Below are 100,767 nucleotides of genomic sequence, written 5' to 3' on the forward strand. Positions count from 1 at the left end.
TTTACCGCCACGACGCTGAGCCTGATAGGCAGCCAGCGGCTGGGTCTTGGCATAGCCACCGTGGGAAATGGTCACGACACGCTCTTCTTCCGGGATCATGTCACCCAGGGTCAGGTCGAGACGGGCATCCAGGATCTCGGTGCGGCGCACATCGCCGTATTCGGCGCGGATCACTTCCAGCTCTTCGCGGATCACTTCCATCAGGCGCGTGGCGCTGTTGAGGATGCGGATCAGCTCGCCGATCTGGTTGAGGATCTCTTGATACTCAGCCAGCAGTTTTTCGTGTTCCAGACCGGTCAGACGGTGCAGACGCAGTTCCAGAATGGCTTGCGCCTGTTCTGGCGACAGGAAGTACTTGCCGTCGCGCAGACCGTATTGCGGATCGAGGTTTTCCGGACGGCACGAATCGGCACCGGCACGTTCGACCATCGCGACCACGGCAGAGGATTCCCAAGGGGTGCTGACGAGCGCTTCCTTGGCTTCCGACGGGGTTGGCGAGGCCTTGATCAGGGCGATGACCGGGTCGATGTTCGAAAGTGCAACCGCCTGGCCTTCAAGGATATGACCACGCTCGCGCGCCTTGCGCAGCTCGAACACGGTACGGCGGGTAACCACTTCGCGACGGTGACGCACGAAGGCTTCCAGCAGGTCCTTGAGGTTCAGGATCCGTGGGCGGCCGTCGATCAGCGCGACGATGTTGATGCCGAACACTGCTTGCAGCTGGGTCTGGGCGTAGAGGTTATTGAGAATGACCTCGGGCACTTCACCGCGACGCAGTTCGATCACGACGCGCATACCGTCCTTGTCGGACTCGTCGCGCAGTTCGGTGATGCCTTCGAGCTTCTTCTCTTTTACCAGCTCGGCGATCTTCTCGATCAGACGAGCCTTGTTCAGTTGGTAAGGGAGCTCGGTGATGACGATCTGCTGACGGCCACCGACCTTGTCGATGTCTTCGATGATCGAGCGCGCACGCATGTAAATGCGGCCGCGACCGGTGCGGTAGGCTTCGATGATGCCGGCGCGACCGTTGATGATCGCGGCGGTCGGGAAGTCCGGACCGGGAATGTATTGCATCAACTCATCGACGGTCAGCTCAGGGTTGTCGATGAGGGCCAGGCAACCGTCGATGACTTCACCGAGGTTGTGCGGCGGAATGTTGGTCGCCATGCCCACGGCGATACCGCTGGAGCCGTTGACCAGCAGGTTGGGAATACGGGTCGGCATGACCGCCGGGATCATTTCGGTGCCGTCGTAGTTCGGCACCCAGTCCACGGTTTCCTTATGCAGGTCGGCCAGCAGCTCGTGCGCCAGCTTGGTCATGCGCACTTCGGTGTATCGCATGGCCGCGGCGTTGTCGCCGTCCACCGAACCGAAGTTGCCCTGGCCGTCTACCAGCAGGTAGCGCAGGGAGAATGGCTGCGCCATCCGAACGATGGTGTCGTACACCGCGGTATCACCGTGCGGGTGATACTTACCGATCACGTCACCGACGACACGGGCAGATTTCTTGTACGGCTTGTTGAAGTCGTTGCCCAGCTCGCTCATCGCGAACAGCACGCGCCGGTGCACGGGCTTCAAGCCATCGCGCGCATCCGGCAGTGCCCGCCCGACAATCACGCTCATCGCGTAATCGAGGTAGGACTGCTTCAGCTCGTCTTCGATATTGACCGGGAGGATTTCTTTGGCCAGTTCGCCCATGAGAAGCCTGATTCCTTTTTCTGGTGAAACTTCGTCACATCCATATGGGACGAACGAAGCTCGCCGATGCAGGCTGAGTGCCATGCACCGACTTACGACAAATCAACGAGTTATGCCATGGATCTGCGCAGTAAAGGCCACCCCTTGGGGCAACCTTGGAAACCGCCGGATGTTATCACAAGAGCCGCCACGCACCTATCCCCCTGATGCGCATGGAGCATAGTTAGTTGACCGGTGACAGGCTTGAAGGGGATCAGAGAAGCTTAGAGCCTTATTGATTGAAGTTTTTCAGGCTGAATCAGGCTAATCCATCGCCTTTTAGGACGTCATAGCGGGCAAGCCCGCTCCCACAGGGTTCTGTGGCGCTCACAAGACCTGTGGGAGAGAGCTTGCCCGCGATGATGATTTAACAGGCACCGAAAAAATCAGTGCAGACGCTTACGGCACATCAACTGGGTCATTTTCGCGGTATCCGGCCTTTCGACGATGCCCTTTTCGGTGACGATGGCGTCGATCAGATCCGCCGGCGTCACATCGAACACCGGGTTGAACGCCTCGACATCCGCCCCGACCCGTTTCCCACCGACGTCCAGCAACTCGCGACCATCACGTTCTTCAATCGGGATGTCGTCGCCACTGGCCAGGCTCATGTCGATGGTCGAACTCGGCGCCACCACCATGAAACGCACGCCGTGGTGCATGGCATTGACCGCCAGTTGATAGGTGCCGATCTTGTTCGCCACGTCGCCATTGGCAGTGATCCGGTCCGCGCCGACGATCACCCAGGTAATGCCCTTGGTCTTCATGATGTGCGCCGCAGCCGAGTCGGCATTGAGGGTGACGGGAATGCCTTCGTTGGCCAATTCCCACGCCGTCAATCGCGAGCCCTGCAACCATGGACGGGTTTCGCCGGCATAGACACGCTCAACCATGCCCTCGATGAAGGCCCCGCGAATCACTCCCAGCGCCGTACCGAAGCCGCCAGTGGCCAGCGCGCCGGTGTTGCAGTGGGTGAGGATGGCCTGGGCGTTGCCCTGATGCTTGCGGATAAGGTCGACACCCAGCTGCGCCATGGTGAGATTGGCTTCGCGATCACTTTCATGAATGGCGATAGCCTCGGCTTCCAGGACAGCCAGCGGATCGGCATGATTTTTCAGGCGATCGAGCCGCTCTTGCATACGGCCCAGCGCCCAGAAGAGGTTGACCGCGGTCGGACGGGCATCGGCAAGCAGGGCAAAGTCCTCGGCCAGCGCCGCCTGCCAGTCACCACCCTCGGCAAATCGCGCACGCGCCGCCAGCACGACGCCATAGGCAGCGCTGATCCCGATCGCCGGCGCACCGCGCACCACCATCGAGCGAATGGCCTCGGCCACGCCAGCTGCGGTGGTGTAGGCGATCCAGATCTCCTCGAACGGCAAAATACGCTGATCCAGCAGATAAAGGGCGCCATCACGCCAATCGATGGCCTTCACTTTCTCCGCAGCCAACAGTCGATCGCGCATCCCTCACCCCGCACTCATGAACAAAAGCCGCCGATTATAGCGATCCCCCCGCGAAGACGCTCGGGTATACTTCGCCATCCTTTACAAAAGCACTGGAACCGACCCTCGATGCCGAACACTGCCGTTGCGCTCGACCTGTTATTACTGCCGACCTGGCTGGTACCCGTCGAACCCGCTGGTGTTGTCCTGAAGGACCATGGCCTGGGCATTCGCGACGGGCGCATCGTATTTATCGGCCCACGTTCCGCTGCCCTGAAGCTTAACGCAAGCGAAGTGCGCGAACTCCCGGACATCTTGCTCAGCCCCGGGCTGATCAACGCTCACGGGCATGCGGCAATGACCCTGTTCCGCGGTCTGGCCGATGATTTGCCGCTCATGACCTGGCTGGAAAACCACATCTGGCCAGCCGAAGCCAAATGGGTCGACGACGATTTTGTCCGCGATGGCACGGACCTGGCCATCGCTGAGCAGATCAAAAGTGGCATCACCTGCTTCTCTGACATGTATTTCTTCCCGAAGGTTGCCAGCGAACGCGTGCATAACAGCGGCATTCGCGCACAGATTGCGATCCCGATCCTTGATTTCCCCATCCCCGGCGCCATTACAACGGACGAAGCCATTCGTCAGGGCGTCGAGTTGTTTAACGACCTCAAGCACCACGACCGGATAAAAGTCACCTTTGGGCCCCATGCACCCTACACCGTGGGCGATGAAACCCTGGAAAAAATCCGGGTAATCACCGAAGAACTCGACGCCTCGATTCACATGCACGTGCATGAAACCGCATTCGAAGTACAGCAGTCGGTCGAACAGCGCGGCGAGCGTCCACTGGCTCGCCTCGCGCGACTGGGCCTGCTCGGGCCTCGCTTCCAGGCCGTTCACATGACCCAGATCAGCGAGGAAGACCTGGCGCTGCTGGTAGAAAGCAACACCAACGTCATTCATTGCCCGGAGTCGAACCTGAAACTGGCCAGCGGTTTCTGCCCGGTGGAACGCTTGTGGCAGGCTGGAGTGAATGTCGCCGTCGGCACCGATGGCTCGGCCAGCAACAACGACCTGGACTTGCTCGGCGAAACCCGCACCGCCGCCCTGCTGGCCAAGGCTGTCGCCGGCTCGGCCACCGCGCTGGATGCCCATCGCGCCCTGCGCATGGCCACGCTCAACGGCGCCCGGGCCCTGGGAATCGAAGCCGAGACCGGTTCGCTGGAAGTCGGCAAGGCCGCTGACATCGTGGCGTTCGACCTTTCCGGCCTGGCCCAACAACCGGTCTACGACCCTGTTTCGCAACTTATCTACGCGACGGGCCGGGACTGCGTGAAACACCTTTGGGTCGCCGGCAAGCCACTGCTGGACGACCGACGCCTGACGCGCCTGGATGAACAACAGCTGATCGCCACCGCCAAGGCCTGGGGCCAGCGCATCAGTGGCCGCAACGAATCGTAAGCCCCCCGGACCACACTTCGGGGCAACAGGATTTTTCAAGTTTCAGAGGACTTAAACCATGAACAACGTCGACTACGCCGAAATCGCCAAATTCGAAGCCCTGGCCCATCGCTGGTGGGACCGCGAAAGCGAATTCAAGCCGCTGCACGATATCAACCCGCTGCGGGTCAACTGGATTGACGAACGCGTCAACCTGGCCGGCAAGAAAGTCCTGGACGTCGGTTGCGGCGGCGGCATCCTCAGTGAAGCGATGGCCCAGCGTGGCGCGACGGTGATGGGCATCGACATGGGCGAAGCGCCACTGGCGGTCGCGCAGTTGCATCAACTGGAGTCCGGCGTGAACGTCGAATACCGGCAAATCACCGCCGAAGCCCTGGCCGAAGAAATGCCGGAACAGTTCGACGTAGTCACCTGCCTGGAAATGCTCGAACACGTACCGGATCCATCCTCGGTGATCCGCGCCTGCTTCCGCATGGTCAAGCCTGGCGGCCAGGTTTTCTTCTCCACCATCAACCGCAACCCCAAGGCGTACCTGTTCGCCATCGTCGGTGCCGAATACATCATGAAGCTGCTGCCGCGCGGCACCCATGACTTCAAGAAATTCATCCGCCCTTCCGAACTTGGCGCCTGGAGCCGCATGGCCGGCCTGACTGTCAAAGACATCATCGGCCTGACCTACAACCCGCTGACCAAGCACTACAAACTGGCGTCCGACGTAGACGTCAACTACATGATCCAGACCCTGCGCGAGGAATAAGCCGATGCGAATCAGAGCAGTTCTTTTCGACATGGACGGCACCCTGCTCGACACCGCGCCAGACTTCATTGCGATCTGTCAGGCGATGCGAGCGGACCGCGGCATGGCGCCGATGAACGACAAACACATCCGCGACGAGATCTCGGGCGGCGCCAAGGCGATGGTGGCCGTGACCTTCGCCATGGACCCCGAGTCGCCAGGATTCGAGGAACTGCGTCTGGAGTTCCTCGAGCGCTACCTGGTGGGTTGCGCCGTTCATAGCAAATTGTTCGACGGCATGCACGAACTGCTGGCCGACATCGAAAAGGCCAACCTGATCTGGGGCGTCGTCACCAACAAGCCGTTGCGTTTTGCCGAGCCGATCATGCAGCAGCTCGGGCTGGCCGAGCGTTCCGCCCTGCTGATCTGCCCCGACCACGTGAAAAACAGTAAACCGGATCCAGAGCCATTGATCCTCGCTTGCAAGATGCTCGACCTCGACCCGGCCAGCGTGCTGTTCGTCGGCGATGATCTGCGCGATATCGAATCGGGCCGCGATGCAGGCACCCGGACGGCGGCGGTGACTTTCGGCTATATCCACCCGGACGATAACCCGCGGCACTGGGGCGCGGACGTGGTGGTCGATCATCCGCTGGAGTTGCGCAAGGTGCTCGATAGCGCCCTTTGTAGCTGCTGAGCTGCCCCGATTTTTTGTAGGCGCGAGCTTGCTCGCGAAAAACCTGAGGACGCCGTGGGGATATCAGGCTTGTCGCGTAATCGTTGACGACCATCGTCGGAACGCCGCCCGGAGCAAGCTCGCCCTCACAATGACCGCGCAACGGTCGCTCCTATTCTGATTTGTTGAGGTTTTTATGTTCGATTATTCCGCTCGCCCTGACTTGCTCAAGGATCGGGTTATCCTGGTCACCGGCGCCGGTCGTGGCATTGGCGCCGCCGCCGCGAAAACCTATGCCGCCCATGGCGCAACCGTGCTGCTGCTAGGCAAGACCGAGGCCAATCTGACTCAGGTCTACGACGAAATCGAAGCAGCCGGCCATCCGCAACCCGCAGTCATCCCGTTCAATCTGGAAACCGCCCTGCCTCATCAATACGATGAGCTGGCAGCGATGATCGAAAGTGAATTCGGCCACCTCGACGGCTTGTTGCACAACGCGTCGATCATCGGCCCGCGCACACCGATCGAACAGCTCTCCGGCGAAAACTTCATGCGAGTCATGCAAGTCAACGTCAACGCCATGTTCATGCTGACCAGCACATTGCTGCCACTGCTCAAGCTGTCCCAGGATGCTTCGGTGGTCTTCACTTCCAGCAGCGTCGGCCGCAAAGGCCGTGCCTATTGGGGGGCATACGGCGTCTCGAAGTTCGCCACCGAAGGCCTGATGCAAACCCTGGCCGATGAAGTCGACACCGTAGCCCCTGTGCGCTCCAACAGCATCAACCCGGGTGCTACTCGGACCAGCATGCGTGCCCAGGCGTATCCAGGGGAAAACCCGCTGAACAACCCGACGCCCGAAGAGATCATGCCGGTCTATCTGTACCTGATGGGGCCGGACAGCACAGGCATTAACGGCCAGGCGTTCAACGCTCAATAATACCGTGCGTCGCTTTTGTGCCGCGCCGACTTCCCGTCGCGGCACACAAGGCTCGGCGGGTTTTCAGTCAAACAAATGCCGCACAAGTCTTCCCCACCATTTCCGCTATCGCCAACCTATTGATTTCGAAATATTTTTAATAAATCGAACTCTCTGGCATGACTTTCGCTCTACCTTTGCTCAAACAGGCAATGTGAAAGCAGGCAAACGGCGGTTAAGTCGACAGGTTACTAAACCGCGATAAAGCAGATTAGACTTGTACGAAATGTCCTACGGGACTGACGGACCAGTATGACGTGCAGCCCAAAGCCGCTCTCACCCAGCTTGTAAGACAGCCTTACTGCTCAGGGGCGAACGCCATATGAAATCACCTTCCCAGACCAACGCAATTGACTTTGATAGCGCCAAATTGCAACGCCTGGGCTTTGGTCAGCAGCAAGCGTCCCTGGAAAGGCCACTCAGTCTTGCGCAACTGCGCCAGCAACTGAGCCTGCAGCTGCAAACCAGTCTTGAGCCACAACGCATTCTCGGGCTGTTCTTCCGCGAAATTCAGCGACTCGTTCCACTCGATGCCTTGAGCTACCAGCACAAGAGCAGCGACTTGCGCCTGGAGTTTGGTCAGCGTGGCCACCACTCCATCAGTTACAACCTCAGCCATGAAGGCGAGCACCTGGGTGAACTGGTGTTTCGCCGCAATCAGCGCTTCACCGAGCAAGAACAAGGCAACCTCGAATCACTGCTGGCCTCGCTCTTGTATCCGATGCGCAACAGCCTGCTTTACCGTGCCGCCACCCAGAGTGCACTGCGTGATCCGCTGACTGACACCGGCAACCGTATCGCCATGGACCAGACGCTGCAGCGGGAAATCGAGCTGTCTCGGCGCCACCTGCAGCCGTTATCCCTGCTGATGCTGGACATCGATCACTTCAAGCGAATCAATGACACCCACGGTCACAGCGCCGGTGACGAGGTGCTAAAAGCCGTTGCCGCGTCGATCAAAAGCCAGTTGCGCAACGTGGACATGGTGTTTCGTTACGGGGGCGAAGAGTTCCTGATTCTGCTGTCCAACACCTCCCGGGAGGCGGCGGCCATGATCGGTGAACGATTGCGGGTGGCGGCGCAGGCTGAGGACTATGAGGCCGATGGCCGGGTGATCGGGCTGACTGTCAGCCTCGGCTGCTCGACACTGCTGCCTGGTGAGTCAGTGGAGAGCCTGCTGCGAAGGGCTGACAATGCGCTGTACGTGGCCAAGCGCGAGGGGCGTAACCGGTTGGCAATGGCGGGTTGAGTCTTCAGCAAGGCTGCATAACCAATGTGGGAGCGAGCCTGCTCGCGAAAGTGGAATGCCAGTCAACATCAATGTTGATTGATAAACCGCTTTCGCGAGCAGGCTCGCCCCCACAGTTTTATTGCATGTTACTCGGACCAGCTTTCGGCCAGCGCCAGTCGCTCACGTGCTGCCGGCGTTTTTTCCGCAAGTTCCAGCTGCATGCAACGCTCCAGGAACAGGAACATGTAGTCGTAGCTCTTGCACACGGCCTGACGCAATTCCATCTGCAGGGATTTGCTCGGGTTCATGCCCGCCAGGGAGCAGATGATTTCCAGTGCTTCCCACGGATGAGCATCGTCATACTGGGCGTGCATCTTCAGCCACTTCATCGCTCGTTTGCGCTCTTCCTCGGGGAAAGAGGCTGCGTATACGCCACTGGAACACACCAGCGCGGACCACTCCCCGGTCGCACCTTCAATGGCGTAGTTGGTCGCGGCGATGGCCACAATCAGCGAGTCCGCAGAACTGGTGTGCCAGCACCAATGGCTCAAGGCGTGTAGTTCGGGGGCTACCTGTTGCGCCTGCAGATCTTCCAGAGTGACGCCGTGAGCACGGCTCCAGTTCACCCAGTAATCGGCGTGGTTCAATTCGACGCGAATGTTGCGCATCAGCCAGCGACGCGCCATGTCTTCGCCCGGGTGGCGGGCAAAGCGGGTCTTGGTCAGGTTTTGTGCCATGTATAACGCGAACTGTTCGACCACCGGCCAGCCACCGATCAGGTACTGACGCATGGTCTTTGCACTGAGCTTGTTGTCACGCATGCGCTGATACAGTTCGTGTTCGACAACCCGGCGCTTGCTCTCGCTGCAATCCTGGATCAGGCGCTGGGCCCAGGCCGGATAACTTGCAGCTTCCATGAGTGGTCCGGTTCGGTTGAATGTGTCGATCACTGTCGGGCTCCTTTTGATTGTGATTGTTAGGATCAGCAAGAGATTTCAACGGAACGTGCCAGGCGCCCTGAACAACAAGGGTTGAGGCCTGGCAGGACGACTTTGCAAACTATCGCAGGTAAACAGTTGCGGGCGTTCAATGACATACCCTTGAGCGTAATCCACCCCGATCTCCAGCAATGCCTGCTCGATCAGTGGCGTCTCGACAAACTCGGCAATCGTACGCTTACCCATGACATGACCGATGTGATTGATCACCTCGACCATAGCGCGGTTAATCGGGTCGTCCAGCATATCCTTTACGAAACTCCCGTCGATCTTCAGGAAGTCTACAGGCAAATGTTTCAGGTAGGCGAATGAAGACATTCCGGCGCAAAAATCGTCCAGCGAAAAAAGGCAACCTAAACCCTTGAGTTCATTGATGAATCTGATCGCGCTGCCAAGATTTGAAATAGCACTGGTTTCAGTAATTTCAAAACAAATCATTTCAGCCGGTATCGAATACGTAACGAACTGTTCACGCAGGAAGTCGAGAAACGCCTCGTCTCCGATGGTTGTGCCTGACAGATTGATCGCACACATGGCCAGTGGCCCGTGGCGCTTTTCCGCGCGACATTGGGCAATGATCTTGAACACGTTTTGTACGACCCAACGATCAAGCGAGCTCATCAGGCCATAGCGCTCGGCCGCCGGAATAAAGCTGTCGGGCAAAATCATGCGCCCCGCCTCGTCGTGCAAGCGCAACAGGATTTCGATATGCCCGCTGCCTGCATCGGTATGGCCAAGCGGCGCAATCTCCTGGGCATACAGGCAGAAGCGATCTTCTTCCAGCGCCATGTGCAGGCGCTGTACCCAGGCCATTTCGCCAAAGCGCAGGGACAACTCCGAATCATCGGGATGGTAGACCTGAACCCGGTTACGACCTTTTTCCTTGGCCATGTAGCAGGCCATGTCGGCAGCGCGCAGCGACGCTTCAAGGGTGGTCGGATTCTGCGCGACATGCACCAGGCCGATGCTCACGGTTGTCACGAATGGCCGGCCCTTCCAGACAAAGTGCAGATTCTGCACGGTCTGACGCAGGCTCTCGGCGACTTTCTCCGCCGCGTCCGGCCCACAGTTCTCCAGCAGGATGCCGAACTCGTCCCCCCCCAACCGGGCGAGGGTATCGCCCTCACGCAATCCAGATTGCAGCAGCGCGCAGATATGCCGCAGCAATTCGTCACCGGCGGCATGGCCACAGGTATCGTTGACCAGCTTGAATTGATCCAGATCGAGAAACATCAGGGCATGACGCCCCGCCTGCCGGGTCAGCGTGTGCAGGGCCTGCTCCAGGCGATACTCGAACTCGCGACGGTTGGCCAGCCCGGTCAATGCATCGTGGGTGGCCTGCCAGGACAGATTGGCGATGTATTGCCGTTCCTGCGTCATGTCGTGCAGCACCAGTACGGCGCCGCTGACCTTGCCGGCATTGCGGATCGGCGCGCCGACCAGCGTGACCGATACCGTGCTGCCATCGAGGCGTTGAATCAACTTGGAATGTTCACTGCCACCGCTGAGATGACCACTGAGAATGCGCTCGATCAACGTGAAACCGTCGGTCTGGGCATTCTCGTCCAGCAGATTGAACAAGGCCGCCAGCGGCAATCCGGTCGCCTGCTCGGCCTTCCAGTGAGTCAAGGCTTCGGCGGCCGGGTTCATGTAGGCAATGGCGCCTTCGACGTCGGTGGTAATCACCCCGTCGCCGATCGATTGCAGGGTGATCTGCGCCCGGTCCTTCTCCAGTTGCAGAGCGTCAGCGAAGGCGTGGCGTTGCTTGAGCAGTTTGTGGGTGCGCATCAAGGCCAACGCGATCAAGCCCAGCGCGGTGGCGAGGTTGGTCACCAGCAACAGGCGCAGAATGACTCGCGACCCCTCTCCCAATGCGTCACTGAAGGCTTTTGCTGCGGGTGTCACCTCATCGTTGATCGCAAAAATCTGCGCCTTCCAGCGCTTGATATCGTCATCGGACGCCGGGCTGGTGGAGATGTGCTGATGCATATCCTGCGCAACGTCATCCAGCTTGACCAGGTACGCATCACCCACCGTCCAGAGATCGATGGCCTTTTCGAGGTAACTGAAGTGGCGGAAATTGAGATACAGCCAGATCAGACTGGAAACGTCATCCGGGTGGTTGCCACCTTTGAGAATCGCCAGGCGCGCCGCTTCGATATTCGGCGGTTGATGATCCAGCGCTACCCGCAACTCGTGACCACCCTGGGGCACGGAAATCGCATTCTGGTATTTGCGGAAAATCGAGGCGTCACGACTGTCGGCGTACAGATTGAGGTAATAGATGGCGTCTTTTTGGCCTTTGGACCACAGGCTTTCACCGGCGACATAGCCGCGAACCGCCGACAGCACATAAAGGCTAACGCCACCCAACAAGGCTTGAAACACCACAACGGCGATAAATGGCCAGACAATGCCCAACAACCGTGGCGTTCCGAGTGTCCGCGTTTGATTCATGAGGTCCCTTGCATAAGCACTACTTGATCGTCTTCCGGACGTAATCGCTACAGCTAGACTAGGGGCTGATCTCATTCCCGGCAAGCCGGGATATTTAGGGAGGCCAAGATATATATACCGCCTCGAAGCGGCTTGAAGTGTTGAAGCTGGCGCTCTTTCCATTCGAGAGCGGAACCCGTCATGCAATTACCGACTTCAACTTCAGCACAGCATCACGCCGGGCAACTGGCGGAATACGATTCCTTACTGTCGCAACTGCGCAAAATACCCACCTCAGGCATCCATACAGACAACACTTATCTGACCCCAAAGCCCTTTTCGCCGCTGGCTCTAGAGTTCGACAAAGGAAGTGCGCATATCGCCGAAGTGGTTCAGAGCATCGGCGCAGAGGTTCGTCCAGATCGCCTGCTGTGCCTCACGCATATCTTGAAGTACTACGGGCTTACAGTGCCTGAGCATCAAGATGCCACAACTCTTGCCCCATTGATTCGCGAGCTGGAAGAAAGAAGCGCGAACCACCGGCTGGGTCTGGAACAGGGCCTTGATATCAGCCGCCTTTTGTCTGCCGACGATCGTTCGAAGATCGATAACGAAATCAGCCTGGTTCTGGGTGATGAAGAAACGCCCATCATTGACCGCCTGGCAAGAGAGGCTGATCCGGACGTTACCCCCGAACAGATGCGATTGACGCCCGAAGTCTGCCTGCTGCGCTTGCTCGACAGCCATAAGGCTCGTTATCTGACCCAACGCTTGATCGACGCATTGGGCTGGTACGGCGCTCGTCCCGGTGAAAATCCTGCTCCGGGTATCGGCCCCCGGCTTCTGGCCCAAGCACTGCTTGTCTGGTACAGCCCGTCCCCCACCGAATCACCCGACACCATTGCCGGCTATCGTCTGCAACAACGCGCCAACCAAGGCAAAAGCTATCAACGTCTTCGCAGTGAATTCGAGAATTATCTGCTCGATTCGGGGCAAGTCACCACGCCCCTGGAAAAAATCGTGCTCGGGCGTCTGCTGCTGCGACAGTTTCCGATTGAGTTTCAGGTGCGCAACATTCCGCAAGATCTTCCCTATGCGACCTCCGTCGTCTGGGTCAACTTTGTCCATGGCGCCACGCTCGCACACGCCCTCGAACCGGGACTGCTGCAGCGTCTGACGTTTCAGCAACTGGTGGATTTACCCCTGCGCAAAAGTGAAAAGGCGCCAAAAGCGTTGCTTGATCTGATTGCATTGACTCGACTCGCCGCTGCCCGCGAGTGGACCAGGGCCACGGGTGCCATTGCTCCGACCCACGAGACTGCGACAGAAGCCTTGTCCGACCCGATCAACGCTCTGGAAAAATACACGAAGCAATTGAATGCGGCGATTATCCAGATGACGGTAGAACCGCCACAGCGGTTGGAGCTCGCCAGTAAATGCCTGAAAGAGGCGTTTAGTGGCCGATTGGTTGGCCCGCTCGACATAAGACTGATGCGCGACGACGGCTACGCTGGAAAACGCGTAGAACGAAACGTGATCGAGACGCCGACGGTACCAGGAAGAACCTACCCCCTGGTTGAGGTGTACGCTTCGAGCGGCTTGTCGCCCAACACAAAGTGGTATGTCAGCAACGACGGCAAGATCGGGACTTTCTGGATAAGTCTGTCAAGCAAGGGCACTCTCGAGCATGGCCTTACGAAGCAGCACACTGACCCCAAACCATTTCTTTTAATTCCCCCCGACGTATCCCTGCCCGACGTTCCGGCCCTGTTCGACAAACGCTTCAGCAGCTATCTCGATAAAGCCAAAGATGCCTATGAAACCTTGATCAAAAACCAGCTCGTGACGTTGCCCTGGGTTGATCGCCAGGCTCTGGAACATGGAGAAGTCAGGGTCTACACCCTGAGGGAAGAAACCTCGAAAATCAAAGCGGATGACGAGACCAGTGAACTGATAATGCCCCTGCGAGCGCGCATGGGGTTCGTTCTGCGAGCCGATTATCGCGGCAAGGCGTCGTTTTACGAGTGCCTTCCCCGCGCTGGATTGATACGGATACGAACAGATGTTTCAGTCAAAATGGTCGGTGGCTACCGCAAAAACTTCCTTGTTCCCGATTTTTTCGATGACGACTACAACGTTATCCCCATTACGGGTGGCAACAAACTGCCGTTCGATTGGGAAGCCCACAAGAAAGGCATAAAACCGAAGCAGGGAGCGACCTGCTACGCCATTCTCGAACAACTGGGCGACCCCCTTAGCTGTTCATTGATCCCGCTGGCACATCACGACATCACCGCGAACCTGACGCTGTCCTCGTCCCGCTCCCGGGAAATTGCCTCTTTCATTTCGAAAAACCTGTTCTATCTCGACGAAAAGGAACTGCGGGCCCAAGCCTGGGGAGAAACGAAATTCGAGCGTGATCGTGATGAAAAACACTGGCTGTACGAGCTAAAACCCTTCATCCCGTTCTGGGGCAGCCTCGACGATTTGCAATCCGACAAATTCGGCAATCGAGTCCTCGGGGTGATAGGGCTGATTGTCGATGTCGTTTCCTTTGCCCTGCATTTGGGGAAGTTCGCCGCGGGCAGCATGAGGCTGGCCATCCAGGCCGGCCGAATGGGAATTCGGGCAACGCTTCCCTCTCTGGGCAAGCTTTCGACGAACCTTCTGACCGCCAATCTGAGAAATTTCAATCCTCTGGACGCCCTGCCTACCCTTCTGAAGTCGTCTGTTCGGGGCGTTCGAGCGGGCAGCCGCGCATTGAGTCATCTCGAAAACAAAGCAATGTTCAAACTCAAGAAGCTGGCCGGACGGGCTGATGAGTACGATTTCCCCCACGGCCTGACCCAGATGACCGATCCGGGGCATTGGCGCCCGCTGACAGATGCCGATCAACTTGCCATCGTCAAAGGCATTGAAGACGTCCCCGTGCGTAACGTTGTGCCATTGGGATTCCGGCACTACCTGATCGATCCGCTGTCCTCTCGCCCATTCGGGCCGTTGCTGACGACTCACGCCCACGATCTCTCGCTGGGTCGTTCCAGCTACCCCCCACTGAAGAACAGTGATGCGCATGTCTTCGTTGAATTACCCGAGAAAACCAGTGTCCGGGAAGTGCTGGAAATCGATGGCCGCACCACGGTACTCATCGACGACTTGCCATACCGACTCGATGGCAATGATTTACGCCGCGTCGACCTGATCGATGACAGCAACGCATTGACCCTGGTGCCCTGCCGGCCACGTCGCGCGCCAAACGGCAAGAGTGATTGCCTCAGCAGTTTTGTGACGAGCGAGCCGGCTCCCACGCCGGAAATCGGTTCGTTCGACGAAACCAAAGATTACGCGCCATGGTTTGGCGACCGGGTATCCGTGCCGGTTGAGCGACCGCCTCATGCAGGTCAGTTTCTGACCCATGAAGGTAATCTTTATTACATCACCGATGGCGTCCCGAGCCTCTACAAAGGTGACATCAGCCAACTCGGCTTTGCCAAGAAATGGCTGGTACCGAGCAAAGAAATACCGGCTAGTCTGATGTTCCGTAAAGGTATTTACGGCCGCATAGAGGTTAAAGGCGTCTATGAGGGCGCTGAGGACTCACATCAGATCGGGGCCATTCTGGTGCCGTCCCTCGATGAGTCCAGCACTTATGTGTTTACCCGGATCAACACCGATAAGTATTACGTCGCGACAGTACCCAAGGGACAAAGCTTGAGCGAGCCGCTGACCTTGAAACGCCTGCTCAAACCCGACATGGCCGAAGGCACGCTGGGAGAGGAATTGTTATTGGTCTACACCGGATCGCTGAGTGCCAATAACATCGCGCGCATCCACGGGGTCGAAGCCATTTCGCGAGCAATGAAAACCATGGAGGAGATCGCCATTCCCATCGGAACGAACCCGATCCCGGCAACCAGCATGAAACACTTGAAGGTAGACACCAGCCCTGGAGAGGCGTTGATGTTCGATCACTCGACCCGAATGATCGTCACGCAATTGCCGCAAGGCGCCACGTCCTGGAGCCGAAGCAAGGACGCCCCGGAAGCTCTGCGGCAAAGAACGGCGCATATTTTCGATACCCTGTTCGAGTCGCCGACCATCGATGCCAGCAACGCGAACAGCGCGCTGCGGATCAACCAGACCATGGAAAAGCTCCACCAACTGATCCCTCGGCGCCAACGCTCCTACAACCCGAGGAACATCGCCTACGCCGAGGTCACGACCACTGCCGGGCAACGGGAAGTTTATGTCAGCGTTTCGGGGGGCCAGCAAGCGACCAGTCATTTGCCGTTGTTCAAGCAGAACCTGGGCGCTGATCAAGTCAGGGTCGGCGATACCGTCTACTTCAACATCGACCTGAATCAACACTTTCCTGTTACATCCCTTGATGTGACCGATCAAGGCAAGCTGCTGGCCGTGCCGACGACCATCAAGGACATAGGAACCTACAAGCCAGTGCAAACGGCCAAGCCCACGTCTCTGGACAGCGAAAGCAAGTTGATCCGCGTGATTCGGGAAAAATACCCCGATCCTGCAACGATCAAATCCGTCGACGTCGCTACGACAATGCGCCCTTGCGAGTCATGCTCGATCGTGGTGAAGGAGTTCGGTTACGACGGCGGGGAAAATGCGCTCCAAGTGTTGTGGAATTGACCTACAACTGCTGCAAATGCCCATAAAGCTTGGCATACAGGCCACCCTCAGCGATCAACTGCTGGTGGTCGCCATCCTCGGCGATTTGCCCACCGTCGAACACCAGCACCCTGTCGGCCTGCTTCACCGCCGACAGTCGGTGGGCGATGATCAGCGTGGTGCGGTTACTCAGGAACCGCGCCATCGCTTGATGCAGGTTGTATTCGGTGGCGGCGTCCAGCGCCGAAGTAGCCTCATCGAGGATCACCACTTTCGGCTCAGCCAGCACCATCCGCGCAATGGCCAGGCGTTGCCGCTGACCACCGGACAGGCGCACGCCGGAGCGCCCGACGATGCTGTCCAGGCCATTGGGCAGTTCGCGTATCGTGGCGTGCAACTGCGCGATTTCCAGCGCATGCCAGCACGCTTCGTCACTGCGTTCGCGGCCCATGGTCAGGTTGGCGCGCACGGTGTCGTTGAACAGCGCCGGGTGTTGCAGGACTACGGCGACGTTTTCCCGGACCGTTTCCAGACCGATCTCTTGCTGAGTCGAACCGCCGAAACGAATGGTGCCGGCCAGTGGCGTGTACAAGCCCAGCAGCAGTTGCACCAGGGTGCTCTTGCCACCGCCACTGGCCCCGACGATCGCGACTTTCTCGCCGGGGGCGATGGACAGGTTCATCTGGTTCAACACCAGCTCGTCACCGTAGCCGAAACTCAAGCCCTGAACCTCGATGCCCACCGTCTCGCGGCCATTGAATGGATCGACCCCCTTGGGGTACGCCGGCTCATCGGCGCGGGACAGCAGTTCGTTGATTCGAGACAGGGCACCGCCCGCAGCGTAATAGGCGTATTGCAGGTTCAACAGCTGTTCAACCGGCCCGATCATGAACCACAGGTAGCTGAAGACCGCCAGCATCTGGCCGATGGACAGGTCCGAGAACAGCACCGTCAGCATTGCCGCGGCGCGGAAAATATCGATACCGAACTGGAACAACAAGCCGCTGGCGCGGTTTGAGGCATCGGTTTTCCATTGCGAACTCACCGCGTAATCACGGACTTCCCTGGCTCGCAGCCCGAGGCGACCGAGGAAAAAACCCTGACGGTTGCCGGCACGCACTTCCTGGATGGCATCAAGGGTTTCGGTCAACGCCTGGGTGAAGCGCGAGGTACTGTCGTTCTCGAGCTTCTTCAGGTGCTTGACCCGCTTGCCCAACTGCACCGTGGCGTAGATCACCAGTGGGTTGAACAACAGAATCAGCAGCGCCAGTTTCCAGTGCATCCACATCAGAATGCCCGCGGTCCCCACCAGCGTCAGCATGGCCACGAGGAAACGGCTGAGGGTTTCGCCGACGAACTTGTCCAGGGTGTCCAGGTCGGTGACCAGGTGCGTGGTCACCGTGCCGCTGCCCAGGCTTTCGTATTCCCCCAGCGAAATACGCTTGAGGCGCTCGATCAGACGGATGCGAATGCGGTAGACGATGTCCTTGGCCAGCGCCGCGAACAGCCGCGCCTGCACCACGTTGAACAGCAAGGCAGCGCAACGCAGCGTGAGGGTCACCAGCAGCATCAGGCCAATGTACCCGGCAGCCTTCTGCCAGGCTCCCGGCAGCGCGTGGTTCATGATTTTCAGCGCAGCGTCACCGTGGCCGAGCAACACTTCGTCCACCAGCAATGGCAAGAGCAAAGGGATGGGCACACTGCACAAGGTCGCCAGCACGGCCACGCCGTTGGCGATCCACAGGGATTTCTTGTGATGAAGCGCCAGACGACGGATTTCCGCCCAGCTCAACCGATCGACACGTTTTACGCTTGCGCTGTCGTCGGGCAGGTCATGCACAGGCAGCGCGCTCCAGCCAGCGGCCGAGCAACGGGGAAAGCACACTGAGCGGCTGATAACCATTGGTCAGCAGCGCCAATTGACCATTTCGCTCAGCCAGCAAGGTCGGGAAACCGGCAATGCCCAAGTCCTGGACCCAGGTGAAATCGGCAGCCGTGGCGGCGTGTGTATCGGCACGATCGAACGCTGCGGCGAACTCGATGCGCGGCAGGCCGGCCCGCTCCGCCAGCTCCACCAGAACGCTGGCGTGAGTGACATCGCGACCTTCAGCGTAAAACGCATGCTGAATCAGCCCCAGCAGTTTCCAGGCGCAATCCGGCGCCAAACCGCGCGCCGTCACCAGCGCCCGACAGGCGGGTTCGGTGTCATAGACGAATCCATCCGGCAAGGCACCTTCCAGCTTGAATGGCTGGCCGGTGGCCTCGGTGACCGCCTGCCAGTGTTCAAGGATGTAACGCCGGGTGGTCGGTTCAAGCGCCGCGCCACTGCCGGTGCGCAACCCGCCCACCACCAGATGCACGTCCACCCCCGCTGCCTGCGCCTGCTCGACCAGCGCGTTGGCCACCGGCGCAAAGCCCCAGCACCAGGAGCACATTGGGTCCATCACGTAGAGCAGGCGACATGCAGACATGATTCAAGCCTCGGAGTTGATTTGCTTGTAGTTGTAGCCGATCGGGTGAGGCATGTTGCGAGCCTTGGCCAGTTCGATCTGCTTTTGCCGATCGATGGCGCTGCGACGGGTTTTCTCGCTCAGTTTGTCCCAGCAATGCGGGCAACTGATACCGGCCACGTAATGTTCGGATGCACGGTCTTCGACGCTGACCGGCGTACGGCAGGCGTGGCATTGATCGTAGTCGCCTTCGCTCAGATCGTGACGAACGGTCACGCGGTTATCGAACACGAAGCAGTCGCCCTGCCATTTGGTTTCTTCCTGCGGCACCTCTTCCAGGTACTTCAGGATGCCGCCCTTGAGGTGATAAACCTCATCGAAGCCTTCACTGAGCATATAGCTCGAAGCCTTTTCGCAACGAATGCCACCGGTGCAAAACATCGCGACCTTCTTGTGCACGGCCGGGTCGAAGTTGGCTTTGATGTAATCGGGGAATTCGCGAAAACTGGTGGTTTTCGGGTCGATGGCCCCTTCAAAGGTGCCGATCGACACTTCATAGTCGTTGCGGGTGTCGATCAACAACACTTCCGGATCGCTGATCAGCGCGTTCCAGTCCTGCGGATCAACATAGGTGCCGACCTTTTTGTTCGGGTCCACACCTTCCACGCCCAGGGTAACGATTTCTTTCTTGAGTTTGACTTTGGTGCGATAGAACGGCTGCTCGTCGCAGTACGACTCTTTGTGATCGATGTCGTCCATGCGCGGGTCGTTCTTGAGCCAGGCCATGAGCCCGTCGATGCCTTCACGGCTGCCGGACACAGTGCCGTTGATGCCTTCTTCGGCGATCAGCAGCGTGCCTTTGATGCCGTTGTCGACCATCGCCTTGAGCAGGGGCTCGCGCAGGTCGACGTAATTTTCCAGGGTGACGAACTTATACAGTGCCGCCACGACTATCTGTTGTGTCATGGGTGATTCTCCAGGTGGCTACCCTCGTAAGGGGTGAACCGGATGCGAAAAAAAACGCGCCGGGTGAGCGGCGCGTTGCAGATTCTAACAAAAACCGTGTGCTTTAGGACGGCGAGATGACTTTGTGGCCAGGGAGTTTGCTCCCTCGCCACAACAGCCCATCACATTAATGGCTGCCGCCGGCACAGGTCGGCGAGGCCGGAGCCGCATCGATCTGCGCCCACTCCTCAGGCGTATAGGTATGCAGTGCCAACGCATGGAATTCGCCCATCAGTTCGCCCAGCGTGCCATAGACTTTCTGGTGACGCTTGACGCGGCTGAGCCCGGCAAACTGCTCGCTGACCACGACGGCCTTGTAATGGGTCTGCAGCCCGCGACTGTGCATGTGGCTTTCATCGAGCACCTGTAGATGCTGGGGCTGTAGCAGACCCAGCGTCGATTCGATGCGTTGTTGCATGGTCATACCAGACTCCGCTTAAGGCTTTTTCTTGGCTGGAGCGGTCGCGTCTTTCGGCGTCAGCTCGTCGGTCATGTCCGCCAGCAGCTTGTTGACCACAGGCACCGCGCTTTCCAGCTTGGCTTGAGTCATCTGGGCCGATTGCTGAGTCAGCTGCGGCATTTTTTCCAGGACTTTCTTGCCCAGTGGCGACTGGTAGAACGCCACCAGGTCCTTGAGTTCGGACTCGGTGAAGTTGCTGGTGTAGAGCTTGACCATGTCTGGCTTGAGCTTGTTCCAGCCAATGGCCTGGTCCAGGGCGGCGTTAGCCTTGGCCTGGTAGGTTTCGAGTACGGCTTTTTTCGAATCCGGGGCTTTGGTTTGCTGGAAGCGTTGAGCGAACATCTGCTGAACTTGCATGTACACCGGAGTGCCCAATTTGTCAGCGTGCGCCAGGGTCAGGAAAGCCTCGGCACTGGCGTTGTGGCTGGCGGTATCGGCAAAAACCTGGCCGCTGGCGCAAACCAGTGCAACCGCGGTACAGATGGCACGAAGACGAGTCATCGAGTTTCCTTTTCTAGCAGGCGAGGTAAAACCCCAAGGACGTCCATTCTGCGCCTAAAAAAGTGTGTCACTCAACCCCAAGCCTTGTCGCGCCTGATTTAGAGGGGTTGAATGGACACAATCCAGACTGATGGAACCACGGCCGTCGATCACGGCCTAAACTGCGCAATCGAACCGACAGGAGTGTGACCGATGAGCCGTATCGAAACCGACAGCCTTGGCCAGGTTGAAGTCCCGGATGACGCCTACTGGGGCGCTCAGACGCAACGCTCACTGGTTAACTTTGCCATTGGCACCGAACGCATGCCCTTGGCCGTGCTGCATGGCCTGGCGCTGATCAAGAAAGCCGCGGCCCGGGTCAACGACCGTAATGGCGACCTGCCCGCCGACATCGCCCGATTGATCGAACAAGCGGCCGATGAAGTGATCGACGGCAGCCATGACGATCAATTTCCCCTGGTGGTCTGGCAAACCGGTAGCGGTACCCAGAGCAACATGAACGTTAACGAAGTGATTGCCGGTCGCGCCAACGAACTGGCCGGCAACGCGCGCGGCGGCAAGTCGCCGGTGCACCCCAACGATCACGTCAATCGCTCCCAGAGTTCCAACGACTGTTTCCCCACCGCCATGCACATTGCTGCCGCCCAGGCCGTGCAACATCACTTGCTGCCGGCGATCAACGAATTGTCGGGTGGCCTGGCCGAGCTGGCGGCGCGCCACATGAAGCTGGTCAAGACTGGCCGCACGCACATGATGGACGCAACGCCGATTACCTTCGGCCAGGAAATCTCGGCATTCATCGCGCAACTGGATTACGCCGAACGGGCAATCCGCAGCGCACTGCCGGCCGTTTGTGAACTGGCCCAGGGCGGTACCGCGGTGGGCACCGGGCTGAATTCGCCCCACGGCTTCGGTGAGGCCATCGCTGCAGAGCTGGCCGCCCTTTCCGGCCTGCCATTCGTCACCGCGCCCAACAAATTCGCCGCGCTGGCTGGCCATGAACCGCTGACCACTCTGTCCGGTGCGTTGAAAACCCTCGCCGTGACGTTGATGAAAATCGCCAATGACTTGCGCCTGCTGGGTTCCGGGCCACGTGCCGGATTGGCCGAGGTGAAGCTGCCGGCCAACGAACCGGGGAGTTCGATCATGCCCGGCAAGGTCAACCCTACCCAATGCGAAGCCTTGTCGATGCTGGCCTGTCAGGTGCTGGGCAACGACGTCACCATCGGCTTCGCCGCGAGTCAGGGGCACTTGCAACTGAACGTGTTCAAACCGGTGATCATCCACAACTTGCTGCAATCGATCCGTCTGTTGGGCGACGGCTGCAGCAACTTCCAGCAGCATTGCATCGCCGGCCTGGAACCGGATGCCGAGAAAATGGCGGAGCACCTGGAACGGGGGTTGATGTTGGTGACCGCGCTGAACCCGCACATCGGCTACGACAAATCAGCGGAAATTGCCAAAAAAGCCTACGCCGAAGGGCTGACCCTGCGTGAAGCGGCCATTGGATTGGGGTATTTGACCGATGAGCAGTTTGACGCGTGGGTGCGGCCGGAGAATATGCTGGAGGCTGGCGCCAAGGGCTGAGTGTTTCTGCGTCTTATTAGTCGGTATTCGCGAGCAGGCTCGCTCCCACATTAAACTGCGCACGCGGTCAAATGTGGGAGCGAGCCTGCTCGCGATGAACGATAACGAGAATCAGCTTGCTGCCATCCGCACTTTCCGTGCCTTGAGCCCGGCAATCAACGATGGCCCCAACGCCACCAACGCCGACCCCAGCACCACCAGCACCGCCCCGCCATAGCCCAGGCCATTGATCGTCTCGGCGTGCACATATTCGGGCCACCACAGCGCCGCCAGGGCCACGGCACCAAAAGTCACCAAAGGCGTAATCGCCAGTGTCGCGCTCACTCGCGAAGCTTCCCAATGGGCCAACGCCTCGGCAAAAGCGCCGTAGGCAATCAGGGTGTTCATGCAGCAGGCCAGCAGCAGCCAGCCTTGCAGCGGGTTCAATTGCAGGGCTTCGAGCGGATGCACCCACGGCGTCAGCAATAGCCCGCAGAACAGGTAGATCACCATCATCACCTGTAACGAATTCCACACCGTCAGCAACTGCTTCTGCCCCAGTGCATAAAAGGTCCAGACCGTGGACGCCAACAGCACCAGCAGCACGCCGGCGGTGTAATCGGTCAACGAGGTCAGCAACTCACTCAAACGCTGATTGAAAAACAGGGCAAAACCGACCAGCAGCACCAGCAAACCAATCCCCTGCCCCACACTGAAGCGTTCCTTGAACACGAACACACTGGCGATCAGCAACATGATCGGCCCCATCTGCACCACCAGTTGCGCGGTGCCGGGGCTGAGCAGGTTCAGGCCCATCAAATACAACACGTAGTTGCCTACCAGGCCGAGCACCGCCATCAACACCAGCCAGCCACCGCGCGGCCCGAGCACTCGGCGACTCGGTAAACGCCGGGTCGCTGCCAGGTAGATGAACAGGCAGCCACCGGACACCATCAGGCGAAACCAGGTCACCGTGACCGGGTCCATCACCAGCAATACCTGTTTGAGCTTGATCGGCAGGATTCCCCACAGCAGCGCGGTCAGCAAGGCCAGGAACAGACCGTAAACCCAGCGACCCGATGAAATGTGCATGTGATCCCCAGCGCGAAGGTTCAAGAAACCTCATTCTAGGCGCACCACCGTGTGGCACACAGGGACAGTTTGGCGCTAGCCGCTAATGAAACTGTGCAGGTCGCATCGTGAATTTGTGGTTGTTGGTGAATCGATAGCGCGCGTTGACCTCATCGCGAGCAAGCTCCCACACTGGACCGTATCCGGTTGCGGAATCAGGTCCGATGCAGAGCGTGGCTTGCCCGCGATGTCCATTGAGTGTTTAACGCACCGCTTCGAACAACCCGGTAGCCCCCATCCCGCCACCCACGCACATGGTGACGATGCCGTAACGCAGATGACGTCGCTGCAACTCGCGAACAAGGTGCCCGACCTGACGCGACCCGGTCATGCCGAAGGGATGGCCGATGGAAATCGAACCGCCATTGACGTTGTATTTGTCGTTATCGATTTCCAGGCGATTACGTGCGTACAGGCACTGCGAAGCGAACGCTTCATTGAGTTCCCAGAGGTCAATGTCGGCCACCTGCAAGCCTTTGGCCTTGAACAGTTTGGGCACCGAAAACACCGGGCCAATGCCCATTTCGTCCGGCTCGCAACCCGCCACGGTAAAGCCCCGGAAGAACGCTTTCGGCTTGAGTCCCAGTTCAAGGGCTTTTTCCAGGCTCATCACCAGGGTCATGGACGCTCCGTCGGACAACTGCGACGAGTTGCCGGCCGTCACCGAGCCGTCCTCGGCAAACACCGGATTCAAACCGGCCAGACTTTGCAGCGTGGTATCGGGGCGGTTGCAGTCATCGCGATCCACCACACCCTCAACGATCTGTACCTGACCGGTGGCTTTGTCTTCAACGCGGTATTTCACGGCCATCGGCACGATTTCATCGTCAAACAGTCCGGCGGCCTGGGCCTGCGCCGTGCGTTGCTGGCTTTGCAGGGCATACAGGTCCTGCTCCTGGCGGCTGACGTTGTAACGGCGAGCGACGATTTCCGCCGTCTGGCCCATCGGGAAGTAGATACCCGGCACCTGCTCCTTGAGCAGCGGGTTGATCAGGTTGTCGGTGTTGACGCTTTTCATGGTCAGGCTGATCGACTCGACGCCACCGGCCACGATGATGTCACTGCAGCCCGAAGCGATCTGGTTGGCCGCGATGGCGATCGCCTGCAAACCCGACGAGCAAAACCGGTTGAGGGTCATGCCGGCGGTGCCGATACCCAGTTGCGACAACACGGCGACATTACGACCGATGTTGTAGCCCTGGGCACCTTCGTTGGAGCCGGCACCGACGATGCAGTCCTCGACGCTGGCAGGGTCGATGCCCGTGCGTTTCAACAAGGCGTTGACACAGTGAGCCGCCATGTCATCGGGACGGGTCATGTTGAATTTGCCGCGAAAGGATTTGGCCAGGCCAGTCCGCACGCTGTCGACGATCACCACTTCACGCATGGCATACCTCATTGTTGTTGTCGGTTGAGAGTGACCTGAGCATAAGCTCACCCAATTACCAACCGCGACAATCATTCACCCCGCGTATGCGCAACCATCGCCTCACTTCTTGCCTTTTTGTGCCTGGCGCTCATGCTTGTCGGACTTTTCGAACGCTTGCTCCAGTGCCAGATTGATGGTGCGCAAGACCTTGACCCGCGCCCAGCGCTTGTCATTGGCTTCCACCAGGGTCCAGGGCGAAATCTCGGTGCTGGTGCGGTCGACCATGTCGCCAACGGCGCCGCGATAATCATCCCATTTGTCGCGGTTGCGCCAGTCATCCTCGGTGATCTTGAAGCGTTTGAAGGGAATCTCTTCGCGCTCCTGGAAACGCTCCAGTTGCGTCTGCTTGTCGATGGCCAGCCAGAACTTGACCACGATCACGCCGGCATCGGCGATCTGCTCTTCGAAATCGTTGATTTCACCGTAGGCGCGCAACCAGTCGGCGGGGCTGCAGAGGCCTTCGATACGCTCCACCAGCACCCGGCCATACCAGGAGCGGTCGAACACGGTGAATTTGCCCCGGGCCGGAAGATGCCGCCAGAAACGCCAGAGATAGGGCTGTGCCCGCTCCTCTTCGGTCGGTGCGGCAATCGGCACGATGTTGTACTGACGCGGATCGAGCGCCGCGGCGACCCGGCGGATCGCCCCGCCCTTGCCCGCCGCGTCGTTGCCTTCGAACACGGCTACCAGTGCATGGCGACGCATGCGCTTGTCACGCATCAACCCGGAAAACCGTGCCTGCTCGGTGATCAATTGCTCCTCATAATCCTCTTTATCCAGGTGCAACGTCAGGTCCAGGCGATCAAGCAGGTTCACTTGATCGACGCTGACGGGCAATGGCGCGGCGCTGACTTTGTCGGGGTGAATCGTCGGCCGGTTCAGGGCGCCTTGCAGCCCTTCGAGCAAGATCTTGCCCACTGCCAGGCTGCGATAGCGCGGATCCAGCCCGGCGATCACATGCCACGGCGCGTAGTCGCGGCTGGTGCGACGCAGAATGCGTTCGCCGTACTTCACAAACTTGTCGTAGGTTTGCGATTGCTGCCAGTCCAGCGGGCTGATACGCCAGCTGTGCAAAGGATCGTCGGCCAAGGCCTTGAGGCGATCCTTCATTTGCTTCTTGGAAAGGTGGAACCAGAATTTGAAGATCAGGGCGCCTTCATCGCACAGCATCTTTTCCAGGCGCTCGGCACCATTGATGCCCTGGTCCAGTCGAGCGTTCTTGAAGACGCCATGCACCCGCCCCTGCAGCATCTGGCTGTACCAGTTGCCGAAGAAGACCCCCATGCGCCCCTTGGCCGGAAGCATCCGCCAGTAGCGCCAGGCCGGTGGTCGCGCCAGTTCCTCGTCGGTTTGCTGATCGAAGGTACGGACCTCGATCAGCCGCGGGTCCATCCATTCGTTGAGTAACTTGACCGTCTCGCCCTTGCCAGCGCCTTCGATACCATTGATTAGAATGATCACCGGAAAACGCTTTTGCTGCTGGAGCTCGAATTGCGCTTCGAGCAAGGCTTCGCGCAGGGCCGGCACTTCGGCGTCATAGGTTTCTTTGTCGATCACGTGATCGATTTCGGCAGATTCGAACATGAATGGCTCCCTTCCAGATGTGAGCAAGACTAGCGGATCGGGCTGCCTTTGTTCGCAGAAAGTTCCTTGTGGGAGCGAGCCTGCTCGCAATGGACGTCAACGATAACGCGGGTTTTCTGAATAACCGCAGTGCTCTTGAATTCATCGCGAGCAGGCTCGCTCCTGCAGGGGCAGGTCTTCTCATCGTGGCGATCGGCTAGAATGGCCGCCTTGCCGTTGCCGAGCCTGCCATGAAACCTGTAATGCCCCACGCCCAGCTCGACTGGGACGACCAAGGTCGCCCTTATTCGCGCGTATTCGACGATGTGTATTTCTCCGACAAGTCGGGGCTGGACGAAACCCGTTATGTGTTCATCGAACAGAACCGTTTGGCGGAACGCTTTGCCGCGTTGCCCCAGGGCGGTCGCCTGGTGATTGGCGAGACCGGCTTCGGCACCGGGCTGAATTTTTTGTGTGCCTGGCAGGTGTTCGAGCAACACGCGGCGGCTGATGCGCGATTGCATTTCGTCAGCGTCGAAAAGTACCCGCTGAGCCCGGCCGATCTGCAACGGGCCCTGGCACTGTGGCCAGAACTCAAGCCCTTTGCCGATCAACTGCTGGCGCAATACGTGGCGATCCATCAAGGGTTCCAGCGCCTGACACTGGCCAACGGTCGTGTGACCCTGACGTTGCTGATCGGCGACGCTCTGGAGCAGTTGCCACAACTGGACGCCCGGATAGACGCCTGGTTTCTCGACGGCTTTGCCCCGGCGAAAAACCCCGACATGTGGACCGCTGAACTGTTCGCCGAACTGGCGCGTCTGGCCGCCCCCGGCTCGACCATCAGCACCTTCACCAGCACCGGCTGGGTACGCCGCCTGCTCAATGCCGCCGGCTTCAAGATGAAACGCACACCCGGCATCGGCCACAAGTGGGAAATCCTGCGCGGCGAGTTCCTTGGCTGGCCGCAGGAGGTTACCGCCCCGGCGCCAGACAAGCCCTGGTTCGCCCGACCCGCAGCGTTGACCGGTGAACGCCGCGCCCTGGTGATCGGTGCCGGGCTGGCCGGTTGCGCCAGCGCAGCCAGCCTGGCGGCGCGGGGCTGGCAGGTGAGCGTGCTGGAGCGACATCAGGAGGTCGCACAGGAGGCTTCGGGCAACCCGCAAGGCGTGCTTTACCTCAAGTTATCGGCCCATGGCACGACGCTGTCGCAAATGATCGTCAGCGGTTTCGGCTACACCCGGCGCCAGCTCGAACACTTGCAGAGAAGCACCGACTGGGACGATTGCGGCGTGCTGCAACTGGCGTTCAACGCCAAGGAAGCCGAACGTCAGTTGCAACTGGCCGAGGCGTTTCCCGCGGACCTGCTGCACCTGCTGGATCAGCCCCAGGCGCAAGCGCTGGCCGGTATCGGACTGGCGCAGGGCGGCCTGTACTTCCCGGAAGGCGGCTGGGTCCATCCTCCGGCGCTGTGCCAATGGCAGATGGCGCATCCGCAGATTCAATTGCTCTCCCATCGCGATGTCCTGGCATTGCGCAGGGCTGATGGCCAGTGGCAGGCCTGGGACGGCGACCAGTTACTCGCCAGCGCACCCGTGGTGGTGCTGGCCGGTGCTGCCGAGATCCAGCGCTTTGCGGAAACCTCCGAACTGCCGCTCAAGCGCATTCGCGGGCAAATCACTCGCCTGCCGCAAACCCCGCAAAGCCGGGCGCTGAACACCGTAGTCTGTGCCGAAGGCTACGTCGCCCCGGCGCGCCTGGGCGAACACACCCTGGGCGCCAGTTTCGACTTCAAGAGCGATGACCTGACGCCGACCACGGCCGAGCACCTGGGCAACCTGGCCATGCTCGAAGAGATCTCCCACGACCTGGTCACGCGTCTGCAAGTCGACAAACTCGACCCCGAAAGCCTCCAGGGTCGCGCCGCCTTTCGCTGCACCAGCCCCGACTATCTGCCAATCGTTGGCCCCCTGGCCGACAGCCAGGCATTTACCCAGGCCTATGCCGCGCTGGGCAAGGATGCCCGACAGGTGCCGGACGTCGAATGCCCGTGGCTGGACGGTTTGTACGTCAATAGCGGCCACGGCTCGCGCGGCCTGATTACCGCACCGCTGTCCGGGGAACTGCTGGCGGCCTGGCTGGATAACGAACCCCTGCCATTGCCCAGAAGCGTGGCCGAAGCCTGTCATCCCAACCGGTTTGCCGTGCGCCGCCTGATTCGCCGAACCAGCGCCTGACCCCGCTCCATTGATCGTCGCATCCACCCTTTGTGAGAGCCGGCTTGCCGGCGATGAGGCCCTCAAATCATGTGGCGAATCACCTGACGCCTTCGCCGGCAGGCCGGCCCCCACAAAGGGTTGCCTGGGGAGACCTACCGCCTACTTATAACTTATCGGTCTAAAACTCCGGGGATTCAGCCGGGTCAGTTTTCGAGTACCCGCCGTTTTGGTGCGGTAATCGAATGACCCTCCCCAACGGAAAAACCGGTAAGGAATTTATGTGCGGATTAGCTGGCGAGTTACGTTTTGACAATCAACCTGCAGACCTCGCAGCGGTTGAGCGAATCACCCACCACCTGGCGCCTCGCGGCCCCGACGCCTGGGGTTTTCACAGTCAAGGGCCGATAGCCCTGGGCCATCGCCGCCTGAAAATCATGGACCTGTCGAACGGTTCGGCGCAGCCGATGATCGACCATCAACTGGGCCTGTCCCTGGCCTTCAACGGCGCGATCTACAACTTCCCCGAACTGCGTACCGAGCTGGAAAGCCTTGGCTACGCGTTCTACTCCGGTGGCGACACCGAAGTGCTGCTCAAGGGCTTTCACGCCTGGGGCGAAGCACTGCTGCCCAAACTCAACGGCATGTTTGCCTTCGCCATTTGGGAGCGGGACAACCAACGGCTGTTCATCGCCCGCGACCGGCTCGGCATCAAGCCGCTGTACCTGTCGCGCACCGGCCAGCGCCTGCGCTTTGCCTCGTCCCTGCCGGCATTGCTCAAGGGTGGTGACATCAACCCGATCCTCGATCCGGTCGCGCTCAATCACTACCTGAACTTCCACGCCGTGGTGCCGGCACCGCGCACCTTGCTGGCGGGCATCGAAAAACTACCCCCAGCCACCTGGATGCGCATCAATGCCGATGGCACCACCGAACAGAAAACCTGGTGGAGCCTGACCTATGGACCACACGCCGATGAGATGAAACTGACGCTCGAAGACTGGCGCGACCGGGTGCTCGACAGCACACGTGATGCCGTAGCGATCCGACAGCGTGCAGCGGTCGACGTTGGCGTGCTGCTGTCCGGCGGTGTCGATTCGAGCATGCTGGTGGGATTGTTGCGTGAAGTCGGCGTGGAAAACCTGTCGACATTCTCCATCGGTTTCCAGGATGCCGGCGGCGAGCGCGGCGACGAGTTCCAGTATTCGGACCTGATCGCCAGACACTACGGCGCTCACCACCATCAACTGCGTATCAACGAAAAAGAAATCATCGAGCAGTTGCCGGCCGCGTTCCGCGCCATGAGCGAACCGATGGTCAGTCATGACTGCATCGCCTTCTACCTGCTGTCACGGGAAGTGGCCAAGCACTGCAAAGTGGTGCAAAGCGGCCAGGGCGCCGACGAACTGTTCGCCGGCTATCACTGGTACCCGCAGGTGGACGGTGCGAGCGACCCCTATGCCGCCTATCGCGAAGCGTTTTTCGATCGCAGCTACGACGAATACGCCGCCACCGTTCAGCCCAAATGGCTGACAGCCAACGACGCCGCAGGCGACTTCGTGAAGGAACATTTCGCACAGCCTGGTGCGGACGCGGCGGTGGACAAAGCCCTGCGCCTGGACAGCACGGTGATGCTGGTGGACGACCCGGTCAAACGCGTCGACAACATGACCATGGCCTGGGGCCTGGAAGCGCGCACACCGTTTCTCGACTATCGCCTGGTGGAGTTGTCGGCCCGGGTGCCGGGTCAATACAAACTGCCGGATGGCGGCAAGCAAGTGCTCAAGGAAGCCGCGCGCCTGGTGATTCCGAGTGAAGTGATCGACCGCAAGAAAGGTTACTTCCCGGTACCGGGCCTCAAGCATTTGCAAGGCGACACCCTGAACTGGGTCCGCGAACTGTTGCTCGATCCGAGCCAGGATCGCGGTCTGTTCAAGCCCGCCATGGTCGACCGTCTGTTGACCGACCCGCAGGGCCAGTTGACCCCGCTAGGCGGTTCCAAGCTCTGGCAACTGGCGGCCCTGAACCTGTGGTTCAGCGAACAAGGAATCTGATCGATGAAACCTCATGCCTCGGCCATCAACCAGCGCTTGCTGCGCGGTCAGACGCCCTCCTACGAACGCTTGCAGGCTCGCCTGGCCGAAGACGGCAGCGAACTGGGGACTGCGCCCATCGCCGTGCATTGCGGTTGGGGCCGGTTGTTGATCGGCCACACCTTTGCCGATGCGGCCAGCCTCGCCCAAGCGTTACTCAACGAACAACCCGGTGAGCGCGACATCGCCCTGTATGTCGCCGCGCCGCAACAAGTGCTGGGACTGGAGCCGACCCAACTGTTTCTGGATCCCTCCGACACCTTGCGCCTGTGGTTCAGCGATTACCGTCAGGCCACCCGGGTGTTTCGCGGCTTTCGCATCCGTCGTGCCCAGAGTGAAGCGGACTGGAACGCGATCAATCAGCTGTATCAGGCGCGGGGCATGCTGCCCGTCGAAGCCTCTCGGCTGACGCCACAGGGCTCGGGCGGCCCGGTGTACTGGCTGGCCGAAGACGAGGACAGCGGCGCGGTGATTGGCAGCGTCATGGGCCTCAATCATCACAAGGCCTTCAATGATCCGGAAAACGGCAGCAGCCTCTGGTGTCTGGCGGTCGATCCGCATTGCTCGCGCCCGGGGGTCGGTGAAGTGCTGGTGCGGCATCTGATCGAACACTTCATGAGTCGCGGCCTGAGTTACCTCGACCTGTCGGTACTGCACGACAATCGCCAGGCAAAAAACCTCTACGCCAAGCTCGGTTTTCGCAACCTCTCGACGTTCGCCATCAAGCGCAAGAACGGAATCAACCAGCCGTTGTTCCTCGGCCCTGGCCCCGAGGCGCCCTTCAATCCCTATGCGCGGATCATCGTCGAGGAAGCCCATCGACGCGGCATTGATGTGCAGGTCGATGACGCCGGCGCCGGGATGTTCACCCTCAGCCACGGCGGGCGCCGGGTGCGTTGTCGCGAGTCCCTCAGCGATCTGACCAGCGCCATCAGCATGAGCCTGTGCCAGGACAAGAGCCTGACCCACAAAGTGCTCAAGAACGCGGGTTTGAACCTGCCGTCGCAGCAACTGGCCGGCAATGCCGATGACAACCTCGCGTTTCTCGACGAACACCACAGGGTGGTGGTCAAGCCGCTGGACGGTGAACAGGGGCAAGGCGTTGCGGTGGATTTGCAGACCATCGAAGACGTCCAGCAAGCCATCGAAGCCGCTCGCCGCTTCGACAGTCGCGTGCTGCTGGAAAGCTTCCACGAAGGCCTCGATCTGAGGATTCTGGTGATCGGCTTTGAAGTCGTCGCCGCCGCGATTCGCCGACCGGCCGAAGTGGTCGGCGATGGTCAGCATTCCATCGGCGCCCTGATCGAAGCCCGAAGCCGACGTCGGCAGGCCGCCACGGACGGAGAAAGCAAAATCCCGATGGATGCGGAAACCCAACGCACCTTGCATGCCGCCGGTTATGACTACAGCAGCATTCTGCCGGCGGGCGAGCATTTGTTCGTACGGCGGACGGCGAATCTTCATACCGGCGGGATACTCGAAGACGTCACCGCGATCCTGCACCCGACGCTGGCAGATGCCGCCGTGCGAGCCGCGCGGGCGCTGGATATTCCCGTGGTCGGCCTCGACCTGATGGTGCCTGGCGCCGATCAACCGGAGTACGTGTTCATTGAAGCCAATGAGCGTGCAGGGCTAGCCAACCATGAGCCACAGCCGACGGCGGAACGCTTTGTGGATTTGTTGTTTCCGCATAGTCAGCCGGTCGTTTCTTAGGTCTTGGAAAGGCTGTGAATGGACCACCGTCTTCGCTGGCAAGCAACAAAAGTCCCTCATCGAAACCATCGATGCGCTCAACCTCATCAGGAGTTTCCATGACCATCAAATACCCGGAACCCGATCTGACCTACCTGCAAAAAGTCCTGCTGGAAATGCTCGCCATTCCCAGCCCCACCGGGTTCACCGACACCATCGTGCGCTATGTCGCCGAACGCCTTGAAGAACTGGGCATTCCCTTCGAAATGACCCGGCGCGGCACTATCCGCGCGACGCTCAAGGGCAAGAAAAACAGCCCCGATCGCGCCGTTTCCGCGCACCTGGACACCATTGGCGCGGCCGTGCGCGCCGTCAAGGACAACGGACGTTTGACCCTGGCTCCCGTGGGTTGCTGGTCGAGCCGTTTTGCCGAAGGCAGCCGCGTCAGCCTGTTTACCGACAACGGGGTGATCCGTGGCAGCGTATTGCCGCTGATGGCGTCCGGGCATGCGTTCAATACCGCCGTGGACGAAATGCCGATCAGTTGGGATCACATCGAACTGCGCCTGGATGCCTACTGCGCCACCCGCGCCGATTGCGATTCGCTGGGCATCAGCGTCGGCGATTTCGTTGCCTTCGACCCGTTGCCTGAGTTCACCGAAAGCGGCCACATCAGCGCTCGTCACCTGGACGACAAGGCCGGTGTGGCGGCGCTGCTGGCAGCGTTGAAAGCGATCGTCGACAGCGGTGAGGAGTTGCTGATCGACTGTCATCCGCTGTTCACCATCACCGAGGAAACCGGCAGCGGCGCGGCGGCGGCCTTGCCCTGGGATGTCAGTGAATTCGTCGGCATCGACATCGCTCCGGTCGCACCCGGCCAGCACTCCAGCGAACACGCGGTGAGCGTGGCGATGCAGGATTCCGGCGGTCCCTATGACTATCACCTGTCGCGGCACCTGTTGCGCCTGGCCAGTGACAACGAGTTGCCGGTGCGCCGCGATCTGTTCCGTTACTACTTCAGCGATGCTCACTCGGCCGTGACCGCCGGCCATGACATCCGCACCGCCCTGCTCGCTTTCGGCTGCGACGCGACCCACGGTTATGAACGCACCCACATCGACAGCCTCGCGGCCCTCAGTCGCCTGCTCGGCGCCTATATCCTCAGCCCGCCGGTGTTCGCCAGCGATGCGCAACCGGCCAAGGGCTCCCTGGACCGCTTCAGTCACCAGATCGAACACGACACCCAGATGGAAAGCGATACCCGGGTGCCGTCGGTGGACAGCCTGGTGGGGCAGCGTAACGATAGATGATCCTGGACTTCATCGGCTAGGCCGACGCCATCGCGGGCAAGCCACGCTCCCACAGGTTCTGAGTTGCTCACCTTTTTGTGGCTTGCCCGCGAAGACGCCGGATCACACAACACTCAAGCCCGGGCTGGCAGCAATCCACCATTGGCCGTAGCATCGCGCCATTGATTTGACCGAGGTGCCTATGCTTATTCCCCACGACCAACTTGAAGTCGACACCCTGACCCGCCTGATCGAGGATTTCGTGACCCGTGACGGCACCGACAATGGTGACGACACCCCACTGGAAACCCGTGTACTGCGAGTGCGTCAGGCATTGACCAAGGGGCAGGCACTGATTGTCTTCGACCCGGAAAGCGAGCAATGCCAGTTGATGCTCAAGCACGATGTACCCAAGCACCTATTCGACTGATTTTTTCGTTTGGGCCAGTTTGCGCTGGATGCGCTCGTAGATTTCGGATCGGTGCACATTGACGCTGCGCGGAGCCTCGACGCCGAAGCGCACGTCATTGCCGTTGATGCCAACGACGCGTATGGAAATGTTGTCACCGATGGAGATCAATTCGCCCACAACACGGCTGAGTACAAGCATGGCCTTCGTCCTTCAGGGTTACCGGACCCTGAAGATGCCCGGCGCACTGCTGCTCTTCAAGGCAACAACGGCAATCCAGACCCAACCTACAAGCACAGACCCACAGCACTGACAGAAAGGTCTTACAAATCGCTTGGACAGTTCCTTCAAGACGCGGTAAAGCGCGGCCCAAACAGAATGACGCTGGCCCCGATCACGCACAACGCCACGCCGATCCAGTCCGAACCAAGCGGACGAATCCGCTCGACCACCGCCAGCCAGCCAATCGATGCAATGATGTAAATGCCACCGTACGCGGCATAGGCGCGACCGGCGTAGACCGCTTCGACACGGGTCAGCAGCACGGCGAACAAGGTCAGGCTGAGCAGCGCCGGCACGATCCACCAAGCGCTCTTGCCCTGGCGCAGCCACATCCAGAAGGCGAAGCAGCCGGCGATTTCAAACAGCGCGGCGAGGAAAAACCACAGGTAGTTGAGCATGCGAACGTCTCGCGAGGATGACCGATGGCGGCCACCCTAACGAGGCTGTCCCGTGCGGGCAAGCTCAGCCTGCGGATTGTTTGGCCTTGGCGCGCATCTTGTCGGCCATCAGGGTCATTTCGTTGTAGAGCAGTTGCGGGTTTTTCTGCTTGAGCGCCCAGGCCATGCGGCCCTGCTCGTGGGGCAGGATCATGAACTCGCCAGCGGCGACCTGCTGATAGATGTAATCGGCAATGTCGGCCGCGCTGATCGGCGAGCTTTCCAGCAACTTGCCGACCTGGGCTTTCATGGCCGGCGTCGGGCCACGGAACGAATCCAGCAGATTGGTCTGGAAGAACGACGGGCAAACCACGTGCACACCGACTTCCTGATGGGCCAGTTCGATCAACAGGCTTTCGGACAACGCCACCACGCCAGCCTTGGCCACGTTGTAGTTGCTCATGGCCGGACCTTGCATCAACGCGGCCATCGACGCGATGTTGATGATCTTGCCTTTGCTTTTTTCGAGCAGCGGCAGGAAAGCCTTGCAGCCCTTGACCACCCCCATCAGGTTGATTGCGATTTGCCAGTCCCAATCCTCGAGGGACAGTTCACTGAAGAAACCGCCCGATGCCACGCCGGCGTTGTTGACGATGACATCGACACCACCCAGTTTCACTTCGCAGGCCTGAGCGAAGGCGGTCAACTGGCTGTAATCGCGCACATCGCAGCGCTGGATGAAACCATCGCCGCCAGCTTCACGCACCCGTTTCAGGGTTTCCTGCAGGCCCGGTTCGCTGACATCCGACAAGGCCAGCTGCCAGCCTTCGCGCGCCCAGCGCAGCGCGATTTCGCGACCCAGGCCAGAGCCCGCACCAGTGATCATCATGCGATTTTGCATAGCAAACAGCCTTGTTGTTCCGGGGAAGATGCGTCGAGTGTAGCGAAGGATATTGCCCGACCCACGCTCCATCAGATTGCTGAATGGCCCGAGCAAACCGCAGGCGCGTGCGGCCCAACTAACGCAATTAACCCCGAAACAGTCCGCTGTTGGAAAAACATCGAAAAAACTTGGAATTTTATGAGGTGCGCGGCAGTCGGATTTTTTAAGCAGCCCGAATTAATTGCATTCCCGCTGACCATTAACGATCAGGTCATTCCTGCATACTTCCAACAAGGAAACAGTCATGGGCACAATTCTTATCGTAATTCTGATCTTGTTGCTGATCGGTGGATTGCCGGTCTTCCCGCACTCCAGAAGTTGGGGTTATGGACCATCGGGCATCATTGGCGTCGTGTTGGTCGTGCTGTTGGTCCTGCTCTTGCTCGGCAGAATATGAAGATCTGACCGGCAAAAAAATGTAGGAGCGAGCTTGCTCGCGATGGACTTGATGACGACGCGTTCATTCAGAAAATACGCGTCATCGTTAACGTCCATCGCAAGCAAGCTCGCTCCTACAAGTATTTGTTTCTATATTGCTGCTTTACTTAGTCCGGGTTGCCGTCGACCACACCGGCGGTGTTGTCGAGCAGGCTCTTGGTGGCGGTCTGAAGGAACGACTCAAGCTTGAGTTTCAGTGCCGCTTCATCGGACGACTCCGGCATCAACTCACCTTTAGGGTTCGCGCCCAGTTCATACCGGTAGAGTTTCGGCGACATTTCCTTCGGCAACACCAACACACGGTCGGCAGTGAGCAAGGCGACGGTCTGATCGCTGCCCGATGGCTTGATCACGCCAAAACCCTTGTCACCTTCCGGCAGGTTCAGCAGGTCACGTCCCCAGCATTGGTGCACCACATCACCGCCTAAACGACCCATGATGGTCGGTACGATATCGATCTGGGTACCCACGGTGTGGTCACGCTGGCCGAATTTTTCCTGGATGCCCGGTGCGATCATCAGCATCGGAACGTTGAAACGCCCCAGATCCATTTCAGTGATCTGCTGTTCGTTGCCGAAACCATGGTCACCGACGATCACAAACAGGGTTTCCTTGAAGTACGGCTCCTTGCGCGCCTTCTCAAAGAACTGACCCAGCGCCCAGTCGGAGTAGCGCATGGCGGTCAAATGCTCGTTGAGGGTGCCACGGTCAGTGACCTGGTCAACTGGCAATGGGGTCGGCAACGCGTAGGGCGTGTGGTTGGACAGGGTTTGCAGCAAGGCATAGAACGGCTTCTTGTCCTTGCCGTCGCGGGCTTTCAGTTCTTCCAGGCCACGATTGAACATGTCCTGGTCGGAAACACCCCAGGTCGGATCGGAGAACACCGGGTCAACGAAATCGTTACGCCCGATGAAGTTGGTCATCCCCTGGTTGCTGAAGAAGCCCGACTGGTTGTCCCAGGCGAAGTCGCCGTTGTAGACGTACACATCGTCATATTGACGGGCGCTGAGCAACTGCGGCAGCCCAGACAGCTTGTGGCTGCCTTCCGGGGTCTGCATCAGGTATTCGAAACCCGGCAGGTTCGGGAAGCAGGCCATGGTGGCGAACATACCCTGGTGGGTATGGGTGCCGTTGGAGAAGAAACGGTCGAACAACAGGCCTTCTTTGGACAGTTTATCGAAGTACGGCGTGATGTTGCCTGGACGCCCCAGCGCACCCACCGAGTGACCGGCGAAGCTTTCCATCAGGATCACGACGACGTTTTTGATCGGCAGGGTCTTGTCGGCGTTTGGTGTGTAATTACGACGAACGGCGGCGGTATCGGCGTCCACCAGTTTATCGCTTGGTGTCAGCAGCATGTCGCGCACGGTCTGCTGGGCCAATGGCTGGTCAATGGTGGCTTTCCAGATGTTGCTGCGCTCGTCGGACATCCGGCTCTGGGCCGCGGCAACCAGTTGCAGGGTACCGTTGAGGCCCAACTGGTTGGCGAAGTTCGACTCGGTGGTATAGACGTCACCCCAACGCAGTGGCGGGCCTTGACGCAAGGTACCGCGGGCAGCGACCACGCAGATCAGCAGGCAGACCACGAACACGGCGAAGCGCGCGTACCAAGGGGCCACCTGGCGAGTACCGATGCTGCCGCCGCTGAAGGGACCGCGAGGACGGGTCGCACGATCGGCGCCTTTGAACGCCAGGCTGAGGATCCAGGTACCTACGGCCCAGGCCAGCAGGTAGCGAACGACCGGAAAACCGTACCAGAGCATGCTCATCACGGTTTTCGGATCTTCTTTCACATACTGGAAAACCAGGCCGTTGAGACGCTGGTGGAACTCACGGTAGAAATCCATCTCCATGAGGCCCAGAAACAGCGCGATGCTCGAGGCAACCGTCAGCCAGAAGCGGAACAGCCCGCGCGCCGCCATGGCACGGGCGCTGAACAACGCAATCAGCAACGGAATGCAGAGATAAACCACCAGGCGCAAGTCGAAACGCAGGCCGTTGGCGAAGGCTTCGAGGAATGTCGAGGCCGGTGTGTCGAGGATCATCGAGCGGTTGTAGACCAGCAGCGCGACGCGCAACAAGGAGAACATCACCATCATGACCAAAGCGCACAAAAGCGTATACGCCAGATGCGATTTGACAGTCGGTTGCAGCAGGCGACTTGAAGCTCGCTGCTGATTCAGGGCGTCCGGAATTGCCATGTCGTATTAGGACCCATTGGAAGTTGAAGTTTCAAAAAAAATACAGCTGCGCCCTGCCCTCTGTTGGCTAGATCCTGGCCTGGGGTTTGCGCGATGCGCAAATGTTGCACGATCAACCGCATCATTGCCATTGATTACTGTTCGTTAATGCAGACGCGCGCGGATTGTCTTGGAGGCGTTGTGAAAATTTCGTGCAACGAATATCTGGAAACAAAATAAAGCCCTGCCCTGTAAAAACGGCAACGCCCCGAACCGGTCGGGGCGTTGCGCAGGCCTTGCTCAACAGGGCAACCGGATTACTTCTCGGCGCGGGCCTTGAGGTTTTTCAACGTATTAAATGGCGCATCGACCACGAATTTGTTGGCCACCATCGACGGAACACTGCCACCCGGCTCGGTGTGCACCTGATAGGTCACTTCGATCTGATCGCCCTTGGGGACGAACTTCCAGATTCCCTCGACCTTGGCGACCCGGACAAAGCCTTTTTCTTCAGGCAAGTATTTCGGCACCCCTTCGAGCTTGCGGGTCAGACTGCCATCAGCGCCTTCAATAACGGTGACGTGCATCACCGAATCACGCGGGGTGACTGGCCAGGGGGTATTGAACTGGGTGTAGGTCCAGAGCTGATTGCCTTCCTGTTTGAGCAACTTCTGGGTCTTGCATTCGTGAATCCATGCGCAGGCACCGGGGACGTCGTCCTGCAGGGCGCGCAGTTTGGCCATGGTGGTCTTCATCAGGGTGACGCCCTGGTAGGCCTTGTAATCGGAACCAGGCACTTCACTCAGGGAGACCTTGATGCCGTCTTCGTTCTTGGCAACCTTCCAGTCTTCGGCCTGGGCGGCCGAGGTGGCCAATACAGCCGTCAAACCACACAGCAGAGCAATACGATGCAGCGAACCCATAGTCTTATTCCTTATTGTTGAAGTTCCGTTCGGAGGTGCAAGCCCACACATCACGCAGCCGTCACTTGCTCCCACCAGCCAAGCAGCCTGATCGCTTCTTCACGGCTGTCGCCGCACACCTCAATATCAGCCTCGAATGCCGAACAGACTGCCGGACGCTCTGGCTGGCCGAAAATAGAGCACAGGTTTTCGGCAGACAATTGCAGGCAACGTTCCCCGGCGGCTTTGCCATTGGGCATACCGGGAATCGGTGAACTGATGGATGGGGCAATGCAACAGGCGCCACAGCCTTCACGGCATTTCATGACGACGAGCTCCTCGCAACGGGCGATGTGTTAAAGGACGTGGCACAGAGTAACCGCTAAAACAGTTGTTTTAAATTGGCGAACCACGGGTTTTTGTCTGCAATCGGGCGTGACCGGGCAGTCTCCGACAAAGCGTCTGGCTGGCGGGTCATGAAGGGGGAAGAATTAATGTTTGAACTCGAACTCCAACGCCGCGCCTTCCACTTCACGACGGTCTTCATTGCGCCGTTGCAGCTGCATTTCGTTGCTGATCAACCTTCCGTTGAGCTGGAAATCACTACTTTTGTCACCGAACATTTCCGGCAATACCGGCTCGCGCTTGGGCAATGGCACTGTGCCGACCGGCTTCAGCTCGTCAACCATGCCCTTGGGCAAACTCAAATCCAGGTCAACGGGAGGCAGCGGGGTTTTCGCCACCTCGCTGGCCGACATCGACTTGGCCGCGATCGGAGGACGCTTTTTGACCGGCACGGTTTTCTTTTTGACCGGCGCGGCTTTCGTGGCGGGAGCGGTTTTTTTCGAGGGAGTACTTGATGCCGGTTTTTCCTGAACAGAAGCGGCCATCACGGACAGCGGCTGAGTGCTCAATAACAGGCAAATCATCAGCCAGGTGGCGGGAAAAATCGGTTTCATGGACCCAACGGCGCGAACGGCGCTAACGACAGAGGGGCCATATGCTCGCTTGTTGCAGGCCACATGACAAGCGTGGGCAGGAAATACCTGCCCGCCTCCATCACAGACCGCTGGCCATTTCCTGGCAGAGCTGGGTGGCGAGCATGCCGAGAGTCATCAAGGCACGCTCGGCTTCGCGATTCCAAGGGATGCCGCAATTCAAGCGGATGCAATGATTGAATTGCTCGGTGTTACTGAAAATCAAACCCGGTGCGATGCTGATGCCCTGCTGCAGGGCTCGCACATGCAGCTCCTGGGTGTTGACCCGTCCCGGCAAACTCACCCACAGGATGAAACCGCCGGTTGGCCGCGTCATCTGGGTGCCTTCGGGGAAATACTGCTGCACCGCCAGCTGAAAGGCACTGAGGTTCTTGCGATATTCCTGACGGATGTACCGCAGATGCCGGTCGTAACCACCGTTCTCCAGATAAGCCGCAATGCCCATTTGCGTAACGCTGCACGCGGAATGGGTACTGAACGTCTGCAAACGCTGGATTTCCTGCTGGTACTTGCCGGCAATCATCCAGCCGATCCGCACACCCGGCGACAGGGTCTTGGAGAAGCTTGAGCAATAGATCACCCGGTCCAGGCGGTCATAGGCCTTGAGCGATTTGGTGCGCCCCTGTTCGAACATCAATTCGCCGTAAATATCGTCCTCGACAATCTGGATATCGAAGTCGGATGCCAGGCGCAGCAGTTGTTTCTGCCGCTCCTCTGGCATGGTGCCGCCCAATGGGTTACTCAAACGAGTGGTCAGCACCAAGGCTTTGATCGACCACTGGTTGGCGGCCAATTGCAGGGCTTCCAGGCTCATGCCGGTGGACGGATCGCTGGGAATCTCGATGACCTTGAGACCCAGCAGATCGGCCAGTTGAAGCAAGCCATAGTACGTCGGCGACTCGGCCGCGATCAGGTCACCGGGCCGTGTCAGCACCCGCAGGGACATTTGCAAGGCATCGACGCAACCGTGGGTGATTACCACTTCCGACGGATCGACCACTACGCCGGCATCACGCATGCGGATCGCCACTTGTCGGCGCAACGGCTCGAAACCGGGGCTGAACATGTAGCTGAACGCACGCGGACTGTGAAAACGGGTGACTTTGGCCAGTTGCTGGTGCAGCGCCCGCACCGGCAGATAATCGACACTGGGCACTGCGGCGCCCAACGGGAAGACGCCTTCGCGGCGGGACTCGACCAATACCTGCTGGATGATGCTGCTGCGAGTGACCAGGCCAGGACGCTCGACCCGGGCGATATCCGGTGTCGGCGCGGTCAGGGCCGGCGTCTGGTGCACGTAGTAACCCGACTGCGGCCGGGCACGGATCAGCCCCTGATCCTCAAGGTTGGCATACGCCTGCAGCACAGTCGCATGGCTGACATTGAGCTGCGAGCTCATCTTGCGCACCGAAGGCACACGCTCGCCGGGTTGATAGACACCACGACGGATATCTTCGGCCAGTTGCTGAGCAATACGTTGGTAGAGCAGGAGATTGGTCATGACGCAGCACTCGATTTCACGGGCATTTTATTCTTGTGTGAAACAATACCGGAACAGTTTAGAAGTGTACTGGGACAGTTGCCACAATAGTCGACAGTACAGTGCAGTGTCAGCAAGAACTGTACTGTTTTGAGAGGTATTTGGCAGGCGTAAAAAAACCCGGCGCTGACTGGCAGGCCGGGTTTTCCAGTGACGCCACCCTTAGCGGGCGGCGCCCAGCTGGCCTTTTTCGTCGGAGAACACAATTTCCACCCGACGGTTCTGGGCGCGACCACGCTCGGAAGCGTTCGCGTCCACAGGGTATTCGTCGCCGTAGCCTTCAACCTGAATGCGTTTGTCGTCGATCCCCAGATCCATCAAGACGTCCGCCACCGATTGCGCACGATCGAGGGACAGCTTGAGGTTTTCCTGTTTGCCACCGGTGCTGTCGGTGTAGCCCTCGATCCGCACCACGCGCTTGGGATTGAGCTGCAGGAACTGGACGATTTTCAGCACGACGCGGTTCGCCGAGTTTTTCAACTCCGCTTCACCAGTATCGAACAGCACATCACCCAGGGTCATGACCAAACCACGGTCCGTCTGGGTGGTGGCCATCGCAACGATCTGTTCTTCAAGCCACTTGCCCTGCTGCTGCACGCTGAGCAGTTTGGATTCACGCAAGGCCAGTTGCAGGCGCTGCCGCTCCAGTTCGAGCTTCGCTGCGCGCTCTTCGTTAAGCACCTTGTTGGTGTGCTCCCGAGCGATCTCGCTGTAGCGCTGGCTCAGATAAGCGTAATGCGCCACGTCCGACCCGCTACCCCAGTAGCTGGACAACCGATCGGCGCGAGCCAGGGATTCACCGGCGCGGATCACGTCCTTGGGCGCGATTCGCAGCACATTGGAATCTTCCTTGACCTTCTGGAAGTCGGCACTAGCCTGCTGCAATGCCGTTTCACTGTGCTGACCGGCGCAGCCGTAGAGGCTTGCGCAGCCGGCCAGGATCAAACTGCCGAGGGCCTTGGTCTTGAGGCTCATTGGGAGTCTCCCACTTGCTTGCGCAGACGGGCAATGCGGGTATTGAGCACGGTCAACTGCTCCTCGCTCTTGAGGGTCAGGACACGCGCTTCAGCCAGTCGCGCATCCAGCTCGGCCTGTTCGGACCGCATGCGAGCGTTCTTGAAGGATTGGTCGGCCATGTTGCCCTTGGCACGGTTGAACTTGTCTTCGGCCAATTTCATTTCAGGCACTTCATCGGCAGTGGCACCAACAGCCTTGGCTTGTTCAAGTGCCTGTGCAGTCAGGCGCATTTGTTCGTTCGGCGCCGGATCGGCTGCACAACCCGCCAGAGCCAGAACGGCCAGGGCAGCGAAAAGAGGTCGGATACTCACTAAAAATCCCTACTGTTTTGAGGTACTGACTGGTTGCTTCTGCCGTTGAGAAAGTTGAGCATTCCAGCGCTCGATATTGCGTTGCAGCACGGCCTCCGTCAGTCCGGACGCGGGCAATTCTGTCATCTTTTTGGCCAACTGTCCGCGCAACCACGGATCGTTGCAGGCCGAGTCATGGGAAACGGCCAGAAACAGCCCCGGCCTGTCTACCGGTTGCACGCGAGCCACCAGGTCATTGGACATGCCCAATGTCTGCGCCATCGCCATGCCCGAATAACGGCCGGCCAGGACATATTCCACCTCGCCCAAGAGCAATTTCTGCAAGGCCTGGGTCAGGTTGGACGTACGCGTGAGGGTCAACCGCTGCTCGGCGAAAGTACCGAATGCCGGGGTCAACCGGGACTTTTCAGACAAGGCGCCGGTATGCCCCTGCAAATCCTGCGCATTGCTGTAGACCAGTGACGAATCCTTGCGGGTCCAGACCAGATAGTCGTTCTCCAGCAACGGCGGGTGAATGTAATCCAGGGTTTCCAGTTCGCTGACCGTCAACGAGGCATCGGCCAGCAAGTCCATGCGCCCACTGCGCACTTCGTCCAGGGCCTGAGAGCGTGTTCCGGCGTACAACAGTTCAACCTTGATCCCCAACTGCCCCGCCACTTGCTGCAATAAATCGGCGCTGGCGCCAATCAGATGCCTGGGATCTTGCGGGTCTTGCCACAGATACGGTGGCGCATCCGGGCTGCCAGTCGCCACCAGGCGCTCGCACTTGCCTGCTGCGCTGGACAACGCAGGAAATAGCGTCAACCCAAGAAGCAATGACCAGCCATACACGCGGCGCAAATCCATGGCGAAATACTCCCGTTGAGACCGTTTATAACCTGTAGGAGCGAGCCGGCTCGCTCCTATAAAAAAAAGCAAAAAAAAGCCCGACCAAAAGGTCGGGCTCTTTATAAGTGAAGCCGCCGGATTAGACCAGCTTCTCCAGCTCAGGGATGGCTTCGAACAAGTCAGCCACCAGGCCGTAATCGGCCACCTGGAAGATCGGCGCTTCTTCGTCCTTGTTGATCGCAACGATCACTTTGGAGTCTTTCATGCCGGCCAGGTGCTGGATCGCGCCGGAGATACCGACGGCGATGTACAGCTGTGGCGCAACGATCTTGCCGGTCTGACCGACCTGCATGTCGTTCGGTACGAAACCAGCGTCGACCGCAGCGCGCGAAGCACCGACGGCAGCGCCCAGCTTGTCGGCCAGGGCGTACAGGTGTTTGAAGTTGTCACCGTTCTGCATGCCGCGACCGCCGGAAACGACGATTTTGGCAGCGGTCAGTTCCGGACGATCGGACTTGGCCAATTCTTCGCCAACGAAGCTGGAGATGCCAGCGTCGTGGGCAGCGCCAACGGATTCAACCGAAGCCGAACCACCTTCAGCGGCAACCGGGTCGAAACCGGTGGCACGCACGGTGATCACTTTCACGGAAGCGTTCGACTGAACGGTAGCGATGGCGTTACCGGCATAGATCGGACGCTTGAAGGTGTCAGCGCTTTCTACCGAGATGATCTCGGAGATCTGGTCAACGTCCAGTGCAGCGGCGACGCGCGGCAGGATGTTTTTGCCGTTGGAAGTGGCGGCAGCCAGGATGTGGCTGTAGCCCTTGCCCAGCTCGGCAACCAGAGGAGCAACGTTTTCCGGCAGCTGGTGAGCGTAGGCAGCGTTATCGGCTACCAGCACTTTAGCTACGCCTGCGACTTTCGCAGCGGCTTCAGCCACGGCGCCAGCGCCCTGGCCTGCAACCAGCACGTGGATGTCGCCGCCGATTTTGGCAGCGGCAGCAACGGTGTTCAGCGTGGCCGGGGCCAGCACTTTGTTGTCGTGTTCAGCAATAACCAAGATAGTCATTTAGATTACCTTCGCTTCGTTTTTCAGTTTCTCGACCAGTTCAGCCACCGACTTGACCTTGATACCCGCGCTGCGTGCAGCAGGCGCTTCGACTTTCACGGTCTTGTTGGTGGAGGCGGTGGAAACGCCCAAAGCGTCCGGAGTCAGCACTTCGAGAGGCTTCTTCTTGGCTTTCATGATGTTTGGCAGGGACGCGTAGCGCGGCTCGTTCAAACGCAGGTCGGTGGTGACGATGGCCGGCAGTTTCAGGGAAACGGTCTGCGCGCCGCCGTCGATTTCACGGGTGACAGCTACGCTGTCGCCGCTGATTTCGACTTTGGAAGCGAAGGTGCCCTGACCGTAACCGCTCAACGCTGCGAGCATCTGGCCAGTCTGGTTGTTGTCGCTGTCGATGGCTTGTTTGCCAAGGATCACCAGCTGAGGCTGTTCCTTGTCGACAACCGCTTTCAACAGTTTGGCAACGGCCAGGGAAGTCAGATCTTCGGCGGATTCGACGAGGATGGCGCGATCGGCACCCAGAGCCAGCGCGGTGCGCAGTTGCTCTTGAGCGGTGGACGGGCCGACGGAGACGACGACGATTTCAGTCGCAACGCCTTTCTCTTTCAGGCGTACGGCTTCTTCCACTGCGATTTCGCAGAACGGGTTCATCGACATCTTGACGTTGGCGAGGTCGACGCCGGAATTGTCCGCCTTGACGCGGACCTTGACGTTGTAATCCACAACGCGTTTGACAGCTACAAGAACCTTCATGGATTCCTCGTTACTCTCCGGTGAAAAGAAAGTCGCCTAGGCGAACCTGGCGGTTGATGCTCATCGGGCGCAAGGGCACCTCTAAAAACGCCGGCAAACGTGTCAAGTGACCATCGCTCATGATGTTGATGACCGTTCGTCAGTCGTGACTCACGAGTCATTCAATATCCCAGCGTGTAAACTCCGCGCCAAAGCTGCGCGGCACTTCACTTTCAACGGCCATCGCCCTGTCTTTAGAGGTGCTCTTGAAACCTGCAGTCAGCCTACGGCGAGCGCAAAACCGCCCGTATCTTGACCGGAACACCTATTCCGGTCAATACGCCAAAATGGCCGTTCATAAGCCGCGTGACTTTGATTTATCTGGCTTTGAGCCATTTCAAACAAACGTTTGTATTGGACGCTGAGAGTGGTGTAGATATAATGCGCCACCCAAAGAGAAAGGTGGTTAATCGATTGTCCTCTCCCGGCGTTGCGCAGGGATTCAAGGATGCGACACCAAACCTCCCAAATTAGAAAAAAAACTGTTGAGCCTTGAGTAGGAGATAACCTGTGGAACGCGAATACATGGAATTCGACGTGGTCATCGTCGGTGCCGGCCCCGCTGGTCTTTCCGCTGCCTGCCGATTGAAGCAGAAGGCCGCCGAAGCCGGTAAGGAAATCAGCGTCTGCGTGGTCGAAAAAGGCTCCGAAGTCGGTGCTCACATCTTGTCCGGTGCCGTGTTCGAACCACGGGCCCTGAACGAACTGTTCCCGGACTGGAAAGCACTCGGCGCCCCGCTGAACACGCCCGTCACCCGCGATGACATCTTCGTGCTCAAGAACGCCGAAAGCGCACAGAAAATTCCAGACTTCTTTGTGCCCAAGACCATGCACAACGAAGGCAACTACATCATCTCCCTGGGCAACCTGTGCCGCTGGCTGGCCCAGCAGGCCGAGAACCTGGGCGTGGAAATCTACCCGGGCTTCGCTGCCCAGGAAGCCCTGTTCGACGAAAACGGCGTGGTGCGCGGGATCATCACCGGCGACCTGGGCGTTGACCGCGAAGGCCATCCCAAAGAAGGCCTGTACACCCCGGGCATGGAACTGCGCGGCAAGTACACGCTGTTCGCCGAAGGTTGCCGCGGCCACATCGGCAAGCAACTGATCAAGCGCTTCAACCTCGACAGCGATGCCGACGCCCAGCACTACGGCATCGGCCTGAAAGAAATCTGGGAAGTCGACCCGGCCAAGCACCAGCCAGGCCTGGTGGTCCACACTGCCGGTTGGCCGATGGACATCATGGGCACCGAGAACACCGGTGGCTCGTTCCTCTATCACCTGGAAAACAACCAGGTGGTGGTCGGCCTGATCGTCGATCTGTCCTACAGCAACACTTACCTGTCGCCGTTCGACGAGTTCCAGCGCCTCAAGCATCACCCGGTGCTCAAGCAGTACCTGGAAGGTGGCAAGCGCATCAGCTACGGCGCCCGTGCCATCTGCAAGGGCGGCCTGAATTCTCTGCCGAAAATGGTCTTCAAGGGCGGCGCGCTGATCGGTTGCGACCTCGGCACCCTGAACTTCGCCAAGATCAAAGGCAGCCACACCGCGATGAAATCCGGCATGCTGGCCGCCGAATCCGTGGCTGACGCGCTGTTCGCTGACCTGGACGGCACTGCTGAGCTGACCACTTACGTCGACGCGTTCAAGAAGAGCTGGCTCTACGAAGAACTGTTCGCCAGCCGCAACTTCGGCCCGGCGATCCACAAGTTCGGCGCCATCGTCGGTGGCGGTTTCAACTGGCTCGACCAGAACATCTTCGGCGGCAAACTGCCGTTCACCCTGCACGACACCAAGCCGGATTACGCTTGCCTGAAGCTGGCGGCCGACTGCAAGAAGATCGACTACCCGAAACCGGACGGCAAGATCAGCTTCGACAAACTCAGCTCGGTGTTCATCTCCGGTACCAACCATGAAGAAGAACAGCCGTGCCACCTGAAGCTGACCGACCCGAGCATCCCGATCAACAAGAACCTGCCGCTGTACGATGAGCCAGCCCAGCGTTACTGCCCGGCCGGCGTGTACGAAGTGATTACCAAGGAAGATGGCGAGAAGCGCTTCCAGATCAACGCCCAGAACTGCGTGCACTGCAAGACCTGCGACATCAAGGACCCTTCGCAGAACATCACCTGGGTGACGCCGGAAGGCGCTGGCGGCCCGACTTACCCGAACATGTAAGCCGAACGCTGAACAACGAGGCTCCCGAATGGGGGCCTTTTTGTTGCCCACGATTTTACTGGCGGCACAAAAAACCAATGTGTGAGAGCCTGCTCGCGATGAGGGCAGCACATCCACCACTGATGCGACTGACAATCCGCCATCGCGAGCACGCTCGCGCCCACATTCAATCCGATCAACTTCAGATTTTGGCGCCCAGCTCCGCCGACAGGCGCGCCGTCACACCCTTGATCAACGGAATCAACTCGGCCATTTTTTCCAGCGGCATATACGGCACGGTGCTGGCGATGCTGATACCGGCGACAATGCGCTTGCTGGCATCACGAATCGGCGCCGCCACGCAACGGATCGACGGTTCGTTGTCCTCCAGGTCGAAAGCGTAACCACCGGCCACGTACTCGATCATGCGCTGATGAAACTGCTCCCAGGACTGCTCCGGGTGCTGCGGCCAGAACTGATTTTTCCCACCCGCCGGCAGACTGACTTCATACAGCCGCTGCCACTCTTGCGGGGTGTCGTCGAGCATCAGTGCCTTACCGATGCCGGTACGCGCCAACGGCATGCGATGGCCGACCCGCGAGCGCATTTCCGGGCCGTTGCGCCCCGGATTCTTGTGCAGGTACAACACTTCGTCGCCTTCACGGATCGCCAGGTGAATGGTGTCACCGGTCAACGCCGACAACTCATCCAGGTACGGCCCGGCCAGGGTGACCAACGGCAGTTCTTCGCGCGCCTGAAATCCCAATTCGATCAGCTTCGGCCCGAGCAGATAACCGACTTGCGGTACCACTCGCAGATAACGTTCATCGACCAGGCAACTGGCCAGTCGATGAGTGGTGCTGCGCGTGGTGCCGATCAACCGGGCGATTTCCTTGAGATCACGGGCGCCGCTGGCCACGGCCTGAACCACACCCAGGCCACGAAGCAGTGTCTGGGTGCCGGTCGGCGCGGCGTCCTTGGCGTTTTTTGGGGCGTCTTCCTGCATATCCAGCCTTTACCGTTGGGCGAGTGAACGGGCGGCATTATGGTCGCCCGAACGCCGCGACTACAACTTGATACGCTCGACTTTCCCCACCAGCAAGATGTAGGAAAGCGCCCCCATCAACGCCAGTACCGAGATGTAGGTGATTGCCGGAGCAAACGAATCACCGGTCGCGAGGAAGCCGATGACAATCGGGGTGGCGATGGCCGACAGGTTGCCGATGAAATTGAACACCCCGCCGGTCAGGCCGAGCAACCGGGCCGGTGCCAGCGTGGAAACCAGCGACCAGGTGATCGACGCCAGACCGTTGCCGAAGAACGCCAGGGCGAGGAAGGCAATCACCAGCGGTGTCGACTCGACGAAGTTGGCGCCGATGATCGAAGTGGAAATCAGCAGGCCACTGATGATCGGCAACTTGCGAGCGAAACCCACGGTGTAGCCGCGACGGATCAAGAAGTCCGAAAAGAATCCGGAACACAACACTCCAACGAACGCGGCGAGAAACGGCAGCGATGCCAGCAAGCCGGATTTGATGAAGTCCATCCCGCGGTATTTCACCAGATAGGTCGGGAACCACGTCAGGAAAAACCACAGCGTCGAGTTGAGGCAGAACTGGCCCAGGTAGATACCCCAGAGTTTGCGCTTGCTCAGGACGATCCCCAGGTCCGTCCAGCTGAATTTGGCTTTGACCCTGGCTTGCTCGGCCTGAATGTCCACCAGCCCGCCGCCTTCGCGGATCAGGTCGATTTCGGCCTCGTTTGCGCCTTTGAATTCACGCGGTTCGCGATACACCGTGTACCAGATCACCGCCCAGAGAATGCCTACCGCGCCTGTGGTGACAAACACCATATGCCAGCCGAATTCGTGCTGAAGCCAGGCCAATACCGGCGTCAGGAACGCCAGACCGACAAACTGCCCCGAGGTGTAGAAACCAATGGCCGTGGCGCGCTCGCGCTCCGGGAACCAAGTCGTCACCACGCGGCTGTTGATCGGATAGGCCGGCGCTTCGAGGGCGCCGACGGCCATGCGCAATACGAACAGCGCGATGAAGCTGGCGGCAAAGCCGAGCATCACCGTGGCCATCGACCACAGCAGCAGCGCGACAGTGTAAAGAATGCGCGGTGGCACCCGATCCACCAGCCAGCCACCGGGGATCTGCATGGCGGCGTAGGTCCAGCCAAAGGCCGAGAAAATCAGGCCGACGTGAATCGGATCGATGCCCAGGTCGCTGGTCAGCGCCGGGGCAGCGATCGACAGGTTGCTGCGGTCCAGGTAATTGATCACCACGGTGATGAACAGCAGGACCATGATGAAAAAACGCTTGCGGCTGGGCGTCACCAACGTCGCCTGCCCGGTTAGGGTTTGCGGTTGCATGAGGGGTGCCTCTTCTTGTGTTTATTGAGGACGATCTAAGCCTTGCACGAAACCCTGTGGGGGTGACTTGCCAGCGATGGCGAGGGCACATCCGGCATTGATGTGAGCGACAGGACGCTATCGCGGGCAAGCCCGCTCCCACGGGTTATGTGTCAGGAGGAACTCACCACTCGGCAAAACTGCCATCGGCATGACGCCAGATCGGGTTGCGCCAGCGGTGGCCGACGGCTGCGCGTTCGATCACGTACTCCTCGTTGATCTCGATACCCAGGCCCGGACCGTTGGGGATTTTCACGAAGCCTTTGTCGTAGTCGAACACCCGCGGATCCTTGACGTAATCCAGCAGATCGTTGCTCTCGTTGTAATGAATGCCCAGGCTCTGTTCCTGAATGAACGCGTTGTAGCAGGCCGCATCCAGCTGCAGGCAGGCGGCCAGCGCAATCGGACCCAGCGGACAATGCAGTGCCAGCGCCACGTCGTAGGCTTCGGCCATGTTGGCGATCTTGCGGGTTTCGGTGATACCGCCGGCGTGGGACGCATCGGGCTGGATGATGTCGACGTAGCCTTCGCTGAGCACGCGTTTGAAATCCCAACGGGAAAACAGGCGCTCACCCAGGGCAATCGGCGTGCTGGTCAGCGGCGCCAATTCCTTCAGTGCTTCGTAGTTTTCGCTGAGCACCGGCTCTTCAATGAACATCAATTTGTACGGGTCGAGTTCCTTCATCAGCACCTTGGCCATGGGCTTGTGCACCCGGCCATGAAAGTCGACACCGATGCCGACGTTCGGGCCCACCGCGTCACGCACGGCAGCGACGTTGGCCAGGGCCAGGTCGACTTTCTCGAAGGTGTCGAGGAACTGCAGCTCTTCGGTGCCGTTCATTTTCACGGCGGTGAAACCGCGCCCTACCGCTTCCTTTGCCGCCCGCGCGGTATCCGCCGGACGGTCGCCGCCGATCCACGAATAGACACGAATCTTGTCGCGCACCTGGCCGCCCAGCAGATCGCTGACCGAAACACCCAACGCCTTGCCCTTGATGTCCCACAACGCCTGGTCGATGCCGGCCAATGCACTCATGTGGATCGCGCCGCCCCGGTAGAAGCCGCCGCGATAGAGCACGGTCCAGATGTCTTCGATGTTGCGGGGGTCTTTGCCGATCAGGTAGTCGGACAATTCTTCGACGGCGGCCGCTACGGTGTGAGCGCGGCCTTCGACCACGGGCTCGCCCCAACCGGTCACGCCCTCGTCGGTTTCGACCTTGAGGAAGCACCAGCGCGGCGGAACGATGAAGGTGGTCAGTTTGGTGATTTTCATCTTCTTGTCTCTCTTATTCAGATGCAGCGCACGCAGCGCCAAACGTCTTAGCGAAGGGATTTCCAGGCAGCGACATAGGCCTTGGCATTGGCCGCCACTTGCGCAGGAGTCATGCCTGGTTTGAACAACCCGGAGCCGAGGCCAAAGCCTTTGACGCCGGCATCGATGAACACCTGCATGTTGTCCGGGGTGATGCCACCGACCGGTGCCAGAATCGTTCCCGCCGGCAACACCGCGAGCCACGCCTTGACGACCGCTGGCCCCATCTGTTCGGCCGGAAACATCTTCAGGATGTCCGCGCCTTCGGCCAGTGCCGCGAAGGCTTCGGTCGGCGTGGCGACACCCGGCGACAGGTACAGCCCCGCTGCCTTCGCGGCGCGCAATACCTTGGGATCGCTGTGGGGCATGACGATCACCTGACCGCCCGCCGCTTTCACTTGTTCGACCTGTTCCGGCGTCAGCACCGTGCCCGCACCGATCAGGCAATCGGCGGGCAAGGTGCTGCGCAGGATACGGATGCTTTCGTAGGGTTCGGGGGAATTGAGCGGCACTTCGATGACGCGAAATCCGGCGGCGTACAGGACTTCGCCGATGGCTGCAGCTTCTTGCGGACGCAGGCCACGCAAAATCGCGATCAGACCGTTTTGCGCCAGTGCTTGTTTGAGCATGTCAGAGCTCCAGTCAGGTTTATCGGGATGGGTTGGGCGTGACCAGTCCGGCGGCCAGCGCCAGTCGCCACAACCCGCGTTCGGTGGCCTGCTCGGCCTGGGTCACCCGGGCGAAACCGCAAGCGTCGAGGGCTCGGCTGTAACGCGTACAGAGTTGGGAATTGCCGATGAGGATGATCGACGGCAGGTGCACCGTGTTGCGTCGACGGCGCTGAAGACTGGCCAGCGCCGAGAGCTCATGACCGATCAGCAGCCCGGACAGGTAATCGGCTTGTGCGGCGGCGCTCAGTTCACCCGTCAGCCCCAGGCTGCGAGCGCTGAACACTGTCGAAAGCACGCCAATCTCGCCGTCGGCCGACAACGCCACCTGCACGCCGCGATCGAAAGCTTCGCCATCGAACGATCCCCCACGTTGCTGGGTGCGCCCCAGAATGCTGTGTTCACTGAGCACAGCGAAGATCTCGCCGGTCATGAAGGTATCGAAATGGATGATGCAGCCGTTGGCCACTTCTACCCATTTCGAATGACTGCCCGGCAGGCCGATCAACAGATCGGTGCCCGCCTCGTCCGGCAGCGTTTGCAACACACCGAGCACCTGGGTTTCTTCGCCGCGCATCACGTTGGGCAAGCGCGTGCGCTGGATCACACCCGGCACGATGTGCACGTCGACACCGCGAAGACTGCGTACGGTTTGCAGGGCGGTACCGAGGGTCGCGACGTTTGCCGGCGTATCGCGGTAGGCCGCTTCGCGCCAGCCCTGGGCGCTGCCGACCATGCCGCAGGCAATCACCGGCAGGCCGGGCTGCTCGTCGAGCCAGTCGCCGCAGGCCTGGTCAAAGGCCAGTTCAAAGCCGTCGGCGCATTCCCGGCCGGCGATGACGCGCGGCGCCTTGGGCAATTGCATGATCCCCGACGACAGCGACCGCTGTTCGAGCACCTGGCCACCTTCGGCCAGTTTGTAAGCACGTAATGAGGTTGTCCCCCAATCGAGCGCGATCAATTGCGCCAGCATCGCTTCACCTGTTTTGGTTTTTGGCAGTGAGTGAGCTGGACTATAAACCCGGACGCGGAACAATCTCAATATATAAATATCAATCCCATATATTGAGACCAGACAAAAAAACATCGCAGCGTTCGCTAGCTCCTCGGAATGCATTCCCCTGAAGGAGCTAGCTGGCTAGCGATGGTCGTCAACGATAACGCGTGAGGCCTGGCACCCTGCGGTGCTTTCGATTTCTTCGCGAGCAGGCTCGCTCCGACAGGGGTGGGCGTTTAATTTCCTTCGGCGAACTCGCGGAGTACTTTGCCGTCCATCCGGTAGCGAACCCACTCTTCCTGCGGCTGAGCGCCCAGGGATTTGTAGAAATCGATGGCCGGGGTGTTCCACTCCAGAACGCTCCATTCGAAGCGCCCGCAGTCGTTGGCACAGGCAATTTTCGCCAAATGCCGCAGCAGGGTTTTGCCCGCCCCGCCGCCGCGTTGTTCCGGAGTGATGTAGAGGTCTTCCAGGTACAGGCAGTTGCTGCCCAACCAGGTGGAATAGCTGAAGAAGAACACCGCGAAACCGATCGGCAAACCGTCGCGCAAGCAGATCAGGCCATGGGCGGTCGCCCCCTCACTGAACAGGCTGCGCTCGATGTCGGCAACACTGGCAATCACTTCATGGCGGGCACGTTCGTAGTCGGCCAATTCAGTGATGAACGCGAGGATTTGCGGTGCATCACTGGGGGTCGCCGGGCGGATTTCGATCGTCATGGACGTGCCTTGTCATAAGTGGAAAACGCCATACTAAGGCGGCGCGCGATTTGTGGCGAGGGAGCTTGCTCCCTCACCGCAGAACGTCCTGGCTACAGGTCATTACTCCGGCTTTGGCTAACCCTTGCATCGCGAACCTCGCACCCAACATAGACGCCTTGCGTGATAGATAGATGACCTCGTATTTATCGGGTCAAGGAACCGCGTCATGTCTACCGCAACACCCCCTGTCTCCAGCAAGTTGTTCGGCCTGTTTTGCCTGGCCAGCTATCTGCTGTCGCTGTCTTACGGTTCGACCTTTTTGCTGTCGCTGTTGATCGGCTCTCGCGGTGGCAATGAGCAGGATGCCGGCAGCGTGATTTCGGCAGCGATGCTCAGCACCTTTGCCGCGGTCATTGTCTCCGGCCACTTGTCCGACTGGCTCGGCGCGGCCCGCTCGGTGGCGCTGTTCGGCCTCTTGCTGGTAGCCGCCAGCCTGGGCTTTGCCCTGACGCCCGGCTTCGGCCATCTGCTGCTGCTTTTCGGGCTGTTGCTGGGATTGGGCTGGGGCGTTTTCTATACCCTGGGGCCGATCATCGTCGCGAGCCTGGTGAAGCCGGCGCAGCGCGCCAAATATTTCGCCCTGCTGTCGGGCAGCATGATGACCGGCATCGGCAGCGGCCCGTTACTCGGTCGCGCCGCGAGCGCCCTCGGCTATCCGGTAACGGCGGCGTTTTACCTGGCGGCGCTGGCCAGTTTCATGGGGGTGCTGCTGTTCTGGCGTCTGGATCGACAGCTGAAAACGGCCCCGGCGCAATCGACCGTCGTATCGCGGATTTCCTGGCATGCCGCAGCCCGGGTGCTGTCGTCCAGAGCAGTGTTCCCGATCATCATGGTCGGCTTCGGCGGCTGCGTGTTCGGTGGGCTGTCGAGTTTTCAAACCAGCTACGCGGCGCAGCGCTCGCTCGACTATTCGCTGTTCTTTCTCGGCTTCATGAGCGCGGCGATCAGCGGCCGCCTGCTGATCGCCGGATTCGTGGTCAAGCGCGATCCGCTGCGTGCGTCCTGCCTGCTTTCGGGATTGATGCTGGGTTCGATCCTGATGTTCGGATTCATGGTCAACGATGGCTTCAGCTACGTGCTCGCCGCCGTGATGCTGGGGATCGGTTATGGCCTGACCTATTCAGTGATCAACGGCCTGGCCGCCAATGAAGCGCCGAGCGGCACCACCGCGCAATCCTTGCTGCTGTTCAGCCTGTCGTACTTCATCGGCGTGTTCGGTTTTCCACTGCTGGCCGGGAAAATCATCGTCGAACACGGCATGTCCACGCTGCTGCTCACCGTGATGGCGGTTGCATCGCTCAATTGGTTGATTACCGTCGGGCGCCTGACCTGGCGCCGAATCACCGCGGTCAAGGCGTTGCAGCGCGCCTGAGCCGTTCGTCGCCCAGGAGGCACCCATTGAGATCCGGGGCGGACTAATCAGGCAGGACTCTATTTATTGGAGACAACACCATGAGCCTGTCCCGGTTGACCGCCCTCGCCCTTTCCGCGCTGCTGTCCTCTGCCGCCTTCGCCGGGGCCACTGGCCCCACTAACCCAGTGGAAAAACCCAAGGCCCCGGCCATCCAGAGCGCCCCCGGCATGAACACCGGCGGTGCGGGAATCGACAACCGTTTGCCGCCTTCCACCGGGACCGATCCTCGCACCCAGGGCAACGACCCCGGACGCCAGGGCGGATTGGACTTGCCGGACACCGAAACACCCGATAACACCGGTGGCGGCCTGGGCTCGAGCACCAGCGGTAACTCGGGCAAAGTCGGCGGAATCAGCCAATAGTTGCCCCCCTGAAAGCAGGAGAAATCCCATGCCTCGTGGAAGCAAAGACAAATACACCGCCGAGCAGAAGCGCAAGGCCGAGCACATCGAAGACAGCTATGAAAGCAAAGGCGTGTCCAGGGAGGAAGCCGAAGCACGCGCCTGGGCCACGGTGAACAAACAATCCGGCGGCGGCGAACGCGCCGGAGGATCCGCACGCAAGAAGCCCGCCAGCGCCAAGTCCGAGGATCGCAAGGAATCGGCCCGGCGAGCCGTCGCCAGTCGCGAGGGGCATTCGCGCAACAGCAAGGCCTCACGCGATACGCAGACCATGGACAGTTTGATGAAGGAAGCGCGGGCCAAGAAAATTCCGGGTCGATCCACCATGCGCAAGCAAGAGTTGATCGAGGCGTTGCGCAAGGCTGGCTAGAGTCCAAATCATGCGGTGGTTCGGAGGGTGTCATTGCGGACAAGCCCGCTCCCACAGGGTTTCAATGTGTTCACAAATCAAGTGTTCACCACTGTCCCTTGAAGGAAGGAGATGGCTTGCCAGCGAAGGCGTCCGTTCAGCCGTTGAATGACTGCCTGACCAATGCATCAACCTCGGCTGTGCCCGGCGAAGTGGCAGGCCCCCAGCGAGTCACCGCCAACGCCGCCGCCGCATTCGCCCGCCGCGCCGCATCAAACGCCGACAACCCTTGGGCCAGGCCCGCCACGAACACCCCGGCATGGGCATCGCCCGCACCGTTGCTGTCCACGGCGTCGACCTTGAAGCCCGGCACATGCCGACACTCAGCGCCCTGGCTGATCCAGCAGCCTTGCGGGCCGTCGCGCACCACCATCAACACCGTGGGCGGCAGATGGTCGGTCAGGCGCGTCAGCGCGTCGGCGAGGTCCGACGCCCCGGTGAATTTCAGCGCCTCGACCGCATTGCTGGTCCACAGGTCGATGCGTGGCAATAAAGCCTGCATCAGCGGCGCCTCCGGTGAATCCACCAACGGCCCCGGATCGAACACCACCTTGATTGCACTCGGCAACGCCAGCACCCAGTCCACCAGCGCCTGGGCCTTGCCGACGTGCAGCAGGCTGTAGCCACTGACATAGACATAGTCCCCCGCCTCGACCGACACGCTCTCCAGGTCTTCGGCAGTCAGTTCACCCTCGGCGCCGATGCAGGACACGAAACTGCGCTCGGCCGAAGCGTCCGTGATGGCGACACACAATCCGGTGTCGCGCTCGGCGCGGTGAGGGATGCCGATCCGGATGCCCTCCGCATCCATCGCCTCGCGCGCCAGATCACCAAAACGCCCGGTGCCATGACGGCCGAGATAGACCACCGGCAAACCGTTGCGCCGGGCGGCGGCCATCACATTGAAGCCACCTCCGGCTTCGAAACTGGCGGACTGCGCCAGCACGTCGCCACCGGCTTGCGGCAATTTATCCACGGCCATGACCAGGTCGATGATGACCTGGCCGGTGTGCAACAACTTAGGCATGCGCATTCCCGGTCAACGCAGCGCGACGATCCTTCGCCCCGCCGAGTACAAAATAAACCCCGCCCGCCACCACGAAAGTCACGATCCAGCCCAGGCCGTTATGGCCCAGCCACGAGTCGGATAGGAAGCCCTTGAACCAGATGTTTTCTGCGGTGGTGCCAATGGTGGTGAAACTGAAACCAAGCACGATCGCGATCGCCCAGGCCCCGAAGGCACGCCACTCGACGCCGCCGCGATACCAGTAGGCGCTGCTCGGACTGACATCCAGCAAATCCTTGGGGCTGTAGTAGTGACGGTGGATCAGGTCGACCACAAAGATCCCGACCCACGCGGTGATCGGCACCGCCAGCAGTGAAATGAAGGTGATGAAGGGGCCGTAGAAACTGTCGGCAATCAGCATGAAGTAGATCGAACCGGCAAAGATCGCAACGATGTCGACCACGACCGCATAGACACGCTTGACCTTCAAGCCGAGGGTCAGCGTGGTCAGGCCGGCGGAGTACACCGACAAGTTGTTCGACAGCAGCAACCCGCCAAATGCGGTGATCAGATACGGCACGGCCATCCAGGTCGGCAGCATGTCGCGGATCGCGATGATCGGATCGGTGGCCTGGGCCAGGTCGTTATTGCCCACCGACAGCAGGCCGCCGAGGGTGATCAACAGCACCAGCGGAATGCCCGCGCCGAATGCCGCTGACGCCACCAGGCGCACAGCCTTGACGCTGCGGTGCTGGTAGCGCGACATGTCGGCACCGGCATTGGCCCAACCGATGCCGGTGCCCGCCGCCATGGTGCCGACGCCGATGATCATGGCGCTCAGTGGCGCAGGCGTGGCGTTGAACACCGCGCTCCAGTCGATGGTGGCGCAGAGGAAACCGCCCACCAGAATGTTCAGCGCGCCAAACACGTAGGTCGCCCACTTCTGGATCACCAACAGCGTGGCGTGACCGAGGCCCGACACCGACAGGGTCAGCAACACGAAAATCGCGATGAACAACAGCGTCAACAGCGGTGCGCTTTTCGCTTCCACCGGCGAGCCGAACAGGATCGAGCAGAGCGACAACAGCACGAACGCGGCGGTGGTGGTGTTGACCGTTTCCCACCCCAGGCGCGACATCAGCGAAACCAGGGTCGGACCGACGTTGCCGCGTACGCCGAAGATGGCGCGCGACAAAGTCAGGCTCGGGGCCCGGCCACGACGACCGGCAATCGAAATGATCCCGACCACGGCGAAGGAGCCAGCAGCACCGAGGATTGCGACGATGATCGCCTGCCAGATCGCCAGGCCGCGAAACGCCACGAGGGTCGCCCCCAAAGGCAGGCCGAGGATGGAAATGTTGGCGGCGAACCAGACCCAGAACAGCTGCAGGGGATGACCGTTGCACTCGGCTTCCGGCACCGGTTCGATGCCCCGGGTTTCCAGCTGTCCGGCGTTCTGCCCGACGTTTGATGAACTCATGAAAAATACTCCTGTTGCCTTTGTTGTGGTTGTGGGCAAATACGGAAGTGATTCATCCCTGTGGCGAGGGAGCTTGCTCCCGCTGGGCTGCGAAGCGGCCCAACATCCAGAGACAGAGGGCTGTCAGTTAAACCGAGTTAGAAGGTCTGCGACTGCTGCGCAGTCGAGCGGGAGCAAGCTCCCTCGCCACAAAAGCTCCTGATCAGCGCAGGCTGAGAAGCCCTTTGACCAGTGGCTCCAGCTCCAAATGATTGACGGCCTTGACCGTCTCGACCATCGCCTCCGGCCAACTCTCCAGGCCCAGGCAAGCCCCGAGCATTGCGCCGAGAATCGCCGCGATGGTGTCGGTGTCGCCGCCCAGGCTGGCGGCCATGCACAGTGCGTCGAAGGCATTCATCTCGCCGATGGCCACTTGCTGCGCCAGGGCAAACGACACCACCACCGATTCCTGTGACGCCACCGAAGTGCCAATCACGTCGTACAGCAGATCGGCCAGCAACGCCTTGTCGCTGTCGACGCTGATGCTGCGCGCCCAACTGATGCGCGAGGCAATGCGTCCGCCGGCAACCCAGTGACCATGGCTTTCGGCTTGTTGGGCGATTCGCTGGCCAAGGCTCAACGCCTCCCCCAGCCCCATGCCGTTGATCCCGGCCGAGACCACCGCCGCCACCGCCGCGGCGCTCGAAATACCCAGCGTGGTGTTATGGGTGACTTGGCAGGCCTGCACCACGGCGTCGATAAAACCCTCGGGATCGCCGACGTCCGCCGAAATACCGACCGGGGTGATGCGCATCGCCGCACCGTTGGTGGTGCCGTAACGCCCCGCCTCTTCCGGCGAATGGCCGGCCAGGATCATCTCGATCGCACGCTTGGTCGATGGCCCGAGCAAATCCTGCGAGCCCCTGGCCTGCATCCCGGCTTCCCATTCGATCAAGCGCCGGGCGAGCAGCGCCGGTTCGATCTTGCCCTTGCCGTCGATCAACAACTGCCCGACCAGGATCGCCTGTTCGGTATCGTCAGTGATGGACCCCTTGGGCATGTTGGCGGCAATCGGTTGCAAGGGGCCGGCGTCTTGCAAGTCGGTGATTACGCCGAAGCGCGCCTTGATCTCGGCGCGGCTCAGGGATTGGGTCGGCATGCCCAGGGCATCGCCCAGGGCCAGGCCATAGAACGCACCCAATGCATGATTGAGTGCGGTCATTTGCTGTTTCCAAATTGCAGGTGCAGGCGGAAGTGGATGGGGTCCAGCAGGCTTTCCACCTGTTCCATGAAACGGTTTTGCCGGTCGTAAGTCGTACGCAAGGCTTTGAGGAATACCGTGCCGACCGGTCGTCCCAGCAGTTCGGCGTCTTCGGCGTTCAGTGGTTCGGCACCGATCCATTGATCGCCGCGTTCGCCGATATAGCCGTAGGCAGCCAGAGTGATGGTCAGGGAATTGTCGATCAAACCGACGCGCGGCAAGCTTTCCAGGCCTCCGGTGGCGGGCATCAAGGAGCGTTCGAGGGAGACCAGGGTGCCGTCGTTGGAGCGGCGGCGCCGGTCGAGGGTAATGAACTGGTCGGTGCCGAAACGCGACAGCAAGTCAGGACGGGTCACCGCCTCCAGCCGCAGCACTTCGGTATTGATCAGCGCACCGCTATCGGCCAGGGCCTGGGCCCAGCCACTGCGCTGGTCGAGTACCACACCGTCGAAGGTGACAATGGAGCCCACCCCGCTTTGCGTCGCGATGTAGTTGCGCCGTTTCAACTCGGCCAGGGCTTCACGCAAGGTACCTCGGCTGACTTTGAATTCTTGAGCCAATTGATGCTCGCCCGGCAGATGAAAGCCGTCCTCCATGAGGCCGCTTTCGATGCGCCGGATAAGCTCGTCGACCACCCGTTGTTTCTTGTCAAATCGTACCTGTCTAATCATGTACAAATTGATACCCGAAACGGGTTGGGGCGGGCAAGGAATATTTAAGGGAGCTGACAGAAGGATGCGATTGTTCGCGAGAGCGGGAGTGATTCAGTTATGCCGCCATCGCGGGCAAGCCATGCTCCCACAGGTTTCGCAAAAACCTGCGGGAGCATGGCTTGCCCGCGATGGCGGCCGTAAGAGCAGCGAAAATCTCAGCGCTGTTTCAGACGGTCAATCACCACCGCCAACAGCAAAATCGAACCGCGAATCACGTACTGGTAAAACGTATCGATGTTCTTCAGGTTCATCGCGTTTTCGATGATCGCCAGAATCAGCACCCCGGCAATCACGTGCCGGATCATGCCGATCCCGCCGCTCAGCGATACCCCGCCCAGCACGCATGCCGAGATCACCGTCAGTTCGAAGCCCTGGCCGATCATCGGCTGACCCGAGGTCATGCGCGAAGCCAGGATCACCCCGGCCAGCGCGCCGATCACGCCGTGCACGGCGAAGATGATGATCTTGGTCCGGTCAACGTTGACCCCGGCCAGCAGCGCCGCTTCCTGGTTGCCGCCGATGGCCATGGTATTGCGGCCATAGGTGGTGTAGTTGAGCAGCCAGCCGAAGAACAGGAAGCAGACGATGGTGATCAGGATCGGCACCGGCACGCCGAATAACTGGCCGTTACCGAAGACAAAGAATGGCTCCTGGGACACCCCCACCGCTTTGCCATTGGCGAAGATGTAAGCCAGGCCGCGCACGATCTGCATGGTGGCCAGCGTCGTGATCAACGCGTTGACCCGCAGCTTGGCGATCACGATCCCGTTGATCAGCCCGACAATTAGTCCCATGACCAGCGCCGCACACACACCGAGAAACACGCTGTTGGTGTCGCGCATCACCACGGCCGCGACGACCCCGGCACAGGCGATCACCGAGCCCACCGACAAGTCGAAATGCCCGGACGCCAAGCAGTACAACATGGTGCAGGCGGCAATCCCGGTGGTGGAAATCGCCAGGCCCAGGCCACGCATGTTCAGCGGCGAAAGGAAATTGTCGATCAGCAAGGTGCAGAGCACGAAGATCCCCACAGCCGCCAGCAGCATGACCCAGTCATCGAGAAAGCGCCGCAGGTCCAGCGGTTTGCGCGGAGTCGGCAGGGCATTGTTTTGGGTTGTCATCATAATCACCTCTCAGTTCGCCACGCCGTCAGCGCGTTGGCGCGGCAAAGCCAGTTGCAGCAGGTTGGTTTCGTTGGCCTGTTCGCGGCTCAGTTCGCCACGCATGGCGCCTTCGCACAGCACCAGGATGCGGTCGGAAATGCCCATCACTTCCATCAGGTCGCTGGACACCACGATCACCGAAATACCGTCGGCGGCCAGGTTATGGATGATCTGGTAGATCTCGGCCTTGGCGCCGATGTCGATACCGCGCGTGGGCTCGTCGAGCAGCAGCACTTTCATTGGCATCGACAGCCAACGACCGAGGATGGCTTTCTGCTGGTTGCCGCCGGATAGAAACTTGATCTGCTGCCCGGCATGCGGCGTCTTCACTTTCAGCGCCTTGATCTGCTTGTCGGCATTGCCCTTCTCCCACAGGCCACGCAACAGACAACCGAAGGTGGAATGGGCACCGCGAGCGCTGATGTTGATGTTTTCGGCGACGCTGGAGAGCGGCATGATGCCCTCCTTCTTGCGATCCTCCGGGCACAACAGAATCCCGGCGGCAATGGCATCACGGGGTGAACGCAATTTCAGCTCGTGGCCGCGCAATTCAAGGCGTCCCGCGGTGTTGCGCTGCAAACCGCTGAGCATGCGAAACAGCTCGGTACGACCGGCCCCCACCAAACCGAACAGCCCGAGAATCTCGCCTTTATGGGCCTCGAAACTCACCGGCTCGCGCAAGCCTGGCCCGAGCAGCCCGTCGACTTTAAGTGCCACCGCACCGCGCTGACGAGGGCGGTAATCGTAGATGTCCTGGATGTCGCGACCGACCATGCAGGTGACCAATTGATCGTGGGTCAGCTGGCTCATGTCCTCGAAGGTGTGCACGTAGCGACCGTCCTTGAACACCGTCACCGCGTTGCAGATGCGGAACACTTCTTCCATGCGATGGGAGACGTAGAGCACCACTTTGCCCTCATCGCGCAGGCGAGCGATGATCGCCATCAAGCGATCGATCTCCCGCGCCGAAAGGCTGCTGGTGGGCTCGTCAAACGCAATCACATGCGCACCACGGGACAGGGCCTTGGCGATTTCCACCAGTTGCCGCTGGCCGAGGGACAAGCGCCCGACTTTCTCCTGCGGGTCGATTTCATCAGCCAGGCCCTTGAGACAGGCCAATGCCTGTTGGCGAAGGGTGCGACCGTTGATCAGGCCGAAGCTCGCCGGCAGATGCCCGAGAAACAGGTTTTCCGCCACGGTCATTTCCGGCACCAGGTGCAGCTCCTGGTGGATCACCGCGACGCCGTTGCCGATGCTGTCGGCGGTGGACCTGAAGACCATCGTCTGCTCGCCGATCTGCAGGTCGCCACTGCTCGGTATATACGCGCCACCGAGGATTTTCAGCAGGGTCGATTTACCGGCACCGTTTTCCCCCATCAAGGCATGAACCTGCCCCGGATGGGCGACGAAGCTGATGCCATCGAGCGCCTTCACCCCGGGAAAGGTTTTACCGATCCCGTTGAAGCGCAAGCTGCCACTGCCCCTGAAAGCTCCGTCAGTGCGTTGTTGTACTTGTGTTTGCGCCATAACCACCTCGTCACACGGATCAGGCAACCCCATCATCAGGGCTGCCGATGAAATCAACCGGCCCTCAGTTCCACAGGCCGATCTTTTCCAGCTCCTGCTTGAAGTTGTCGCGGGTGATCAGCGTCACGTCGTCCATGGCGGTGTATTTCGCAGGTTCCGTGCCGGTGGTGACCCACTCGTACATCATCGCGGCAGTGTTGTAGCCCTCGATGTGCGGGCTTGGCAGCATCGATCCATAGAAACCACTGTCGGGTTTCTTCAATTCACCGATCGCATCGGTGCCGTTGATGCCGATGCCGATCACATTCTTCGCGGCGAAGCCGGCGCTTTCGGTGGCGCGCACCCCGCCCAGCACGGTGTTGTCGTTCATGCCACCGATGATCAGGTTTTTCGCCGCGCCCGGCAGTTTCACCAGCGCCGAGTTGGTGGCGTCCATGCTGCCCGGTACGTCGAGGGTTTTCAGGGCCGCGAACAGAATGTGGTCCTTCGGCATGCCGGCATCTTCCAGCGCCTTGACCGAACCGTCGGTGCGCTTTTTGCCGGTGTCGAGTTCGTTGTAGGTGTTGATCACGGCGTAGGTGTCTTTCCACTCCCAACCGCGTTTTTTCGCTTCGGTGGCCATGGCATGGCCCTGTTTCTGGCCGACTTCAAACGCCGCCATGCCGAGGTAGGGAACGTCTTCCATAAACTTGCCGCCGGCGTCGACGAAACGGTCATCCACAGCAATCACTTTCAAACCATTGAGCTTGGCTTTGGCCATGATCGCCGGGCCGAGGGACACATCCGGCGGGCAAATCACAAAGCCCTTGGCGCCGTTGGCCGCGAGGCTGTCGATGGCCGACAGGGTTTTCTCGCCGTCCGGCACGGCGATCTTGATCAAGGTAAAGCCCTTCTCCTTGCCGGCCTTTTCAGCGAAGGCCCATTCGGTCTGGAACCAGGGTTCTTCGGCTTGTTTGACCAGGAAACCGATTTTCACTTCCTCGGCCGCCAGCAGCGTGCTGCTCAGGCTGACCGCGGTGACCGCCAAAGCGGCACAGCACAGGGAACGGATTGCACGACGACGATTCATAAGCTGACTCCTTGTTATTTTTTTTGAGCGTTCTTTGAAAGCGTTCTTGTAAATCAATGGGCGGTGAACCCGTGCTGCCAATAGTCATATCGTATGATGATTGGATTTCAGGCGTAGTCATGCGCCTGAAATCCCGCAGGCTCAGTCGTGGTACATCACCGAGCGCCCACCATCGATGGTGATGCACGACGCGTTGATGAACGGCGCTTCATCGCTCGCCAGGAAAACCGCCGTCATGGCCACTTCGATCGGCTGGCCGATCCGTTTTGGCGGGTGCAGGTCAAAGGCGCGCTGACGTTCGGCGTGGGGATCGGCAAACCCGTTCCAGTAGTCGACGTTCAATTGGGTTTCGATGTAACCGGGTGCAATGGCGTTGACGCGAATGCCCTTGGGCGCATATTCGATGCCCAGGGCGCGGGTCAGGCCGAGCAAACCGTGCTTGGCCACCGGGTACGGAAAGCAGCCTGGAATGATGTGGGTGGAATGGGTCGAGGCAATGTTGATGATGCTGCCGATGCCCTGCTCGATCATCTGCGGCAACACGGCCTTGCAGCCATACCAGGCGCCGTCGAGGTCGATGGCGAAGCAGCGATGCCAGTCTTCTTCGGTCATTTCCAGAGGGTCGCGGAACACGTTGACCCCGGCGCAGTTGACCAACACGTCGATTCGGCCATGACGTTCGACCGCCAGTCTGGCCATGGCGTGCAGATCCTGTTGGCGCGATACGTCGGCCTTGATCGCCACCACATCGGCACCTTGTTCCCGCCAGTGCGCCGCGACTTTTTCGACTTTCTCGGCCTGGATATCGCTGATGATCAGCCTGGCTTGCTGGGACGCGAAGGTCGCGACGATGGCCTCGCCAATGCCTTGGGCGGCACCGGTGAGCAGCACGACTTTGTTTTTCAGGCGCTCACCCTTCGGCGGCTCGGGTACCGGTGGCAAAGAAAGAGGTTCAGCCATGGATCAAGACTCCTGTTCGAAAGCACGACAAAAACCGGGCATCCGTGGATGTCCGGTCAAAAGACGTTGAGGAAAAACAGGCGAGCGCAAAAACGCTTCAGCATGGATCGGATCTGAAGCACTGACTCCGCAAGGGAGTGCGGTGGAAAATCGCTGCATCACTTCACCTGTTTTGTTTTTTTAAGTGTGAGTGCATGTCACTGGTGAGGCCGACTATAAACCCGGCCCGCAACAAATCTCAATATATATATTTGCATCCCATATATTGGGAATTACCCAGCGAATCGACTACAGATTTTTCCTGGAACATCGACACGCATCGACAACACCGCCCCGTCCAGCGAATGCCCGAGCGGGCTGGCTGCACTGGTGATGTATAGGGTTTTCAGGTCGGCATCGCCGAACACGCAACTGGTGGGACGACTGACCGGCAGGTCGATGACCCGATCGACTGTGCCGTCCGGGGCAAGCCTGAGCAGGCAACTGCCATCCCATCGGGCGTTCCAGATAAAACCTTCGGCATCCATCGCCGATCCGTCCGGACCGCCTCGCCCATGTCCTTCGAACCAGATCTGCGCCGGTTCGAGGTTGCCATCGGTGCGAATGACATGCTGATACAGCGTGCCGTCGAGGCTATCGCCGAAATACAGGGTGGTAATGTCCTCGCTCCACAACAACGTATTGGGAATGCCCAGGCCGCGAAGCAGTGGCGTTACCCGGGCATCGCGATCAATGCGAAAAAGCCCGCCGGTACGCCGCGTGACGGGCAGGTCTTCACCTTGCTCGCCGATGTTGTTTTGCATGGTGCCGAGCCAGAGCCGCCCCAGGGCATCACAGCGCGCCTCATTGGCACGGTTGCCCGGTTGCGGATCGGCGACACAGAGCAATGTCAGGCGCGGCTCCAGGCCTGGTGAATCCAGATCGAGTCGATAGACGCCACTGCTCAGGGTCACCAATGCATCGCCGCTTTCGCAGGGGATGAAAGCCGACACATGCTCCGGCATCTGCCAGATCTGCACGTTGGCGCCGACCAGCCGCAGCGCTTGCTTGCCGGCGATGTCCACCCAGTACAGTGCCTGGGTCGGCGCATCCCAGAACGGGCCTTCGCCGAGTTGCGCCCGGTGTTCGGTAACCGCAGTCCACGTCATGCAACCTCCTGCTGTTGTTCTTGTTTTTAGGTAGGAGCCGGCTTGCCAGCGATCGCGACTTTAAGAGCGCCATCGCCGGCAAGCCGGCTCTACAGGTGCTTCGTTCTCAGCTGGCCTTTCTGTCGGCCATGACCTGCGGGTAATAGCGCTTGATCGCCAGGTCAGCGTTGTCGATCAGGGTCATGCAGGCCCAGACACCCCGCGCGGCATCCCGAGCCGCGATGGCGTCGGCCATGTCTTTATGAATCGGCAAGGTGCGACGCAATTCGTCGGGGTCGGCGGCGGACACCTCGAAACACACTGCCAACAACGCGCCGAGGGCCGGGACCATTTGTTCGATGAATTGATTGTGACTGGCGGCGAGGATGGATTCGTGGAAGAGCTGGTCGGCGCGGTTGTAATCGACGCCGCTGTCCACGGCGCGTTCGAGCGCATTGCAGGCCAATAAAATCGCTTCTATCTGCTCGACACTCGCCCGCTCGCAAGCCCAACGCACGGCCATCGGTTCGATGGTGCGGCGCAGATCGAGCAAGTCATCAACGAAGTTTTCCGGCAAACCGCTGCGCGACAGCCAGCCGACGACTTGTGGGTCGAACAGATTCCAGCGCCGCACCGGTAACACCCGCGTGCCGACCTTGGGCCCGACTTCGAGCATGCCTTTGGCGACCAGGGTCTTGATGGCTTCGCGGATGACGGTGCGACTGACACCGAGCTGCTCGCCCAGATCCGCCTCGACCTTGAGAGACTCCCCCGGCTTGACCTGCCCGGTGGCGATCCAGCAGCCCAACCAATCGACCGTTGATGCATGGAAACTGCTGGACATGGACACCTCAAAGCCGATCGCGATGGAAGACCACGCTAATCATCATACGATTGGGTGTCAATTTGATTTTTTGGTTACAGGCAGGAATTCAACGCAGGTGCGAGCTTGCTCGCGAAAAGCTCGAGGCCTGCCGCCTTCGCGAGCAAGCCTGCTCCTACAAAGTGATGAGTTATGGCTCCAGACCTATCGGGAAGAACTCACCGCCACTCCATACACCCAACCAACGCTGCCCGTCGATTTCGCGACTCACCGCCAGCTCCACCAATTGATAGAACACATTGCGATGGATCAGGGCTTCGAGATTGGTGCGCACATGGACGTAAGGCGCCGGCTCCTGGGTGAGCGGGTCGATCAACACGCGGATCGGATGCTCTGTGCCGGCATCAGCGGTTTCGTCAACGTTGGTGGTGAAGCGCAAGACCTGCGCCTCGCCCTCGCCTTCCACATCCACGGCAACGGCCACGAAAGGCGCATCATCGACCTTGATGCCGACCTTCTCGACCGGCGTAATAAGGAAATAGTCATCGCCGTCGCGGCGAATGATGGTCGAGAAGAGTTTGACCATCGGCTTGCGCCCTATCGGCGTGCCCAGGTAGTACCAGGTGCCGTCGCGGGCGATGCGCATGTCGATGTCACCGCAGAAGTCGGGGTTCCACAGATGGACCGGCGGCAAGCCTTTGGTTTTGGGGATTTGCCCCAGCAGGTCGTTGGCTTTTTGCGGGCCACTCATGGCGATCTCCTTTCGATTACTGGTCGCTGAGCCCCAGCAGGCTACGAGCATATTGCTCCAGCGGCGGGCCCATCAGGTCTTCTGGCTTTTTGTCGTGGAACGTCAGTAAACCGCCACGACTCTTGATACGTGCAGTATCAATCAAATACTGGGTGCTGGTCTCGATCAACATGATCTGAATGACACCGCTGTCGATGCCCAGGCGATCGACTGCTTCTTGATCCAGCCATTCGTCCGAGTTGCCAATGCGGTCATCCGACTTGGCAAAACGGGTGTAGAGCAGGTAATGGGCACCCACGGCACGGGCTTCGCTCATCGCCTGGTCAAGCCCTTCCGGCGCACGAGCGCGGCGGACCATCGGGAAATATTCGACAAAGCCATCGAAGGCGACTTCAGCGATCACGTTGGGTCGCGGGTAAACGGCACTGCCCGGCGGGGCGAACGCGCCTTGGGCAATGTAGACGAAAGAGTCCGGTTGAATGCGCAGGTTATTTACACGGCGGCTATCGCTATGGTCCAGCAAACCGGCGTCGCTCATTTGATAGCGAGCGCCCTCGGCCATATCGCTGACATTCATGCAGCCGCCAAGCGCCAAAACGGCCAGCAGCAAAACCAGGCTACGCATCCTATCCTCCAGAGGCCGGTGTCGGAAAACCGGCGAATGGCCGTGGGATGCAGCTTTTGCGCCAGTCCTTTGCGACCAAAGATATTTCCGGATTGATAATTCTGTTTGTGGCGAGTGAGCTCGTAGGATCGCCGCACCGTCCCGCCGGGCTGCGCAGAGGTCGCAAATACCAAGGAAAGTAGTGTTTGTAACAATCGAGGGCTGCTTCGCACCCCAGCGGGAGCAAGCGCCCTCGCCACAGGGCCGGTTCAGCCGCCGATAATCTTCATGACCGTGGCACCACCGGAAAACGCTACTTCCTGCTTGTCGCCCAAGGCTTTCACCAAGAGCCGCTGGAGCGCCGGCAGCGCTTGATGACGCGGTTTGTCCAACAGATCGCCGACGAAGTGCCGATTACTCGATGACAAACAGCCATGCAACCAGCCGGTGGAGGACAGACGCAGCCTGGAACAGGTGCGGCAGAATGGAACGCTTTCGTTGGCGATTACACCGAAGTGGCCCATGCCCGGGATTTCGTAGCGCACTGCAGTCGCATCGACCGGAGCATCGGCCTGGAGATATTCGTAGCGCTCGCCGATCAGGTCCAACAACTGCTGAAGGCTGACAAACTGCTGCAGGAAGGCGTTGGAGTCGCTGGCCAGGTGGCCCATTCGCATCAACTCGATGAAGCGCAACTCATAGCCACGCTCCAGGCAGTACTCCAGCAGAGGCATTACCTGATCGAGGTTCTGGCCACGCAACGGCACCATGTTGACCTTGATCTTCATGCCAGCGGCGCTGGCCTGGTCCATGCCGTCGAGCACGGTCGCCAGATCGCCGCCACGGGCAATGCCGCGAAAGGCGCCGGCGTCCAGGGTATCGAGGGAAACGTTGATGCGGCGAATGCCGGCATTGACCAGCAACGGCAGCTTTTTCGCCAGCAGTTGACCATTGGTGGTCAGGCTGATGTCTTCCAGGCCCATCTGGCCGACGGCGGTCATGAAGGCTTCGAGTTTCGGGCTGACCAGCGGCTCGCCGCCGGTGATGCGCAAGCGCTCGATGCCTGCCGCTTCAATCAGATAGGCGACGCCGCGCGCCATGGCCTCGGCCGACAATTCATCCTGCGCAGCCACCAGCCGCTTGCCGTTAGGCACGCAGTAGGTACAAGCGTAATTGCAGGCTGAGGTCAGACTGATTCGCAAATTACGAAAACGCCTGCCTTGACGGTCAACGATCATGGATCACTCCGGCGAAAGAAAATCGAACCGCTAAAACTTGACTCACAAATCAAGTTTTAGCAAGCCCTATGCCTGAGTATATTCCTGCGGTACTGCGCCATGTAGCGAATTCATGGCGTCATAAGGCAACTGAATGGCTCAGCTGCTCGGGGTATCGGAGTCGCGCTTGCGTTTGTTGCCCATGCGAACGCCGATGTCCATCAGGAACTGGAAGAAGCCTTCCTGATCTTCCAGCACATTGCTCCAGAACGGCGAGTGATACAGCGCCACGGCACCGTGCACCAGCGCCCAGGACGCGCAGTAATGGAAGTAAGGTGGCACATCTTCCAGCTTGCCTTCGCTGATCCGGCCCTTGATCAACAATGTCAGGCGTTCGAAGTTCGAGGCGCGGATCTTGTGCAGTTCCTCGATCATCTCCGGCACCTGGTTGCCCTTGACCACCTTTTCTTCCAGGCGATCGAACAGCCGATAACGCTGCGGGTCACGCATGCGGAATTCGAAATAGGCGCGCGACAGGGCTTCCTTGTCCTTGTCGACGTCGGCCGAATGCAGCAGTTCGTTCAGATCGCGCTCATAGTCGAGCATCAGGCGCAGATAGATCTCGGCCTTGGATTTGAAATGCTTATAGATCGTGCCTTTGCCGATACCGACGGCATCAGCAATCATCTCGACGGTGACACTGTCTTCACCTTGTTCGAGGAACAGCTTGAGCGCGGTATCGAGAATTTCTTGCTCGCGGCGACGAAACTCACGGACCTTACGAGGTTCTTTATGCATAAGAAAAGGTCTGTAGGGGTCAAAATTCGAAGCCGCGTATTATGCCTAAATTACGCAAAAATGCACGGATCATCCGACCATGTCTGTGTTTCTTGATGAATTCGGACAGGGTCCGCGGCTGATGAGAACGCTTCCGAAGCGGGCGTATTCCAAAATTGTTTAAAAACTGTGTTCGGTAAACTGGACTCGGCGCAATAGTGATCAATACTTGAACTGTCGGCGGGGCATCTCCCCCAAGTGTCACGCCGATATTGGTACCAACGGACCGCGTGCCATTGTTTTACTCCTAATGGTCTTAACCCGGATTCACCCCCCAGAACCCGGGTTTTTTTTGCCTGCGATTTAACCTTTCACATGCGCCAGCGGGAACAGTCGCTTGAAGTTCTCGGTGGTCTGCCCGGCAAATCGTTCGTAAGGTTCACCACGCAACATGGCCAGGAACTCTGCCACTTCTCGCACATACTGCGGCAAGTTGGGTTTGCCACGATGAGGAATCGGCGCCAGGTATGGCGAGTCGGTTTCCACCAGCAACCGATCGGCCGGGACTTTGCTGGCCACGTCTCGTAACGCGTCGGCATTGCGGAAAGTGACAATACCGGACAAGGAAATGTAATAGCCCATGTCCAGGGCAGCCTTGGCCATGTCCCAGTCTTCGGTAAAGCAATGCAGCACGCCCGCCTGGGGCAGGTCCGCCTCACGCAGCATCTGCAGGGTATCTGCGCGAGCCCCACGGGTGTGGATGATCACCGGCTTGCCAGTCCGCTGCGCCGCTTGCAGGTGCAGGCGGAAAGACGCCTGCTGCAACGCTGCCGCTTCGGGCTCGTAGTGATAGTCCAGGCCGGTTTCACCAATCGCCACCACGCGCGGGTGATTGAGTTCCTGCAACAGCCAGTCCAGCGCAGGGGCGGCGCCCGGCTGCACGTCCAGCGGATGCACGCCAACCGAGCAATCGACGTCCTCATAACGCTCAGCCAGGGCTTTGACATCGGCGGCATTGTCGGCACTGACGCCGATACACAGAAAGTGCCCTACCCCGCGTTGACGGGCAGCATCGAGAGCAGCGTCCAGGGATCCGTCGTGGGCGGTGAGGTCAAGGCGATCGAGGTGGCAATGGGAATCTACGAGCATAAAAGGGCTGCAACTTACATCGTATGAGTGGGATGGTCGGACTCAAGCACTCCGGCCAGATGGTTTTCGAATCGAACGCGGGCTGTGTTGTCACTTCGTTGAACTGTACGCCAACCCCGGTGGCCCGGAAACGTTTCACTGCTGACAGGTCGCGCCCGGATTACCTCTGGGCAGGCAGCGACGCCCATTGCACCAGCAGGGCCTCCAGCAGCAGCACCCGGTTAAGGTTGGCTTTGCCGAGTACTTTCTGGCGTTGGGCAAGAATCCAGTCCTGGATATTCAGGACTTTGTCCTGCGCGGTCTTCTGCGCCAGGTATTGAATCACCTTGCGCATGTCCATCAGCCCCAACCCCTCTTCATCCTGGGTCAACTGATAGCGCAGGATCAGGCTCGACCAGTCGCAGAACCAGTCGAACAACAGCAGCAACGGGATTGCATTCCAGCCTTCGGCCAGTTGGGTCGGCGATTGCTGTTGCTTGAGCAGTTTCTTCACACCATCGACCACTTGCGCACGCTGTTCGCGCACACCCTGAGCCTGCAGGTTGACCGCGGCCAACGGCGAACCGGCCGCCAGGGTCAGCAATTCAATACGTTCTTCTTCCGAGCAATCGGGCAACGCTTTCGCCAGCCAGGCCAGACTCATGGCTTCGCTCGGCAGCGGGCAAGCCTGCTGCACGCAGCGACTCTTGATGGTCGGCAGCAAACGGCTCGGCTGGTGGCTGACCAGCAGCAATACCGTGTCGCCGGACGGCTCTTCAAGGCTTTTGAGCAAGGCGTTGGCGGCGTTGATGTTCATCGACTCGACGGGTTCGATCAGCACCACTTTGCGCCCGCCCAACTGCGCGGTCTGGACCACGAAGCTGACCAGGTCACGCACCTGATCGACCTTGATGGCCTTATCGGCTTCTTCCGGCTCGAGAATGTAGTTGTCCGGGTGACTGCCGGCCTTGAGCAACAGGCAGGATTTGCATTCACCGCAAGCGCCCTGGGCGGTAGGACGCTGACACAACAGACTGGCCATCAGGCGCTCGGCCAGCGCTCGCTTGCCGATCCCGGCCGGGCCATGCAGCAGATAGGCGTGGGCGTGGTGCGTACGACCGGCCAACTGTTGCCAGAGGCTGTCCTGCCACGGATAGGCTTCAGCCACGGGTCAGCTCCAGCAGACGCGGCAGCAAGGTATCGAGGGACTGCTGAACCTGCGCCAGCGGTTGCGCGGCATCGACCAGCACATAGCGTCCCGGCTCCGCTGCGGCGCGCTTGAGGAAAGCGCTGCGCACGGCATCGAAAAAGGTTCGGCCTTCGAGTTCGAAACGGTCGAGGCGACCACGCGCACTGGCACGCGCCAGACCTACTTCAACCGGCAAATCGAAAATCAGTGTCAGGTCGGGACGCAGATCACCTTGCACGAAGGTTTCCAGCGTCGCGATACGCCCCAGGGACAAGCCGCGGCCGCCACCCTGATAGGCGTAGGTCGAATCGGTAAAACGATCACACAGCACCACGGCGCCCCGCGCCAGCGCCGGGCGGATCACCTGGGCCAGATGCTGGGCACGCGCTGCGAAGACCAGCAGCAATTCGGTGTCCGGATTCATCTCTTCATCAACCGGAGCCAGCAACACCTCGCGAATTCGCTCGGCCAGTGGCGTACCGCCCGGTTCGCGGGTCAACACGACCTCGATACCCGCGGCGCGCAGGCGCTCGGCAAGGTATTCGCGATTGGTGCTCTTGCCGGCGCCTTCCGGGCCTTCCAGCGTAATAAACAAGCCAGTCACAGGCAGTCCTTAGTCAGAGTCATTGCGGGCTTTGCGGGGCGGCTGCATCCGGTACGGGCGCAGGTGCGGGCTCTTGCGCCGGCACTTGCGGCAGGGCTTGCGGGGCCGGATCAGGTGAAGCCGCCGGAATCGGTGCCTGGGCTTCCGGAGCCGGGGCATCCTGCGTGTCAGGGGCGGTGGCGGGCGCCGGACTGGAGCGGTAATCGGCACGACGCTTAAGCTGGAACTCCCGCACGGCGCTGTTGTGTGCATCCAGATCGTCGGAGAACACGTGGCTGCCGTCGCCGCGAGCGACAAAGTACAGGCTGTTGCCGGCTACCGGATTCAACGCCGCATGGATCGCTTCACGACCGACCATGGCAATCGGGGTCGGCGGCAAGCCGGCAATCACATAGGTGTTATACGGCGTCGGTTCCTTGAGATGGGCACGGGTCAATTTGCCGCTGTAACGATCACCGAGGCCGTAGATCACCGTCGGGTCGGTCTGCAGCAACATGCCCATCGCCATCCGCCGCACAAACACGCCCGCGATCTGCCCGCGTTCCTGGGGCACACCGGTTTCCTTTTCCACCAGCGAGGCCATGATCAGGGCCTGATAGGGTTCGGTGTAGGGCGCATCAGGGGCACGCTGCTCCCATTCCTTGGCCAACACCTCATTGAGACGGTCGTAGGCTATTTTCAATAGCTCAACGTCAGTCATGCCGCGCACGAAGCGATAGGTATCAGGGAAGAATCGTCCTTCCGGGAAAATCCCGCCATGACCGAGCTTTTCCATGACCTGGGTATCGCTCAGCCCCTCCAGAGTGTGATCGAGCTTTTCTTCCTTGGCCAAGGCGGCGCGGACCTGGCGGAAATTCCAGCCTTCGACCAGGGTTACGCTGTACTGCACCATCTCGCCCCGCTTCCACAGGTCGATCAGACCCTCGACGGTCATACCGGGCAACATGCGGTACTCGCCACTATGCAAGGGTTGTTTCGATAGATTGAAACGCCAATACAGGCGAAGCCAGAACGCGTCCTTGATGACGCCATCGGCTTCGAGTCGATAGAAGGTGCGGGTCGGGGTGGTGCCTTTTGGCACCTCCAGCAGTTCTTCCTGAGCGATGTTCAGCGGCTGTACCAGCGCCGAATGAATCTTCCAGGCGGAAGCGCCCAACATCAGCCCCGCCAGAACCAGTCCGGTTTCCAGCAGCAGCAAGAATTTACGTCTCACGTATCAAGCATCCAGTAGCGCGCGGGCAATGGTTTGGAGTTTACGGGTGAGCGGCCCAACCGGCCAGCTCAGTGCGGCATAGGCATGCACCGGCCAAATACCATACACACTGTTGCAGACAAAGACTTCGTCAGCCCATTGCAGCTGTTCGAGGGTTATATCGGTGATTTGCGTGGGAATGCCCAACGACTTGGCTTGAAACAATAACTCGGCACGCATCACCCCTTCCACGCCACAGCGTTTCAGATCAGCCGTGATCAACACGCCATCGCGTACAAGGAACAGGTTGCTGAACACACCTTCGATCACGCGTCCCGCCTGATCAAGCATCAGGCCTTCGGCATGTTCGGTGTCTCGCCATTCCGCGCGGGCAATCACCTGTTCGAGGCGGTTCAAGTGCTTGAGACCGGCAAGCAGTGGCTGAATGGACAGTCGCGTCGTGCAGGGAAACAGGCGAACGCCCTGCTCGGCATGGGCAGCCGGATAAACCGCAGGAGGATTACCGGACAGGACACGTCGGGCCTGGGCTGAAGGATCGAAAGCGTAGCCACGCAAACCGTCGCCGCGAGTGACGATCAGCTTGAGTACTCCGTCGTCCAGTTCCCTGGCGTAGGCCTGCAGCTCGGTGAGCATCGCGCCATGATCAAGGTTGATTGCCAAGCGCTGGCACCCCTTGGCCAAACGCTGCAAATGGCGATCCAGCAAAACCGGAAGACCACCTCGCACGGCAATGGTCTCGAATAGACCATCACCGTAAGCCAGGCCGCGATCCTTCAGCGACAAAGCGTCAGCCGGCTGACCGTCGACCCAGCTGTCCATCAGCCTGCGAACCGGCGGAATACCAGCGAGCCGTTGGTACCGCCAAAACCGAAGGAGTTGGACAGGACCACATCGATATCCATGTTGCGCGCGGTGTGCGGCACGAAATCGAGATCGCAGCCTTCGTCCGCTTCATCGAGGTTGATGGTCGGCGGGGCCACCTGACTGTTGATTGCCAGTACGCTGAAGATCGCCTCGACCGCGCCCGCCGCACCCAGCAGGTGACCGGTCATGGACTTGGTCGAACTGACCGCCAGCTTGTAGGCGTGCTCTCCGAACACCGACTTGATCGCATTGACTTCCGCAAGGTCGCCGGCAGGTGTCGAAGTACCGTGGGCGTTGACGTATTGCACCTGATCGCCATTGATCCTGGCATCGCGCAAGGCATTGGTGATACAGCGCGCAGCACCGGCACCATCCGCTGGAGGCGAGGTCATGTGAAAGGCATCGCCACTGGTGCCGAAACCGATCAGTTCGGCATAGATGGTCGCGCCGCGGGCCTTGGCGTGTTCGAGTTCTTCCAGAACCAGCGCACCGGCACCATCGGACAGCACGAAGCCATCACGGCCCTTGTCCCATGGGCGACTGGCTCGGGTCGGCTCGTCATTACGGGTCGACAATGCGCGAGAGGCACCAAAGCCACCCATGCCCAGGCCACAGGCCGCCATTTCGGAGCCGCCGGCGATCATCACGTCAGCTTCGTCGTACATGATGTTGCGCGCAGCCATACCGATGCAGTGCGTACCCGTGGTACAGGCGGTGGCGATGGCGTAGTTGGGTCCCTGTGCGCCCAAGTGGATCGACAGGAAACCGGAAATCATATTGATGATCGAGCCGGGCACGAAAAACGGAGAAATCCGTCGTGGGCCGGAATCATGCAGCGTACGGCTGGTTTCTTCGATATTGGTCAGTCCGCCAATGCCCGAGCCCATGGCGACGCCAATGCGTTCACGGTTGGCGTCGGTGACTTCCAGACCGGCATTGCGTACCGCCTGAAAACCTGCGGCCAGGCCGTACTGAATGAACAAGTCGAGTTTGCGGGCTTCCTTGACCGACAGGTATTCCTCGACATTGAAACCCTTTACCGAGCCGCCAAAACGGGTGGAATAGGCAGAAAGGTCGGTGTGTTCGATCAGACCAATGCCACTGCGGCCAGCCAGAATGCCCTGCCAGCTGCTTGGCACATCCGTGCCCAGTGGCGACAACATACCCATACCGGTGACTACGACGCGTCTACGCGACACAGCACTCTCCTTTTTTGAAATGACGACTTTGCATCAGGCCTAAAGAAAAAACCGCACGCCGTGATAGCAGTGCGGTTTTTCCATGACAGCAAGCAACGATTACAAACTATTACGCCTGGTGGCTAGTAACGTAGTCGATTGCAGCTTGTACAGTAGTGATCTTCTCAGCTTCTTCGTCAGGGATTTCGGTCTCGAATTCCTCTTCCAGAGCCATCACCAGCTCAACGGTGTCAAGGGAGTCAGCACCCAGGTCTTCAACGAAGGAAGCGGTGTTGACCACTTCTTCTTCTTTAACGCCCAGTTGCTCGGCAACGATTTTCTTGACGCGCTCTTCGATGGTGCTCATACCTTGTTTTCACTCCTAATGGACAAATTCAGGCAGCTGGCCAGTGGGTAAGTGTATAGAAAGACTTTTCAGCTTTTCAACTGAAAGCTTCACTCCTCAAACCCTGCGGCCCTCTGCCTATAAATAGATTGCAGCTTTATAACGGATTTTAGACAGCTCGTATGACATTTTTTTGAAGCAATCCGTCACATTTAACTCATGTACATCCCGCCGTTCACCGGGATTGTAGCCCCGGTAACGTATGCCGCACCGTCGGACGCAAGAAAAGCGACCACAGACGCGATCTCTTGTGCTTGCCCCAGACGACCCAGCGGAATCTGCGCCTGCAAGGCTTCACGCTGTGCTTCCGGCAGTTCACGGGTCATATCGGTGTCGATGAACCCTGGGGCCACCGAGTTTACCGTAATCGAACGCGAACCGACTTCACGCGCCAGTGCACGACTGAAACCTTCCAGACCGGCCTTGGCGGCAGCGTAGTTTACTTGGCCTGCGTTGCCCATGGCACCCACAACCGAGCCAATACTGATAATTCGTCCCCAACGGGCTTTGGTCATGCCGCGCAAAACGCCCTTGGACAGGCGGAACAGACTGTTCAGGTTGGTATCGACAACGTCATGCCACTCGTCGTCTTTCATGCGCATCATCAGGTTATCGCGGGTGATACCGGCATTGTTGACCAGGATCGCCGGCGCACCGAACTGCTCCTGAATGCTCGCCAGGACGGCCGCCACGGACTCGTCGCTGGTGACATTGAGCTCAAGGCCAGTGCCCTGAATACCGTGTTCCTTCAGGGTGGCGGCAATGCGCTCGGCACCGGAAGCGGAGGTCGCGGTGCCCACAACGATGGCGCCCTGACGACCCAGTTCCAGGGCGATAGCCTGGCCGATACCGCGGCTTGCACCCGTGACCAGTGCAACTTTACCTTGCAGACTCATGCAAGCTTCTCCTGATTCAGGCCAGCGCTGCGCGAGCGGCAGCGAAAGCGTCTGGGGTATTGAGGTTGGAAGTCGATACGCCTTCGGCGCAGCGTTTGTTCAGACCGGCCAGCACTTTGCCCGGGCCGCATTCGACCAATTGGGCTGCCCCCTTGGCCGCCAGTGCCTGGACCGATTCGACCCAGCGCACAGGCTTGTAGAGCTGTTCAAGCAGATCACGCTTGAGGGTTTGCAGATCGGCAGGCACATTGGCACTGACGTTTTGCACCACCGGAATCTGCGGCGCCTGCCAGTCGATCGCTGCGATCGACTCGGCGAAACGCTCGGCCGCCGGGCGCATCAGCTCGCAATGGGACGGTACGCTGACCGGCAGAGGCATGGCGCGCTTGGCGCCACGTGCCTTGCAGCCTTCAATGGCGCGCTCGACCGCAGCCTTGGCACCGGCGATAACCACTTGGCCAGGCGAGTTGAAGTTGACCGCGCTGACCACTTCGCCTTGCGCCGCTTCGGCACAGGCCGCCAGCACATCAGCATCGTCCAGCCCCAGGATGGCAGCCATGCCGCCCTGCCCGGCCGGAACGGCTTCCTGCATCAGTTGGCCACGACGCTCGACCAGCTTCACTGCATCGCCCAGGCTGAGGCTGCCCGCCGCGACCAGCGCGCTGTACTCACCCAGGCTGTGACCGGCGACGTAGGCCGGACGCGCACCACCTTCCGCCAGCCACAGACGCCACAGGGCGATCGAGGCGGTCAGAATGGCCGGTTGGGTTTTATCGGTTTGATTGAGTTGTTCTTCCGGCCCTTGCTGGGTCAGTGCCCACAGGTCGTAACCCAGAGCATCGGAAGCTTCTTTGAATGTTTCGAGGACAACCGGATGTTGCGCGCCCAACTCGGCCAGCATGCCGAGGGACTGCGAACCCTGTCCCGGAAAGACGAATGCGAGGGAAGCAGACATGAAACAAGCCCCTAATGATCTTGTCGTCGGAGAATTGACGTCCCTCTTGGGGGACGCAAGAAACTGACAGTTGGATGGCCAATTGAACTGAGCGGTCACATTTAAGCATTGTCCGACGAAAACGCCTAAGGCAACAAATCCTCCAGACGACCGTGAAGCCGCTCGGGCAGGTTTTCCTGAATCTCGATAAGAGCACGCTGGATGGCGCTCTGAAAGCCCTGCACCCCTGCAGAACCGTGACTTTTCACCACAATCCCCTGCAACCCCAGAAAGCTTGCACCGTTATGCCGCGCCGGAGCCAGATCCGCCTGCAGGCGCTTCATCAATGGCAGCGCCAATGCACCGATCATTCGCGAAGCCAGGTTTTTCTTGAACAACGCCTCGATACGCGCGGCTATCATGGTGGCCAGGCCTTCGCTGGATTTGAGCAGGATATTGCCGACAAAGCCGTCACACACCACGACATCCGCCTCGCCCCGGTATAAACCGTCACCCTCGATAAAACCGATGTAATTGATGCCACGGGCATTCTGCAACAAAGTAGCCGCCAGCTTGACCTGCTGGTTGCCCTTGATGTCTTCAGTGCCGATATTCAGCAGTGCCACGCGCGGACGAACGATACCGAGGGTTTCCGCCGCGACAGAACCCATCACCGCGAACTGCAACAAGTGCTCGGCACTGCAATCGACGTTGGCACCCAGGTCGAGCAACTGACAGTAGCCTTTCTGCGTCGGAATCGCCGCGACCATGGCGGGCCGATCAATGCCGGGCAGGGTCTTGAGCACAAACCGTGACAACGCCATCAGCGCACCGGTATTGCCGGCACTCACACAGGCCTGGACCTTGCCATCCCTTAACAACTCAAGCGCCACGCGCATCGAGGAGTCGGGCTTGCCGCGCAGGGCCTGGGCCGGTTTTTCGTCCATGGTGATGACTTCGGACGCAGGGGTAATCGACAGACGAGCGCGATCCACAGCCGAATGGCCGGCGATCAATTCTTCAAGGAGGGAGGCTTGACCGACGAGGGTCAGGTGTAGCGAGGGAGTAGCAGACAGGCAAGCAAGACTGGCCTGGACAATGCTGCGGGGACCGAAGTCCCCGCCCATTGCGTCAATCGCGATGACTTGAGCGGACAAGTGATTACTCGTCAGCGCCCTTGTCGATCACTTTACGGCCACGGTATACGCCTTCTGGCGATACGTGGTGACGCAGGTGAACTTCACCAGTGGTTTTTTCTACAGACAGGGTGCTAGCCTCGAGAGCGTCGTGCGAACGGCGCATGTCACGGGCAGAGCGGGATTTTTTGTTCTGCTGAACAGCCATAATTGATTAACTCCTAAACGTTTGGGTCACGCTTTAACTGCGCCAATACACTGAACGGGTTGGACCGCGTTACCTCGTCCTCGCTCGGTTCGGGCTCATCTGCTCCCGCCGGCTGCTGGCATTCTTCCGGATGATGAGCAGGCACAATGGGCAAGGCGAGCAGAAGCTCCTCCTCGATCAGTGACTGCAGATCCAAAGGATCTTCGCCCAGTTCCAGCACGTCATAACCTTTCGGCAACGACTGGGTATTCGCACCCTCCTTCACCACAGCGTAACTGCATTCGCTATGGATCGGCAGGGTGACCAGCTCAAGACAACGCTGGCAAACCATTTTGACTTCAGTGTCGATAAAGCTGTGGATGACCACAGATTTACGTTCATCTCGTTCAAAAACGAATTTAGCCTGCACCGTACCGACATTGTCGGAAAGCGGGTCGCAGAGTCTCTCCAAATCGGCCAGCAGCATTTCACCTTGAAGGGTGGTGCCACGATCAGCCAATTTGCGCGGGTCAACGTGAGGTGGAATCGGGTCATTCAACATAGGCGCAGCATTATAGGGATGCCCCCGCCCATGTCAAAGGAAATTCAGCCCTATCCGTCACTTGGGAGCCCCGCTAGAATTCTCGCCTGCCTTTTGGAGTTGCCCATGCTGCCTTTATTACTCGCTTCCAGCTCGGTCTATCGCCGGGAATTGCTGGCTCGCCTGCAACTGCCGTTCACCTGCAGCTCGCCGGATATCGACGAAAGCCATCGCCCCGGCGAAACCGCCGTTGATCTGGTCAAGCGCCTCGCCGAAGAAAAAGCCCGCGCACTGACCGGCAGTCACAGCGCTCACTTGATCATTGGCTCCGACCAGGTTGCCGTACTCGGGGACAGGATCATCGGCAAGCCCCACACCTTCGAAAAGGCCCGCGAACAACTGCTGGCCGCCAGCGGCGCCAGCGTCACCTTCCTGACAGGCCTGGCACTGCTCAACAGCCAGACCGGCCGCTGCCAGGTCGAGTGCGTACCTTTCACCGTACACATGCGTGCACTCGACAGCGCCCGCATCGAGCGCTATCTGCGTACCGAACAACCCTACGACTGCGCTGGCAGCTTCAAGGCCGAAGGCTTGGGCGTGAGCCTGTTTCAACGCACCGAAGGCCCGGACGCCACCAGCCTGATCGGCTTACCGCTGATCCGCCTTGTCGACATGCTGCTGACGGAAGGCGTGCAAATCCCCTGAGCCACAAAAAACCGGCCAAACAGACCGGTTTTTTTGAGCGCCCAAAAGATCAACGCAGCGATGGACCGTTGAAACCCATCCACATCGCCAAATGCTCAGCCACGCTGGCACCGAGCTTTTTCGAGAAGCGGTCGAACGGCGACTCCTGAATCGTGAAGTCCACCAGCTCTTTTTCGCCGATCACATCCCGGGCAACCGAACTGGCATTACCCAGGCCATCGATCAGCCCCAGTGGCAACGCCTGCTCCCCGGACCAGACCAGACCAGAGAACAGCTCCGGATGCTCCTTGTCCTTCAGGCGATCACCACGTCCTTGCTTGACGCTGCTGATGAACTGATTGTGCGTGGTATCGAGTACACCCTGCCAAAACGCCGTCTCTTCCGGCTTTTGCGGCTGGAACGGATCAAGGAACGACTTGTGCTCGCCAGAAGTATAGGTACGACGCTCGACCCCCAGCTTCTCCATGGTGCCAACAAAACCGTAACCGGCCGCCGTCACACCGATGGAGCCCACCAGGCTCGCCTTGTCGGCGTAGATCTGATCGGCCGCACTGGCAATGTAGTAGGCCCCGGAAGCCCCCAGATCCGAAATCACCGCGTAGACCTTGGTATCCGGATGCAGGCCGCGCAGACGGCGAATTTCGTCGTAGACGTAACCCGACTGCACCGGACTGCCGCCCGGGCTATTGATACGCAGGATGACACCCTTGACCTTGTCGTCCTCGAAGGCCGCACGCAGGCTGCCAACAATATTGTCGGCGCTGGCCGGCTCCTTGTCGGCGATCATGCCGGTCACGTCGATCAACGCCGTGTAATGGGCACTGCGGGTGGCGGCTTTTTCCATGTCCATCAGCGGCGTGAACAGTGCCAGCGCGCCAAACAGGTACACAAACGTCAGCAACTTGAAGAAAATCCCCCAGCGCCGGGACCGACGCTGCTCCTGCACACTGGCCAGCAGCGTCTTTTCCAGCAGCTTCCAGCTTTTCTCGTCACCGCTCTCTGCGCTCGACTTGGCGGGCGCTTTCCATTCGTCGGTCATGCCATCTACCCCAGCAACAACGTATTAAGCCCGCTGATTCAGCCAGGCATGCAATTCTGAAAAGCGATCGACCGCCAGCCGCGGCTCAAGCAGTTTCAGCGCCTCGATCGATTGAGCACCGTAGCTGACCGCCACCGAATCCATCCCGGCATTACGCGCCATCTGCAGATCGAACGACGAGTCGCCGACCATAAGCGCCTGTGCGGGAGCCACGTTGCAATGCGCCAGGATCTGCTCAAGCATCAGCGGATGCGGCTTGCTGGCGGTCTCGTCAGCCGCACGGGTGATGTCGAAATAATTTTCCCAGCCGTGGGATTTCAGCACCCGGTCCAGCCCGCGCCGAGCCTTGCCGGTCGCCACAGCCAGATGATATCCCTCGGCGCGAAACGCCTCGAGCGACTCGACCACACCTTCAAACAACGGCGAAGGCACCGCCTCCGACGCGATGTAGTGATCCGCATAATGCTGACGGAAGGCTATCAGGTCGGCATCGCCGATTTCGGGATACAAAGTGCGGATCGCTTCCGGCAGACCCAGCCCGATAATGCCCTTGACGGCGAAATCATCGCGCAGTGGAAAACCGGTTCGCTCCGACGCCACATGCATCGCTTCGACAATCCGACCAATGGAATCGGCGAGCGTGCCGTCCCAATCGAAAATCAGCAGCTTGTAATCAGATGGGCGCACTCAATCGCTCCACGGTCTTGGCCCACATTTCATCGACCGGCGCCTGCAACTTGAGCTCACCGCCATCGGGCAGCGGCACGGTCAGCATGTAAGCGTGCAGGAACAGGCGCTTGCCGCCCAGATCACGGATTTCCTTACTGAAATCGTCATCGCCGTACTTGGTGTCACCGGCAATGCAGTGCCCGGCGTGCAACGTGTGGACGCGGATCTGGTGCGTGCGACCGGTGATCGGTTTGGCTTCGATCAGGGTGGCAAAGTCGCCAAAGCGACGCAGGACCTTGAACACGGTCACAGACTCCTTGCCCTCCTCCTCGTCGACCTCGACCATGCGCTCGCCGGAGCGCAGGTTGCTCTTGCCGAGTGCCGCACGGACTTGCTTGATCGAGCTCGCCCAGTTGCCGCGAACCAGTGCCATGTAGCGCTTATCGACACCATCACCGCGCAATGCGGTGTGCAGGTGACGCAACATGCTGCGCTTCTTGGCGATCATCAGCAGCCCGGATGTGTCACGATCGAGACGGTGGACCAGTTCCAGCTCCTTGGCATCGGGGCGCAACTGACGAAAGGCTTCGATGACCCCGTAATTCAAACCGCTGCCACCATGAACGGCGATCCCGGCAGGCTTGTTGATCACGATCAACGCCTTGTCTTCGTAGACAATCGACGCCTCGAGTCGCTGCAGCAGACCTTGAGCCAGCGGCACCGGCTCGTCGCGCTCAGGCACGCGAACCGGCGGCACGCGCACGATATCGCCCGCCTGCAGCTTGTATTCGGGCTTGATCCGCCCCTTGTTCACCCGCACTTCGCCCTTGCGCAAAATGCGGTAAATCAAGGTCTTGGGCACGCCTTTGAGCCGAGCGAGAAGGAAATTATCAATACGTTGGCCGGCATATTCCGGCGAGACCTCAAGCAGTTGTACGCCTGGGGTCGAGGGGGCTGTAGTCGTCATGCCGCGGATGATAACAATTTTTTATGGAATTGAAGCACTTAATCATTGCTGCTATAGTCGCGAACGCCGCCAAAAGCGGCCTGGACAGCGGACCAACGGTCAAAAACCGACCCTGACCAACGCAATTCACCAGGACGCGAGGCCGTCCTACGGGGCTTTCGCTACGTAACGGTGGAGTTTGCAGTTGTAACAAGCGCAGGTGACATGAGGCCTGAATCAAACCGCAAAGCAGAGTTTTCACTCGTCTTGCGAGCCAATATTCATGGCCAGTTCACAAAGTGCAGTCAGCAGCGAATGACCCCGAGCGAACGCTTCGGAAACAACGCCTAAATTAGCCATGATGCGTGACCTCCCCTTTCGGAGCTCACGGTAAATGCCAACCCGCTGCGGATTCTGCGCGCGGCAGCACCCGAATTATCAGGGATACGTGTAGGGTGGAGATGCACAACCGCTGGACTGTGTAGCAATAGGCTTTATCAAGACGCTTCATCTCGTCCACAGCCGCTGGTTGATTCCTCCTCCTGACTGAGTGCTTAAGTAGCCACAGCAAGCAGGACGCGTACGTCGCGACACCGGCCCAATTGGTCGGGGTTCGCTAGACACTGGAGTGTCCAACCACTCCTGACGCACCTGACACCGACCGTGAGAAGTCGTGTGTGCCGAACGCCGTTTCCGGCAGCCCGGAAACCGACGGTACTACATGAAAAGAATGCTGATTAACGCAACTCAACCCGAAGAGTTGCGTGTTGCACTGGTAGATGGCCAGCGCCTCTACGACCTGGACATCGAATCCGGTGCACGCGAGCAGAAGAAGGCCAACATCTATAAAGGCCGGATTACTCGCATCGAACCAAGCCTTGAGGCTGCCTTTGTCGATTTCGGCTCCGAGCGCCACGGCTTCCTGCCACTCAAAGAAATCTCCCGCGAATACTTCAAGAAAGCCCCTGAAGGCCGCGTCAACATCAAGGACGTCCTGAGCGAAGGCCAGGAAGTCATCGTTCAGGTCGAAAAAGAAGAACGTGGCAACAAGGGCGCCGCCCTGACCACTTTCATCAGCCTGGCCGGTCGTTACCTGGTACTGATGCCGAACAACCCGCGTGCCGGCGGCATCTCCCGTCGCATCGAAGGTGAAGAGCGCAACGAACTGCGCGAAGCCCTGAACGGCCTGGTTGCCCCGGCCGACATGGGCCTGATCGTGCGCACTGCCGGCCTGGGCCGCAGCAGTGAAGAAATGCAGTGGGACCTCGACTACCTGCTGCAACTCTGGACCGCCATCAAAGAAGCCTCGCTGGATCGCTCCGCGCCATTCCTGATCTATCAGGAAAGCAACGTGATCATCCGCGCCATCCGTGACTACCTGCGCCAGGACATCGGCGAAGTGCTGATCGACAGCGTCGAAGCCCAGGACGAAGCCCTGACCTTCATCCGTCAGGTGATGCCGCAGTACGCCAGCAAGATCAAGCTGTACGAAGACAGCGTTCCGCTGTTCAACCGCTTCCAGATCGAAAGCCAGATCGAAACCGCGTTCCAGCGCGTCGTCGAATTGCCTTCCGGCGGCTCCATCGTTATCGATCCGACCGAAGCCCTGGTGTCCATCGACATCAACTCGGCGCGTGCCACCAAAGGCAGCGACATCGAAGAAACCGCCCTGCAGACCAACCTTGAAGCCGCCGAAGAAATCGCCCGTCAGTTGCGCCTGCGCGACATTGGCGGCCTGATCGTCATCGACTTCATCGACATGACCCCTGCCAAGAACCAGCGCGCCGTGGAAGAGAAAGTCCGCGAATGCCTGGAAGCCGACCGCGCTCGCGTGCAAGTCGGTCGCATCTCGCGCTTCGGCCTGCTGGAAATGTCCCGTCAGCGCCTGCGTCCTTCCCTGGGCGAAAGCAGCGGCATCGTCTGCCCGCGCTGCAACGGCACCGGCATCATCCGTGATGTTGAATCGTTGTCGCTGGCGATCCTGCGCCTGATCGAAGAAGAAGCACTGAAAGACCGCACCGCCGAAGTTCGCGCCCAGGTGCCGATCCCGGTCGCCGCGTTCCTGCTCAACGAGAAACGCAACTCGATCACCAAGATCGAACTGCGCACCCGTGCCCGCATCGTGATTCTGCCGAACGATCATCTCGAAACGCCGCACTTCGAAGTACAGCGTCTGCGTGATGACAGCCCTGAAGCGGCGATCAACCAGTCCAGCTACGAAATCGCTGCTGCCGCTGCCGAAGTGGAAGAAGTCCAGCCAGCTGCGGCCACCCGCACCTTGGTTCGCCAGGAAGCGGCGGTCAAGACTGCGCCAGCCCGTGCCAACGCTCCGGTTCCGACTGAAGTCGTCGCCGCTCCGGTTGCCGCCCCTGTCGCCGCTCCAGAGCCAAGCCTGTTCAAGGGCCTGGTGAAGTCGCTGGTCAGCCTGTTCGCCTCCAAGGAAGAGCCTGCTGCCCCGGCAGTGGTCGAAAAACCGGCTGCCACCGAGCGTCCGGCTCGCAGCAATGAAGAACAACGTCGCAACGGTCGCCAGCAGAGCCGCAACCGTAACGGTCGCCGCGATGAAGAACGCAAGCCGCGCGAAGAACGTGCACCGCGTGAAGAGCGCGCACCACGTGAGCCACGCGAAGAGCGTCAGCCACGCGAAGCCCGTGAAGAGACACCAGCCGTAGCACGTGAAGAACGCGCGCCGCGCGCTCCACGAGAAGAACGTGCACCTCGCGCACCGCGTGAAGACCGTAAGCCACGTGGCGAACGCGAAGAGCGCGTTCGTGAACTGCGTGAGCCTCTGGATGCTGCTCCGGCCGTTGCGGCTGCTGCTGCGACCGCTGAAGAGCGCCCGGCCCGCCAGCCACGCGAAGAGCGCGCTCCACGCCCACCGCGTGAAGAACGTCAACCACGTGCCGAGCAAGCCGCTGCCGTCGCCGAAGAAGAGCTGACCACCAACGAAGAGCAACTGCAGGAAGAAGGACAGGACGGCGCCGAAGGCGATCGCCCACGCCGCCGTTCCCGTGGCCAGCGTCGTCGCAGCAACCGTCGCGAGCGTCAACGCGATGCCAACGGCAATGTGATCGAAGGTTCGGAAGAATCCGAATCCGGCGAAAATAACGAAGCGCCAAGCACCGCCGATCTGGCCGCCGGCCTGGCGGTTACCGCAGCCGTTGCCAGCACCGTGATCAGCGCCCCGGCCGAAGCACAGGCCAACGAGCAAGCCGAACGCGCCACTGCCGCCACCCTGGAAACTGCACCAGTCGAAGCGCCAGTCGTTGAAGCGACTACTCCGGTTGAAGTGACCGCATCGCCGGAAATCGAAGTGGCACCGGCACAGCCAGTGGTTGAAGCTGTCGCAGGACCTGTTGTGATCGCAGAACCGGTTGCCGAAACCGTCACTGAAACCGTGACCGAAGCCGTTCGTGAAGTTCGCGAAGAGCAAACCGCGTTCAACTGGGTTGCCGAGCCAGCCGTCACCGAAACTCCAGCGCCAGTCGTTGAAGCGCCGGCCGTTGAAGCTCCGGTTGCCGATGCCGTGACCTCCGAGCCGGTCGTCGCTGCTGCCGAGCCCGCTCCTGTCGTGGAAGCGCCAGTCGTTGCCGAAGCGCCTGCACCCGTGGTTGCAGCCGCTCCTGTCAGCGCCCTGACGCCAAGCGGCCGCGCACCAAACGACCCGCGTGAAGTGCGTCGTCGCAAGCGTGAGGAAGAGCGCCTGCAGAAGGAAGCCGAATTGGCGGCCGCTGCGGCTCAGGCTGAAGCCGTTGTTGCAGTCGAACCAGCGCCGATTGTTGCTGAAGTGGCCGAGGCAGCGCCTGCCCCGACTGCAGAAGTCGCTGCAGAGCCTGCTCAATCCGCCATCCACGAAGCACCACGCTCCGTTCAGGAAGCGGTAGAGCAACACGAAAAAGCTCTGGAAAAAGAACACGAGCCTAAACCTCTCGTCTGATTCCATCGCTAATGAAAAGCCCCGCCTGGTGACCCAGGCGGGGCTTTTTTATATCCAAAACAACTGTACCGATTCCCTGTCGGAGCTTGCTCGCGATGATGGCTTAAGATTCGAAAATGGATGCTGGTTGATCCACCGCTCTCGCGAGCAAGCTCGCTCCCACTAGGGATCAGCGATTACTTGAAGACTAACTTCTCCGGCACATCCACATCCCATAACACCCCGGGATCATCCACTGCCACCTCAAACACGCGCCCCTTGGCAAATAGCGGTTTGGCGCCACGATCCCCCGACAACGCCATCAATCCCGCCGCGAAATCCCGTCCGAACCCGACCGGATGCCCATACTCCCCGTCCTGCACCGGCACGCTGACGCTGTCGCTGCGCATACCTGCCAGGACTTTTTCAATGCTGGACGGCAGGATGAACGGCATGTCGCCCAAAACCATCAACCAGCCATCGAGTTGCGCACAGGCAGAAACTCCTGCAGCAATGCTGTCACCCATGCCGACGGACTCGATCAACACAGTTTCGCAGCCGTAGGCCTGAGCCATGCGAATCACTTGGGGTCGATCAGCGGTAGTCACCAGGACGCGCTTGCCCGCATTGGCTGGCAGATTCATCAGCACATGCTCGATCACCGAGCGAGCCGCGCCATCGCGACCGCTGCAATCGGCCAGTAACTTGTCCTTGTCGGTACCGGCGACCTGACGAAACCGGCTGCCCTGCCCCGCTGCCAACACAATGACGCCGATGGACTCGCTCATACGCGCTCCTGTGACGGCTTCTTCTGTTTCAGTTCCACGCCATTTTTGATCGCCACAATTTCAGCCATCAACGACAAGGCGATTTCCGCCGGGCTATGACTGCCGATATGCAAACCGATCGGACCGTGCAGCCGATCAATGGCCTGTTGCGACAAGCCCAGGTGCGCCAGATTTTCCCGGCGCTTCCGGCTGTTGACCCGTGATCCCAGCGCGCCGACGTAAAACGCCCTGGAGTCGAGGGCCGTCAGCAGGGCCATATCATCCAGGCGCGGGTCGTGGGTCAGTGCAACGATGGCCGTGCGTTCGTCGGTCTGGATACTCAGCACCGCCTCGTCGGGCATGCCGGAGACGAAACGACCATGCTGCTCTTCCCAGCCATAGACGAACTCGGTACGCGGATCACAAATCAGCACTTCGAAATCCAGCAGCCGCGCCATTTCGGCAACGTAACGAGACAATTGCCCCGCGCCAATCAACAACAAGCGCCAGCGGGGGCCGTAGATGGCACGCAAGGTCTGCTCGTCGAACGCCAGTACATCCGTTTTACTGGCGGGCTGTAAAACCACTTCACCGGTCGCAATATCAAGGCAGCGCGCCACGATTTCATGGGCTTCGCAGCGAGCCAGCAGTTCAGCGACCCACGCGGGATCGCCGACGCGCTCCTCGGTCAATCGCAAGGTGCCGCCGCACGGCAAGCCAAAGCGTGCCGCCTCTTCGCGGGTCACGCCGTAGGTGATCAATTGCACGGGCGGCCCGTCGGCCGGAATCCGACCATCGTGCAACCGGGCAATCAGGTCATCCTCGACACAACCACCCGACACCGAACCAATCACCACGCCGTCTTCACGCAAGGCCAGCATGGCCCCAGGTGCCCGGGGCGCGGTGCCCCAGGTCTGGACCACGCTGTACAAAACCACCCGCTGACCGGCTCGGCGCCACTCCAGTACGCTGCGCAGGACATTCAGATCGGCGCTGTCCATCAGGCTTTGGCCTTTTGCCAGTCCTGCAACTGATAGCGAATCGGCAGGCTGCGAATGCGTTTGCCGGTGGCGGCAAAGATTGCGTTACACAGTGCCGGCGCAATCGGCGGCACACCGGGTTCGCCAACGCCACCCAAAGGGACATTGCCTGGCGGCGTGACCAGATGCACGGCGACTTCCTTCGGTGCCAGGGACATGCGCGCCACTTCGTACATATGGAAGTTGTCCTGCTGGACCTTGCCATCCTTGAAGCTGATTTCACCCAGCACTGCGTTGCCCAGGCCCATGACGCAAGCGCCTTCGAACTGTGCGCGAATCCGCTCGGGATTGATCTGCGGCCCGCAATCCACAGCGATATCAGCCTTGTGCACGATCAGTGTGCCGTCGTCTTTGACCTCGACCTCGATCACCGCCGCCACGTAGGTGACGAAGCTGTAATGCACCGCCAGGCCAAGGCCACGCCCCTTCGGCAACTCGCGCCCCCAACCGGCGGCTTTGGCGGCAGTTTCCAGCACCGTGCGCAAACGCCCGGTGTCGATCGGGTAACGTTCCGGCGATTCACCGTAGTTCCACTCCTCACTCAAGGTACGCGGATCGATCTGACGGTCCGGGCCGAGCAATTTGATTTGGTACTTGAGCGGATCCTGCCCGGCCTTGTGCGCCAGTTCATCGACGAAACTCTGGATGGCAAAGCCATGGGGGATGTTCGACACCGAGCGATACCAACCGACCCGGGTGTGCACCGTCGCCTCGGGGTTCTCCAGGCGCACGTTGGGGATCGCGTAGGCCATGTTGGTGAAACCCATGCCCAGCTCGAATGCCGCTTCGTGATTCATGCCCGGTGCGAACAATGCGGTGATGCTGGGTGCAACCGTGCGGTGCAACCAGCCGGAAGGCAGACCATCCTTGTTCAGGCTGGCCTTGAGGTACTCTGCGGACACGGTGTGGAAATAGGAGCAGTGGATGTCGTCTTCACGGGTCCATTGCACACGCACGGCTTTGCCAGGGAACTCCTTGGCAAGAATCGCCGCTTCGATGATGAAGTCGGGTTTGGACTTGCGACCGAAACCGCCGCCCAGCAGGGTGACGTTGACGGTGACGTTGTCGAACGGCAGGCCGAGACGCTCGCTGATCCGCTCACGGGTGACCTGTGGCGCCTGGCTCGGCCCCCAGGCCTCGCATACGCCGTCCTTGTAGCGGGCGATGGCGACCATTGGCTCCATCGGCGACTGTGATAGATGCGGCAAGTAGTAAGAGGCTTCCAGCGTGCTGTTGGCGCCGCTCATGGCTTTATCGATGTTGCCCGTGTTGCGTACCACTTTGCCGGGTTTGAGCGAAGCGGCCTCCAGCTCCTCGCGGTAGGCGATCGAGTCATAACTGGCGTTGGCGCCGTCATCCCATTCGATTTTCAGCGCTTCACGCCCCTTGATCGCTGCCCAGGTATTGCTGGCCACCACCGCCACACCACCCAGCGGTTGAAACTCCGATGGCAGTGGACGGCTTTCGATCTGCACGACCTTGAGAACGCCGGGGACTTTCATCGCGGCGCTGGCATCGAAGGTCTTGACCTTGCCACCGTACACCGCGGGTCGGGCGATGGTGGCGTACAGCATGCCGTCGACATGCACGTCGGCACCATATACCGCGCGACCGTTGACGATGTCGTCACCGTCGATGGCCCTGGTGCCTTCCTTGCCGATGTAGCGGAATTCCGAAGGTTGCTTGAGGCGCAGACTGTCACGCGCCGGCACGGCCAGGGCGCCCGCAGCGGTGGCCAGGGCGCCATAGTCCAGTTCGCGACCGGAAGGCTTGTGGATGACTTTATGCAGTTGCGCATGACATTCACTGACCGGCACTTTCCACTGCTCGGCAGCCGCCTGCTCGAGCATGGTCCGCGCGGCGGCACCGCAGCGGCGCATTGGCTCGTACCAGTGACGCATGCTGCGCGAACCGTCGGTATCCTGGTTGCCGAAACGCACTTCGTCGCCCGGTGCCTGCTTGACTTTGACCCGTGCCCAATCCGCTTCCAGTTCGTCGGCCACGACCATGGTCAGGCTGGTGCGCACACCCTGGCCCATTTCCGAACGGTTGCAGACGACTGTCACCGTGCCGTCGGCTGCGATGCTGATGTAAACCTTGGGATCGTCGACCCAGCCGTGGGGCATGCCATCGGCGCCGAACTTCTTCTCCTTCTCTTCGGCAAACGCGTCTTGCCAGCCCCAACTGGCGGCCACCACCAGTGCACCCGTAGCGCCCACGCCTTTGAGGAAACCACGCCGACTGAGGTTGCTCAGGGCGAAATCATTCGGTAACCGGCTCATGCCTTGGCCTCCTTGAGGTGAGTGGATGCCTGGCGGATGGCGGTCTTGATGCGGTTGTAGGTGCCGCAGCGGCAAATGTTGCCGACCATCGCCTCTTCGATCTGCTCGTCGCTCGGGTTCGGATTGGTTTTAAGCAATGCGGTGGCAGACATGATTTGCCCGCCCTGACAGTAGCCGCACTGGGCCACGGCCGTGTCGAGCCAGGCTTGCTGCACGACTTTGCCGACGGGGTCGGCATGCAGATTGTCGATTGTGGTGACGTTCTGCCCCACGACCGAGCCGATTGGCGTGATGCAACTGCGTGCCGGAGCGCCTTCGATATGAATGGTGCAGGCGCCGCACAGGCCCATGCCGCAGCCGAATTTGGTGCCGTTGTAACCGGCCACGTCGCGGATCGCCCAGAGCAGCGGCATGTCTTCGGTGACGTCGAGTTGATGGTCTTGACCATTGAGTTTCAGGGTAATCATGGGCACGCCCGCATAGTATTGGGTTATGGGGTCGAGCAATCTGCCGCTTTAGCCAAGCGGTTCGGTTATCACAGATCGACTCAGGCTGATGGGCTCTTTTGTGCAGACGAGCACGTCTGCGCCGGGCCTTTGATGAAGCAAATGCTGGTATCGTTAGGTGGCTAAGTTAACCCAGCATTAACAAAAAAGCCCTGCACAATGGAAGTTGTGCAGGGCTTTGAGATCAGTCCGGATAGCTTAGCTTCAATACTGATTGGGCTCCATTTCCAGATCGACATGAAAACGTTCTGAAATGTCTTTCTGGATGCGCTGTGCCAGGTCGAGCAATTGCAGTCCGGTGGCATTGCCATAGTTGACCAACACCAAGGCCTGCAATTTATGCACGCCTGCATCTTTCTCGCGAAATCCTTTCCACCCTGCCCGTTCGATTAGCCAGCCAGCGGCCAGCTTCATCTGACCGTCCGGTTGCGCGTAGGCCACCAGATCCGGGAATTCACCCTTGAGCCGGGCAACCAGCGCCGCCGGTACCAACGGGTTCTTGAAGAAACTACCGGCGTTGCCGAGTACGGCCGGGTCCGGGAGCTTTTCGTTGCGGATACTGCAAATGGCCTGGCTGACGTCAGTGGCGGTCGGATGATCGATGCCTTGCTCGGTCAGGCGCTGACGCACCGGGCCGTAATCCAGATGCAGATGCGCAGTGCGGTCGAGCGTGAAACGCACCCGAAGGATCAACCAGCGCCCCGACTCTTGCTTGAAGAGGCTGTCACGGTAAGCGAAGTTGCATTCTTCCAGGCTGAAGTCGCGCAATTCACCACTGTGGCGATCAAGCGCCGTCAGGCCGGCAAACACGTCCTTGATCTCGACCCCATAGGCACCGATGTTCTGCATTGGTGCGGCACCCACGGTGCCGGGAATCAGGCTCAGGTTTTCCAGGCCGGACAGGCCTTGCATCAATGTATGCTGCACAAACGGATGCCAGGGTTCGCCAGCCTCGGCTTCGACCACGACCTTGCTACCGTCATCGCTCAACACGCGAACTCCGCGCGTGGCCATGCGCAGTACCAGCGACGACACATCGCCCGTCAGCAACAGGTTGCTGCCACCGCCGATCACCAGCAGGGGCACGTCATGTTCCCGGGCAAAGGCCAGTGCTTCGCGCACGTCGGCGTCGCTGTGGGCCTCGGCAAACAGACGGGCCTGAACATCCACGCCAAAGCTGTTGTAGGGCTTGAGCGAGACCTGTTGCCGCAGCTGCAGACTCATAGCCGTCCCTTCAATTCGATCACCAGCAGATCACTGGCACGCTCGATCAGATCCAGCACCCGCTCGAACCCTTGCTCACAGTCGTGATAAGGGTCCGGCACTTCATCGAGTTCCGACTGATAGCGGCGCAGGAACAGATCCAGCTCGGCTTTACCCTTGACCGGTTGCAGCGCCTCGAGACTGCGCAGGTTGCTTTTATCCATCGCCAGGATCAGGTCGTAGGTGGCGAAATCGGCGCGGGTCACTTGCTGCGCACGCTGGTTCGACAGGTCATAACCGCGCAGTTTCGCAGCCGCCTGACTGCGCTTGTCCGGCGGATGGCCGACATGCCAGTCACCAGTGCCGGCGGAGGCTACCTCGACTAGGTCGGCCAGCCCTGCCTCACGCAGCTTATGCCGTAGCACGCCCTCTGCCGTGGGTGAACGACAGATATTGCCCAGGCAGACAAACAGAACCCGCATCAGGCCTCCAGCAGGCGACGAACGCGCTCAAGGTCTTCAATGGTATCGACGCCGGCCGGCGGTGCGATCAGCGCATCGGCAACGTGAATGCGCACCCCGTGCCACAGCGCTCGCAGCTGCTCCAGGCACTCGGTGTCTTCCAGCCAGCACGGACCCCAGCTGACGAAGTCCTGCAGGAAACCGGCGCGATAGGCATAGATACCGATATGGCGACGGTACGGCACGCCTTGCGGCAGCTGTTCGCGGCTCTTGGCGAAGGCGTCGCGCGCCCATGGCAACGTGGCGCGACTGAACGTCAGGGCCAGGCCATTGAGGTCACTGACGACCTTGACCACATTGGGATTGAACAGGGTTTCGACATCTTCGATCGGCTCGGCCAGGGTGGCCATGCGCGCTTCGGTGTGGGCGGCGAGGTTGACGGCGACCTGATCGATCACGCTCGGCGGGATCAGGGGTTCATCACCCTGGACGTTGACGACGATGGCATCGGGCGCCAGACCCAGTTTCGCCGCGACTTCCGCCAGACGATCGGTGCCGGAGTTGTGATCTTCGCGGGTCATCACCACTTCGGCGCCAAAGCCCTGACAAACCTCAACGATGCGCACGTCGTCGGTGGCAACCACCACACGCTGGGCGCTGCTTTTGCTCGCCTGCTCCCAGACATGCTGAATCATTGGCTTGCCGGCAATCAACAGCAGCGGTTTGCCCGGCAGACGCGTAGAGGCATAACGCGATGGAATGACAACGGTAAAGGCTGTAGTCATTTATCCAGACGCTCATCGGTGGTCAGGGTACGGGCTTCGGATTCGAGCATCACCGGGATACCGTCGCGAATCGGGTACGCCAGGCCGGCGCCCTTGCTGATCAGCTCGGTCTTGTCGGCGCTGAGCTTGAGCGGGCCTTTGCAGACCGGGCAAGCGAGGATGTCGAGCAGTTTGGTGTCCATGATCATTCCCTGGATAAAACGGTTTAAGGCAAAAGTCGAGCCGGCAACAGACGCATCAGCTGGGTATCGAACCAGGCCACGAAAGCCGGTGACGGCACAGCGTCCACTGCCAGATACCACCAATCGGCGGCGGCGAAGGCACGGCACTTCACCGCGTCCTTTTCGGTCATCACCAATGGTAATGACGGCTTGAAATTCAAGGCCTGCACGCTGTATTCGGCGTGATCGGCGAAGGCATGCGGCACTGGCTGCCAGTGTAGCGTTTCGAGGGTCGTGAAGAAACGCTGCGGATTGCCGATTCCAGCCACCGCATGCAGCGCCTGGCCTTTGGGAAAGTGATCGAGGGGAAGGCGTTGACCACTTTGCAGATTGATCAGCGCGGTCGGTTGCAACTGAAAGGCAAAACCACCGTCGCGGTCAGCCGTGGCGCCGTTGTACAGCACCGCATCGACGCTTTGCAGGCGTTCGACCGGTTCGCGCAATGGCCCGGCGGGCAGGCATCTCTGGTTGCCCAGGCCCCGGGCGGCATCGATCAGCACCAGTTCGAGGTCCCGGGCCAGTCGGTAATGCTGCATGCCGTCATCGGACAAAATCAGGTCCAGCGGCTCACTCGCCAGCAAGGCCTTGACGGCCCGACTGCGGTCCGGGTCGATCATCAGAGGCACGCCGGTACGCTGGACGATCAATAGCGGTTCGTCGCCGGCGATGTCCGCGCCTTGATCCGCCTCGACCCGCCAGGGCAACTGCGCCGGTTTGGCACCGTAGCCACGACTGACCACGCCGACCCGCAAGCCACGGCGCTGGCAATGCTGGATCATCCACAGGATTAAAGGTGTCTTGCCGGTACCGCCCACGGTGATATTGCCCACCACGATCAGCGGGACGGGCGGCTGATAGATCTCACCCTCGCCTGCCAGAAAGCGTTTGCGCTTGTTGTTGACCACGCGTCGGTACAACCACTCCAGCGGCTGCAATAACTTGAGTGCCGGATGACCTCGGTACCAGGCGGCGAGCAGGCGATCGGACATGGCCATCAGGGCGCGGGCGCCGCCTCCACGGTGGTCATGCGCAAGTGACTGAAGCCAAGCTTGCCGGCGGCGTCCATGGCGGTGATCACCGATTGATGCTGGGTTTTGCCGTCGGCGCTGATGGACAGCGGACGATTGGTATCACCCTTGGCCTCTTTTTGCAGCGCGTCCATCAGGGTCGCCAGGTCGCTTTTTGGCAGGATCTGGTTGTTCACCGAGAACACGCCGTCTGCACTGATGGCGATATCCAGCTGTTTGGATTGATCTTCGGCAGGCGAGCCGCTGACCGCTTCCGGCAGGTCGACGCGCAACTGGGTTTCACGGGTAAAGGTCGTGGTCACCACGAAAAACAGCAGCAGGACAAACACCACGTCGATCAGCGACACGAGGTTGATGTCCACGTTCTCCCGTTGCTTGCGGCGGAACTTCACGCTTTGCCCTCAGCCAGATCAACGTCGCGGTCGCCTTGCACCACCTCCACCAGCTTGATGGCTTCCTGTTCCATGCCCACGACGAGCTCATCGATACGCCGTTGCAGGAAACGATGGAAGAACACCGACGGAATACCCACGATCAAACCCGACGCCGTGGTGATCAAGGCTTTGGAAATACCACCGGCCAACACCGCCGGGTTGGTCGCCATGCCCGTACCCATGAACGAACTGAAGATATCGATCATGCCCAGCACCGTACCCAGCAGGCCCAGCAATGGCGCCATGGCGGCGATGGTACCGAGGGCATTGATGTAGCGTTCCAGTTCATGGATGACCCGGGCGGCGGCTTCTTCGATGCACTCTTTCATGATCTCGCGACCATGCTTGGAGTTCGCCAGGCCGGCGGCCAGGATCTCGCCCAACGGGGAGTTGGCACGCAGTTCCTTGAGCTTTTCTTTATTGAGTTGCTTGTCCTTGATCCAGACCCAGACCTGACCGAGCAAATGCTCCGGGGTCACACGACTGGCCCGCAGGGTCCAGAGACGCTCGGCAACGATCGCCATGGCCACGATGGAACTCAGAATGATCGGCAGCATCATCCAGCCGCCGGATTTGACCAATTCCCACACAGTGAAAGTCCCCTCGAAAAAGTGCGCCACTCTAACATAGGGGGTCGACGCACCGAAGACCGTGATGTCGCATCCGGTCGGGCTGTAATAACGCCCGGTTATTTGTTCACGGGCGGTGGATCGCGCCAGAAGCGCCGTTCCAGACGCATGGAGCGCGGCGCCTCGTAACGCCCGAGTTGCAGATGAATGGCACCCTGCTCCGCACTGTCGTAGATCGCCATGCCGAGCTTTTTATAGCGTGCCAGGACGGTCGGGTGCGGATGGCCGAACGAATTGCCCTGGCCACGGGAGATCAGCACCGCCTTGGGCTGCAAGGCGTTGAGCAGCGCCATGGACGACGAACTGCGACTGCCGTGGTGCGGCGATTGCAGCCAATCGGTGGCTACGGCCAATGGACTGTCGAGCAAGGCGCGCTCGGCGGCCATGTCGATGTCTCCGGTCAGCAGCATTCGCTCGCCATTGGCTTCAATCTGCAGTACGCAGGATTTCGGATTGCTTTCGCGGGCATGCGCCCATTGCCACAATTCAAAGTTCACGCCGTCCCAGGTCCATCGCCGACCGCTCTCGCAGCCCCCCGCTGTCAGTTCGTCCGGCAACTCTGCCGGCTCACCACCGAGTACATGCCTCACCGGCAGTCCCTGGGCGATCGCCCGCGCTCCGCCGGCATGATCGGCGTGGGCGTGGCTGATCAACATCAGGTCGATGCCATCCACGCCCAATTTGCGTATCGTTGGCAAAACCACGCGCTCGCCGAGATCGTTGTCACCGAACCGAGGACCCGCGTCATACAGCAGCGTGTGATGGCGAGTGCGGACCAGGATCGCCAGGCCCTGGCCGACATCCAGCTGCCAGACCTCGGCAATTCCTTCCGGTATTTCGGTGCGCGGCGGAAAAACCAGCAACAGCAGCATTGGCCATCCGAGCGGGCGCATCGGTACACCCCGCGGCAGCAAAAGGAGAAAGGCTCCCAAGGCACCGATGGCCCAGACCCATGGTGGAATCGCTGCGGGCACCCACGCCGGAACCTGGCCCGCCACCCACCCCAACCCCCAGAACAACCCATCGATCAGACCACCCGTGATCCACAACAGGCCCTCGCCCACATAAGGCACGGGCAACAACAGCGTCCCGAGCAATGCCGGTGGCAGTACCACCAGACTGATCCACGGCACCGCCAACAGGTTGACCAGCGGCCCGCTGACACTGATCGGCAAACCCAGTACCAGCAAAAACGGGCCCAGGCCGATTGCGATCAGCCATTGCGCGCGCGTCCAGGTTTGCCACCAAAGCCAAGGCCCCAAGCGACCGCCGAAGGTGAAGATCAGCACGGCCACCGCTGCGAAAGACAACCAGAACCCCGGTTGCAGACTGGCCAGCGGATCCAATAGCAAAACGCCATTGAGCGCCAGCAGCAACGGCCACCACGCGCCAAGGTGTCGAAAACGCAGGCGCCATAACAGCACCAGACCGATCATCAAACAGGCACGCCGCACCGGCACATCAAAACCGGCCAATAGCCCGTAACCAAGCGCTGCAGCGAAGGCCAGACCACAGGCCCAGGGCAACCATGGCAGACGGTTCGACCACAGGCCATAGCGGGCGAGCCCGGCAATCAGCAGATACACCACCCCTGCCAGCAGACCAATGTGCTGCCCGGAAATCACCAATAAATGCACGGTGCCGGTGTCTTGCAACACCTGCCAATCCTGGCGGCTGAGTCCACCACCATCACCCAGAACCAAAGCGGCCAGCACACCCGTCCGCCCTTGGGCATCCACGGCCTGCAAGCGCTGACGAATACCATCGCGCCAGGCCCATTGCGCCTCGCGCAAACGCTCGCCGTCCTTGACGGTACCCGTTGCCCCGATGCGTTGCGCGAACAGCCAGGCGTCGTAATCGAAGGCATGGGGATTGAGCAGCCCGGCGGGACGCTTCAACTTGACCGCCAAGCGCCAGCGCTCGCCGCTGTTCACCGGCGGCCCTTCATACCAGGCCAGTCGCATGAGTTGTGGCACTTTGCCGTGTCGCGACCGGGCATCCGCCAGCTCAAAACGGATTACGCCTTCGTTGTTCTGGGGCAGCCCCACCACCCGCCCTTCGACCCAGCGCGTTTCGCCATCGAGCCTCGCTGGCAAACGATCATCCAGTGCCCATTGCGCCTGTGCGCAGGCCCAACTCAAGCCGAACAGGAAAAACGCCACCAGGTAGGTCCTGAATGGCAACACCATCAAACCCACAACCGGCATCAACAGCCACAACCCGACCGGCGGCAATACCGGTAAAAAGCGCAAGGTCAGCAGACCCAACGCCAGCGCCATCATCCCTGTGCGCATAAGCCCGTCCTTGAGAGTCCCGTCCCTAGGCATAGCGGGCGTATCGCACGGTCGTCGTTATCAATTGTCACAAAGTCTGAATGGTCGACGCCTAGAATCGAGACATACTTGCCGCCTTAACCGACCGAGAAGCCTTATGCCCCGGCGCTTGTTCAAACGCTACATGCCAGACCCGACCAGCATCAGGGAACACAAATCCTTACGCTTTCTCGGCACCCTGCTGCATGACCCCAACCTCTGGCACCTCAATCGCCACTCCGTAGCCCGGGCAATGGCGGTTGGCCTGTTCGCGGCGTTCCTGCCGATCCCTTTGCAAATGCTGTTGGCCGCCGTACTCGCGATCATCGTGCGCGGCAACATGCCGATTGCCGTCAGCCTGGTCTGGCTGACCAACCCGATCACCATGCCTGCGGTGTTCTACTGCACTTACCAGGCCGGCGCCTGGCTGATGGACGTTCCTCCCCGCCAATTGCCGGATGCGTTGACCTGGGAATGGATCAGCGGCGAGTTATCGACCTTGTGGCAGCCGTTTTTGCTGGGCTCGGTGGTGACGGGTTTGGCTCTCGGGGCGCTCGCCTACTGCCTGGTGATGATGTATTGGCGCTGGTGGGTGGCGCGGCAATGGAAGCGCCGCAAGAAAAGCCGAATGTGAGAAAGCAAACGGCCTCCGTATCAGACTGTGTGAAAACCTAGCAATCTGCGCAGCGCTCAAAGAAAATGCTCCGTATCGAAAGATACGGAGCATTTTTCGTTATGGCCTACATCCAG

General features: G+C 59.9%; 92 protein-coding genes (1 of these 92 running past the window's edge). 20 read left to right on the forward strand and 72 right to left on the reverse strand.

Annotation, left to right across the window (positions count from 1 at the left end; translation table 11 throughout):
* Together gyrA and mtnA are read right to left on the reverse strand one after the other, a co-directional pair.
* Nucleotides 1-1,698, reverse strand: partial view of a DNA gyrase subunit A gene (gyrA, locus tag ACVWYU_RS14940; protein WP_090317899.1) — the 5' portion only. Its footprint begins 966 nt before the window's first position; only the first 1,698 of its 2,664 coding nucleotides appear in the window; its start codon is at nucleotides 1,696-1,698; its stop codon lies off the left edge, out of view.
* A gap of 425 nt (nucleotides 1,699-2,123) precedes the next feature.
* Nucleotides 2,124-3,200 (reverse strand): S-methyl-5-thioribose-1-phosphate isomerase, encoded by a 1,077-nt coding sequence (mtnA, locus tag ACVWYU_RS14945; RefSeq protein WP_457373003.1) that lies wholly within the window; start codon nucleotides 3,198-3,200, stop codon nucleotides 2,124-2,126.
* Between the two features lie 108 nt (nucleotides 3,201-3,308).
* On the opposite strand from mtnA, the gene ACVWYU_RS14950 reads away from it, so the two are divergent.
* The 5 genes from ACVWYU_RS14950 (at nucleotide 3,309) to ACVWYU_RS14970 (ending at nucleotide 8,280) form a co-directional block, all read left to right on the forward strand.
* On the forward strand, nucleotides 3,309-4,643 hold the full coding sequence (locus ACVWYU_RS14950) for a TRZ/ATZ family hydrolase (protein ID WP_457373004.1): 1,335 nt from the start codon (nucleotides 3,309-3,311) through the stop codon (nucleotides 4,641-4,643).
* 58 nt (nucleotides 4,644-4,701) lie between these two features.
* A complete protein-coding gene (ubiG, locus tag ACVWYU_RS14955; RefSeq protein ID WP_457373005.1) occupies nucleotides 4,702-5,400 on the forward strand; it encodes a bifunctional 2-polyprenyl-6-hydroxyphenol methylase/3-demethylubiquinol 3-O-methyltransferase UbiG in 699 nt (232 codons plus the stop codon).
* A 4-nt stretch (nucleotides 5,401-5,404) separates the two neighbouring features.
* Complete coding sequence (mupP, locus tag ACVWYU_RS14960) at nucleotides 5,405-6,076, forward strand: N-acetylmuramic acid 6-phosphate phosphatase MupP (RefSeq protein ID WP_090317892.1); 672 nt, start codon at nucleotides 5,405-5,407, stop codon at nucleotides 6,074-6,076.
* Nucleotides 6,077-6,251: 175 nt separating this feature from the next.
* The gene (locus ACVWYU_RS14965) at nucleotides 6,252-6,992 is read left to right on the forward strand and encodes a YciK family oxidoreductase (RefSeq protein WP_247255389.1); all 741 of its coding nucleotides are present in this window, start codon (nucleotides 6,252-6,254) and stop codon (nucleotides 6,990-6,992) included.
* 361 nt (nucleotides 6,993-7,353) lie between these two features.
* The gene (locus ACVWYU_RS14970) at nucleotides 7,354-8,280 is read left to right on the forward strand and encodes a GGDEF domain-containing protein (protein WP_457373006.1); all 927 of its coding nucleotides are present in this window, start codon (nucleotides 7,354-7,356) and stop codon (nucleotides 8,278-8,280) included.
* Nucleotides 8,281-8,408: 128 nt separating this feature from the next.
* Here ACVWYU_RS14970 and ACVWYU_RS14975 read toward each other — a convergent pair whose 3' ends face one another.
* Nucleotides 8,409-9,179 carry a TenA family transcriptional regulator gene (locus ACVWYU_RS14975; RefSeq protein WP_457373007.1) on the reverse strand — a complete coding sequence of 257 codons (771 nt, stop codon included), beginning with the start codon at nucleotides 9,177-9,179 and terminating at the stop codon, nucleotides 8,409-8,411.
* A 78-nt stretch (nucleotides 9,180-9,257) separates the two neighbouring features.
* Entirely contained in the window at nucleotides 9,258-11,717 is a 2,460-nt protein-coding gene (locus tag ACVWYU_RS14980) for an EAL domain-containing protein (protein WP_090317881.1), read from the reverse strand.
* Between the two features lie 180 nt (nucleotides 11,718-11,897).
* Between ACVWYU_RS14980 and ACVWYU_RS14985 the strand changes: the two genes are divergently transcribed.
* On the forward strand, nucleotides 11,898-16,349 hold the full coding sequence (locus ACVWYU_RS14985; RefSeq protein ID WP_457373008.1) for a hypothetical protein: 4,452 nt from the start codon (nucleotides 11,898-11,900) through the stop codon (nucleotides 16,347-16,349).
* Between the two features lies 1 nt (nucleotide 16,350).
* On the opposite strand, the gene ACVWYU_RS14990 is transcribed toward ACVWYU_RS14985, so the two are convergent.
* From ACVWYU_RS14990 to ACVWYU_RS15010, 5 genes are all read right to left on the reverse strand, one after another.
* Nucleotides 16,351-18,168, reverse strand: a complete 1,818-nt coding sequence (locus ACVWYU_RS14990) for an ABC transporter ATP-binding protein (RefSeq protein ID WP_457373009.1) — start codon at nucleotides 18,166-18,168, stop codon at nucleotides 16,351-16,353.
* The gene (locus ACVWYU_RS14995) at nucleotides 18,161-18,763 is read right to left on the reverse strand and encodes a DsbA family protein (RefSeq protein WP_174552473.1); all 603 of its coding nucleotides are present in this window, start codon (nucleotides 18,761-18,763) and stop codon (nucleotides 18,161-18,163) included. Before ACVWYU_RS14995 ends, ACVWYU_RS14990 begins: the two co-directional genes overlap by 8 nt.
* A 39-nt stretch (nucleotides 18,764-18,802) precedes the next feature.
* Nucleotides 18,803-19,744 carry an oxygen-dependent tRNA uridine(34) hydroxylase TrhO gene (gene trhO / locus ACVWYU_RS15000; RefSeq protein WP_090317862.1) on the reverse strand — a complete coding sequence of 314 codons (942 nt, stop codon included), beginning with the start codon at nucleotides 19,742-19,744 and terminating at the stop codon, nucleotides 18,803-18,805.
* Nucleotides 19,745-19,910: 166 nt separating this feature from the next.
* On the reverse strand, nucleotides 19,911-20,207 hold the full coding sequence (locus ACVWYU_RS15005) for a BolA family protein (RefSeq protein WP_090317859.1): 297 nt from the start codon (nucleotides 20,205-20,207) through the stop codon (nucleotides 19,911-19,913).
* Nucleotides 20,208-20,219: 12 nt separating this feature from the next.
* Nucleotides 20,220-20,744: a DUF2059 domain-containing protein gene (locus tag ACVWYU_RS15010; protein WP_090317856.1), complete on the reverse strand. Its 525-nt coding sequence runs from the start codon at nucleotides 20,742-20,744 to the stop codon at nucleotides 20,220-20,222.
* A 192-nt stretch (nucleotides 20,745-20,936) separates the two neighbouring features.
* Here ACVWYU_RS15010 and ACVWYU_RS15015 point away from each other — a divergent pair, with 192 nt between their 5' ends.
* Nucleotides 20,937-22,331 carry a class II fumarate hydratase gene (locus ACVWYU_RS15015; protein WP_090317853.1) on the forward strand — a complete coding sequence of 465 codons (1,395 nt, stop codon included), beginning with the start codon at nucleotides 20,937-20,939 and terminating at the stop codon, nucleotides 22,329-22,331.
* A 111-nt stretch (nucleotides 22,332-22,442) separates the two neighbouring features.
* On the opposite strand, the gene ACVWYU_RS15020 is transcribed toward ACVWYU_RS15015, so the two are convergent.
* The 3 genes from ACVWYU_RS15020 to pap all read right to left on the reverse strand — a co-directional run bounded on the left by ACVWYU_RS15020 (nucleotide 22,443) and on the right by pap (nucleotide 26,454).
* A complete protein-coding gene (locus tag ACVWYU_RS15020) occupies nucleotides 22,443-23,402 on the reverse strand; it encodes a DMT family transporter (RefSeq protein ID WP_247255384.1) in 960 nt (319 codons plus the stop codon).
* A 241-nt stretch (nucleotides 23,403-23,643) separates the two neighbouring features.
* Nucleotides 23,644-24,828 carry a thiolase family protein gene (locus tag ACVWYU_RS15025; RefSeq protein ID WP_457373010.1) on the reverse strand — a complete coding sequence of 395 codons (1,185 nt, stop codon included), beginning with the start codon at nucleotides 24,826-24,828 and terminating at the stop codon, nucleotides 23,644-23,646.
* A gap of 102 nt (nucleotides 24,829-24,930) precedes the next feature.
* The gene (pap, locus tag ACVWYU_RS15030) at nucleotides 24,931-26,454 is read right to left on the reverse strand and encodes a polyphosphate:AMP phosphotransferase (protein ID WP_457373011.1); all 1,524 of its coding nucleotides are present in this window, start codon (nucleotides 26,452-26,454) and stop codon (nucleotides 24,931-24,933) included.
* A gap of 230 nt (nucleotides 26,455-26,684) precedes the next feature.
* Here pap and mnmC point away from each other — a divergent pair, with 230 nt between their 5' ends.
* From mnmC to ACVWYU_RS15055, 5 genes are all read left to right on the forward strand, one after another.
* Entirely contained in the window at nucleotides 26,685-28,670 is a 1,986-nt protein-coding gene (gene mnmC / locus ACVWYU_RS15035) for a bifunctional tRNA (5-methylaminomethyl-2-thiouridine)(34)-methyltransferase MnmD/FAD-dependent 5-carboxymethylaminomethyl-2-thiouridine(34) oxidoreductase MnmC (RefSeq protein WP_457373012.1), read from the forward strand.
* Between the two features lie 260 nt (nucleotides 28,671-28,930).
* Nucleotides 28,931-30,703, forward strand: a complete 1,773-nt coding sequence (locus ACVWYU_RS15040; RefSeq protein WP_457373013.1) for an N-acetylglutaminylglutamine amidotransferase — start codon at nucleotides 28,931-28,933, stop codon at nucleotides 30,701-30,703.
* A gap of 3 nt (nucleotides 30,704-30,706) precedes the next feature.
* Nucleotides 30,707-32,455: an N-acetylglutaminylglutamine synthetase gene (ngg, locus tag ACVWYU_RS15045; RefSeq protein WP_457373014.1), complete on the forward strand. Its 1,749-nt coding sequence runs from the start codon at nucleotides 30,707-30,709 to the stop codon at nucleotides 32,453-32,455.
* Nucleotides 32,456-32,553: 98 nt separating this feature from the next.
* Nucleotides 32,554-33,744 carry an osmoprotectant NAGGN system M42 family peptidase gene (locus tag ACVWYU_RS15050; protein ID WP_247255378.1) on the forward strand — a complete coding sequence of 397 codons (1,191 nt, stop codon included), beginning with the start codon at nucleotides 32,554-32,556 and terminating at the stop codon, nucleotides 33,742-33,744.
* Nucleotides 33,745-33,925: 181 nt separating this feature from the next.
* Nucleotides 33,926-34,153, forward strand: coding sequence for a YheU family protein (locus tag ACVWYU_RS15055; protein ID WP_003199186.1), 228 nt, complete (start codon nucleotides 33,926-33,928; stop codon nucleotides 34,151-34,153).
* Here ACVWYU_RS15055 and csrA read toward each other — a convergent pair.
* From csrA to ACVWYU_RS15070, 3 genes are all read right to left on the reverse strand, one after another.
* On the reverse strand, nucleotides 34,142-34,333 hold the full coding sequence (gene csrA, locus ACVWYU_RS15060) for a carbon storage regulator CsrA (RefSeq protein WP_090317829.1): 192 nt from the start codon (nucleotides 34,331-34,333) through the stop codon (nucleotides 34,142-34,144). The two genes, ACVWYU_RS15055 and csrA, sit on opposite strands and share 12 nt — an antisense overlap.
* A 146-nt stretch (nucleotides 34,334-34,479) precedes the next feature.
* Nucleotides 34,480-34,812 (reverse strand): YnfA family protein, encoded by a 333-nt coding sequence (locus ACVWYU_RS15065; RefSeq protein WP_047527048.1) that lies wholly within the window; start codon nucleotides 34,810-34,812, stop codon nucleotides 34,480-34,482.
* A gap of 64 nt (nucleotides 34,813-34,876) precedes the next feature.
* Nucleotides 34,877-35,692, reverse strand: a complete 816-nt coding sequence (locus tag ACVWYU_RS15070; protein WP_457373015.1) for an SDR family oxidoreductase — start codon at nucleotides 35,690-35,692, stop codon at nucleotides 34,877-34,879.
* A gap of 286 nt (nucleotides 35,693-35,978) precedes the next feature.
* On the opposite strand from ACVWYU_RS15070, the gene ACVWYU_RS15075 reads away from it, so the two are divergent.
* Complete coding sequence (locus tag ACVWYU_RS15075) at nucleotides 35,979-36,131, forward strand: DUF3309 family protein (protein WP_007945780.1); 153 nt, start codon at nucleotides 35,979-35,981, stop codon at nucleotides 36,129-36,131.
* Between the two features lie 148 nt (nucleotides 36,132-36,279).
* Here ACVWYU_RS15075 and ACVWYU_RS15080 read toward each other — a convergent pair whose 3' ends face one another.
* The 10 genes from ACVWYU_RS15080 to ACVWYU_RS15125 form a co-directional block, all read right to left on the reverse strand.
* Complete coding sequence (locus ACVWYU_RS15080; protein WP_457373016.1) at nucleotides 36,280-38,373, reverse strand: LTA synthase family protein; 2,094 nt, start codon at nucleotides 38,371-38,373, stop codon at nucleotides 36,280-36,282.
* 296 nt (nucleotides 38,374-38,669) lie between these two features.
* Nucleotides 38,670-39,275, reverse strand: coding sequence for an START domain-containing protein (locus ACVWYU_RS15085; protein ID WP_247255374.1), 606 nt, complete (start codon nucleotides 39,273-39,275; stop codon nucleotides 38,670-38,672).
* A gap of 50 nt (nucleotides 39,276-39,325) precedes the next feature.
* Complete coding sequence (locus tag ACVWYU_RS15090; RefSeq protein WP_247255373.1) at nucleotides 39,326-39,580, reverse strand: YkgJ family cysteine cluster protein; 255 nt, start codon at nucleotides 39,578-39,580, stop codon at nucleotides 39,326-39,328.
* A gap of 165 nt (nucleotides 39,581-39,745) precedes the next feature.
* Nucleotides 39,746-40,213: a translation initiation factor 2 gene (locus ACVWYU_RS15095; RefSeq protein ID WP_457373017.1), complete on the reverse strand. Its 468-nt coding sequence runs from the start codon at nucleotides 40,211-40,213 to the stop codon at nucleotides 39,746-39,748.
* Between the two features lie 100 nt (nucleotides 40,214-40,313).
* The gene (locus tag ACVWYU_RS15100) at nucleotides 40,314-41,753 is read right to left on the reverse strand and encodes an aminotransferase-like domain-containing protein (RefSeq protein WP_090317810.1); all 1,440 of its coding nucleotides are present in this window, start codon (nucleotides 41,751-41,753) and stop codon (nucleotides 40,314-40,316) included.
* A 201-nt stretch (nucleotides 41,754-41,954) separates the two neighbouring features.
* Nucleotides 41,955-42,767 carry an OmpA family protein gene (locus tag ACVWYU_RS15105; protein ID WP_247255372.1) on the reverse strand — a complete coding sequence of 271 codons (813 nt, stop codon included), beginning with the start codon at nucleotides 42,765-42,767 and terminating at the stop codon, nucleotides 41,955-41,957.
* Nucleotides 42,764-43,120, reverse strand: coding sequence for a DUF4398 domain-containing protein (locus ACVWYU_RS15110; RefSeq protein ID WP_247255371.1), 357 nt, complete (start codon nucleotides 43,118-43,120; stop codon nucleotides 42,764-42,766). The genes ACVWYU_RS15105 and ACVWYU_RS15110 overlap by 4 nt, the downstream gene beginning before the upstream one ends.
* Nucleotides 43,121-43,129: 9 nt before the next feature.
* The gene (locus tag ACVWYU_RS15115; protein ID WP_247255370.1) at nucleotides 43,130-43,966 is read right to left on the reverse strand and encodes a substrate-binding periplasmic protein; all 837 of its coding nucleotides are present in this window, start codon (nucleotides 43,964-43,966) and stop codon (nucleotides 43,130-43,132) included.
* 121 nt (nucleotides 43,967-44,087) lie between these two features.
* A complete protein-coding gene (locus ACVWYU_RS15120) occupies nucleotides 44,088-45,017 on the reverse strand; it encodes an electron transfer flavoprotein subunit alpha/FixB family protein (protein ID WP_247255369.1) in 930 nt (309 codons plus the stop codon).
* Complete coding sequence (locus ACVWYU_RS15125) at nucleotides 45,018-45,767, reverse strand: electron transfer flavoprotein subunit beta/FixA family protein (protein ID WP_007987229.1); 750 nt, start codon at nucleotides 45,765-45,767, stop codon at nucleotides 45,018-45,020.
* 549 nt (nucleotides 45,768-46,316) lie between these two features.
* Here ACVWYU_RS15125 and ACVWYU_RS15130 point away from each other — a divergent pair.
* Nucleotides 46,317-47,981 (forward strand): electron transfer flavoprotein-ubiquinone oxidoreductase, encoded by a 1,665-nt coding sequence (locus ACVWYU_RS15130; protein ID WP_090317793.1) that lies wholly within the window; start codon nucleotides 46,317-46,319, stop codon nucleotides 47,979-47,981.
* Between the two features lie 181 nt (nucleotides 47,982-48,162).
* On the opposite strand, the gene ACVWYU_RS15135 is transcribed toward ACVWYU_RS15130, so the two are convergent.
* From ACVWYU_RS15135 to ACVWYU_RS15160, 6 genes are all read right to left on the reverse strand, one after another.
* A complete protein-coding gene (locus tag ACVWYU_RS15135) occupies nucleotides 48,163-48,966 on the reverse strand; it encodes an IclR family transcriptional regulator (RefSeq protein ID WP_090317790.1) in 804 nt (267 codons plus the stop codon).
* Between the two features lie 60 nt (nucleotides 48,967-49,026).
* Nucleotides 49,027-50,337, reverse strand: a complete 1,311-nt coding sequence (locus ACVWYU_RS15140) for an MFS transporter (RefSeq protein ID WP_247255368.1) — start codon at nucleotides 50,335-50,337, stop codon at nucleotides 49,027-49,029.
* 163 nt (nucleotides 50,338-50,500) lie between these two features.
* Nucleotides 50,501-51,649, reverse strand: a complete 1,149-nt coding sequence (gene dgoD / locus ACVWYU_RS15145; RefSeq protein ID WP_007950849.1) for a galactonate dehydratase — start codon at nucleotides 51,647-51,649, stop codon at nucleotides 50,501-50,503.
* Nucleotides 51,650-51,696: 47 nt separating this feature from the next.
* Nucleotides 51,697-52,317 carry a 2-dehydro-3-deoxy-6-phosphogalactonate aldolase gene (locus ACVWYU_RS15150; RefSeq protein WP_090317780.1) on the reverse strand — a complete coding sequence of 207 codons (621 nt, stop codon included), beginning with the start codon at nucleotides 52,315-52,317 and terminating at the stop codon, nucleotides 51,697-51,699.
* Nucleotides 52,318-52,336: 19 nt separating this feature from the next.
* Nucleotides 52,337-53,329, reverse strand: a complete 993-nt coding sequence (locus tag ACVWYU_RS15155) for a 2-dehydro-3-deoxygalactonokinase (RefSeq protein ID WP_457373018.1) — start codon at nucleotides 53,327-53,329, stop codon at nucleotides 52,337-52,339.
* Nucleotides 53,330-53,589: 260 nt separating this feature from the next.
* Nucleotides 53,590-54,072: a GNAT family N-acetyltransferase gene (locus tag ACVWYU_RS15160; protein ID WP_056855912.1), complete on the reverse strand. Its 483-nt coding sequence runs from the start codon at nucleotides 54,070-54,072 to the stop codon at nucleotides 53,590-53,592.
* Nucleotides 54,073-54,280: 208 nt separating this feature from the next.
* Here ACVWYU_RS15160 and ACVWYU_RS15165 point away from each other — a divergent pair, with 208 nt between their 5' ends.
* From ACVWYU_RS15165 to ACVWYU_RS15175, 3 genes are all read left to right on the forward strand, one after another.
* The gene (locus ACVWYU_RS15165) at nucleotides 54,281-55,486 is read left to right on the forward strand and encodes an MFS transporter (RefSeq protein ID WP_457373019.1); all 1,206 of its coding nucleotides are present in this window, start codon (nucleotides 54,281-54,283) and stop codon (nucleotides 55,484-55,486) included.
* An 80-nt stretch (nucleotides 55,487-55,566) separates the two neighbouring features.
* Nucleotides 55,567-55,890, forward strand: coding sequence for a hypothetical protein (locus ACVWYU_RS15170; RefSeq protein ID WP_457373020.1), 324 nt, complete (start codon nucleotides 55,567-55,569; stop codon nucleotides 55,888-55,890).
* Nucleotides 55,891-55,918: 28 nt separating this feature from the next.
* Entirely contained in the window at nucleotides 55,919-56,299 is a 381-nt protein-coding gene (locus ACVWYU_RS15175) for a Rho termination factor N-terminal domain-containing protein (RefSeq protein WP_457373021.1), read from the forward strand.
* Nucleotides 56,300-56,435: 136 nt separating this feature from the next.
* On the opposite strand, the gene ACVWYU_RS15180 is transcribed toward ACVWYU_RS15175, so the two are convergent.
* From ACVWYU_RS15180 to ACVWYU_RS15305, 26 genes are all read right to left on the reverse strand, one after another.
* Complete coding sequence (locus ACVWYU_RS15180) at nucleotides 56,436-57,365, reverse strand: PfkB family carbohydrate kinase (RefSeq protein WP_457373022.1); 930 nt, start codon at nucleotides 57,363-57,365, stop codon at nucleotides 56,436-56,438.
* On the reverse strand, nucleotides 57,358-58,824 hold the full coding sequence (locus ACVWYU_RS15185; protein WP_457373023.1) for a purine-cytosine permease family protein: 1,467 nt from the start codon (nucleotides 58,822-58,824) through the stop codon (nucleotides 57,358-57,360). Before ACVWYU_RS15185 ends, ACVWYU_RS15180 begins: the two co-directional genes overlap by 8 nt.
* Before the next feature lie 202 nt (nucleotides 58,825-59,026).
* On the reverse strand, nucleotides 59,027-60,025 hold the full coding sequence (locus ACVWYU_RS15190; RefSeq protein ID WP_457373024.1) for an ADP-ribosylglycohydrolase family protein: 999 nt from the start codon (nucleotides 60,023-60,025) through the stop codon (nucleotides 59,027-59,029).
* Nucleotides 60,022-60,735, reverse strand: coding sequence for a GntR family transcriptional regulator (locus tag ACVWYU_RS15195; protein ID WP_090317767.1), 714 nt, complete (start codon nucleotides 60,733-60,735; stop codon nucleotides 60,022-60,024). Before ACVWYU_RS15195 ends, ACVWYU_RS15190 begins: the two co-directional genes overlap by 4 nt.
* Nucleotides 60,736-60,932: 197 nt before the next feature.
* Nucleotides 60,933-61,901 carry an L-arabinose ABC transporter permease AraH gene (araH, locus tag ACVWYU_RS15200; RefSeq protein WP_247255360.1) on the reverse strand — a complete coding sequence of 323 codons (969 nt, stop codon included), beginning with the start codon at nucleotides 61,899-61,901 and terminating at the stop codon, nucleotides 60,933-60,935.
* 12 nt (nucleotides 61,902-61,913) lie between these two features.
* Nucleotides 61,914-63,470, reverse strand: a complete 1,557-nt coding sequence (araG, locus tag ACVWYU_RS15205; protein WP_457373025.1) for an L-arabinose ABC transporter ATP-binding protein AraG — start codon at nucleotides 63,468-63,470, stop codon at nucleotides 61,914-61,916.
* A gap of 64 nt (nucleotides 63,471-63,534) precedes the next feature.
* Nucleotides 63,535-64,539 carry a substrate-binding domain-containing protein gene (locus ACVWYU_RS15210; protein ID WP_090317759.1) on the reverse strand — a complete coding sequence of 335 codons (1,005 nt, stop codon included), beginning with the start codon at nucleotides 64,537-64,539 and terminating at the stop codon, nucleotides 63,535-63,537.
* A gap of 141 nt (nucleotides 64,540-64,680) precedes the next feature.
* Nucleotides 64,681-65,499 (reverse strand): SDR family oxidoreductase, encoded by an 819-nt coding sequence (locus tag ACVWYU_RS15215; protein WP_390959450.1) that lies wholly within the window; start codon nucleotides 65,497-65,499, stop codon nucleotides 64,681-64,683.
* A gap of 272 nt (nucleotides 65,500-65,771) precedes the next feature.
* Nucleotides 65,772-66,647 carry an SMP-30/gluconolactonase/LRE family protein gene (locus ACVWYU_RS15220; RefSeq protein ID WP_390959448.1) on the reverse strand — a complete coding sequence of 292 codons (876 nt, stop codon included), beginning with the start codon at nucleotides 66,645-66,647 and terminating at the stop codon, nucleotides 65,772-65,774.
* Between the two features lie 106 nt (nucleotides 66,648-66,753).
* Nucleotides 66,754-67,470: a FadR/GntR family transcriptional regulator gene (locus ACVWYU_RS15225; protein ID WP_090317749.1), complete on the reverse strand. Its 717-nt coding sequence runs from the start codon at nucleotides 67,468-67,470 to the stop codon at nucleotides 66,754-66,756.
* A gap of 169 nt (nucleotides 67,471-67,639) precedes the next feature.
* Nucleotides 67,640-68,200, reverse strand: a complete 561-nt coding sequence (locus ACVWYU_RS15230; RefSeq protein WP_457373026.1) for a DUF1285 domain-containing protein — start codon at nucleotides 68,198-68,200, stop codon at nucleotides 67,640-67,642.
* Between the two features lie 16 nt (nucleotides 68,201-68,216).
* Nucleotides 68,217-68,825: a DUF4823 domain-containing protein gene (locus tag ACVWYU_RS15235; RefSeq protein ID WP_247255356.1), complete on the reverse strand. Its 609-nt coding sequence runs from the start codon at nucleotides 68,823-68,825 to the stop codon at nucleotides 68,217-68,219.
* A 248-nt stretch (nucleotides 68,826-69,073) separates the two neighbouring features.
* Nucleotides 69,074-70,042, reverse strand: coding sequence for a GTP 3',8-cyclase MoaA (locus ACVWYU_RS15240; protein WP_390959444.1), 969 nt, complete (start codon nucleotides 70,040-70,042; stop codon nucleotides 69,074-69,076).
* Nucleotides 70,043-70,180: 138 nt separating this feature from the next.
* On the reverse strand, nucleotides 70,181-70,819 hold the full coding sequence (locus ACVWYU_RS15245) for a TetR/AcrR family transcriptional regulator (protein WP_053161895.1): 639 nt from the start codon (nucleotides 70,817-70,819) through the stop codon (nucleotides 70,181-70,183).
* 342 nt (nucleotides 70,820-71,161) lie between these two features.
* Nucleotides 71,162-71,947, reverse strand: a complete 786-nt coding sequence (locus tag ACVWYU_RS15250; protein WP_457373027.1) for a TatD family hydrolase — start codon at nucleotides 71,945-71,947, stop codon at nucleotides 71,162-71,164.
* A gap of 160 nt (nucleotides 71,948-72,107) precedes the next feature.
* Nucleotides 72,108-73,094, reverse strand: a complete 987-nt coding sequence (locus ACVWYU_RS15255; protein ID WP_457373028.1) for a DNA polymerase III subunit delta' — start codon at nucleotides 73,092-73,094, stop codon at nucleotides 72,108-72,110.
* Complete coding sequence (tmk, locus tag ACVWYU_RS15260; RefSeq protein ID WP_457373029.1) at nucleotides 73,087-73,719, reverse strand: dTMP kinase; 633 nt, start codon at nucleotides 73,717-73,719, stop codon at nucleotides 73,087-73,089. Before tmk ends, ACVWYU_RS15255 begins: the two co-directional genes overlap by 8 nt.
* Nucleotides 73,720-73,738: 19 nt before the next feature.
* On the reverse strand, nucleotides 73,739-74,932 hold the full coding sequence (mltG, locus tag ACVWYU_RS15265) for an endolytic transglycosylase MltG (RefSeq protein WP_090317730.1): 1,194 nt from the start codon (nucleotides 74,930-74,932) through the stop codon (nucleotides 73,739-73,741).
* 3 nt (nucleotides 74,933-74,935) lie between these two features.
* Nucleotides 74,936-75,751: an aminodeoxychorismate lyase gene (gene pabC, locus ACVWYU_RS15270; protein ID WP_457373030.1), complete on the reverse strand. Its 816-nt coding sequence runs from the start codon at nucleotides 75,749-75,751 to the stop codon at nucleotides 74,936-74,938.
* Entirely contained in the window at nucleotides 75,751-76,995 is a 1,245-nt protein-coding gene (fabF, locus tag ACVWYU_RS15275) for a beta-ketoacyl-ACP synthase II (protein WP_090317724.1), read from the reverse strand. The genes pabC and fabF overlap by 1 nt, the downstream gene beginning before the upstream one ends.
* A 109-nt stretch (nucleotides 76,996-77,104) precedes the next feature.
* On the reverse strand, nucleotides 77,105-77,341 hold the full coding sequence (acpP, locus tag ACVWYU_RS15280; RefSeq protein ID WP_003175607.1) for an acyl carrier protein: 237 nt from the start codon (nucleotides 77,339-77,341) through the stop codon (nucleotides 77,105-77,107).
* A 191-nt stretch (nucleotides 77,342-77,532) separates the two neighbouring features.
* On the reverse strand, nucleotides 77,533-78,276 hold the full coding sequence (gene fabG, locus ACVWYU_RS15285; RefSeq protein ID WP_090317720.1) for a 3-oxoacyl-ACP reductase FabG: 744 nt from the start codon (nucleotides 78,274-78,276) through the stop codon (nucleotides 77,533-77,535).
* Between the two features lie 16 nt (nucleotides 78,277-78,292).
* Nucleotides 78,293-79,231, reverse strand: a complete 939-nt coding sequence (fabD, locus tag ACVWYU_RS15290; RefSeq protein WP_457373031.1) for an ACP S-malonyltransferase — start codon at nucleotides 79,229-79,231, stop codon at nucleotides 78,293-78,295.
* A 125-nt stretch (nucleotides 79,232-79,356) separates the two neighbouring features.
* A complete protein-coding gene (gene plsX, locus ACVWYU_RS15295) occupies nucleotides 79,357-80,367 on the reverse strand; it encodes a phosphate acyltransferase PlsX (RefSeq protein ID WP_457373032.1) in 1,011 nt (336 codons plus the stop codon).
* 4 nt (nucleotides 80,368-80,371) lie between these two features.
* Nucleotides 80,372-80,554, reverse strand: coding sequence for a 50S ribosomal protein L32 (gene rpmF / locus ACVWYU_RS15300; protein WP_003179396.1), 183 nt, complete (start codon nucleotides 80,552-80,554; stop codon nucleotides 80,372-80,374).
* Between the two features lie 13 nt (nucleotides 80,555-80,567).
* Nucleotides 80,568-81,095 (reverse strand): YceD family protein, encoded by a 528-nt coding sequence (locus ACVWYU_RS15305; protein WP_007942001.1) that lies wholly within the window; start codon nucleotides 81,093-81,095, stop codon nucleotides 80,568-80,570.
* A gap of 105 nt (nucleotides 81,096-81,200) precedes the next feature.
* Between ACVWYU_RS15305 and ACVWYU_RS15310 the strand changes: the two genes are divergently transcribed.
* Complete coding sequence (locus ACVWYU_RS15310) at nucleotides 81,201-81,779, forward strand: Maf family protein (RefSeq protein WP_457373033.1); 579 nt, start codon at nucleotides 81,201-81,203, stop codon at nucleotides 81,777-81,779.
* Between the two features lie 49 nt (nucleotides 81,780-81,828).
* Here the strand turns inward: ACVWYU_RS15310 and ACVWYU_RS15315 are convergent, their stop codons facing one another.
* Genes ACVWYU_RS15315 through rluC form a run of 3 tightly spaced genes read right to left on the reverse strand, consistent with a single transcriptional unit; the run spans nucleotide 81,829 to nucleotide 84,454 of the window.
* Nucleotides 81,829-82,818 carry a S49 family peptidase gene (locus tag ACVWYU_RS15315; RefSeq protein WP_090317708.1) on the reverse strand — a complete coding sequence of 330 codons (990 nt, stop codon included), beginning with the start codon at nucleotides 82,816-82,818 and terminating at the stop codon, nucleotides 81,829-81,831.
* A gap of 24 nt (nucleotides 82,819-82,842) precedes the next feature.
* On the reverse strand, nucleotides 82,843-83,505 hold the full coding sequence (locus tag ACVWYU_RS15320) for an HAD-IA family hydrolase (protein ID WP_390959427.1): 663 nt from the start codon (nucleotides 83,503-83,505) through the stop codon (nucleotides 82,843-82,845).
* A complete protein-coding gene (gene rluC / locus ACVWYU_RS15325) occupies nucleotides 83,492-84,454 on the reverse strand; it encodes a 23S rRNA pseudouridine(955/2504/2580) synthase RluC (protein ID WP_090317703.1) in 963 nt (320 codons plus the stop codon). The genes ACVWYU_RS15320 and rluC overlap by 14 nt, the downstream gene beginning before the upstream one ends.
* 700 nt (nucleotides 84,455-85,154) lie before the next feature.
* Between rluC and rne the strand changes: the two genes are divergently transcribed.
* Nucleotides 85,155-88,370, forward strand: a complete 3,216-nt coding sequence (gene rne, locus ACVWYU_RS15330) for a ribonuclease E (protein WP_457373034.1) — start codon at nucleotides 85,155-85,157, stop codon at nucleotides 88,368-88,370.
* Nucleotides 88,371-88,546: 176 nt separating this feature from the next.
* Here rne and ACVWYU_RS15335 read toward each other — a convergent pair whose 3' ends face one another.
* The 12 genes from ACVWYU_RS15335 to ACVWYU_RS15390 all read right to left on the reverse strand — a co-directional run bounded on the left by ACVWYU_RS15335 (nucleotide 88,547) and on the right by ACVWYU_RS15390 (nucleotide 99,999).
* Nucleotides 88,547-89,137, reverse strand: a complete 591-nt coding sequence (locus tag ACVWYU_RS15335; RefSeq protein ID WP_457373035.1) for a nucleotidyltransferase family protein — start codon at nucleotides 89,135-89,137, stop codon at nucleotides 88,547-88,549.
* Nucleotides 89,134-90,117: an XdhC family protein gene (locus ACVWYU_RS15340; protein ID WP_457373036.1), complete on the reverse strand. Its 984-nt coding sequence runs from the start codon at nucleotides 90,115-90,117 to the stop codon at nucleotides 89,134-89,136. The genes ACVWYU_RS15335 and ACVWYU_RS15340 overlap by 4 nt, the downstream gene beginning before the upstream one ends.
* On the reverse strand, nucleotides 90,117-92,438 hold the full coding sequence (locus ACVWYU_RS15345; RefSeq protein WP_457373037.1) for a molybdopterin cofactor-binding domain-containing protein: 2,322 nt from the start codon (nucleotides 92,436-92,438) through the stop codon (nucleotides 90,117-90,119). The genes ACVWYU_RS15340 and ACVWYU_RS15345 overlap by 1 nt, the downstream gene beginning before the upstream one ends.
* Nucleotides 92,435-92,905, reverse strand: coding sequence for a (2Fe-2S)-binding protein (locus tag ACVWYU_RS15350; RefSeq protein ID WP_034149969.1), 471 nt, complete (start codon nucleotides 92,903-92,905; stop codon nucleotides 92,435-92,437). The genes ACVWYU_RS15345 and ACVWYU_RS15350 overlap by 4 nt, the downstream gene beginning before the upstream one ends.
* Before the next feature lie 243 nt (nucleotides 92,906-93,148).
* On the reverse strand, nucleotides 93,149-94,168 hold the full coding sequence (gene murB / locus ACVWYU_RS15355) for a UDP-N-acetylmuramate dehydrogenase (protein ID WP_457373038.1): 1,020 nt from the start codon (nucleotides 94,166-94,168) through the stop codon (nucleotides 93,149-93,151).
* Nucleotides 94,165-94,629: a low molecular weight protein-tyrosine-phosphatase gene (locus ACVWYU_RS15360; RefSeq protein WP_457373039.1), complete on the reverse strand. Its 465-nt coding sequence runs from the start codon at nucleotides 94,627-94,629 to the stop codon at nucleotides 94,165-94,167. Before ACVWYU_RS15360 ends, murB begins: the two co-directional genes overlap by 4 nt.
* Nucleotides 94,629-95,393, reverse strand: coding sequence for a 3-deoxy-manno-octulosonate cytidylyltransferase (gene kdsB, locus ACVWYU_RS15365; RefSeq protein ID WP_247255341.1), 765 nt, complete (start codon nucleotides 95,391-95,393; stop codon nucleotides 94,629-94,631). Before kdsB ends, ACVWYU_RS15360 begins: the two co-directional genes overlap by 1 nt.
* The gene (locus ACVWYU_RS15370; protein WP_003179363.1) at nucleotides 95,390-95,575 is read right to left on the reverse strand and encodes a Trm112 family protein; all 186 of its coding nucleotides are present in this window, start codon (nucleotides 95,573-95,575) and stop codon (nucleotides 95,390-95,392) included. Before ACVWYU_RS15370 ends, kdsB begins: the two co-directional genes overlap by 4 nt.
* Nucleotides 95,576-95,598: 23 nt before the next feature.
* Nucleotides 95,599-96,609 carry a tetraacyldisaccharide 4'-kinase gene (gene lpxK, locus ACVWYU_RS15375; RefSeq protein WP_247255340.1) on the reverse strand — a complete coding sequence of 337 codons (1,011 nt, stop codon included), beginning with the start codon at nucleotides 96,607-96,609 and terminating at the stop codon, nucleotides 95,599-95,601.
* Nucleotides 96,609-97,034 (reverse strand): ExbD/TolR family protein, encoded by a 426-nt coding sequence (locus tag ACVWYU_RS15380; RefSeq protein ID WP_090317677.1) that lies wholly within the window; start codon nucleotides 97,032-97,034, stop codon nucleotides 96,609-96,611. The genes lpxK and ACVWYU_RS15380 overlap by 1 nt, the downstream gene beginning before the upstream one ends.
* Nucleotides 97,031-97,666 (reverse strand): MotA/TolQ/ExbB proton channel family protein, encoded by a 636-nt coding sequence (locus tag ACVWYU_RS15385; protein WP_247255339.1) that lies wholly within the window; start codon nucleotides 97,664-97,666, stop codon nucleotides 97,031-97,033. The genes ACVWYU_RS15380 and ACVWYU_RS15385 overlap by 4 nt, the downstream gene beginning before the upstream one ends.
* A gap of 98 nt (nucleotides 97,667-97,764) precedes the next feature.
* Nucleotides 97,765-99,999 (reverse strand): DNA internalization-related competence protein ComEC/Rec2, encoded by a 2,235-nt coding sequence (locus ACVWYU_RS15390; RefSeq protein WP_457373040.1) that lies wholly within the window; start codon nucleotides 99,997-99,999, stop codon nucleotides 97,765-97,767.
* A 136-nt stretch (nucleotides 100,000-100,135) separates the two neighbouring features.
* Here ACVWYU_RS15390 and ACVWYU_RS15395 point away from each other — a divergent pair, with 136 nt between their 5' ends.
* The gene (locus tag ACVWYU_RS15395) at nucleotides 100,136-100,651 is read left to right on the forward strand and encodes a DUF2062 domain-containing protein (protein WP_090317667.1); all 516 of its coding nucleotides are present in this window, start codon (nucleotides 100,136-100,138) and stop codon (nucleotides 100,649-100,651) included.
* Nucleotides 100,652-100,767: the final 116 nt, after the last annotated feature.

It is taken from the genome of Pseudomonas sp. TE12234 (assembly GCF_054061835.1).

Coding starts and splice junctions, on each gene's coding strand:
- ACVWYU_RS15080 (WP_457373016.1), bottom strand. CDS start 38,373: ATGGCAATTCCGGACGCCCTGAATCAGCAGCGAGCTTCAAGTCGCCTG.
- ACVWYU_RS14965 (WP_247255389.1), top strand. CDS start 6,252: ATGTTCGATTATTCCGCTCGCCCTGACTTGCTCAAGGATCGGGTTATC.
- ACVWYU_RS14980 (WP_090317881.1), bottom strand. CDS start 11,717: ATGAATCAAACGCGGACACTCGGAACGCCACGGTTGTTGGGCATTGTC.
- ACVWYU_RS15065 (WP_047527048.1), bottom strand. CDS start 34,812: ATGCTCAACTACCTGTGGTTTTTCCTCGCCGCGCTGTTTGAAATCGCC.
- ACVWYU_RS15180 (WP_457373022.1), bottom strand. CDS start 57,365: ATGCCTAAGTTGTTGCACACCGGCCAGGTCATCATCGACCTGGTCATG.
- kdsB (WP_247255341.1), bottom strand. CDS start 95,393: ATGACTACAGCCTTTACCGTTGTCATTCCATCGCGTTATGCCTCTACG.
- ACVWYU_RS15215 (WP_390959450.1), bottom strand. CDS start 65,499: ATGGCTGAACCTCTTTCTTTGCCACCGGTACCCGAGCCGCCGAAGGGT.
- ACVWYU_RS15170 (WP_457373020.1), top strand. CDS start 55,567: ATGAGCCTGTCCCGGTTGACCGCCCTCGCCCTTTCCGCGCTGCTGTCC.
- ACVWYU_RS15135 (WP_090317790.1), bottom strand. CDS start 48,966: ATGCAGGAAGACGCCCCAAAAAACGCCAAGGACGCCGCGCCGACCGGC.
- ACVWYU_RS15395 (WP_090317667.1), top strand. CDS start 100,136: ATGCCCCGGCGCTTGTTCAAACGCTACATGCCAGACCCGACCAGCATC.
- araG (WP_457373025.1), bottom strand. CDS start 63,470: ATGGCGCAAACACAAGTACAACAACGCACTGACGGAGCTTTCAGGGGC.
- ACVWYU_RS15350 (WP_034149969.1), bottom strand. CDS start 92,905: ATGATTACCCTGAAACTCAATGGTCAAGACCATCAACTCGACGTCACC.
- ACVWYU_RS15245 (WP_053161895.1), bottom strand. CDS start 70,819: ATGCATAAAGAACCTCGTAAGGTCCGTGAGTTTCGTCGCCGCGAGCAA.
- ACVWYU_RS15015 (WP_090317853.1), top strand. CDS start 20,937: ATGAGCCGTATCGAAACCGACAGCCTTGGCCAGGTTGAAGTCCCGGAT.
- ACVWYU_RS15335 (WP_457373035.1), bottom strand. CDS start 89,137: ATGAGCGAGTCCATCGGCGTCATTGTGTTGGCAGCGGGGCAGGGCAGC.
- ACVWYU_RS15360 (WP_457373039.1), bottom strand. CDS start 94,629: ATGCGGGTTCTGTTTGTCTGCCTGGGCAATATCTGTCGTTCACCCACG.
- pap (WP_457373011.1), bottom strand. CDS start 26,454: ATGTTCGAATCTGCCGAAATCGATCACGTGATCGACAAAGAAACCTAT.
- ACVWYU_RS15085 (WP_247255374.1), bottom strand. CDS start 39,275: ATGGGTTCGCTGCATCGTATTGCTCTGCTGTGTGGTTTGACGGCTGTA.
- ACVWYU_RS15025 (WP_457373010.1), bottom strand. CDS start 24,828: ATGCGTGAAGTGGTGATCGTCGACAGCGTGCGGACTGGCCTGGCCAAA.
- ACVWYU_RS15230 (WP_457373026.1), bottom strand. CDS start 68,200: ATGAGTGGCCCGCAAAAAGCCAACGACCTGCTGGGGCAAATCCCCAAA.
- ngg (WP_457373014.1), top strand. CDS start 30,707: ATGAAACCTCATGCCTCGGCCATCAACCAGCGCTTGCTGCGCGGTCAG.
- ACVWYU_RS14970 (WP_457373006.1), top strand. CDS start 7,354: ATGAAATCACCTTCCCAGACCAACGCAATTGACTTTGATAGCGCCAAA.
- ACVWYU_RS15340 (WP_457373036.1), bottom strand. CDS start 90,117: ATGGACAGCGCCGATCTGAATGTCCTGCGCAGCGTACTGGAGTGGCGC.
- ACVWYU_RS15105 (WP_247255372.1), bottom strand. CDS start 42,767: ATGAGCCTCAAGACCAAGGCCCTCGGCAGTTTGATCCTGGCCGGCTGC.
- mupP (WP_090317892.1), top strand. CDS start 5,405: ATGCGAATCAGAGCAGTTCTTTTCGACATGGACGGCACCCTGCTCGAC.
- ACVWYU_RS14985 (WP_457373008.1), top strand. CDS start 11,898: ATGCAATTACCGACTTCAACTTCAGCACAGCATCACGCCGGGCAACTG.
- ACVWYU_RS15010 (WP_090317856.1), bottom strand. CDS start 20,744: ATGACTCGTCTTCGTGCCATCTGTACCGCGGTTGCACTGGTTTGCGCC.
- ACVWYU_RS15190 (WP_457373024.1), bottom strand. CDS start 60,025: ATGACCGCACTCAATCATGCATTGGGTGCGTTCTATGGCCTGGCCCTG.
- ACVWYU_RS15310 (WP_457373033.1), top strand. CDS start 81,201: ATGCTGCCTTTATTACTCGCTTCCAGCTCGGTCTATCGCCGGGAATTG.
- pabC (WP_457373030.1), bottom strand. CDS start 75,751: ATGGACAGCTGGGTCGACGGTCAGCCGGCTGACGCTTTGTCGCTGAAG.
- mnmC (WP_457373012.1), top strand. CDS start 26,685: ATGAAACCTGTAATGCCCCACGCCCAGCTCGACTGGGACGACCAAGGT.
- ACVWYU_RS15090 (WP_247255373.1), bottom strand. CDS start 39,580: ATGAAATGCCGTGAAGGCTGTGGCGCCTGTTGCATTGCCCCATCCATC.
- ACVWYU_RS15345 (WP_457373037.1), bottom strand. CDS start 92,438: ATGAGCCGGTTACCGAATGATTTCGCCCTGAGCAACCTCAGTCGGCGT.
- acpP (WP_003175607.1), bottom strand. CDS start 77,341: ATGAGCACCATCGAAGAGCGCGTCAAGAAAATCGTTGCCGAGCAACTG.
- araH (WP_247255360.1), bottom strand. CDS start 61,901: ATGACAACCCAAAACAATGCCCTGCCGACTCCGCGCAAACCGCTGGAC.
- ACVWYU_RS15125 (WP_007987229.1), bottom strand. CDS start 45,767: ATGAAGGTTCTTGTAGCTGTCAAACGCGTTGTGGATTACAACGTCAAG.
- ACVWYU_RS14950 (WP_457373004.1), top strand. CDS start 3,309: ATGCCGAACACTGCCGTTGCGCTCGACCTGTTATTACTGCCGACCTGG.
- ACVWYU_RS15160 (WP_056855912.1), bottom strand. CDS start 54,072: ATGACGATCGAAATCCGCCCGGCGACCCCCAGTGATGCACCGCAAATC.
- ACVWYU_RS15005 (WP_090317859.1), bottom strand. CDS start 20,207: ATGACCATGCAACAACGCATCGAATCGACGCTGGGTCTGCTACAGCCC.
- ACVWYU_RS15240 (WP_390959444.1), bottom strand. CDS start 70,042: ATGATCGTTGACCGTCAAGGCAGGCGTTTTCGTAATTTGCGAATCAGT.
- ACVWYU_RS15120 (WP_247255369.1), bottom strand. CDS start 45,017: ATGACTATCTTGGTTATTGCTGAACACGACAACAAAGTGCTGGCCCCG.
- ACVWYU_RS15195 (WP_090317767.1), bottom strand. CDS start 60,735: ATGATTAGACAGGTACGATTTGACAAGAAACAACGGGTGGTCGACGAG.
- ACVWYU_RS15390 (WP_457373040.1), bottom strand. CDS start 99,999: ATGCGCACAGGGATGATGGCGCTGGCGTTGGGTCTGCTGACCTTGCGC.
- ACVWYU_RS15100 (WP_090317810.1), bottom strand. CDS start 41,753: ATGACCAATCTCCTGCTCTACCAACGTATTGCTCAGCAACTGGCCGAA.
- ACVWYU_RS15175 (WP_457373021.1), top strand. CDS start 55,919: ATGCCTCGTGGAAGCAAAGACAAATACACCGCCGAGCAGAAGCGCAAG.
- ACVWYU_RS15155 (WP_457373018.1), bottom strand. CDS start 53,329: ATGCTGGCGCAATTGATCGCGCTCGATTGGGGGACAACCTCATTACGT.
- ACVWYU_RS15165 (WP_457373019.1), top strand. CDS start 54,281: ATGTCTACCGCAACACCCCCTGTCTCCAGCAAGTTGTTCGGCCTGTTT.
- rluC (WP_090317703.1), bottom strand. CDS start 84,454: ATGACGACTACAGCCCCCTCGACCCCAGGCGTACAACTGCTTGAGGTC.
- ACVWYU_RS15055 (WP_003199186.1), top strand. CDS start 33,926: ATGCTTATTCCCCACGACCAACTTGAAGTCGACACCCTGACCCGCCTG.
- ACVWYU_RS14995 (WP_174552473.1), bottom strand. CDS start 18,763: ATGTGCTCCTGGTGCTGGGGCTTTGCGCCGGTGGCCAACGCGCTGGTC.
- ACVWYU_RS15185 (WP_457373023.1), bottom strand. CDS start 58,824: ATGAGTTCATCAAACGTCGGGCAGAACGCCGGACAGCTGGAAACCCGG.
- trhO (WP_090317862.1), bottom strand. CDS start 19,744: ATGACACAACAGATAGTCGTGGCGGCACTGTATAAGTTCGTCACCCTG.
- fabD (WP_457373031.1), bottom strand. CDS start 79,231: ATGTCTGCTTCCCTCGCATTCGTCTTTCCGGGACAGGGTTCGCAGTCC.
- ACVWYU_RS15075 (WP_007945780.1), top strand. CDS start 35,979: ATGGGCACAATTCTTATCGTAATTCTGATCTTGTTGCTGATCGGTGGA.
- rpmF (WP_003179396.1), bottom strand. CDS start 80,554: ATGGCTGTTCAGCAGAACAAAAAATCCCGCTCTGCCCGTGACATGCGC.
- ACVWYU_RS14975 (WP_457373007.1), bottom strand. CDS start 9,179: ATGGAAGCTGCAAGTTATCCGGCCTGGGCCCAGCGCCTGATCCAGGAT.
- ACVWYU_RS15315 (WP_090317708.1), bottom strand. CDS start 82,818: ATGACCGACGAATGGAAAGCGCCCGCCAAGTCGAGCGCAGAGAGCGGT.
- csrA (WP_090317829.1), bottom strand. CDS start 34,333: ATGCTTGTACTCAGCCGTGTTGTGGGCGAATTGATCTCCATCGGTGAC.
- rne (WP_457373034.1), top strand. CDS start 85,155: ATGAAAAGAATGCTGATTAACGCAACTCAACCCGAAGAGTTGCGTGTT.
- ACVWYU_RS15020 (WP_247255384.1), bottom strand. CDS start 23,402: ATGCACATTTCATCGGGTCGCTGGGTTTACGGTCTGTTCCTGGCCTTG.
- ACVWYU_RS15115 (WP_247255370.1), bottom strand. CDS start 43,966: ATGGATTTGCGCCGCGTGTATGGCTGGTCATTGCTTCTTGGGTTGACG.
- ACVWYU_RS15250 (WP_457373027.1), bottom strand. CDS start 71,947: ATGCTCGTAGATTCCCATTGCCACCTCGATCGCCTTGACCTCACCGCC.
- ACVWYU_RS15370 (WP_003179363.1), bottom strand. CDS start 95,575: ATGGACACCAAACTGCTCGACATCCTCGCTTGCCCGGTCTGCAAAGGC.
- ACVWYU_RS15040 (WP_457373013.1), top strand. CDS start 28,931: ATGTGCGGATTAGCTGGCGAGTTACGTTTTGACAATCAACCTGCAGAC.
- ACVWYU_RS15305 (WP_007942001.1), bottom strand. CDS start 81,095: ATGTTGAATGACCCGATTCCACCTCACGTTGACCCGCGCAAATTGGCT.
- ACVWYU_RS15140 (WP_247255368.1), bottom strand. CDS start 50,337: ATGCAACCGCAAACCCTAACCGGGCAGGCGACGTTGGTGACGCCCAGC.
- ACVWYU_RS15225 (WP_090317749.1), bottom strand. CDS start 67,470: ATGTCCAGCAGTTTCCATGCATCAACGGTCGATTGGTTGGGCTGCTGG.
- ubiG (WP_457373005.1), top strand. CDS start 4,702: ATGAACAACGTCGACTACGCCGAAATCGCCAAATTCGAAGCCCTGGCC.
- ACVWYU_RS15095 (WP_457373017.1), bottom strand. CDS start 40,213: ATGAAACCGATTTTTCCCGCCACCTGGCTGATGATTTGCCTGTTATTG.
- ACVWYU_RS15220 (WP_390959448.1), bottom strand. CDS start 66,647: ATGACGTGGACTGCGGTTACCGAACACCGGGCGCAACTCGGCGAAGGC.
- dgoD (WP_007950849.1), bottom strand. CDS start 51,649: ATGAAAATCACCAAACTGACCACCTTCATCGTTCCGCCGCGCTGGTGC.
- murB (WP_457373038.1), bottom strand. CDS start 94,168: ATGAGTCTGCAGCTGCGGCAACAGGTCTCGCTCAAGCCCTACAACAGC.
- ACVWYU_RS15050 (WP_247255378.1), top strand. CDS start 32,554: ATGACCATCAAATACCCGGAACCCGATCTGACCTACCTGCAAAAAGTC.
- ACVWYU_RS15150 (WP_090317780.1), bottom strand. CDS start 52,317: ATGCTCAAACAAGCACTGGCGCAAAACGGTCTGATCGCGATTTTGCGT.
- ACVWYU_RS15235 (WP_247255356.1), bottom strand. CDS start 68,825: ATGCGTAGCCTGGTTTTGCTGCTGGCCGTTTTGGCGCTTGGCGGCTGC.
- fabG (WP_090317720.1), bottom strand. CDS start 78,276: ATGAGTCTGCAAGGTAAAGTTGCACTGGTCACGGGTGCAAGCCGCGGT.
- ACVWYU_RS15210 (WP_090317759.1), bottom strand. CDS start 64,539: ATGAATCGTCGTCGTGCAATCCGTTCCCTGTGCTGTGCCGCTTTGGCG.
- lpxK (WP_247255340.1), bottom strand. CDS start 96,609: ATGGCCATGTCCGATCGCCTGCTCGCCGCCTGGTACCGAGGTCATCCG.
- mtnA (WP_457373003.1), bottom strand. CDS start 3,200: ATGCGCGATCGACTGTTGGCTGCGGAGAAAGTGAAGGCCATCGATTGG.
- ACVWYU_RS15070 (WP_457373015.1), bottom strand. CDS start 35,692: ATGCAAAATCGCATGATGATCACTGGTGCGGGCTCTGGCCTGGGTCGC.